This is a genomic window from Janthinobacterium sp. JC611 (assembly GCF_018682595.1).
GTDB lineage: Bacteria > Pseudomonadota > Gammaproteobacteria > Burkholderiales > Burkholderiaceae_D > Janthinobacterium.
In genome coordinates, this window is the sequence record NZ_JAFLJN010000021.1 from 223930 (window position 1) to 338527 (window position 114598).

Sequence of the window (114598 nt, forward strand, 5' to 3'; positions counted from 1 at the left end):
TTCGACTTGTCCGTGAAACCGCTGGTGATGTGGGTGAAGCAGAAGTTGGCGTCCTGTTCCCAATACCAGTCCGAGGACAGGGCCAGCAGCCGGCGGAAGCGCTTTTCGCTTTCCTGCAAGGCGCGCTCCGTGCGCTGGCGCGCCCGCACGTCGGCGCTGAGCAGCTCATTGCTGCGCTTGAGGTCGGCCGTGCGCTGTTCCACCAGCAGCTGTACGCGGCGCGAGCGCTGCGTCAGCGATTGCACGAAGGCGGCCGTCAGTGCGCTGAACAGCAAGCCCATGATCAGGGTAAACAGGGAGCCCAGATGGTCGGCCAGGAAGGGGCGCGGATGGGCCGCCACGCGCACATGCCAGGGCCGGCCGGCGGAAGCGAAGGCCCGGTCATAATGGCTGTGGTAGGCAAAGTGCAGCCAGCGGGGCAGGGACTCCCAGGCGCCGCCCGGGGCGGCGGCGGGCGCCTGGCCATGCCGGAATATCCGTTGGCGCGGGTTGGCGCCGGCGTCCGCGTAGACGCTGATCTCAAGCTGCGGGTCGCCCAGCAGGTCGGCGCCGGCGAGGATTTTCTGCACCAGTTCCCCGGCGCGGATGATGGCCGCCGTATCGCCGATCAGCGCCGCGCGCCGTTGCTGCACCGTTTGCAGGGGCACGCCGTGACGGTACACGGGACGCAGGATGACGAAGCCCTGCTGCGGTCCCTGCGCCAGCGCCACCAGGCCGGTGGCGGTGGTCTGGCCGCTGACGATGGCCTGCTCCAGCGCGCGCGCCAGCAGGCCGTTCGGGCTGACGTTCAGGCCGAAGGCGGGGCGGTTGCCCTGCAAGGGAACGAGGTAGTCCACCACCAGATAGCTGGCGCGCGGCGTGGCGGGCACGACGACGCCATCGCGCATTTCCGTCATGGCGTAATCGGGCACGATGCGCCGCAGCTCGGCCTCGAAGGCGGCGCGCTGCGCATGCGGCACGATGCGGTGGAAATTGAAGGCCTGGATGAACGGGTGGCGCTGCAGCAGCGGCGTGGTGAAGTCGTGGAACTGCTCGCGCGTGACGGGCACGACGGCGGAAAACAGCTGGTTCGTCGTGGTCAGCACCTCGACCGCATCGTCGAGTCCCTGCTCGATGGCGGCCACCCTGGCGCCGGCGCGCTGCTGCAGGCTCAGGCTCATCTTGTCGTATTCGAGCTGGCTGATGGCGGCAAACAGCACGGCCGTGACGCTGACGCCGCAGGCAAAGGTCAGCGCAGCCGCGGCGGATATCGACAGTGGCAGGCGGCCACGCAGCATGGTTTTTCCTATCTCACTTCATGGACACATGGGTTCGGCGGCGCCTGCCGGCCCCACGCAGGCCGTAGTTTGTCATAAACCACATCCATCATGCGGATTTTGCACCAAATCGCTGCCAATAAGCAACAACATCTATGGCCGGGGAAGACGACTTTCAGTCGCTGCCCGCGCCTGACTGGCGGCGCAAACGCCACAACTGCCATGCCGGCAGCAGGCGGTTCAGGAAGGCCAGGCCGGCTGCGCGGCGCCAGCGCACCAGGCGCGCCACGCGCACGGCGCGGCCGCCGGCGTCGGCTTCCGGCTTGGCGGCGAAGATGATGCGGTTGTTGCCGGCGATGCCGTCGAAGTGGCACACGGCGCCGCGGAAGGTGAGCATCAGGCGCGCCAGCATGGCGGGGTAGTGCTCGTCATAACTGAACAGGTTGGCCACCAGCACGCCGCCGGGCAGCAGGGTGCGCAGGCAGTCGGCGTAAAAGCGCGCGCTGCCCAGGGCCGGCGGCAAGCCCGTTTCGTCGTAGCCGTCGAGCAGCAGCACGTCGGCGCAGCCCGGATGCCGGCGGATATAGCTGACGGCGTCCGTTTCGATGATGCGCAGGCGCGCGTCGTCGGGCGGCAGCATGAACTGCTCGCGCAGGGCGATCACGTCGGCGCGCAATTCCAGCACCGTGATGCGCGTGTCGGGCAAGTGGCGGTGGCAGAATTTCAGCAGCGAGCCGCCGCCCAGGCCCACCATCAGGATATGCCGCGGGCGCGGCACGAACAGGGTAAAGCACATCATGGCGCGCGCATAGCGCAACAGCAGATGGTCGGGGCGCGACAGCAGCATTTCGCTCTGGACCATGCCGGGCTGGAATTCCAGGCGGCGCCGGTCGCCGCAGGTATGAACCTGCGGGGCAAGTGGGGTGATGCTTCTGTTTTCCGGCATGGGACGACTTCGCTGAGTGGACTGGGGGAGATGCTTTGTTGCATTCAGAGAAATCTGATAAGCTCCCGTGAGCATACCCGATTAATCCGCGCCAGGCATGCGGCGTATACTATGTTTATGGCTAGGTATATGGCGCGCGGCGGCACGGTCGCGCAGTCGGGCACCATGGAGACAAGCATGTTTTTGGATCACCCCATCATTACGGCGACGAACAGTTTTACGGAGCCTGACCGCATCGAGCGCTTGACGCGCGTGTATGGCTACGCGGCGGCGCTGGCCGATCAGGCCGCCAATCTCGGCTTCATTGAAAAAGTCGCGCAGATCCACGACCACAAGGGCACCCTCATCGTGTTCTGGCACGAGGCGCCCAGCGAAGTGGAGAAGCAGTATTTCGTGCAGGCCTGGGCCAGCAAGATCGGCGACGGCAGCACCAATGTCGAACACGAAATCTGACGCGGCGCGCCGCGCCTGCGCACCGATCGCGTAGCCCATGGATATCAAGACCCTGGTACTGGCCCTGGCGCTTGGCAACCTGAGCCTGTGCGCGGCCCTGTTCTTCTTCGAGTACGAGCGCAAGAAGTCGCTCAGCATGTCCACCTGGGCGGTGGCCAAGCAATGCCAGGCCGTGGCCTGGTGCCTGCTGTATTTTCGCGGCGTGCTGCCCGATTTCCTCTCCATCTTGCTGGGTAATGGCCTGCTGTTTGCAGGCATGGCGCTCGATGCGGGCGCGCTGTGGCAGGCGGCCGGGCGCAGCGGCTGGCGCCGCTATGTATTGCCGGCCCTGGGCCTGGCGCTGGCGCTGTTTGCCGCCTGCTATCTGTTCGACGTGGCGCCGCTGCTGCGCAGCGCCGGCGGTTCGCTGATCGTGGCCGGCTTCTTCCTCGCCGGCGTGGCCGCGCTGTGCCTGCAATGGCGCGAGGCGAGCATGCTGCGCCGCTTCCTCGTCGTCAGCATGGGCCTGCTGTCGCTGCTGATCGCCGCGCGCGGCGTGCTGGCCGCCACCGTGCCCGGTTTCGATGCCGAGCTGATGCAACTGGCCGGCTTCGGCGCCCTGTACCTGATGATGCTGACGAATGCCTTCGGCTATCTGCTGCTGTCGCGTGAAAAGCTGGGCGGCGAGCTGGCGCGCCTGGAAGTGCTCGACGCGGCCACGGGCGTGCCGAACCGGCGCGGCTTTTACCAGGCGCTGGCGCCATGGATGGCGCTGGCGCGCCGGCCCGGCTTGCCGACGGCGCTGGTGGTGCTCAATATCGACCACTTTAAAAGAGTCAACGACAGCTATGGCCATCCGGTGGGCGATGCGGTGTTGAAAACCATCGTCGACACCTGCCGCCAGCAACTGCGCGACAGCGACCTGATGGGGCGCCTGGGCGGCGCCGAATTCGCCATCCAGCTGCCGCGCACGACCCTGGACGATGCCTTGATGGTGGCCGAGCGCATCCGCGCCGCCGTCGAGGCGCTGCCCGTCAAGACGGAGCGCGCCGTGCTGCAGCTGACGGCCAGCCTGGGCGTGACCACCATCCGCGCCGAAGACAGCACCGTCAGCCTGTTCAAGCGCGCCGACGAGGCGCTGCAGGCGGCCAAGCAGGCCGGCCGCAACAGGGTGGTCGAGGCGCAAGGCGCCAGCCCCCTCGATCTGTAAGCCGGCTTACTTCTTGCGCGAGCCCAGCCAGCTGGGTTCCTTGCCGCATTCCTTGGGCAAGAACAGGGCATCGAGGCCGGGATCGCAGCGATGGTCAGGCGCCTTCATCGGCTCGACGGTCAGCCACACGCTACGGGGCAGTCTCTTTTCTGCGCGCGCTTCCACGGGCGGCGCGGGCGGCAGGCTGTCTTGCCAGCGCGGCTCCGCGGCAGACGCGGGTGGGGTGGCCCAGTTTGCGTCAACCTGCGCCGCCTGCGCTGGCGGCGTGTCCGCATGTGCGGCGGCGCACAGCACGCTGCTCGCGAAGACGAACATGCGCATGGCGGTTTTGTTTACTGAAATCATGGTTTGTCCCTGGTCGGTGTCGGATGGCGTTCCCTGCAGTATGACGCCAGCCGCCAGCAAAAAGACAGGGAAATTGCAACGGCATGTTACCAAAGGGACTATAGTTAATGGTAGTAAACAGGTGCATTGCAGCAAGGCGCTCGACCGGTGGGCAAGGCGCGGGGCGCCGCCAGCCGAACGTGTGTCTTTCCTAACTTTCATTTAAGCTAAGCAAGTTATGCTATGCAGCGCACGCCAGGCTGCCCTGTGCCGTCCGCACCGCCGTTCCTCTTTCTTACTCTTGCCAGGCCCATAATGAAAATGCTCAAATCCCTGCCTGTATGGCCGCTTGCCGCCCCCGTTGCCGGCTGGCTGTTCCTGTTCGGTTCCACCTTCAATCTCGGCGGCGCCTACCAGATACTGCTGGTCGCTGGCCTGATCGGCAGCGTGCTGGCCGCCGTGTACCACGCCGAAGTGGTGGCGCACCGCATCGGCGAACCGTACGGCACCCTGGTGCTGGCGCTGGCCGTGACCCTGATCGAGGTGGCGTTGATCGTCTCGCTGATGCTGGCCGGCGGACCGGAAACGACGGGCCTGGCGCGCGACACCGTGTTTGCCGCCATCATGATCATCTTGAACGGCATCGTCGGCATTTGCCTGCTGCTGGGCGCCGGGCGTCACCGCGAGCAGAGCTTCGGCCTGCTGGGCGTGAGCGCTTCGCTGGCCACCTTGGCGGCCATCGCCATCCTGACCCTGGTGCTGCCGAACTACACCTCGAGCGCCGCCGGCCCCTTCTACAATTCCAGCCAGCTGATCTTCATCGCCGTGATCTCGCTGGTCCTGTACGGCACCTTCGTGCTGGTACAGACGGTGCGCCACCGCGACTACTTCCTGCCCAAGGAAGCCGTCGGCGATGAAGAGGTGCATGCGGCGCCGCCCACGCCCACCGTCGCCTGGGTCAGCGCCGGCGCCCTGCTGGTGTGCCTGGGCGCCGTGGTGCTGCTGGCCAAGTCGCTGGCGCCCGCGCTGGAGACGGCGATTGCCGCCATGGGCGCGCCGAAAACCCTGGTCGGCATCGTCATCGCCGCCATCGTGCTGCTGCCCGAAGGCCTGGCCGCCGTGCGCGCCGCGCGCGCCAACCGTTTGCAAACGAGCTTGAACCTGGCGCTCGGCTCCGCGCTGGCCAGCATCGGCCTGACGATTCCCGCCGTGGTGGTGGTGTCGCTGGCCACGGGCCTGACGATCACGCTGGGACTCGACATCAAGTCGACGGTGCTGCTGCTGCTGTCGCTGATGGTGGCCACCCTGTCGCTGGGCACGGGCCGCACCACGGTCATGCAAGGCACGGTGCACCTGGTGATTTTCGCCGTGTATTTGTTTACCACCATCGTCCCGTAGAACACCTGTCAAAACCTACTGCGCGTCGGAATTTGTGGTCTGCGATGCTCACTGTACCTTCGTACAGTTGCGCTTCTCAACCACAACTTCCTTCCGCTCGCTACGGTTTTGTCAGGCGTTCTTAAACGTTACTACTACGCGACTTCTTGTCACAATCCTGTCACGCCGCTGTCATACGATGGGGGTAGTGTGGTAGGATTTTTAAATCGTTTAAATGATTTATATAGTTTAGCAACTGAATTTGCCAACTTTTTCAGTTGGCACAGTAATGACAAGACAAGAGGCCAGTATGTATGCAGCGGTGGACCTGGGGTCCAACAGTTTTCGTTTACACGTCGGCAAGCATGATGGCGACACGATCCGCGTGGTCAAGAGCGTGCGCGACCCGATACGCCTGGCCGCCGGCCTGGACGCCAATGGCGACCTGACCGAGGCGGCCATGCAGGGCGCGCTGGCCTGCCTGCAGCGCTTTCGCGCCATCCTCGCCGGCTTCGAACTCGATGCCGTGCGCGTGGTGGCCACGTCGGCCATGCGCGTGGCGCGCAACGGCGCCGTCTTCCTGCCGCTGGCCGAGCAAGCCATCGGCTACCCGATCGAAATCATCTCGGGCGAGGAAGAGGGACGCCTGATCTACATGGGCGTGGCCAATGCGCTGGCCATTCCAGGCGAACGCCGGCTGGTGATGGATATCGGCGGCGGTTCGACCGAACTGATACTGGGACGCGGCAACGATATCGAGCGCGTCGAGTCCTTCAGCCTGGGCACCGTCAAGCAAAGCCTGTCGTTCTTCATCGGCGGGCGCATCGACGCGCCGTCGTTCGAGGCGGCCATCCTGTCGGCGCGCAGCCATTTCGAGGATGGCGCGCCGCCATTCGGTCCGCAGCACTGGAAGACGGCGTATGGCTCTTCCGGCACCATCCGCACGATCGCCGACATCATCGCCCGCAACAAGCTGGGCGACGGCCTGCTCACGAGCGCCAGCCTCGATGCGCTGGCGCGGCGCTTCATCGAACTCGGTCACACCAGCCGCATCGACATGCCCGGCTTGCGCCCCGACCGCGCCAGCACCATCGTCGGCGGCCTGGCCATCTTGATCGGCCTGTTCCGCGAACTGGCCATTCCCGCCATGGCGCCGATCGAGGCGGGCTTGCGCATGGGCGTGATGTGGGATTTGTATCTGCGTTCGACCAAGCGCGACCGCCGCGAACAGTCGGTGCAGGGCTGCATGGACAAATTCCATATCGACCAGCAGCGCGCCGGCCGCGTGGCCGAGCAGGCGCTGGCCATGTACGCGCAGCTCAAGCCCACCTCCGACGCCCTGGTGAAATGCCTGCGCTGGAGCAGCCTGCTGCACGAGGTGGGCCTGGCCGTGTCGCAGACGGGCTACCACAAGCACGCCTCCTACATCGTGGAAAACGCGGACTTGCCCGGCTTTACCACGCGCGAACAAAAGACCATGAGCCGCCTGATCCTGGCGCAGAAGGGCAACTTGCGCAAGATCGGCGAAGTGCTGTCCGACCCCGATTTCGCCAAGGCCGTGCTGGCGCTGCGGCTGTCGATTTTGCTCATGCATGCGCGCATTGAGGCCGATTTTAGCGAACTGCGCCTGCGCATGAAGAGCCGCATCGAGCTCGACATCAAGCGCGGCTGGGTGGCGCACCATCCCACCGTGTCGTTCTGGATCGAGAAGGAGCAGGAATTCTGGGATGAGGTCGGGGTCGATTTCACTATCCGCGCCAGCGCGTAGTCGGGCATGCCGTGCGCTTGACTTGATGTACCGCAAGCAAGGTTTCAAAAAACAGTATATATTGTTTATATTATTTACCAGATTGGAGAATCCATGAGCAAAACCGTCCCGGTGAAAAAAGCCGACAGCGCGTCCGTATCGATGTTCCCCACCAGCGCCTCGATCCACGCCGCAGCGGCCAAGGCCGCACCGGCCGCCAAGCCTGCCGCGAAACCTGCCGCTAAGCCGGTGGCGAAAGCCGCGGCCAAGCCCGTGGCCGCCAAGCCCGTCGCCGCGAAACCGGCAGCAGTGAAGCCAGCGGCCGCCAAGCCTGCCACCGCCAAACCTGCCGCCGCCAAGGCGCCCGTCGCCAAGCCTGCGGCCAAGGCCGTCGTGGCCAAACCAGCTGCCAGGCCTGTCGCCAAGGCGGGGGTGAAGGCCGTTGCCAAGCCGGCGGCCAAGGTTGCCGCCAAACCCGCCGCCAAGCCGGCGCCAGCGAAAAAAGCGCCGGTCGCCAAGGCCGCCGCCGTGAAGGAAAAGGCCCGCAAGCCGAAACTGGTGCGCGACAGCTTCACCATGCCGGAAGCGGAATACGAAGTCCTGGGCCAGGTGAAAAAAGCCTGCCTGAAGGCCGGTTTCGAGATCAAGAAAAGCGAATTGCTGCGCATCGGCGTGGCGCTGATCAGCCAGATCGACCTGGCCACCCTGCAAAACGTGCTGGCCGGCTTGCCGCAGCTGAAAACGGGCCGTCCGAAGAAGGATTGATGGCGCGGGCAGGGGCCGCCCCGTGCCTGGCCGTTCTGGTTTACCATGGGGCCTGTGATAGTTCCCCCATGGTTGCCATGTCAGAAGATACAGATATCGAACGCGCCGGCTTCGTCGAGCGCGCCATCGTCCGCCACCAGGCGGGCATCTCCACCCCGGCCACCGACCACGTCGCCGAGGAAATCCCCGTGGCGCTGGTCTTCAACGGCATTTCCCACGTCGTCATGATGGCCACCCCGCGCGACCTGGAAGCGTTCGCCTACGGCTTCGCGCTGACGGAAGGCGTGGTCGCCTCCGCCGGCGCCATCTTCGACTGCGAAGTGTTCCTGCGCGCCGATTCGGCCGAAGTGGCCTTGAGCATCGCGCAGGAAGACTTCGTGCGCCTGAAGGACCGGCGCCGCCAGCTGACGGGCCGCACCGGCTGCGGCGTGTGCGGCATCGACAGCATCGACATGCTCGACTTGCGGCCCGCGGCGCTGCCGCCGGCGCTGATCCGGGTCGACTTGCCGGCCGCGCTGGCGCGCGCCTCCGCCGGCCTGCGCGAGCACCAGGCGCTGATGCGCGAAACGGGCGGCGTGCACGCGGCCGCATGGTGCACGCCCGACGGCGACATCGTGCACGTCTTCGAGGATGTCGGCCGGCATAACGGCCTGGATAAACTAATCGGCCATTTGGCACTGAGCGGGGCGGACATGCGGCGCGGCTTCGTCTTCCTCTCCAGCCGCGGCAGCTACGAGCTGGCGCGCAAGGCGGCGCGCATGCAGATTCCGCTGCTGGCGACGATTTCCGCCCCCAGTTCGCTGGCCATTTCCATCGCCACGCAGGCGGGCATGAAGCTGGTGGGCTTCTGCCGCCAGGATGCGTACGTCGATTACACGCCCGGCATCGCCTTGTAGCTTCTGCCCCGTTCCAGCAGCACGGGGACGGACTTCGACGTCGGCGTGCCGGCGCCGTCGGCCGTGCTGGCCAGCGGCACCAGCGCGTTCGTCTCCGGGTAGTATGCGCCCAGGCAGCCGCGCGGGATGTCGTAGGCGACGAGACGGAAGCCGTCGGCGCGGCGCGCCACGCCATCGTCCCAGGCGCCGATCAGGTCCACCAGGTCGCCGTCGGCAAAGCCCAGCATGGCGATATCGGCCGCATTGGCGAAGACCACCTTGCGCGTGCCGTACACGCCCCGGTAGCGGTCATCCATGCCGTAGATGGTGGTGTTGTACTGGTCGTGCGAGCGCGTGCTCATCAGGACCATCAGGCGCTCGCCGTGGCGCGCGCGGGCGCGGTGCAGCGGCGTATCGAGGTCCAGCGGGGCGACGAGGAAGCTGGCCTTGCCGCTGGCCGTCTTCCACACGCGTTCGCGCGAGGCCACCGTCAGGTGGAAGCCGCCCGGCTGCGCCACCCTGGCGTTGTAGTCGTAAAATTCGTCGAATACCTTCTCGATGTCGTCGCGGATGCGCGCATAGTCGGCCGCGTACGCGCGCCAGTCCACCAGGGCGCTGCCCACCGTCGCTTCGGCCATGCCGGCCACGATGGCCACTTCCGAGCGCAGCTGCGGCGAAGCGGGCGCATTGCGACCGTACGAGATATGCACCATGCTCATCGAGTCTTCCACCGTCACGCCCTGCGCCACGCCGCCCTGCAGGTCGATCTCCGTGCGCCCCAAGGTGGGCAGCAGCAAGGCTTCCTTGCCGATGACCAGGTGGCTGCGATTGAGCTTGGTGGCCACCTGCACCGTCAGCGCGCACCGGCGCAGCGCGGCAAAGGTCCGCGGCGTGTCGGGCGTGGCGGCGGCGAAATTGCCGCCCAGCGCGATGAACACCGTTACCTCGCCGCGCCGCATCGCGTCGATGGTGGCCACCACGTCGTGGCCGTGGGCGCGCGGCGGCGCGAATCCATACACCTGGCCCAGGCGGTCGAGGAAGGCGTTGCTCGGCTTTTCCTCGATGCCCACCGTGCGGTCGCCCTGCACGTTCGAGTGGCCGCGCACGGGGCACAAGCCGGCGCCGGGCTTGCCGATCTGCCCGCGCAGCATCATCAGGTTCGACAGCATGCGGATGGCCGCCACGCTGTGCTTGTGCTGCGTCAGGCCCATGCCCCAGGTGGCGATGATGCGCTGGCCCTTGACGAAGATGTCCGTCAATGCCTCGATCTGCGCGCGCGCCACGCCCGATTCCGCCACGAGCAGTTGCCAATTCTCCGCGCGCAGGTCGTTGCGGAAGGCGTCGAAGCCGCTGCAATGCTCCAGAATGAAGGCGTGGTCGATGACGGCGGGCCTGCCGGCCGCCTGCGCCGCGTCGTCATGCTCGACGACGCGCTTGGCGACGGCCTTGATCAGGGCGAAGTCGCCGCCCAGGGTGGGCTGCACGAACAGGCCGGCCAGGCGCGTGCTGCCCAGGGTCGCCATTTCCAGCGCGCTTTGCGGGTCCGTGAAGCGCTGCAAGCCCCGTTCGCGCAAGGGATTGATGGAAACGATGCTGCCGCCGCGGCGCGCGCAGTCGCGCAGTTCGCCCAGCATGCGCGGGTGGTTGGTGGCGGGATTCTGGCCGAAGATGAGGATGGTGTCGGCCAGTTCGAAGTCGGCCAGGGTCACCGTGCCCTTGCCGATGCCCACCGTGGCCGGCAAGCCGCGGCTGGTCGCCTCGTGGCACATGTTGGAGCAGTCGGGGAAGTTGTTGGTGCCATACAGGCGCGCCATCAGCTGGTACAGGAAGGCGGCCTCGTTGCTGGCCCGGCCCGACGTGTAGAAGGCGGCCTGGTTCGGGTCGGGCAGGGCGCGCAGGTGGCGCCCGACGAGGGCGAAGGCGTCTTCCCAGGCGATCGGCACATAGCGGTCGCTGGCGGCGTCGTAGACCATCGGTTCGGTCAGGCGGCCGTGCTGCTCGAGCACGTAGTCCGACTGTGCCAGCAGCTGCGTGACGGTATGGCTGGCGAACAGTTCCGGGCCGGCGCGGCGGCTGGTCGCTTCGGCGGCGACGGCCTTGGCGCCGTTTTCGCAAAAGGCGAACGTGGAGGCGTGGTCGCGGTCTGGCCAGGCGCAGCCGGGACAGTCGAAGCCGTCCGGCTGGTTTTGCGCCAGCAGCGCCTTCAGGTTGGCGGGCGCGACGCGTTCCTGGCGCAGGCTGATGGCCACGTGTTTCAGGGCGTCCCAGCCGGCTGCCGGCCTGGTGTAGGGCGTGATGTGCGGTGCGTCCTGGTCTTTCATGGGCTCTTTCGGCTGGGCGGATGTGGTAATTATGCACGATGCCCGCAGGGCATTGACTTGCGTCATGGAAATGACATTCGGCTGTCATTTTCCTGACATATTAGGCAAGTACGCTGGAGTCGTCTTGATCACAGGGATGAAACCATGCAAAACATAATCGCATCAAACGAAGCCAGGGCGCGGCCGGTCCAACTGGTGCTGAGCCAGGCCACTACCGCGGCGGAATTGCGCGAAGTCCAGCGTTTGCGTTACAAGGTGTTTATCGAGACCATGGGCCTGACGTCGCTGGCCAACGCCGATGGCCTCGACAGCGATGAATTCGACGCGCACTGCGATCACCTGATCGTGCGCGATGCCGATACCCTGAAAGTGGTGGGTACCTACCGCGTGCTGAGCGCGGCCAAGGCGGCCAAGATCGGCCGGCTGTATTCGGAAAACGAGTTCGACCTGAGCCGCCTGAAGAACCTGCGCGGGCGCATGGTCGAAGCGGGCCGCGCCTGCATCCACCCGAAATACCGGGGCGGCAGCGTGATCATGCTGCTGTGGTCCGGCCTGGCCGAGTACATGCGCCGCGAGCGCTGCGACTACCTGGTCGGCTGCGCCAGCATCAGCCTGGCCGATGGCGGCCATAACGCCGTCGCCGTGTACCAGGCGCTGGCGGAAAAGCACATGGCGCCAAGCGAGTACCGCGTCACGCCGCACCTGCCTTTCCCCATCCATCAGGTGGAAGCGGCGCACAAGCCGCAGGTGCCGCCGCTGATCAAGGGCTACCTGCGTTCGGGCGCGTGGATTTGCGGCGAACCGGCGTGGGATCCTGATTTCGAAAGCGCCGACATGTTCATGATGATGCCGCTGGCGAATCTGGACGAGCGCTATGCGCGCCATTACGGGGTGGTGCCGGGCTGAGGCTGCCAAGGCCGATGCCGGGCAGTGAGGCTTGCAGCTGGCTGGCCAGGGCCTGCACGGCGCTGCGCAAGCCGGTGTCCGGGCTGTCGGGCGGCAGCAGTTCGAGCAGGAAGCGCAGCGGCGCCGTGATCGCCTCGGGTTCGCCGATGCTGCCGTGGCGCCGCACGGCGTCGTGGTACAGGCCCAGGAAAGCGGCGCGCGCTGGCGCGTCGAAGGGCTGGCCGTCCGGCACCTGCCACAGGGCCGCCAGCAGGGCGGCGCGCACGGGGGCGCCGGCGTCGATGGCGCGGTGTTCGTCCGCGTGGCGCTGGCGCGCATACGTGATGGCGTCGTGCAGCAAGTCGCCCAGCTGCGGATCGAGCGCGCTCCAGGCGCCGCTGTCGCCATGGGCTTTCAACAGCAGGGCGCCCGCCAGCACCTGGAAAATCAGGTCGCAGTCGGCCACGCCGCTGCGCCGCCGCGCTTCGTCCAGCGCGGCCAGGCAGGCGTCCGTCATGGCGCGCAGGGCCGGCGCGCCGGAATGTCCTGCGCCGCAGGCCAGGCGCGCCTGCAAGGCCCAATAGCGTCCCAGCAGGGCCAGGCGCTGCGCCGTGGGCGCCAGGGCCACCAGCAGGTCGATGTGCTGTTTTCCATCCTGCAGCAACTGCCGTCCCTGCGCCGGGTCCGGCACGGCCGGCACCTCGATGCCGGCGCCGGCATCGAGGCCGCACAGGGCCGCGCCCTGGCGTATCTCCAGTTCCGCCCACTGCGCCAGCGCGCGCAAGCCCACCTTGCCGTCGGCCGCGCTGTGCGCCGCCCGGTAATGCTCGATGGCGCGCAGCGTGTTGTCCAGTCCCCCGAGGCCGGCCCGCGTGGCGGCCATGTTCTCGCGGATGTCGGCGCAGCCGAAGAAGCGCGCGCGCACGGCGTCCTCGATGCTGCCCAGCTTTTCCTCGATGGCGGCGCGGCGCGCAGGATCGGCGCCCGCCAGGCACGCGTGCAGGGTTTCCAGGTCGGCCAGCAGGTGGCCGTGGTAGTGATAGTCGGGCGCTTGCCAGGGCCGGCTTTGCGTGTTCGGAAAGCGGTAGCGGTCGTCGCCGTACGCCTGGTAGGCGCCCCAGGTGTTCGAGGCCGGGAACTGCAGATACGCCGCCTCGCGCGCCTGGCGCACGGCGTCGCCGAAGTATTCGCCGCTCAGCATGGCGTGATAAAAGCTGTGCGCGAAGATGCTGGCCGCCTGGTCGTCGATGCGCCAGCCGGCCGCGATCACCGCCTGCGAGCCCATTTCAATGAAGGCCGTGGCCAGGCTGGCGGCCAGTTTCGACCACGGCGCGACGGCGTCCGGGCGCATGTCGCCCAGGTGGCAGCAATTGATGAAGACGAATTGCGGCACGCGTTTGAGCTTGCCCACCTGCGCCGCCGTCAGCCGCGTCTTCGGTCCCAGCACCAGGCCCGTGTGGGCGATGCCGGGTCCCGCCACTTCACCGTGGCCGGCCAGGTGGATGGCGAAATAGCGCTCGTCGAACAGGTGCACCAGCACGCGTTGCGCCTGCGGGCGCAGCAGCTCGCGCACCTGGTAGCCGTGCGCGCCGAACATGCGCGCCACGTCCTGCGCCTCGGCTTGCGCGGCGGGCAGCTCGGGCAGGCCGGAATCGGTGTCGCCGATCACCAGCACGCTGTTGCTGGGCGGGCTGACGGCGGACGGCTGCTCGCGCAGGCTGGCCAGCTGGCGCACCATGCCGATGCGCGTCGACAGCGGGCTTTCCTCGCTGCCCGCCTCGTCGCGCATCAGTTCCCACGGATAGATGGCGGCGCTCTGGTCGACGGCCAGGATCAGGCCGCGCATCTCGGGGATGGCCGCCTTCAGGCCATTGGGCAGCATCAGTTCGTACAGGGCGCGCGACAGGCCCGGCTGGTCGGTGGTGTTGTCGGTGGCGTCCATGATCAGGCCATCGACGGCTTGCCGCTGGTTCGGCTCCTCGTCGACGCTGTTGTGGGCGCGGTCCGTCAGCACCGTGAAGCGCAGGGCGCCGGAGAGGTCCGCGGCGACGATCTGCACGCGCCGCCAGCCATTGTCGCCGCTCAGGCTGGGCAGGATGCGCCGGTAGCCGCCCGGGCTGTGGCGGATGCGCCGCTCGAACGTGAAGCTGCCCTGGTAGCGCGCCTCCGCCATGATCTGCTCGATGGCCACGGCGGCGGCGATGGCGCGCGCCTCGGACTGTTCGTAGATGGCGATATGGCCGATGCGGCACGCCATGCCCGCGTCTTCCAGGCGCCGGTTGGCGCTGCGCGCGCCGTCGATCAGCGCCCGCGCGCACAGGGCGATGCTCAAGCCGCCGTAGCCGGAACCGGACAGCAGGCTGGCCACGCGCAGGCCGTGTTCGCCCATCGGCGGCGCGGCCACGTGGCCGGCGGCGCGCACCTGCAGGCAGACGCACGCGTATTCGAGCAGGCCGCCGGCGAAGGCGCGCGCCAGTTCGCCCGGCGTCAGCTCGCCCAGCGCGCCCAGGCCGATGACGATGGCGCCGCCGGGCCGGCGCGCCGCGTCGGGCTGCAGCACCACGAGGGCGGAGTCGGGACGTTGCGGAAAGCGTCCCAGCGCGTGGATTTCCTGCAGCTTGCCCGCCAGCAGGCGGTCCAGGAAGCTCATGCTGCCGCGCAGCGATTCGAACGCGTAGCAGCCGCTCATGACGGGCGCGTCGGCCGAGGCCATGCTGCCGTGGATGACGGATAGGCTCAGCTGCGGCGCGCGGTTCTCCGGCGCGCCGGCGGGGCCGGCGGCGCCGATGGCCGCGTCGAGCAGTTCCTGCGGCTGCGGGTACAGCGGCATGGCGTCAGGAGCGTAGGGATGGAAGCGGGGCGGGATGCCGCCGGGCGCGTGCGGCGGGCGCCGTGGCAGGCCCGCGCCCTGGCCGTTGTCGAGCAGCTGCGCGATGGCCGGATAGTATTCCTTTTGCAGCAGCAGGTCGCCATGCGCCACCGGCAGGTAGCAGGCCGCCACGCCGTCCGGCACCGCGCCTTGCCAGGCCGTGCGGCCATCGCCGTCCGGCGACCAGGCCGTCTCGATGCCGCCGTCGCGCAGGCGCAGCGCCACCGGCGTGTCGGCGCAGCCGGCCAGGTAGCTGCAATGGCGGGCGTCGAGCGGGGCCGCTTCCAGCAAGGCCACGGTGGCGCGCGCCGCCGCCAGCGCCTGGGCCTCGGGCGCCTGCCAGCCGCCGGGCAGGCCAGCTTGCCCGTCGCCGGCGGCCAGCCGCGCCCAGGCTTCGGCGTCGAAATAATCGATGCTACCCGCCTGCGGCCACGGCAGCATGTCGAGCACGCCGGGAAAGGCGCGCACGAAGCCGAGAAACTGGCGCCGCGTGTGCTTCCAGCTTATCCAGCAGGCCAGCATCCGCACCAGCCGATCGCGTCCCAGCAGTACTTGCACCATCGCCTGCGTGCCGCGGTTGGCCGTGCCCACCTGCAGCAGGCGGCTGCCGGGCAGGGCGCCGAAGCGTTGCCAGCGGTCTTTCAGGGCCAGGCGCGCCACCAGTCCGCCCATGCCGTGGGCGACGATGCGCAAGGGGAGCCCGCGCTGTTCGGCGTCGCGCATGGCGTCGTCGAGCACGGGCAGGAAGGCGCTGCTGGAGTGCTGCAGCGAGAGACGCCAGTCATAGGTAAAGGGCCGCACTTCCTGGCTTTGCGCGAGAAAGCTGGCAAACGGCTCATAGCACGATTCGATCCAGCCGGCGCTGACGATGTGCGGCTGGCCCACGGCCAGGCGTTCGATGCGTCCTTCGACCAGATTCACGGGGTCGTACCAGATGCGGTTGCTGCCCACTTGCAGGTGGCTGCCCATGATGTCGGGCAGCAGCAGCACGATGGGCGCGTGCGCGCGCCGCTTCGGCACTTCGCCGCCGCGCGCCAGCGGGCCGTGCTCGATGCCGGGCAGGGGCAGGTAGGCGCTCTCGTTGCCCGTCAGCGCCTGCACGGCGGCCTGGCTGGACGGCGTCCGCTCGAAGTAGTTCAGGTGGTGCGTGTGCGGCCCGCGCAGCAGCAGTTGCCGCACCGGCGTGCTGCGCGTGGCGCCGCCGGCCATCGAGGCGCAATTGACCACCAGGTCGCTCTGTCCGCCGTACAGCTGGTCGTCGAGGCAGTCGCCCAGCCAGCCCAGCAGGCCATCGCCGCTGCACGCGCCGGCCAGCACGTGCAGCTGGCTGGCCACGCGCACGTCGGGCGCGTTGAGCAGCGCCACCAGGGGCGAGTCGGGCATCATCGCTTCCAGGCCCGGCAGGATGCGCGCGTCGCAGCGCTGCTGCACCACGGCCAGCAGGAAGGCCATGGCGCCATCGGGAACGCCGCCGTGGAGCAGCAGGTTGAGCATCACGCTGGCCCAGCGGTCGAGGCGGCCCGACATCAAGGTGGTGCCGCGCGCCGGGCAGGCCACGCGCACGAAGCGGGCGATGCGGATGGCGCGCGCCTTCAATTCCAGGCCCAGTTCGCGCAGGCGCGCCGCATCCGCGTCGTAGCCGCCGCGTCCGCACAGCCGCGCCTGCGCCGTGAAGTGCTCGATATCGTGGCCGTTGAACGCTTCGCCGCCCACGGTGTTTTCGCTCAAGCGCAGCAGGCCGTCGCCGGCCAGGTCGACGGCGCCGCGGCTGTCGATGCGCTGCGCCCGCGCCAGCAATTCGCCCACCAGGCCGCCGCGCGAATGACTGAGCAGGTGCAGCACGGCGCCGTGCGGCAGCTGGCGCACGAGGGCCAGCGCGTTCTCGATGGGACTGTCGCTGAGGCTGCGGTGCTCATAGCCGTAGATGCGGTTGCCGTACTGCGCCACCAGTTGCGGCGCCAGGCCATTGCGCCACAGGCCGGCAAAGCTGCGCTGGGTCGACGAGGCCGTGCCGTGCAACAGCAGCAGCACCGGTTCCGGCCCGGCGGGCAGGCTGGCGACGGCCGTCATGCTGCCCGCTTCGATGCCGCAGCGGTACAGGCCCAGGCGCTGTTCCAGCTGGCGGTCCTGGAAGGCGCCCGCCGCCGCCAGCGCCGTCATGGCGGCGGCGCCGCAGCGGTACACGCGCACGGCCCGCAGCATCCAGGCGCCCAGGCCGTCGCGGCTGGCGCCGGGCGGCAGGCGCGCCCCCTGCGGGCGCAGGGTCAGCCCCACTTCGATGCTGGCGGGCGCGCCGTCGCGCGCCAGCGTGGCCGGCCCCAGATAGCGTGGCAGGTCCAGGCTGCCTGCCAGCAACGAACTGCCGTCGCACAACAGCAGTTGCACCACGTCGGCCGGGCCGATATCGAGGGCGATGCGGCAGCTGCCGATGCCGCGCGCGCCGGACAGCACATGGGTCTGGCCTAGCCAGCCGGGCGCGCCGGGGCAATCGCCGGCGCTGGCAAGAGGGTCGCGCGTGAGCGTCAGGCGCAGCACGGGCGGCGCAAGAGGATCGCTGGACATGCGGTTGAAATCACTGTTTAAAAGTTGACCTTGATGCCTGCGCGGACCATGCGTGTTGTGTCAGATCAAGTTCGAGTGGAAATGCAGGGGAGAAGCCGGGAGGGAGCGGGAAGGCAGAGAAACGGTCAGCATGGTTTGGGCTGGGTCTCTTCGCTATCGTGCTCGGATGTTGTGCGGTGAGCGAACTACGCGAATGGTAGGGCAAAAGTTCATGGCGCCGGGGACCTGGGTGCCTGGCATGGCATTACAACAGCGGGTAAATCAATGGACTGGCGTGGCGGACAGTTCCTTCAGTTCGCGGATGGTGATGTCCGATTTTTCATGCATGCGCAATAAAATCGTCGCACCGACCGCCAGTTTGCCGTGACGAATCTTGCTGATGATGGGGGGCTGGACTTCCAGCACACGGCACAGTTCCGCATCATTTTTCAGGTTCATCTTCTCGATCAGCGTATCGAGCAGCTTGTTGGGCACAAAACTCGATGGTTCGAGCGCACGCGCCCGGTTCATCGCTTCAATCATTTCCAGCTTCTTTTGCCGAACGTTCATTTACTCCTCCTTCAGGTTATGCAAGGGACGGGACCACACCGATGCGGTCCCGGCTAAAGTTCGTCATCGCAGTACGGCTGTCTGTGTGACGTGACAACATTCGCGCTACAACATTGATAACCAGGCAAGTGTTTTCAATAATACTACGATAACAAAACTTGTGACAGATGGTCAGTTAAATTAACTGATTGTTTGATCAATTTGGTTGACGATTGTTGTATTTTGTAAGCCGTTTTTCGTCAGGATCATGGTCCGGTCCGCCATTTCGGCGGCGGCCAGCGAATGCGTGACCATGATCGCGCAACTGCCGTTGGCCTTGATCTCGGCGCGCAGCAATTGCAGGATGCCGTGCGCCGTATCCGGGTCGAGATTGCCGGTAGGCTCATCGGCCAGCACCAGCGCCGGCTTGTGCACGAGCGCGCGGGCAATGGCCACGCGCTGCATTTCACCGCCGGACAATTGCTGCGGAAAGTCGCCGCCGCGTCCGCCCAGGCCGACGGCCTCGAGCATGCTGGCGGCACGCTCCTGGGGCAGTCCGTTGAGCAGCAGCGGCAGGGCCACGTTTTGCAGCAGGGTCAGGTGCGGCAAGACGTGGAAGGCCTGGAAAATAAAGCCCATGCGGGCGCGACGCAGCCGGGTGGCGGCGGCGTCATCGAGGCTGGACATGGCAATGCCGTCCACCAGGATAGGGTGCGCTTCGGCACCCGCGTCGGGCGTATCGAGGCCGGCGATCAGGTTCAGCAAGGTCGACTTGCCCACGCCCGAGTCGCCCATGATGGCGATGAATTCCCCGGCCTTGAAACGGCAGGAAATGTTGGCCAGCACGGGACGGGCATGGGCATAGGACTTCGACAGATGGCGCAATTCGAGCATGGTGTTAACGGCTATCGTAAAGGGCGGCACGCGGGGGAGAGGGGGCCTGGGAATTGCAAAGGGGCGCGGATTGTTTGGCCGGCAATGTGTAGTATACGACAGGCTTATGCTTTTTGCTTGGCAATACCACTTTTGTGTGGCGCCCGCGACGGGCGGCGCGCGTCGACCTTAAGTTACCTGCCGCACGGCTGGCTCGCGCGGATTCCGCTATGATGAGAAAAAGTCATCGGCAAGACGCCCGCACACTGCCATGGCAGGCGCGGCGCGTCCGGTGTCTGACCGTGCAAGCCCTTCGTGAACCTTGAGAAACGACGCCAGCCATGACCATGCCACTCGCGCAACAGCAGTCCGATTTCCACTCCGCCGGCAACGCAGTAGCGGCCGGCGCCACTCCTGCCACGATAGCCGAGATCAGCAGCGGTCTGCTGGCGCGCGCGGCCTGGACCTCGCCCAAGTACCTGTACGACGCGCTCGGCTCGAAACTGTTCGAAGCCATCTGTGCCTTGCCCGAGTACTATCCGACGCGCACCGAGGCGGCCATCTTCGCCCGCCATGGCGCCGAGATCGCGCACGCCGTGGGGCCGGGCGGCACCCTGATCGACCTGGGCGCCGGCAATTGCGCCAAGGCCGCCAGCCTGTTCCCGCTGCTGCACCCGGCGCAATATGTGGCCGTGGATATTTCTTACGATTTCCTCAGCGAATCGCTGGGCCGGCTGCAACAGCGTTTTCCGCACATCGAGATGACGGGCCTGGGCCTGGATTTCTCCAGCCGCCTGGACTTGCCCGACAGCGTGCGCGAGGCGCGGCGCCTGTTCTTCTATCCCGGCTCGTCGATCGGCAATTTTGCGCCTGAGCAGGCAATCGCCTTCCTGCGCCGCCTGCGCGCGAATGCGGACGGCGATGGCGGCCTGCTGATCGGTGTCGACCTGATCAAGGATGACGCCATCCTCGACGCGGCCTATGACGACGCGCTGGGCGTGACGGCCGCCTTCAACCTGAACATGCTGCGCCACGTGAACGGGCTGATCGGCGCGGACTTCGACGTGCGCGCGTGGCGCCACCACGGTGGCTTCAATGCCGAGGAAAGCCGCGTCGAGATGCACCTGGAAGCGCGCAGCGAGCAAGTGGTCCATTGGAAGGGCGGCCAGCGGCGCTTCGCGAAAGGCGAGCGCATCCACACGGAAGACAGCTATAAATACACGCGCGCCACCTTCGTCGGCTTGCTGGAGCAGGCGGGGTTTTCCACCGTGCAAGTCTGGACGGACCCGCAGCAGTGGTTCGCCGTGATTTACGCACGAGTCATCCGGGACTAACAACGTCTGACCAAACCTACTACGCGTCGCGCTTTGCGGCCTGCGATGCTCACCGTACTAAAGTACGGTTGCGCTTCTTGGCCACAAATCACTGCCGCTCGCTACGGTTTTGTCAGGCGTTCAAGATGCCAACACAAAACAAAAAACTACCATGCTGATCGATCATTACCATCAAGTGCGCCAGCATTCGCTGCGGCTGGCCGAACCCCTGTCCGACGAGGACTGCGGCGCGCAATCGATGCCGGACGCCAGTCCCGTGAAATGGCATCTCGCGCATACCACCTGGTTTTTCGAAACGTTTATCCTGGAAAGCATGGAGGCGGCGTTCGCGCCCTTTCATCCGGCCTTTCGCGTGCTGTTCAATTCCTATTACAACGGCGTGGGCGAGAAGCATCCGCGCGCCCAGCGGGGCTTGCTGACGCGGCCCGGCATGGCGCAGGTGCGCGCTTACCGGGCCGATGTCGATGCGCGCATCGGCCGCCTGCTGGCAGGGGCGCTGGCGCGCGACGCGCGCGAACGGCTGACCATGCTGCTGGCGCTGGGCCTCGAACACGAGCAGCAGCACCAGGAATTGCTGTTGACGGACGTCAAGCACCTGCTGGCACAGAGCGCCCTGTTTCCCGCTTATCTAGACAATGCGCCGGACGGCGCAGTTGCGCCGGCGCCGCCTACGGTCTGGCTCGCCTTCGACGGCGGCCTGGCGCAGATCGGCCATGCGGGCGACGGTTTTTGCTTCGACAATGAATTGCCGCGCCATCCGCAATACGTGGCGCCCTTCGAACTGGCCAGCGCGCTGGTGACGAATGGCGACTATCTCGCCTTCATCGAGGCGGGCGGCTACCGCACGGCCCACCTGTGGCTGGCCGAAGGCTGGGACTGGGTGCGCAGCCAGCAACTGCAGTGTCCGCTGTACTGGCAGCGCGATGCGGCGGGGCACTGGCAGGAATTCACCTTGTTTGGCTTGCGCCCGCTTGACCCGCGGGCGCCGGCCACGCATCTGTCGCTGTTCGAGGCGGACGCGTATGCGCACTGGGCTGGCGCGCGCCTGCCGACGGAAGCGGAGTGGGAGCTGGCGGCGCAAGGTGTCGCCATGGAAACGGGCCGGCTGCACCCATCCGCCGGTGCGCCGGGAACGGGACTGCGGCAAATGTTCGGCCACTGCTGGCAGTGGACCAGCAGCAGCTATGCGCCGTATCCGGGCTACCGCACGGCGCCCGGCGCGCTGGGCGAATACAACGGCAAGTTCATGCTGAACCAGTATGTGCTGCGCGGCTCGTCGTGCGCCACGCCGGCCGGCCATGCGCGCGCCAGTTACCGCAATTTCTTTCCGGCCGGCGCGCGCTGGCAGTTTTCCGGCATCCGCCTGGCGCGCCAGGTGGAATAGCCGCACTAGTTCAAGCGCGGGGCGGAGCTTGGCGCAGGGCGGGTCGGCGCCTTGGCGACGGCGTTCTGTTCCAGCTTGAACTGGCTGACGAGGGTTTCCAGTTCGCCCGCCTGTTCATGCATGGCCGCCGCCGCCGCGGCCGCTTCCTCGACCAGGGCCGCGTTTTGCTGCGTCGTCTGGTCCATCTGCATGATGGCGGCATTGATCTGCTCGATGCCTTCGCTCTGCTCGTGGTTGGCGACGCTGATGTCGCCAACGATGGCGCTGACCCGGCCCACGCTGGCCACCACTTCATCCATCGTGGCGCCCGCCTGGCTGACCAGCTGCGCGCCCTGGCCGACCCTGCTGACGGAGTCGGCGATCAGTTCCTTGATTTCCTTGGCCGCCTGGCTTGACCTTTGTGCCAGGTTGCGCACTTCGGACGCCACGACGGCGAAGCCACGGCCTTGCTCGCCGGCACGCGCCGCCTCGACCGCCGCGTTCAGGGCGAGGATATTCGTCTGGAAGGCGATGCCGTCGATGACGGCGATGATGTCGACGATCTTGCGCGACGAGGCATTGATGGCGTCCATGGTGCCGATCACTTCCGCCATGGCCGAGCCGCCGCGCTGGGCGATGGCCGACGCCGAGCGGGCCAGGCTGTCGGCCTGGCGCGCATTGTCGCTATTGCTGCGCACGGTCCCCGTCAGTTCGATCATCGACGAGGCCGTCTCTTCCAGCGCGCTCGCTTGCGCTTCCGTGCGGGCCGACAGGTCGGCATTGCCGCTGGCGATCTGGCTCGACGCCACGGCGATCGTGCCCGTGCCGCCGCGCACTTGTCCCACCAGGGTGGCCAGGTTGGCATTCATGTCGCGCAGCGCCTGCAGCAGTTGGCCCGCTTCATCCTTGCCGTCGGCCACGATTTTACTGCTCAGGTCGCCTGCGGCCACGGCTTGCGCCACGCGCAAGGCATACGCGATCGGCGTGGTGATCGAGCGCGTGACCCACCAGGCAAAGAGCACGCCCAGCAGCAGGGCGGCCGTGCCCAGGCTGGCCATCAGCACATTGGCCGCGGAAATATTCTGCTGGATTTGCTGGCCGCCATGCACGACCACGCCGCGCTGGAGTTCATTCAGGCGGTTCACCGTTGTTTGCAGCCGATTCAGGGCGGGCAGGGTATCGTCGCGCACGTGCATGGCCGCTTGCGCGCGCTGTCCCGCCGTCAGCAGCTTGTCGGCCTGGCTGAACGAGACGACATAGGCCTTGCGCTGCTGCTTCAGGGTGGCCAGCAGTTCCTTGCCTTCAGGTAGCACGATCAGGCGGTCGAGCACGACCAGCGCATCGGTGATGGTGGCCTTGTTGGCGTCGATTTCGCCATGGATGGCGTTGGCGCGCGCCGGATCTTCATGGATGAACAGCTCCAGCACCAGCGCCGCGTTGGAACGGGTGGTGCTGCGGATCGTGGCGATGGCGTCGGCCTTGGCCCAGTCTTTCTCGATGATGGCTTCGCTGAGCGCGCCGATCTTGTCCAGCCGGAACAGGCCCATGCCCACCAGCACTGCCATCAGCAGCAGCACCACGCCAAAACCGGCGCCCAGGCGCACCCCTATTTTCATGTCCGTCAATTTCATTTTTATTCCCTCGGTAGCGAAAGTAATCCTCAGGAAATTATTGGCAATTTATAGCGAACAGAAACAGATGTGATGCTAGGCGCGCTCTGCGACGCAGTGCAAGCACTGCTAGCGGAGGGCAACAAAGCAGCACGCTGTTTATGGAAGCTAGAAATGACAAGAATTTATTGGGGGTTACTTTTAGATCTGTCTCCGGTGGTCTTGTTATGAAACGATTATACGGCGGGCGATACCTGATTTGCACTACTAATTGCCCTATAGAAATGAAAAAGCGGCACGGCGATCAAGCCGTACCGCTTTTTCTCCCTTTGGAGCGCGCCGAAATTGCTTAGGCGGCGCTGGCAGCCACGTCGGCCGCTGTTGTTTTTTCGGCTTCCGTCTGCCCGATGCGGCGGTTCACGGCCGACAGCACGGCCTTGAACGAGGCGGTGACGATATTGCTGTCGATGGCGGCGCCGAACAGGGTCGGGCCGTTGTCGAGGCGCAATTCCACGTAGCAGGCGGCCTGGGCGTTGGCGCCGGAGCCGATCGAGTGCTCATGGTAGTCCATCAGCTTGATGTCCAGGCCCAGCGCATTGACGAAGGCGTCGATGGGACCGTTGCCGCCGCCTTGCAGGGCCAGCGGCGTCTGGCGGTGCGACAGGCTGATGTCGATTTGCACGGACTCGTCGCTGCTCGTGTCTTCCACCATGCGGTGCGAGGCGTAGGCGTACGGCGCCGTCTGCTCCAGGTATTCCTTCTGGAAGATGGCATGGATATCTTGCGCGGCGATCTCGCGGCCCGTGGCGTCGGCCACGGCTTGCACGGCGCGCGAGAATTCGATCTGCAGGCGGCGCGGCAAGACCAGGCCGTATTCCTGTTCCAGCAAATAGGCCATGCCGCCCTTGCCGGACTGGCTGTTGACGCGGATCACGGCGTCATAGCTGCGGCCCAGGTCGGCCGGGTCGATCGGCAAGTACGGCACTTCCCAGATGCTGTCAGGCTGTTGCTTGGCGAAACCTTTCTTGATCGCATCCTGGTGCGAACCGGAGAATGCCGTGAAGACCAGGTCGCCCGCATATGGGTGGCGCGGGTGGACGGGCAGCTGGTTGCACTCTTCCACGCACTTGCGCACGGTGTCGATGTCGGAGAAATCCAGGCCCGGGTGCACGCCCTGCGTGTACAGATTCATCGCCAGGGTGACCAGATCGACGTTGCCGGTGCGCTCGCCATTGCCGAACAAACAGCCCTCGACGCGGTCGGCGCCCGCCATCACGGCCAGTTCGGCCGACGCGACGGCCGTGCCGCGGTCGTTATGCGGGTGCACGCTGATGATGATGGAATCGCGGCGCGCCAGCTTGCGCGACATCCATTCGATCTGGTCCGCATACACGTTGGGCGTGCTGCATTCCACGGTCGATGGCAGGTTGATGATCATCTTGTTGGCCGGCGTCGGCTTCCAGATGGCGCTGACGGCGTCGCAGATATGCTTGGAGAAATCGAGCTCGGTGGTGGAGAACGATTCCGGCGTGTACTCAAAACCCCATTCCGTTTCCGGATGCTGCGCCACCAGCTGTTTGACCAGGGTGGTGCCGGTGGTGGCGATATTCGTGATTTCTTCGCGCGACATGCCGAACACGACCTTGCGGAACACGGGCGCCACCGAGTTGTACAGGTGGACGATGGCGCGCTTGGCGCCGACGACCGATTCCACCGTGCGGCGGATCAGCTCTTCGCGCGACTGGGTCAGCACGATGATGGTGACGTCGTCCGGGATGCGGCCTTCATCGACGAGCTTGCGGACGAAATCGAAATCCGTCTGCGAGGCGGAAGGAAAGCCCACTTCGATTTCCTTCAGGCCGATGGCGACCAGCATGTCGAAGAACCGCAGCTTCTTTTCCGCGCTCATCGGCTCGATCAGCGACTGATTGCCGTCGCGCAAGTCGGTGCTCATCCAGATAGGCGGCTTGCTGATGATCTGGTTCGGCCATTGACGGTCGGTCAATTGGACGGGAGGAAAGGCGCGGTATTTGGAAGCTGGGTTTTGCAACATCATGATCGGGTACTCCTGAAGATAGGGGGAAATCAATGGTTGTGGCGCAAGCTTGCCGGGCGGCCACGCAACACTAGGCCAGGCAAGCGATCGGTAGCGGTAGCAAATGCGCTGCGGCGACGATGCCGGCAGGGGCGGTCGCAGCGGGGATTACGTGTACGAATGGGGATGGTGCAAACATCATCAAACCTTCCAGGGTTTTTGAAACACGCCGGCGTGTGGCCAGGCGAAGCAATGCGGCAAACTTATGCGCGTGCTAGCAGTAGTCGCGATAGCGACAGCAGGGAAGGGGAGGAATGTTTGAAGGAGGACATGTACTCAATGTAAGGGAAGTGGGGCGGGGCTGTCAAGCGTTTCCTGGCGACAACTTGTGTCAAACGTAACGCAGCTGCGTTGCCCCGTCCGGCGCATCCAGCGCATTCTGCGCCAGGCGCGCCAGGCAGCGCTGCAAGATGGCCGCATCGTGCGGCAGGCGCGCGGCGAAGGCTGGCCAGCCGCGCAGCTCCAGCTGTTGCGGCATGTCCACCAGGCCCGTGATGGCATCCCAGAATGCATCCCAGTTCATGCCGTAGAAGGAAGGGAAGCCCAGCGCGGCGGCCAGGGCCGCGTGCAGCTGGCGTGGCGAGTTGATTGCGCTCAAGTCGATCGTCACGCGGGCTTGCCGGCTCACAGTATGCCCTTGAGCAGGTTTTGCAGGTTGTGCCGCATGCCAGCGACCACCGTTTCGTGCCGTTCCAGGATGGAGGTAGCATCCTGGAACGGCGCCGGGTCCAGGTACAGGCGCGGCAGGTCGGCCACGGCCACGCCGCGGGGGCCGCCGCGCAGGATATCGTCCGCATGCTGCTGGATCGCGTTGACGGCCGCCTGGATGCGCGGCGTGGCCGACGCGGCCAGGCAGGCGGCCAGCGCCGCATCGAGGTCGGCGCGCGCGGGCGCTTGCGGCAGCACGGGGGCGGCGATCTGTTCCAGCGGCGACATGTTGACGGCCGGCTTGCGATAGGCGTACAGGGTGTCGAGCGCCATCAGCCGGTGCGGGCCGCCGCGCTGCAGCCAGTCCAGGATGCGCGGCCACGGCGTGCCCAGCAGGGCCGCCGCCACGCCCCATGCTCCCGCCACGGGCGAGCCGACGTTGGCGTCGATCCAGGCGAGGGCGGCCGGATTGCCCGTGTAGGCCAGCAAGGTGGCGTTCGACGAGCGCAGCGCGGGCGCCTGCGTGGCCAGCACGGCGGTCAGCCAGGCGAGGGCGCCGTCGGGTGGGTTGGCGGATAACTGTTGTGCGTACGGTTCGCGCAGGGCGCGGCTGTCGGCAAATTGAAGTTCTGACATATCGGGAGCACGTAAAAAAAACAGCTGCCAGTTTAACAGCAGAGCAGAGGCGCACGTTTCCTCTAAACATTGTCATTTGTAAACATTTAAGACAGGCTTCAGTGCGGGTGGCCCCGCTTGCGCTACAATCGGCTCTCCTTTATTGCCACTGCCGCGCGCGGTTCCCTGTTCCCACCATGTTCCCTAAACGCCTGACCCTGCTTGCCCTGGCCGCCTTTGTGCTGGCCGGCTGCGATACCACCGCCCCGAAACCGATACAAGTATTGACGCCACCCGAACCGCAGGTGGTGACGCCGCGCAAGATCAAGATCGGCCTGGCACTGGGCGGCGGCGCGGCGCGCGGTTTCGCGCACATCGGCGTGATCAAGGCGCTCGAATCGCAGGGCATCCATGCCGACCTCGTCACCGGCACCAGCGCCGGCAGCGTGGTGGGCGCGATGTATGCGGCGGGCAACTCCGGCTTCACCTTGCAAAAGATGGCGTTCGACATGGACGAGGCGGCCATTTCCGACTGGGCCTTGCCCCTGTTCGGCAAGTCGTCCGGCGTGCTGAAAGGCGAGGCGCTGCAAAGCTATGTCAACAAGGCCGTCGGCGGCGTGCCGCTGGAAAAATTGAAAATTCCGTTTGGCGTGGTGGCGACCGATTTGAAAAATGGCCAGCCGATTCTGTTCCAGCGTGGCAACACCGGCATGGCCGTGCGCGCCTCCTCGGCCGTGCCCGGCGTGTTCCAGCCCGTGACCATCGCCGGCCACACCTATGTCGATGGCGGCCTCGTCGCTCCCGTGCCCGTGCGCTTTGCGCGCGACATGGGCGCCGATTTCATCATCGCCGTGAATATCTCGTCGCAAACGGATAGCCAGAAGGCCATCAGCTCGATGGAAGTCATCATGCAGACCTTCGCCATCATGGGCCAGCGCATCAACCAGTTCGAATTGAAGGATGCGGACGTGGTGATCCAGCCCAGCCTGGGCACCATGAAGGGCAACGATTTCAATAGCCGCAACCAGGCCATCCTGGCGGGCGAGCAGGCGACCTTTGCCGTCATGGCGCAGCTCAAACAAAAGCTGAAGGCCAGGCGCGAGCAGTAAGCCGGTATTCTGGCCCCGCATTTCGTATACAATTTTGCTTCAACATAACAAGGATGCACCATGCAATCGAAACCGATTTTGACCCTGGACGACGTAAAGAAAATCGCTGCCGCCGCCGAAGCGGAAGCGGTCAAGCATAACTGGGCGGTCACGATCGCCATCGTCGACGACGGCGGCCACCTGCTGTGGCTGCAGCGCATGGATGGCGTGGCGCCGATCTCGTCGCACATCGCTCCATCGAAAGCCAAGACGGCCGCGCTGGGCCGCCGCGAATCGCGCATCTATGAAGAGATGATCAATGGCGGCCGCGTGTCGTTCCTGAGCGCACCGGAAATCGACGGCTTGCTCGAAGGCGGCGTGCCCATCGTGTTCGACGGTCACTACGTGGGCGCCGTCGGCGTCTCGGGCGTCAAGTCGGCGGAAGATGCGCAAATCGCGAAAGCGGGTATTGCTGCGCTCACCGCCTAAGTAGTAGCCGCAGTTGCGGAACCAGCCGCCCCGCGCAAGCCGGGCGGCTTTTTCATGGGGCGGGGATTTTATGCTGCTGCGCAAAAAAAATGCCGCGCATTCCACATTTTCTTCCTTGTGGAAAAGCTTCCTTTTGGTTATAATTCAAAGGTTTAGCCAATCACACATATACCGTAGCGACTACCCATCCCCTCATTCAAAATGACCGTTGAAACACCCTGAGTGCATCTGGCTCGGGTAGCTAGGCGGTCGGTCTGACGTGGCGCAGCTACGGTAACTTTATCAGGAGTTGCCCTTGCCGCCATTTTTTTCTGGCCCTGCCGTTCCAGCCATATTAGCGCTTGCTGATGGAACGATCTTCAAAGGTTTTTCGATCGGTGCCGCCGGTCATACCACGGGCGAGGTTGTTTTCAACACCTCGATGACCGGGTATCAGGAAATCCTTACCGACCCAAGCTATTGCCGCCAGATGGTCACCCTGACCTATCCGCATATCGGCAATACGGGCGTCAATCCGGAAGACGTCGAGTCTTCCAAGGTCCACGCCGCTGGCCTCATCATCCGCGATCTGCCATTGCTGGCATCCAGTTTCCGTTCCACCCTTTCCCTGTCCGATTACCTGAAAGCTGAAAATATCGTCGCCATCGCCGGCATCGATACACGCAAGCTCACGCGCATCCTGCGTGAAAAAGGTGCGCAGGGCGGCGCCATCCTCGTCGGCACGCAAGGCAACGAACCGTCCGCCGCGCAAGCGCTGGAACTGGCCCGCTCCTTCCCCGGCCTGGCCGGCATGGATCTGGCCAAGGTGGTGTCGAGCAAGACCGCCTATGAATACCGCGAAACGGAATGGACTCTGGGCGAAGGCTATGGCCAGCTGGCCGACGCCGACGCGAAGTACCACGTGGTCGCCTTCGACTACGGCGTCAAGCGCAACATCCTGCGCATGCTGACGGCGCGCGGCTGCAAGGTCACCGTGCTGCCCGCGCAAGCGACGGCCGCCGACGCCCTGGCGCTGAATCCGGACGGCATCTTCCTGTCGAACGGCCCCGGCGACCCGGAACCGTGCGACTACGCGATTGCCGCGACGAAAGAGTTGATCGAGAAGGGCATCCCGACCTTCGGCATCTGCCTCGGTCACCAGATCATGGCGATCGCTTCCGGCGCGAAAACCCTGAAGATGAAGTTCGGCCACCACGGCGCCAACCACCCGGTGCAGGACCTGGAAACGAAACAGGTCCTAATCACCTCGCAAAACCACGGTTTCGCCGTCGACGCGGCAACCTTGCCCGCGAATTGCCGCGTGACCCATGAATCGCTGTTCGACGGCTCCCTGCAGGGCTTTGCCCGCACGGACAAGCCGGCCTTCTGCTTCCAGGGCCACCCTGAAGCGTCGCCGGGCCCGATGGATGTTGCTTACCTGTTTGACCGCTTCATCAACCTGATGGCAGCGGAGGAGAAAAAGAAAAATGCCTAAACGTTTAGATATCAAAAGTATTCTGATTATTGGCGCTGGCCCGATCGTGATCGGCCAGGCCTGCGAATTCGATTATTCCGGCGCGCAAGCGTGCAAGGCCCTGCGCGAAGAGGGCTACAAAGTCATCCTGGTCAACAGCAATCCTGCGACCATCATGACCGACCCGGAAATGGCCGACGTGACCTACATCGAACCGATCACCTGGTCGGTCGTTGAACGCATTATCGCCAAGGAGCGTCCTGACGCCATCCTGCCGACGATGGGCGGCCAGACGGCGCTGAACTGCGCGCTGGACCTGTTCAACAATGGCGTGCTGGCAAAATACAACGTCGAGCTGATCGGCGCGTCGCCGGAAGCCATCGACAAGGCGGAAGACCGTTCCAAGTTCAAGGACGCGATGACCAAGATCGGCCTCGGTTCGGCCCGTTCCGGCGTGGCGCACTCGATGGAGGAATCGTGGGCCGTGCAGCGCACGCTGGGCTTCCCGACCATCATCCGTCCATCGTTCACCATGGGCGGCTCCGGCGGCGGCATCGCCTACAACGAAGAAGAATTCGAAACCATCTGCAAGCGCGGCCTGGAAGCATCGCCGACGAAAGAGCTGCTGATCGAAGAATCCTTGCTGGGCTGGAAAGAGTACGAGATGGAAGTGGTGCGCGACAAGGCGGACAACTGCATCATCATCTGCTCGATCGAAAACCTCGATCCGATGGGCGTGCACACGGGCGACTCGATTACTGTCGCTCCTGCGCAAACCCTGACGGACAAGGAATACCAGATCATGCGCAATGCCTCGCTGGCAGTGCTGCGCGAGATCGGCGTCGACACCGGTGGTTCGAACGTGCAATTTTCGATCAACCCCGTCGATGGCCGCATGATCGTCATCGAGATGAACCCGCGCGTGTCGCGTTCGTCGGCCCTGGCCTCGAAAGCGACGGGTTTCCCGATCGCCAAGATCGCCGCCAAGCTGGCCGTCGGTTTCACCCTGGACGAATTGCGCAATGAAATCACGGGCGGCGCCACGCCGGCCTCGTTCGAGCCGTCGATCGATTACGTCGTCACGAAGATTCCCCGCTTCACGTTCGAAAAATTCCCGACCGCCGACCACCACCTGACGACGCAGATGAAATCCGTCGGCGAAGTGATGGCGATTGGCCGTACCTTCCAGGAATCGTTCCAGAAAGCCTTGCGCGGCCTGGAAGTGGGCGTGGACGGCATGAACGAAAAGACCAAGGACCGCGAAAAGATCGAAGAAGAACTGGGCGAGCCCGGTCCTGAGCGCATCTGGTACGTGGGCGATGCGTTTGCCCAGGGCTTCACCCTGGAAGAAGTGCACCAGCTGACCAAGATCGACCCGTGGTTCCTGATCCAGATCAAGGAAATCGTCGACCTGGAACTGTGGCTGGACACGCAGAAGCTGGAAAATCTGGACAAGAACACCCTGTACAAGTTGAAACAGAAGGGCTTCTCGGACCGCCGCCTGGGCTTTTTGCTGCAGACGACCGACACGGCCGTGCGCCAGCAGCGCCATGCGCTGAACATCCGTCCCGTCTACAAGCGCGTCGACACCTGCGCGGCCGAATTCTCGACCGACACGGCGTACATGTATTCCACGTACGACGAAGAGTGCGAATCGAACCCGACCGACAAGAAAAAGATCATGGTGCTGGGCGGTGGCCCGAACCGTATCGGCCAGGGTATCGAGTTTGACTATTGCTGCGTCCACGCGGCCCTCGCCATGCGCGAAGACGGCTACGAGACCATCATGGTCAATTGCAACCCAGAAACGGTTTCGACCGACTACGATACCTCGGACCGCCTGTACTTCGAGTCCCTGACCCTGGAAGACGTGCTGGAAATCGTCGCCATCGAAAAACCGGTGGGCGTGATCGTGCAGTACGGCGGCCAGACGCCATTGAAACTGGCGCTGGACCTGGAAGCGAACGGCGTACCGATCATCGGCACCTCGCCCGACATGATCGACGCGGCCGAAGACCGCGAGCGTTTCCAGCAGATGTTGCACACCCTGGAACTGCGCCAGCCGCCTAACCGCACCGCGCGCACGGAAGCCGACGCCCTGGCGCTGGCGCAGGAAATCGGCTACCCGCTGGTCGTGCGTCCATCGTACGTGCTGGGCGGGCGCGCCATGGAAATCGTCCACGAGCAGCGCGACCTCGAGCGCTACATGCGCGAAGCCGTCAAGGTATCGCACGATTCGCCGGTGCTGCTGGACCGCTTCCTGAACGACGCCATCGAGTGCGACGTCGATTGCATCTCCGACGGCGAAACGACCTTCATCGGCGGCGTGATGGAACACATCGAACAGGCTGGCGTCCATTCGGGCGACTCGGCTTGCTCCCTGCCGCCGTATTCGCTGGCAGCGGAAACCATCGAAGAACTGAAACGCCAGACGGCGCTGATGGCCAAGGGCTTGAACGTGGTCGGCCTGATGAACGTGCAGTTCGCCATCCAGAAACAGGAAATCGATGGCGAAATGAAAGACGTCGTCTTTGTGCTGGAAGTCAACCCGCGCGCTTCGCGCACCGTGCCTTTCGTCTCGAAAGCCACCGGCCTGCAACTGGCGAAGATCGCCGCGCGCTGCATGGTTGGCCAGTCGCTGGCCTCGCAAGGCATCACGCAGGAAGTCGTGCCGCCATATTTCAGCGTCAAGGAAGCCGTGTTCCCGTTCGTCAAGTTCCCTGGCGTGGACACCATCCTGGGCCCTGAAATGAAATCGACGGGCGAAGTCATGGGCGTGGGACTGACCTTCGGCGAAGCGTTCGTGAAATCGCAACTGGGCGCCGGCGTCAACCTGCCAAAATCGGGCAAGGTCTTCATCAGCGTGAAAGCGTCGGACAAGCCGCGCGCCGTGCAAGTGGCGCGTGACCTGGTCGAGTCCGGCTTCACCGTGGTCGCCACCAAAGGCACCGCCGCCGTGATCGCTGCCGCCGGCATCGCCGTCACGCCAGTGAACAAGGTGATCGAAGGCCGTCCCCACGTGGTCGACATGATCAAGAACCATGAAATCGTGCTGGTGATCAACACCGTGGAAGAAAAGCGCAGCGCCATCGTCGATTCGCGGGCCATCCGCACCTCGGCCCTGGCGTCGCGCGTGACGACCTACACCACCATCGCCGGCGCGGAAGCGGCCGTCGAAGGCATCCGCCATCTGGATGAGTTGCGCGTGTACGATTTGCAAGGCCTGCACAAGACCTTGAACTAAGTGCGTTTGCAGTGGCCGCCGTTAGGCGGTACACTGCATGCTTATCAACCACAGAGTTCCGTGCAGAGCAGCGCGCGGCCTCTGTGGTTTTCACTTGGTAAGACCGTTAACCGTGATGAAACACGGACAACGGCGCCGATAACTAGCAGATAGCAGAGATAACATGACCTCAGTCCCATTGACCAAATACGGCGCAGAACTCTTGAAGGAAGAGCTGCATCATTTGAAGACCAAGGAACGCCGCATCGTCATCGATGCGATCGCCGAAGCGCGTTCGCACGGAGATTTGTCGGAAAACGCCGAGTACGATGCCGCCAAGGAACGCCAGGCGTTCGTGGAAGGCCGCATCGCCGAGCTCGAAGGCAAGCTGGGCGCAGCGCAAATCATCGACCCGACCGCGCTCGACGCGGAAGGTCGCGTGGTGTTCGCCTCGACCGTGAACCTGGAAGACCTGGAATCGGGCCAGAAAGTCACGTACCAGATCGTCGGCCTCGATGAAGCCGACCTGAAAATGAACAAGGTTTCCGTGACGTCCCCGATCGCCCGCGCGCTGATCGGCAAGTACGCCGGCGACGTGGTGGAAGTGCAGGCGCCGTCCGGCCCGCGCGAATACGAAATCCTGGAAGTGCTGTACATCTGATGCTGACGCGCGTGCGCCTCCTCGTTGCCACCCTGTGGGCCGGCAGCCTGTGGACCATCGGTTTCATCGTGGCGCCGACCCTGTTTGGCACCCTGAGCGACCGCGTGCTGGCAGGCAATATCGCCGGCAGCATGTTCCGCGCCGAGGCCTGGCTGTCGATCGTTTGCGCCTTGCTACTGCTGGCCCTGTTGAAATGGGGCGCGGGCGCGCTGGAACCGCAGCGCCGGCGCTTGCTGGCCGCCTTGGTGCTGTCCATGCTGGTGTGCGCGCTGCTCAGCCATTTCGGCATCTCGCCCCTGATGGCCGAGCTCAAGGCGCAAGCGCCGTCGGGTATCATGGACGAGGCCATGCGCAGCCGCTTCGGCATGCTGCATGGCGTGTCGACCGTGATCTTTGCCGTGCAAAGCTTGCTGGCGGGCGTGCTGATCTGGAAACAGCAGTAAGCTTGAATCAGCAGCAAAAAAAAAGCGGAGCAGGGAAGATCCCGTGCTCCGCTTCTTGTTTCAAGCCCGGCCGCCTGGCGGTGGCCGGGTGAACAGGCTTACTTGCTGCCCAGTGCGCTTTTCTTGGCGCTCTTCTGACGTGGCTTGGCACGCTTGATGGAACCGCCTTCGGTAACGCGCTCATTGCCCTTGATCATGACTTTCGTCACGCTGGGGCGCTTGGTGCCGCTGGCGCTGGCCTTGACGATGGTCACTTCGCGCATGCCTTTGCCGGCGCTGACCTTCTCCTTAACCACTTCTTTTTTCGGACGGTAGATTACCAGCAGTTTGCCAATATGTTGTACCGGGGCGGCGCCGAGATTGCCGCAAATCGTATCGTACATTCCGACGCGGGCTTCGCGGTCGTCGCCGAACACGCGGACTTTAATCAGGCCGTGCGAATCCAGGCCAAGGTCGATCTCTTTGAGGACAGCAGGTGTCAAGCCCGCTTCGCCAATGATGACGATAGGCTTCAGCGCGTGTGCTTCGGCGCGCAGTGCGCTGCGCTCTACGGGTGTAAGTTTTAGCATAATAATATTTAGTAATTCCCTTAAAAGCAGTATTCTACGCGAATGGCAAAGAAGAAATTAAACAAAAACTGGTTGCACGACCACATAAATGATCCTTATGTGAAGTTGGCGCAAAAAGAGGGCTACCGCGCCCGGGCAGCATACAAGCTCAAAGAAATCGATGAAGACGAGAAACTGATCAAACCTGGCCAGGTGATTGTCGACCTGGGTTGCACTCCTGGCAGCTGGGCCCAGTACACGCGGCGCAAGCTGGCCGGCAAGGACGGCGGCGGGGTCAATGGTACCCTGATTGGCCTGGACATGCTGGAAATGGAGCCGATCGCCGATTTCCACTTCATTCAGGGCGACTTCCGCGAGTCGCGCGTGCTGCGCCAGCTGGAAGTGGTGTTGCAAGGACGCAAGGTCGACCTGGTCCTGTCGGACATGGCGCCCAACCTGTCGGGCATCGCCACGGCGGATGCCGCGCGCATGGAACATTTGATCGACCTGGCCATCGAATTCTCGCAATTGCACCTGAAGCCGTCCGGCGTGCTGCTGGTGAAATGCTTCAAAGACATGGGTTTCAGCCAGATCGTGGAGAAATTCCGCGCCGAATTCAAGGTCGTGGTGCAGAAGAAGCCCAAGGCCAGCCGCGATAAATCGTCGGAAATCTTCCTGATGGGGCGCGGCATCAAGAATCCGCTGAAAAATGCCGTGGAAGAAGATGATTCCACCCTTGATATTTAAGCGGGAATCCGCACATGGGAACGAGAAGTGCGGTAGCGTCCGATGGTATAAAAGCCTAAATTGTTTATACTGCACTTTTTTTGCGTGAACGCGGTTTTTTCGCGCGCACGGATCGGCGGGCTTTGGCACGGCCCGCTTATTGCGAGTAAAATCGTGTTTCTAGCTATAGGTAAAGAGATGCGCTCTGCATCCAAGGAGTCTTCGTGAATAACATGTTTTCCAAATCTGCCATCTGGGTAGTCGTATTGCTGCTGTTGTTCATGCTGTTCAAGCAATTCGACAGTCATGGCGCCACAGGCGGCAGCAAGGCCATCGCTTATTCCGATTTGCTGGATGAAGTCAAAGCCAAGCGCGTCAAGGATGTCGTGATCGAAGGTTCGTCGATCACCGCCAAGCTGATGGACGACACCAAGGTGCGTACCACCGCCACCAGCCTCGACAAGGGCCTGATCGGCGACCTGCGCGACAATGGCGTGCATTTCGATGTGCGTCCGCCCGAGGAAGCGTCTTTCCTGCAAACTATTTTTGTTTCCTGGTTCCCCATGCTGCTGTTGATCGGCGTGTGGGTCTTCTTCATGCGTCAGATGCAGGGCGGCGGCAAGGGCGGGGCATTCTCGTTCGGCAAGTCGAAGGCGCGCATGATGGATGAAGCCAGCAACACCGTCACCTTCGCCGATGTCGCCGGTTGCGACGAAGCGAAAGAAGAAGTCAACGAAGTGGTCGACTTCCTCAAGGATCCGAGCAAATTCCAGAAACTGGGCGGCCGCATTCCCCGCGGCGTGCTGATGGTCGGTCCGCCGGGCACGGGTAAAACCCTGCTGGCGCGCGCCATCGCCGGCGAAGCCAAGGTGCCGTTCTTCTCGATTTCCGGCTCCGACTTCGTGGAAATGTTCGTCGGCGTGGGCGCCAGCCGTGTGCGCGACATGTTCGAAAACGCGAAAAAGCATTCGCCGTGCATCATCTTCATCGATGAGATCGACGCCGTCGGCCGTCACCGTGGCGCCGGCATGGGCGGCGGCAATGACGAACGCGAACAGACCTTGAACCAGTTGCTGGTCGAGATGGACGGTTTTGAAGCGAACTCCGGCGTGATCGTCGTGGCCGCCACCAACCGCGCCGACGTGCTCGACAAAGCCTTGCTGCGTCCGGGCCGTTTCGACCGCCAGGTCTCCGTCGGCTTGCCCGATATCCGCGGCCGCGAGCAGATCTTGAACGTGCACATGCGCAAAGTGCCTATCGGTACCGACGTGAAAGCCGATATCCTGGCCCGCGGCACCCCCGGTTTCTCGGGCGCGGACCTGGCCAACCTGGTCAACGAGGCAGCCCTGTTCGCCGCCCGCCGCAGCAAGCGCCTGGTGGAAATGGCGGACTTCGAAGATGCGAAAGACAAGATCTACATGGGTCCTGAGCGTAAATCGATGATCATCCGCGAGGAAGAGCGTCGCAATACCGCTTACCATGAGTCCGGTCACGCCGTCGTCGCCAAGCTGCTGCCGAAGGCCGATCCCGTGCATAAAGTGACGATCATGCCGCGCGGCTGGGCCCTGGGCCTGACCTGGCAGTTGCCGGAACACGACAACTTGTCCGCCTATAAGGACAAGATGCTGGAAGAAATTTCCATCCTGTTCGGCGGCCGTATCGCCGAAGAGATTTTCGTGGGACAAATGTCCACCGGCGCGTCGAACGACTTCTCGCGTGCCACCAAGCTGGCCCGTTCCATGGTGACCCGCTTCGGCATGTCCGACAGCATGGGCGTGATGGTCTACGAAGACAGCGAAAACGAAGGTTTCTTCGGTGGCGCCACCAAGACGATCTCGGAAGCGACCCAGCAAAAGGTCGATGCTGAAATCCGCAACATTCTCGACAAGCAATATGCTCTGGCGCGCACCTTGCTGGAAAGCAATCGCGACAAGGTCGAAATGATGACCAAGGCCTTGCTGGAATGGGAAACCATTGATGCAGAGCAAATCAATGACATCATGGCCGGCCTGGAGCCGCGTCCACCGAAAGTCATTCCGCCACGCCGCAATGCGGGCGACAGCGGCACGGGCGGCATCTCGCCGAACGTGACGGCGCCAGCCTGATAACGGCCGCCCTGACCGGCGGCGCGCCATCAAAAGGGTAAGGAGCGATCCTTGCCCTTTTTCGTTGGCGCGCCAGATTTCCCAGACGACTACAAAGATTCACATGCGACACTATTTGCAATTCGGCCGCTTCGGCTTCAACCTGCAGGGCACGCAGGCGCTGGTGATGGGCATCCTGAACATCACGCCCGACTCGTTTTCCGATGCGGGCCAGTACCAGCACCTGGAATTTGCCATCTCGCGCGCCGAGCAGATGATGCAGGATGGCGTCGACATCATCGACATCGGCGGCGAATCGAGCCGCCCCGGCGCGCCGCCGTTGCCGCTGCAAGACGAACTGCAGCGCGTCATGCCGGTGCTGTACGCCTTGCGCGATTGCGGCAAGCCCCTGTCGGTCGATACCTATAAACCCGAAGTGATGCGCGAAGCCATCCTGGCGGGCGCCGACATGATCAACGACATCAACGGTTTCCGCGCGCCGGGCGCCATCGAGGCCGTGCGCGACAGCGATTGCGCGCTGTGCATCATGCACATGCAAAGCGTGCCGCAAACCATGCAGGACCAGCCCCAGTACGAGGACGTGGTGCGCGAAGTCACCGATTTCCTGCGCGAGCGCATCGCGACGCTGACGGCGGCCGGCATCGCCCGCGAACGCCTGTGCGTCGATCCCGGCTTTGGTTTTGGCAAGACGGTGGAGCAGAACTATGCCTTGCTGCGCGCCACGCGCCAGTTGCGCAGCGAGCTGGACCTGCCCGTGCTGGCCGGCCTGTCGCGCAAGTCGATGATAGGCGCCGTGACGGGACGTCCCGTCGAGCAGCGCCTGGCCGGCAGTGTTGCCGGGGCGCTTGCTGCGGTAGCGCAAGGTGCGGAAATTATCCGTGTGCATGATGTTGCTGAAACCGTCGATGCGCTGAAGGTCTGGCGCATGGCGCACTGAGCCTGTAAGATTTATTATAAACAACAAAAAGAGAAATACGATGACGCGTAAATATTTTGGCACCGATGGCATCCGCGGCCTGGTGGGCACGGCTCCGATCACCCCCGATTTCGTCATGCGCCTCGGCTATGCGGCCGGCAAGGTGCTGGCCAAGACGCAAGGCGGCAAGGCGCGCCCGACTGTGCTGATCGGCAAGGACACGCGCATTTCCGGCTACATGCTGGAAGCGGCGCTGGAAGCGGGCCTGTCGGCGGCCGGCGTGGACGTGATGCTGGCCGGCCCCATGCCGACCCCGGCGATCGCCTACCTGACGCGGGCGCTGCGCCTGTCGGCCGGCGTGGTCATTTCCGCTTCGCACAATCCCTATCATGACAATGGCATCAAGTTCTTTTCCGGCCAGGGCACCAAGCTGCCCGACAGCGTGGAACTGGAAATCGAAGCGGCGCTTGACGAGCCCATGGCTTGCGTGCCGTCGGACAAGCTGGGCCGCGCCAAGCGCCTGGACGATGCCCAGGGCCGCTACATCGAATTTTGCAAGGGCACCTTCCCCAACGAGCTGGACTTGCGTGGCCTGAAGATCGTCGTCGATTGCGCGCACGGCGCCGCCTACCATATTGCGCCCCACGTGTTCCATGAGCTGGGTGCGGAAGTGATCGCCATCGGCAACAAGCCCGACGGTTTCAACATCAATGCGGGCTTCGGCGCCACGGCGACCAAGGCCATGGCCGAGGCCGTCGTCGAGCATGGCGCCGATCTCGGCATCGCCCTCGACGGCGACGCCGACCGCCTGATCATGTGCGACGCCACGGGCCGCCTGTATAACGGCGACGAGTTGTTGTACGTCATGGTCAAGGACCGCCTGGCGACGGGCCCCGTGGCCGGCGCCGTGGGCACCCTGATGACGAATATGGCGCTGGAAGTGCTGTTCAAGCAGCGGGGCATCGGCTTTGCGCGCGCCAAGGTGGGCGACCGCTACGTGCTGGAAGTCATGCAGGAAAAGGGCTGGATACTGGGCGGCGAGGGCTCCGGCCATTTGCTGTGCCTGGACAAGCACACGACGGGCGACGGTATCGTCTCCGCGCTGCAAGTATTGTCCGCGCTCAAGCGCAGCGGCCAGAGCCTGCAGCAATGCCTGGCCGAGCTGGTGCTGTTCCCGCAAACCCTGATCAACCTGCGCGTGGCGCCCGGTTTCGACTGGCGGAAAAATGCCGCCATGGTGGCCGAGAAGGAACTGGTCGAGGCCGAGCTGGGCGACACGGGCCGCGTGCTGATCCGCGCTTCGGGCACGGAACCGCTGATCCGCGTGATGGTGGAAGCGAAGGATAAGAATCAGGCCGAATCGATGGCGCGCCGCATCGCCGATAAAGTCGGCAGCTGAAAACGCCCAGGGCGGCGTTGCACTGCCTTGCCGTACTAGCGTACTGTCTTCGGCGGCGCGCCTTGCCCTGAACGTTTTCAACAAGCCTCTTCAAGCAAGCGCCGATAGTTATTTCCATCTAATTCGTCTATGGCAATTGACGAAATTGGGTGGGGGCGTTATTATCTTGTCTTCGGAGTGTGGCGCAGCCCGGTAGCGCACCTGGTTTGGGACCAGGGGGTCCAAGGTTCGAATCCTTGTACTCCGACCAAAGTCATCAGCGGGCTGTCAGAAATGACAGCCCGTTTTCTATTCCGCGCAGGTATTTCATTGCTGGCGCGCATGGATTAAAATATTGCACCTTTCCGCCCATCGTTCAACGGATAGGACAACGGTCTTCTAAACCGTGAATGGGGGTTCGATTCCCTCTGGGCGGACCAGCTCATGCTGGCCATGCAGGCGACATCCTGTCGCATGCCGTCACTGTCCATCTCCCATCGCTCGCCTGCCTGTCGTGTCACGGCTGCGCAAACAGCACCACGCTCAGCAAATACAACAGCGGCGCCGCGCACAGCAGCGCGGACAATATCGATACCATTTTCTTGCTGGCCAGCCGGGCCAGGCGCAGCCGTTCCCGCACGGGCAGGTGGCGCCGGATCACGCTGCGCGCGCGTGGCTGAAACGGTGGTTCATGCATGAGATTTCCCTCGTCAATCGGCAGTGGATGCCGTCGAGCATAGCGAGGGAAGTCTAAAGATGGTGTAAAAAGCGGGCCTGGCGCCGTAAGCGCGGCGTAAAGATGCGGCTGGCGTGAAAGGCGGCAGCGGGTGCTGGTACGCCGCTGCCGCAAACGAGGCTTACTTTCCCTGGCGGCGGCGTGCCAGGAAGCCCAGCAGGCCCAGGCCCGCGAGCAGCATGGCATAGGTTTCAGGTTCCGGCACGGCGGAAATGAAGGCCCTGTAATTGCTCAGGTCCTTGGGCAGGCCCGCCACCGTGAAGGTGGTGCCGGCAGCCACGGGAGCGGCCCAGTGGAACACCAGTTCGCCCTGGCCGAAGTGGATGGCCAGGTAGTCATAGGCGGCCGCGCTCGTATAGGAATTGACGCCGCCGCTCAAGCCTGCCGTGGTGCCGGCGGTACAGCCCGAGGTGGCGTTGTCGCAATACGAGACGGCGGCGCCCAGGCTGGTGCCGAACACGCCATTGATGTAACCCTGGATGTCGGATGGGCTCTGCGGCACGAGATTGTCGTCATAATATTTCACCTGCAGTGCCGGCGATGGTGAGTAAGTGACGGTGCTGCCGGCGATGCTGAAACCGCTGGCCGGCCCAACATCCACCCAGGTGGCCGCCTGCGCCGCACCTGCCAGCACGGTCACTGCGGCCAGCATGGATGCCTTGATGGCAATGCTCTTTACGCTTTTCATGAAAATCCCCTTTGTAGAAGACAGTCGCTTCACAATACTGGGACGCGTCCCTGCATGGCGGGGACGTCATCCCATTGCCCTTTTTTTAACTATTTCCTGCGCGTAGTGAGTACGCAAATGCAAGCTTACTCTTGATTCAGACTAATACAATTTTAATAATTCTATTGGTTTTCTTGATAATATCGCATACGGCTATGCATGGCTGTGCTAGCGCTGGCCGACATGACGCTTCGACATGGCGTGACAAGACGCGCCAGCGGCGTCTCGGCTCGGGAAGGGGAGGGTGCTTCAGTCGCTGTTGTTACTGGCGCCAAACAGGCGATCCTTGGCATTGAGCAGCTTTTGTACCTTGGCGCCCATTTTCATCAGTTGCGCCATCGACTCGGGCGACAGGCGCTGCAAGTCGTCGAACCAGGTGTTGGCCAGGTCGACCAATTCATACATTTCACGCATGCGTTCCTGCGCATACTGGTCCACCGGTTCCGTGGCCGGCGCCAGCAGCGATTCGCGCAGCACCGTCAGGGTGGGTGCCACTTCGCGGCGGCGGCGCTCGGCGGCCACCACGCGGAAGATTTGCCACACGTCGCCCAGCGAGGAAAAATACTCGCGCCGGTCGCCGGGGATGCGCGACTGGCGGATCAAGCCCCAGCCCTGCAACTCTTTCAAGCCGATGCTCACGTTCGAGCGCGAAAAACTCAGGTGCTCCGCGATTTCGTCCGCGTGCAAAGGGTGCTCCGCGACAAACAACAAGGCGTACACTTGCCCCACCGTCCGGTTGAAGCCCCAGCGGCTGCCCATCTCGCCGAAATGGCTGACGAAGGTCAGGATCAGCGGGGTCATTTGGATATGTTGAGTTTTCATAATTATCTGAATTTTTTCACGCCACACCGGCAGGGTCAATTGATATATGTCATGTTTCGCAGTATTATACAAAAAATCGAATTTACAGAAAATTCTGAAAACTCAAGAAGTATAGAAGATGCCGACCACGCCCCTGTCCTTGCCCCGCTTTATTCTTCCCCGTGTCGCCAGCCTGGCGCAAGGCGCCGCCGCCTTGCTGTGGCTGCCGCAAGCGGCCTTGCTGGCCTGGGCCGTGCAAGCCATGCTCGATGGCGCTGCCTGGCGGGCGGCGCTGGCGCCGGCCGCCGGCGTGCTGTTGCTGGGCGTGCTGCGCGCCGGCTGCGAAGCGTGGGGCGCGCGGCGCATGTACGGGGCGGCGCGCGCGCACCTGTCCGCCTTGCGCGCCCAGGTGGCGCAAGCGCTGGCGCACCGTTCGCCGCTGGACCGCCAGCGCGCCCAGTCGGGCCAGGCGGCCAGCGTGATCGCCGAGCAGGCCGAAGCCATCGTGCCGTATCTGGTGCGCTACAAGCCGGCGCGCTGGAAAGTCATGCTCGTGCCGCTCGTGATCCTCGCCGTGGTGACGCCCTTGTCGTGGATCGCCGCGCTGATCCTGCTCATCGCCGCACCGTTGATTCCCGTCTTCATGGCCCTCGTGGGCATGGGCGCGCAGGCGGCCAGCCGCGCGCAGATGGTGGAAATGGGCGGCATGAACGCCTTTTTATTGGACCGCCTGCGCGGCCTGGCCACCCTGCGCGCGCTGGGCGCCGTCGACGCCACGGCGGCACGGCTGGACGCCTCGTCGCAATCCGTGCGCCGGCGCACGATGGTGGTGCTGCGCATCGCCTTCCTGTCGTCCGCCGTGCTGGAACTGTTTTCCGCGCTCGGTGTCGCCATGGTGGCCGCGTTCATCGGTTTCTCCTTGCTGGGCAGCATCCATTTCGGCACCTGGGGCCGCGAACTGACGCTCGGGCAGGGCTTGTTCATCCTGCTGCTGGCGCCCGCATTCTTCGAACCCTTGCGCGAACTGGCCGCCGTCTGGCATGACAAGGCGGCCGGCGAAGCGGGCTTGGCCGGCCTGCACGACCTGGCGGCCGATGGCGTGCCCCTGCCAGGCGCCGGCGTGGCAGCGGCCGCCGTCTCCGCCGCCGCCATGGCGGTGGCGCCGCCGCCCGCCGTGGAACTGCGGCAATTGCGCTTTGCCCATCCCGGCGAGGCGCCCGTGTTCGACCGTTTCGACCTGACCGTGTGCGCCGGCGAACACGTGGCCCTGCTGGGCGCCAGCGGCGCCGGCAAGACCACCTTGCTGTCCTTGCTGGCCGGCCTGCTGCCCGCCAGCGGCGGCGAGATCCGCATCGGCGGCGTGCGCCTGACCGACGGCACCGTGAATACCTTGCGCCAGCGCATGGCGTGGATGGGCCAGCGTCCGCACGTGTTTGCCGCTTCCGTGAGCCAGAACGTGACCCTGGGCCGCGCAGGCGCGCATGCCGCGCAAGTGACGCAGGCGCTGCACCTAGCCGACCTGGCCACGGTGGCGCAGGCGCAGCCGGCCGTCATGCTCAGCGATGGAGGGCAGGGCTTGTCCGGCGGCGAAGCCGTGCGCCTGGCCCTGGCCCGCGTGGCCCTGCATCCGCATGCGGACTTGCTGCTGGTCGATGAACCGACGGCCCACCTGGACAGCGAAACGGCGGCGCGCGTGACGGACGCCTTGCTGGAGCTGGCGCAAGGCAAGACGATGCTCGTCGCCACGCACGACCCCGTGCTGGCCGGGCGCCTGCAGCGCACGGTGCAGGTCGATGCGCAGGCGCAAGTGCGGAAGGAAGAGGCGCGCGCATGAAAAATTCACTCATAGCGAACCCCGTGCTGCGCCAATTGCTGCTGGCCCGGCCCGGCAAGCTGATCTGCGGCGCCATGCTGGCGGCCCTGACGACGGTGGCCGGCATGGCCTTGCTGGGCTTGTCCGGCTGGTTCATCACGGCCACGTCGATCGCCGGCCTGCACGCCTCGACGGCCATCCTGTTCGACGTGTTCGGCCCGTCGGCCGGCATCCGCCTGCTGGCCATCGGCCGCACGGGATCGCGCTATGCGGAGCGGCTCGTCACGCACGACGCCACGTTCGCCGCGCTGGCCGGCATTCGCGTGCAACTGTTTCGCGGCTGGTCGCGTCCGCAAGCGGCCAGCCGCTTGCTGCGCCAGCCCGCCAAGCTGCTGTTCCGCCTGACGGCCGATATCGATGCGCTCGAATCGCTGTACCTGCGCCTGCTGGTGCCCGCCTTCACGGCCCTGTGCGCGGCCTTGCTGGCGGGCGTGGCGCTGGGCGTGATGCAGTGGCAGCTGGGCCTGGGCCTGGCCGCATGGCTGCTGGCCGCCGGCGGCGGCATCGGCTGGATCGTGGCGCAGCGTGCCCGCCGTCCCGCCATCGTGCGCTCGCGCGCCATCGAAAGGCTGCGCTCCGGCGCCATCGACCTGGTGGCGGGCCAGACGGACCTGGTGATGGCGGGACGCATCGACGCCCAATGCGCCGCGCTGGGGCAGATCGACGGCGCGCTGGCGCAATCCGATGTCGCCCTGCAGCGCCTGGAGACGGCGGCCGGCGCCGCGTATGGCGTGGCGGGCAGCACGCTGCTTTCCGGCGTGCTGCTGGCCGTGGCCGCGCTGGTGCAGCAGCAAATGCTGAGCGTGCCGGCTGCGGCGCTGGCCCTGCTGATCGCCCTGACGGCCGTGGAACCGTTCGCGGGCCTGCGCCGCGGCGCGCTGGAGGCGGGCCGCATGCTGCTGGCCATGCGCCGCCTGGCGCCGCGCCTGGGTGCTGAGGTGCCCCAGCCGCCCGTCGACGCCGCGCCGGGCTTGCGCCTGGAACAGGTCAGCGCCGCGCATGCGGGCAGCCATATCGCCATCTTGCATGAGGTAACGCTGCATATCGGCGAGGGCGAGCGCGTGGCCGTGATCGGCCCCAGCGGCGCGGGCAAGTCCACCTTGCTGGCCATCGCCGCGCGCGAGCTGGCGCCGCTGTCGGGCAAGGTGAGCGCGCCGCGCGCCTGCCTGTTCACGCAGAAGACGGAATTGTTCCAGGACAGCTTGCGCGACAACCTGCGCCTGGCCGACCCGTCCGCCAGCGATGCGCAGCTGTGGGCGGCGCTGCAGGCGGCCGGCCTGGACGAGGAAGTGCGCGCCTTCGCGGGCGGACTCGACACGCAGCTGGGCGAGGGCGGCCTGGGCTTGTCGGGCGGCCAGGCGCGGCGCTTGGCGCTGGCGCGGCTGTTCCTGCACGAATCGACCTTGTGGCTGCTGGACGAAGCCACCGAGGCGCTCAATACGCAGGTGGCGATCGACGTCCTGCGGCGCCTGGGGGCGCGCAGCGAAGGGCGCAGCTTGCTGATCGCAACCCACTTGCGGCGCGAGGCGGCGCTGGCGGACCGGCTCGTCAGTCTGCGCGATGGCCGTATCGTGGGCGACGCGCGCCGCGGCACGCCCGCCTTCGAGGCGGCGCTGGCCGGCTTGCGTGGAGATTAACTAACCAGAACGGAGACAGGCGGTGCCGCACGCCAGCCAGAAGCTGGCGGAAGCAATCGAGCGGCATCAGATAGATACCAAGTTTACAATTACAGTAGGGAAACACCAAGGAAATCATATGGACTTCGATATTGTCGCTTTATCCAGACTGCAGTTCGCGCTGACAGCCCTGTACCACTTTATATTCGTTCCGCTGACGCTCGGCCTGTCAGTGCTCCTCGCCATCATGGAGACGGTTTACGTGATGACGAACCGCCCCATCTGGCGCGACATGACCAAGTTCTGGGGTGTCTTGTTTGGCATCAACTTTGCCATGGGCGTGGCGACGGGCATCGTCATGGAATTCCAGTTTGGCATGAACTGGAGCTATTACAGCCATTATGTGGGCGACATTTTCGGCGCGCCGCTGGCCATCGAAGGCTTGATGGCCTTCTTCCTGGAAGCGACCTTCGTCGGCCTGTTCTTCTTCGGCTGGGACAAGCTGTCGAAGCGGGGCCACCTGGTCACGACCTGGCTGGTGGCCATCGGCTCGAACTTCTCGGCCCTGTGGATCCTGATCGCCAACGGCTGGATGCAAAATCCCGTCGGCGCGGCCTTCAATCCGCAGACCATGCGCATGGAAGTGACGGACTTCGGCGCCGTGCTGACGAATCCGGTGGCACAGGCAAAATTCGTGCACACGGTGTCGGCCGGCTATACGGCGGCGGCGATCTTCGTGCTGGGGATTTCCGCCTGGTATCTGCTGAAGGGGCGCCACGTGCAGCTGGCCAAGCGCTCGATGACGGTGGCCGCCTCGTTCGGCCTGGCCGCCTCGCTGTCGGTGGTGGTGCTGGGCGATGAAAGCGGCTACCTGTCGTCCGAACATCAAAAGATGAAGCTGGCCGCCATCGAAGCCATGTGGACCACGGAGCCGGCCCCGGCCGCCTTCACGGCCTTCGGCTTCCCGGACGCGAAAGCGCGCGAGACGCATTACGCGGTGCACATCCCGATGGTGATGGGCTTGATCGGCACGCGCTCGCTGACGACGGAAATTCCCGGCATCGAGCAATTGGTCGACCGTGGCGAGCTGCTGATCAAGGATGGCATCAAGGCGTATGACGCGCTGCAAACCATCCGCGGCGTGGCGCCAGGCAGCCCCGTGCCGCAGGACGCGAAGGACGTGTTCGAGTCGAAAGGCCAGTCCATGGGCTACGCCTTGCTGCTGAAACGCTACGTCGACGATCCGCGCCTGGCCACCCCCGAGCAGATCCGCAAGGCGGCGCTCGATACCGTGCCGCCCGTGGCGCCGCTGTTCTGGTCCTTCCGCGTGATGGTGGGCCTGGGCATGTTCTTTATCTTGCTCACCGGCACCTTCTTCGTGCTGTCGACGCGCCGCACGCTGGACAAGCACCGCTGGCTGCTGAAACTGGCCGTGTTCGCCATCCCGCTGCCGTGGGTGGCCATTGAGGCGGGCTGGATCGTGGCCGAAGTGGGCCGCCAGCCGTGGGTCATCGAAGGCGTGCTGCCAACGGCCGTGGCCGTCTCCAACCTGGGCGCGACGACCTTGCTCATCACCATCGCCGGCTTTGCCGCCATCTACACCGTGCTGTTGATCATTGAAATGAAGCTCATGCTCAAGGCCATCCGCAAGGGGCCGCAAGAGACGGCGCCGGCCCCCATGCCAGCTCCCGCAGCCATTCATACTCAACGCGCCTGAGGAGGGCCAGACCATGATTTTGCATGAAATGATTTCTTACGAAACACTGCGCCTGATCTGGTGGCTGCTGATCGGCATTTTGCTGGTGGGCTTTGCCATCACGGACGGCTTCGACCTGGGCACGGGCATTTTGCTGCCCTTCGTCGGCAAGACGGACCTCGAGCGCCGTGTCGTCATCAACAGCATCGGTCCCGTGTGGGAAGGCAACCAGGTGTGGCTGATCCTCGGCGGCGGCGCCATCTTCGCCGCCTGGCCGCAGTTGTACGCTGTTTCGTTCTCGGGTTTTTACCTGGCCATGTTCGTCATCCTCGTGGCGCTGATCGTGCGTCCCGTGGCCTTCAAGTTCCGCAGCAAGCGCGAAGACCCGCGCTGGCGCGCGCGCTGGGACGCGGCCCTGTTCGTGGGCGGCTTCGTGCCGGCCCTGATCTGCGGTGTGGCGATCGGCAACGTGCTGCAAGGCGTGCCATTCCGTTTCTCGCCGGACATGCACATCTTCTATGACGGCAGCTTCTTTGCGCTGCTCAACCCGTTCGCCTTGCTGTGCGGCCTCGTCTCGGTGGCCATGCTGGTGATGCACGGCGCCACCTGGCTGCAGCTGAAGACGGACGGCGCCGTGGCGGAACGTGCGCGCCGCTACGGCAGCGTGGCGGCGATCGCCACCGTCGTGCTGTACGCGGCCGCCGGCGTGGCCCTGTGGCTGTGGGTCGATGGCTACCGCGTCACCAGCGCCGCCGTCGTCGACGGTCCGTCGAACCCCATGTTGAAAACGGCGCAAGTGCACGTGGGCGCCTGGTTCCTCAACTTTGCCGCCCATCCGTGGACCTGGATCGCTCCAGCGCTGGGCTTGCTGGGTCCCTTGCTGGCGTTCGCCTTCCTGCGCGCGCGCCGCGAAGTGCCCGCCTTGCTGGCCAGCGCGGCTGGCATCGCCGGCATCATCCTCGGCGTGGGCGCGGCCATGTTCCCGTTCATCCTGCCATCGTCGCTCGACCCGCGCGCCAGCCTGACGGTGTGGGATTCCTCGTCCAGCCACATGACCCTGTTCATCATGCTGGTCGTCACGGCCGTCTTCATTCCCCTCATCGTGGCCTACACGACCTGGGTATATAAAGTACTGTGGGGCAAGGTTGACGCAAAAGCCATCAAGGACGACAGCGGTCACGCCTACTAAGAATCAATGAAAGGATATAACTATGTGGTATTTCGCCTGGATACTCGGTCTTCCGCTGGCGGCGACGTTCGCCGTGCTCAACGCGATGTGGTATGAAGTCGCCGATGGCGACACGACGCCCGAGCAGTACCGCGACTAGTGCTGCTGGCCGCGTGACGGCCTGACTGGCCCCGCCCCGTGCGCATACACTGGGCGGGGCTTTTGCTTTGATCACAGCAAGATGAATTCGCCGCGGATGCGCAGCTTCATGCCGCGCGGCGCGTCGGCGCCCGCCACCACGGCCCAGGCCGTGATCCAGCGCGCGCAGCGTTCGCGCGCCGCCGCATCGGCCAGCGCCTCGTTCAGCCGCCGCAAGCGCGCGTCGGCCCGGTCGATGCGCTGGGCCAGATACAGGCGCTGTTCCATGGGATCCGTCTTTTTACTGTAATGCCGCATGGCGATTCCTTTCCGCGTCGTAACTTCATTCGGTCATGGCATAGCCATGTACGCGGGAATGGGACGCCCGGATTCAGCTCAGGAAAAAAAGGCCACCGCAAGGGGGCTGCTGGGGCGTGCCTCAGGAAGCTGTCTTGCCGGCCGGTTTGGGCGTGGCAATGGCGATCGGGTCGCTGGCGGGGAAGCTTTCCTTCAGTGCCTCATCAAGCGCTTGTTCGGCGTGGCTTTCGCTGGCCGGCGTGGGCGAATCGCGCTCCGGTGGCGGCGTGGGCGTGGTGGCGGCGTTGGTGCTCGGCTGCATGGTGATCTCCTTGCGGTGGTGCGCCGGGCGGCCGGACTGGCCGTGGCGCGTGCTGATGCTTCCAGCCTAGCACATCGCGCAAGAATGGCGCGCCGGATGCGCCTGCCGAAGGGTGACGCCGGCGTCTGCTACACTGCGCTCCACTTTTAGCTACGGAACCGCCATGACTTCCATCTCCCTGCCGTATCGGGCCACCGCCCTTGAAGCCTGTGCCTGGCTGGCGCAACAGACGGGCACGCCATGGACCCTGGCGCGCCTGCTGGAGCAGGGCGGCTTGCCCTACGTCTGGCTCGACTACAGCGCGGTATGGGCCGAATTGTTCCACGACGGCGTGACGCGCTACGCGGCGCCCGTCGTGTTCATCGGCGACAAGCAGCACCTGGCTGCCGGCGCGGATGACGTCTGGCTGCGCTTCACGCGCGATTCCGGCAACATCGCCATCGAACTGAAGGCGCCGGGATTGCGCGTGCCGCTCGATGGCTTGCATTTCCAGGAGCGCGATCTGCTGCGTTTGCTCAAGGAGTTGCAGCACCCCAAACCGGATCCTGCTGAAGCGGAGAAAACCGCGCCCGCAGTCTTGCCCAGCGCCCTGAAGGGCCTGGCCCGCGAGCAGATCTTGATCGCCTTTGCCGGCGTGGGCAAGGTCGACCTGGACCAGGGGCTGGCCAGCGGCGTGGGCATCTTTGGCGATGACGGCGCGCGCGTGCGCAAGAATTCGCGCGGCGGCAAGAACAGCCATTTGTGGCATCCGGTGACGCTGGCGTTCGGCCTGCACGACGTGCACCGCGTGCCGATGGCGCACCTGAAGAAGGCGTTTGCCACGCAGCCTTTGCTGCGCGAGTGGAAGGCGGACTGGCTGGAATCGCTGCGCCTGCTGGGCGAGTGAGGCGCCAGGACAGTCTTACAGCTCGATCGGCGCCACCTCGGTGCCGATATCGGGCGCCGCGTAATGCATGCTGAAATACACGAACGCCCCGATATTGAGGGCGACCGTGATCCAGAACACGGTGCGGAACGAACGCTTGCTGGACTTGTGGCGCAACCATTGCTGGGCCAGCACGGCGCCAGGCCAGCCGCACAGCAGCCCCAGCAGCAGCAGGGTGCGCTCCGACGTGCGCCAGCGGCCCCCTTTGGCGGCGGACTTGTCGATCGCATAGGCAACGAAGCAGCTCAGGCTCAGCACGCCATACACGAGGGCGACCAGGACGGGGATATGGAAAAAGAAGGTGGCCAGCAAATACAGGACGGCAAAGAACAGGATGACGAGGTAGGGCATAGGATGTGTGGTTTTGATCGGAGGCGTGAGTATCCCACAAGGGGAGCGATGCCGCCGCCTAAAACAGACAGCCTTGCGCCGTATCGACGTGCACGGCGCGGCGGCGGGCGTGGCCCGTCTTCAGCGCTTCGCGGTCGCTGGACAGGGCGATGCCTTCCAGCGCCAGCAAGGTTTCCTTCGCATGCAGGCCGCCCGCAAAGCCCGTCAACTCGCCCGTGGCGCCGATGACGCGGTGGCAGGGGGCGATGATGGAAATGGGATTCTTGCCGTTGGCGGCGCCCACGGCGCGCACGGCGGCGGGACGGCCGATCTGGCGCGCGATCTCGCCATAGCTGCGCGTCTGGCCATACGGTATCGTCAGCAAGGCGCGCCACACCTCCTGCTGGAAGGCGGTGCCGGCGAAATCGAGCGGCACCTCGAAGCGCTGGCGCGTGCCGGCGAAATATTCGCGCAGCTGGCGCGCCGTTTCCCGCAGCACGGCGCAACCGTCGTCGACGCGCATCGCGCCCAGGCGCACGCGGTTGGGCTTGTCGTTTTCCCACAGGATGGCGGCCAGTGCCGCGCCGCGCGCCACCAGGGTCAGTTCGCCCACGGGCGAGGGCACCACGATGCAGTCGTATTCCATGTTGCCTCCTTGATCAGATGGCGCCAGTGTAGCAGGCTGGCGGCCGGCTGCGTATCGCGTGTAGGATAGTGTTTTTTCGGCACGGAGCACTGGCTGTGACAAATATTTCCACCTATGACGCTATCCGCGCGATCGCCGTGCGGCTGGTACGTGAACGCTATCCCACGGCCGTGGCGGCCATCATCGGCGGCTCGTTCGCCACGGGCCGGCAAACGGCCACTTCCGACATCGACTTGCTGCTGCTGTTCGACCGCGTCGATTGCGCCTGGCGCGACACCCGGGTCGCCGAAGGGCGCACGGTGGAACTGTTCGCGCACGACCTGGCCACGTTTACGTATTTTTGCAAGGAAATGGATGCGCCGGGCGGCACGGTGCCGCTGGCGAGGATGGTGGTGGAAGGGGAAAACATCCTCGCCGCCAGCGACGCCCACACCCGGCTGCACGCGCTGGCGCACGCCATCGACAAGGCCGGGCCGCCCGTGCTCGACGTGGAAAACCTGCAGCGGCGCCGCTACGCCATCACCACCGCGCTGGAAGACCTGGTCGACAGCACGCAGCCGGGCGAGGCGCTGGCCGTCGCTTGCCAGCTGTACGAAGCGCTGGCCGACCTGCACTTGCGCGCGGCCGGTGCATGGAGCGGCGGCGGCAAGCATCTGTTCCGCCGCCTGCAGGCGTTCGACGCCGCCATCGCCGGGCAGCTGGACGGCGCGCTGCGCCTGGTCGCCGGCGACCTGCCGGCCGGCCAGCGCGCGTTCGAGCAAGTCGCCGCCGCCGTGCTGGCGCCCGTGGGCGGCCCTTTGCTCGATGGATTTACTCTGCCTGCGCCCGCGCACTGGCGCAGCGCGCCGGCAGTCTGATGCGTTGCGCCTCGCTTAAAACGCCGTGCGCACGGACAGGCTGATGTTGCGCGGTTGGCCCCAGAACACGCCGTCGTAGAAGCCCGCGTTGCGATAGTATTGTTCATCCAATAAATTATTCACGTTCAGCCGCATGGCGCCTTCCATCCAGCCAGACGGCCGCCGAAGCGGTCGCTGGTGGCCATGCGCGGCAAAAAGCCGGGCGGCATGCTGCGGTCCAGCAATCAAGCGAGCGCACCAAAAGCGTGCAGGCAGGCCGAGGGCGGCGCATCGCCTGGCCTTCTGCGATAATGCCGGGGCTGACAAAATATTTTCCTCATTGAAAGAAATGCATGCGTACATGGATCGCTTGTGCCGGATGGTTGTGTGTCGTGTCGCTGGGCCAGGCCCAGGAGCACGCGCCGCCGCCGGCTGTTCCCGCGCCGCTGCAGAGCGCCAGCGCGCCGCCCGCCATTGATGCCGTGTCCGCCACATCTGTTGCGCCGACGGCGAGCGCAGAGGACGCCTTGCCCCCGCAAACGGTGACGGTCACGGCCAGCAGCGACGCCAAGGCGCCACGCGTGCGCTTCACGGCCTACCGCGACAGTTATCTGACGGCCAGGAAAGTGTGGCAAGTGTCGAGCGGCAGCGTGGTGATGGCCCTGCGCCTGATTCCGGCCAAGTTGAGCGCCACCATCGACGACGTGCGCGTGGCCTTGCAAGGCAATGGCGCGCCGATGCCCATCAAGGTGTCCGACGGCGGCGTGTTTGTCGTGCCGCTCAACGAAGACATCGCCGCGCAGGACGGTACTTTCCTGGTGAACAAGGGCAGGGGCGAGCTGACGGCGAATATCGTGCTCCAGCCATCCGTGGCGCGCGATGCCTGGAACGTCACGCGCGTGGGGCAAGTGCTGCGCGACGCACGGCGCGCCGTGCGGGCCATCACGCCCTGGTACAAGCGGCCGTTCGCCAGCGACGTGCAATCGCTGGCGTTTTGCGCGGCCGAGCGGGGCAGCGCCTTGCAGTTGATGGATGGTGAACAGCTGATCGCCACCTTGCCCATGAACGAAGCGGCCGTCAACGACATCAGCCAGCCCGTGTTCTGCAAGATTTTCGACGGCGAAGACAAATACCCGGGACACTACCGCGTGGTCCTGCCCGAGCACGCCACGGTGCTGCTGCTGTAGAGGCTAGTTGGGCTGGCGCTGCACCAGCTCCAGCGCCGCCGCCAGGGCCAGGTCCATGGTGGCCTGGTGGAAGATCAACCATTGCGGCAACAGCGACAGCGCATGGCGCCCCTGTTCCAGGTCGCCTTCATCGACGGCGGCCCAGGCATGGTGCAAGCCGCTCAGTACGCGCGCATGCTGTTCGCGGTGGTTGGCCAGCGAGGGAAAGGCGATTTGTTCCATCAAATCCTCTTCCTCGCGGAAATCGCGTTCCACTGCCGCGATCAGCTCGCGAAACGCCACGCTGAAATGCTGGTCGCTCAATTTTCCCAGCCGCGCCAGTTCCAGAAACAGCGCCTCATGCGCCTCGTCGATGGCGGGAACGCCCAGCGCCATCTCATCCTTCCAATCCGATTTACCCATGCCGATGCTCCAGGTTAAGTCCGTCACAGTGAGAAGCGGACTGTTCCAGTTTGGGCGCAGCGTAGGGGGAAATCCATGATCTGGATCAAAAATATGGTGAAGAAAGGGAGGAAAAAAGCAAGCTGGAGCAGAGAAACAATGTCCCACCCGCAACAAAGCGGTTTCAACGATGCAGCAGGTTACCGAGCGCCGCTGAAAAACGCCGCTGGCAAGGCGCCGGACCGAAGGCAGTACGAATGTACGCCGAGGAGGCACGGCAACGCAGTCAGCGACGTTTTCTCAGCCGCGCGTCGTATTGTTCTCAGCCGCGCGCCTTACTGCTTGGGCCAGTGGGCCCACATGCCCTGCGCATCGACATTCGGCACCTGCATTTGCTGCCCGGCCGATGTTTGCATCGTATCCCGCAACACGAGGGGTACGAGCATCAGGGCCGACAGGGCAAGGCAGGCCAGCACTTTAAGCGTCAACATGGTCGTCTCCCGGTGTCCCGGCGGCGGCGCGGGAATGCGGCGCCTGCCGGTCACTTTCTGATGTACTACCATGCTTGCAGTTTAGTCCATCTGATGGGAACTTCAACTGATTGCTGTGATGCACCGCACCAGTTCGCCTGGCGCCAGGCGCTTATTTGACCTTGCGGCTGCGCCGTGGCTTGCCTGCGGGGGGCAGGAAAGAATCGAACCACACTTGCGTCAGTTGCCGCGTATTTTTCGCCGCTTCGCGCTTGACGGCGGCCGTGGCGTGGCCGCGCGCCGTGTTGGCGATGCGGTTGGCGGCGCTCAGGTACATGCTCATCCAGGGGTTTTTCATGGGGGGCCTCGCAGACAGTGGGTGGCGCGGCGGGCAGTTCGCCATGCCGCGATGTCCCCACTCTAATCCGATGGCTGGCGCTGACTGTGCGCCTGCCCACATAGCCGGGCGGCGCCGGCGGAGGGTTGAGGCAGATCAATACACGTCGCGGCGGTAGCGTCTGGCCGCCAGCAGGGCGTCGAGACCTTCCTGGCCCAGCACTTCTTGTAGTACAGCATCGATTCCTGCCGCCATGCCGTGCAGGCTGCCGCATACGTAGACGATCGCGCCTTGCGCCAGCCAGTCGCGCAGCTCGCCGGCGGTGGCGCGCAGGCGGTCCTGCACGTATTCACGTTTGCCGCCATCCTTGCCATCGCGCGAAAAGACGCGGTCCAGGCGGGCCAGGTGGCCGGCGTCGAGCCAGCCTTGCAACTCGTCGCCGCAGACGCTGTCAAAAGCTTGCTGGCGTTCGCCGAACAGCAGCCAGTTGCGGGCCAGCCCCGCCCGCTGGCGTGCGCGCAGGTGCGCACGCAGGCCGGCCAGGCCGGAACCGTTGCCGATATAAATGCAGGGCACGTCCACCAAGGCGGGCGCGAAGGCGGGATTGGCTTGCAGGCGCAAACGGATGGGACTGCCCAGCGGCGCGAAGCGCGTGAGCCAGCCGGAACACACGCCATGGCCCTCGTTCTCGTCGCCCGCATGGCGTTCCTGGCGCACCAGCAATTGCAGTTCGCCATCGGCCGGCAGCGACGCGAGCGAGTAGCTGCGCGGCGCGTGCTGCGCGTTGCCGGCGTCGCCCTCGCTGCCATCGGCATTGCAGGGGATGATTTCCGCCAGCGCGCCCGCTTCCCAACTGGCGCCTGCCGGACCCGTCAAGGTGATTTCATGCAGCTCGCCGCCCAGGCTGCCCGGGTTGAGCAGCACGCGGCGCGCCAGGCGCCATTCGGCATACGCCGCTTCTTCCTGCACGCCGATGGCGTCGATGGCGCTGCCGCTGCAGCGGGCCAGCGCCGTGGACCAGTCGGCCAGCGCCTGCGCGTCGTGCTTGTCCACTTCGATCAAGGGGAACAAGGGCGTGGCGCCCAGCGCTTGCAATTGCTGAGCCAGCGCATGGCCAAAGCCGCAGAAGGCGCTGTAATGGCGGTCGCCCAGGGCCAGCATGCCGAATTCCAGGCCCGCCAGCGGCATGCCCGATGTTTGCCGCAGCAGGCGCGCAAAGCGGCGCGTGCCGTCCGGCGCCTCGCCTTCGCCAAAGGTGCTGGCGACGATCAGGGCCCGTTCGTATTGGCGCAATTGCGCGGGATCGAAACGGTCCAGCGACTGCACGTCGACGGCCACGCCCGCCTGCTGCAGGGCGCGTGCGCTTTCCAGGGCCAGGCGCTCGGCCTGGCCCGACTGGCTGGCGTAGGCTACCAGGGTCGGCAAGCCCGTGTCCCGCTGACCCGGCGCGCTTGCGCCCAGCAGGGCGCGCTGCGCCTGCACAGCCCGTTTTGCCTTGCGGCGGCCCAGGTACAACATCCAGCCCGTGATGGCGAACAGGGGCAGGCCCAGGCTGGCGAGAGTAACGATGATGCGGCCCGGCAAACCGAAATACGTGCCCATGTGCAGCGGATAAATGATGTTGACGAGGCGCGCACCCAGCGCCTGCTGGCTGTACGGTTCGTTTTCCGTCACCGCGCCGTCGGTGGGCAGAATGCTCAGGCGGCTGCGCGCCCGTTCGTGCGGCGCATCGCTGGCAAGCCACGTGAATTGCACGGCTTCGCCAGGACGCACGGGCAGGCGCATGCTGGCCAGGGTCCAGCCGGGTGCGTGCCGCTGGAAGCTGCTCCAGGCCAGGCCGACGTCGACGGCGGGCGCCTTCTCCTTGACGCCGCCCTTTTTCGCGGGCGCCTGTGCCATTCTCGGCGGCTTGCCGGCCCAGGCGTCGATATGGTCGCGCACCACGTCATAGCTCCAGTAAATGCCCGTGAGGGTCAGCGCCACGTAGACCACCAGGCACCAGGTGCCGGCCACGGCGTGCAGATTCCACAGGAAGGAGCGGCCTTTCAAGGCAGGGTCGAAGGTCAGCCAGGTGCGCCAGTCCAGCGGGCGGCGGGGCCAGCGCAGGTACAGGCCCGAGAATGCCATGCCCAGCAGGCACAGGGCCAGCGCGCCCGCCACTTGCCGGCCCGGATCGCGCGGCAGCAGCAGCCAGCGGTGCAATGACTCCGTCCACTCGAAAAAGCCCGCGCCCGTCAACGCGGGCTGGGTCGCGCCCGTGTATGGGTGCAGATAGATGGACTCGCCGCGCCGCTGGCCATTCTTCGGCGCGAAGAAGACGCGGGGCGCCGCGCCCGCCTCCGCATACAGGGTGATCGAGGCGACGCGCTGGCCGTGTTCGGCCGCCGCGATGTTGCTCAGCTGGGCCGGCGTGAGCGGCGCGCGCGTTTCCACGGCGACATGGCGCACGCCGGGGTTCATCACGTCCAGCAATTCATCCTTGAAGGCCAGGGTGGCGCCGCTCAAGCCGATGATCACCAGCACCGTGCCGGCCGTGATCCCGATGAACCAGTGCAGTTGAAACCACACCTGCTTCCAGTTCCCGTGCCAGCGCCGTTGTGGCGGATTGGCGGCAAGCTGGCGCTGCTGGCTGGTCTCCGGCGCCTCGTCGACGCTGGCGCGCTGCAGGGAGTGTGGAAGGGAGGAGGTCGTCATGGCGGCTTTCGAAAGCGCCGCCATGCGGGGCGTCAGGCATGGCGGGTGAGAAGGAAGGTTGCCATAGTAACGCAAACGAGAATCATTCGCAAATGATGGCGCCGTTTATCGCGCAGCGGGGTCGCCGTCTTGCTCTCCTTGTCCGGCCATCCGCGTTTGCCTGATCGGGCGCCAGAGGCGCTACAATAGGGATACTGTTCACTAGTTCCCATTGCCGCCATGACCATTTCCACACCGAATCTCGTCGTCACCCCGTCCGCCCACCCCCTGTCCGACGCCGAACGCGCCGCGCGCATGGTCAATCCCGCCTTCGGCCGCATCTTCACCGACCACATGGTGGTGATCCCTTACCGCGACGGCAAGTGGCAGCAGGGCGAACTGAAGGCTTACGGCCCGTTGATGCTGGACCCGTCCGCCTCGTCGCTGCACTACGGCCAGGCCATCTTCGAAGGTTATAAAGCGTTCGCGCAGCCGGACGGCAGCATCAAGACTTTCCGTCCAGAACAAAATGCGGAACGCTTCAACCGCAGCGCCGCGCGCCTGGCCATGCCGGCCATCCCTGTCGAGCTGTTCCTGGAAGCGGGCGACGCGCTGATCGCGCAAGACCGTAACTGGGTGCCGAAGAACACGGGCGAGAGCCTGTACATGCGTCCGCTGATGATCGCCACCGACCCCTACCTGGGCGTGCGTCCATCGGAGGAATACCTGTTCGTGCTATTCGCCTCGCCGGCCGGCGCCTATTTCCCGAAAGGCGTGAAACCCGTCACCGTGTGGATCAGCGAAGACTTCGTGCGCGCCGCGCCGGGCGGCACGGGCGAAGCCAAGTGCGCGGGCAACTACGCGGCCAGCCTGATGGCCCAGTCGCAAGCGCAAGAGAAGGGCTGCGACCAGGTCGTGTGGCTGGACGCCGTACACCGCGAATACATCGAGGAAATGGGCGGCATGAATTTGTTCTTCGTCTACAAGGATGGCGAGAAGGTCACCGTGGTGACGCCGGAACTGACGGGCACTTTGCTGCCAGGCATCACCCGCCGCAGCCTGCTGGAAATGGCGAAAGACCTCGGCTATGCGACGGAAGAGCGGAAATTGTCCGTCCAGCAATGGCGCGACGACATCGCCTCGGGCCGCATGACCGAAGTGTTCGCCTGCGGCACGGCTGCCGTCATCACCCCCGTGGGCGTGGCCAAGGCCAATGGCTTTGAAATGACGATCAACAATAATGAAAACGGCGCCGTCACCCTGGCCCTGCGCGAAGCCCTGCTGGGCTTGCAGCACGGCACGGCACCGGACACGCACGGCTGGATGCACAAGGTTTGCTAGTTGATGTCACCTGACCAAACCTACTGCGCGTCGCGCTTTGCGGCCGGCGATGCTCACCGTACTAGAGTACGGCTGCGCTTCTCGGCCACAAATCACTGCCGCTCGCTACGGTTTTGTCAGGTGCCGTGACTGATGTTGTTCGTTCTGACCGCGCCGGCACTCAGTTGCCGGCGTTTTTATATCTTGAAGGAAACTCGATGAAAATCCGCTCTGTCTTGCCGGCGCTGGCCGCCGTCTTCCTCGGCCTGCCCTTTGGTGCCGTCCACGCGGCCGACGCCACGTGCGCCATTCCGCGCAACGTCAGCTATGTCGATTACGACGTCAAGCCGTCGGACGAGAAAAACACGTGCTACAAGCAAAGCACGAACGTGCCCACCGATTACTTCATGCTGGCGCTGTCGTGGTCGCCAGGCTTTTGCGACAGCCAGCGCCGCCGTGGCGCCGTGTCGAAAAAGGCCGCCTTCCAGTGCGCCGAGAGCAACCACTTCGGCTGGATCGTGCATGGCCTGTGGGCGCAGTCGAACAATCCCGCCACCTGCGAAGATATTTCCGTGACGCCGCCGCGCAAGACGGAACTGCACCCGCGCTATTGCAAGGGCAATTTGCCGAAGCTGGCGCCGTCCGAGATCCTGCCCTATATGTGCATGCAGCCGGGCGAAGCCTTGCTGCAGGGCGAATGGGAAAAGCATGGCGCCTGCGATTTCGATACGGCCAAGCAGTATTTCGAGAAGGAACGCGAACTGTTCCAGGCCTTGACATTACCGGATTCCAGCATGCCGAAAAATGCGCTGTTCCAGTGGATGAAGCAGCACAACCCGCAATTGAAGGGCCGCTGGCTCGGCTATGAAAAGCACTCGGGCGAGTTGCGCATTTGTTATTCGAAAGAGTTCAAGGTCATCGATTGCCAGAAGTAAGCGGGCCTGTCCTGCAGGGTTTTTGCATACATGTTAGTGTATTGGCCGGATCAGCAAGGTGAACAGGTAGTGTATGCGGCAGTATCTGCAGCAACAAACGCAAGCCGTGATGGTGGGCGAGGACGGCTTGCCGCCCGGCGCCCGTGTGTGGGCCATGCTGGCGCTGGCCATCGGCGTGGGCATGGCCTCGCTCGATACGGCCATCGCCAACACGGCCTTGCCGGCCATCGCCAGCGAGCTGCACACGACGCCGGCCGCCTCCGTCTGGATCGTCAACGTGTACCAGCTGGCCATGGTGGCGACCCTGCTGCCGTTTTCCGCCCTCGGCGAGATCGCCGGCTACCGGCGCGTGTTTATCGCGGGCATGTTCCTGTTTACTGTGGCCTCGCTCGCCTGCGCGCTGGCCTGGTCCTTGCCGTCGCTGGTGGTGGCAAGGCTTTTTCAAGGCGTCGGCGCCAGCGCCATGATGAGCGTCAACACGGCGCTGCTGCGCGCCCTGTATCCGAAACACTTGCTGGGCCGCGCTTTCGGCAACAATGCGCTGGTGGTGGCCATCGCGTTCGCCATCGGGCCCACGGCCGCCTCCTTGATCCTGGCGACGGCGTCGTGGCCATGGCTGTTCGCCATCAATGTGCCGCTGGGAGTGATTGGTTTTTTCCTCGCCAGCCGCATGCTGCCGGCGACCAAACTGTCCGGCCACACGCTCGATGCGCGCACGGCCCTGTACAACGTGGGCGCCTTCGGCTTGCTCATTTTGCTGTTCGGCGACGCCGCCCACCACGCGGCCATCTCGACCCTGTTGCCGGAACTGGTGGCCGTGGTCATCTTCTTTATTTTGCTGCTGCGCCGCCAGGCGGGGCACGCGGCGCCCATGCTGCCGATCGACCTGTTCCGCCGTCCCCTGTTTTTGCTGTCGTCGCTGACGGCCATCTGCACGTTTGCCGCGCAAGGGCTGGCCTTCGTCTCGCTGCCCTTTTATTTTGAAGTCACCCTGGGCCGCTCGCCCGTCGAGACGGGCTTTTTGATGACGCCATGGGCTGCGCTGGTGGCCGTGATGGCGCCCGTGGCGGGCCGGCTGAGCGACCGCTATTCGCCGGGCGTGCTGGGCGGTATCGGCCTGGCGGCGCTTGCCGGCGGCTTGCTGACACTCGTGTGGATACCGGCCCACCCCAGCGCGTTCGACATCGGCTGGCGCATGGCCTTGTGCGGCATCGGTTTCGGCTTTTTCCAGGCGCCCAATCTGAAAGCCATCATGGGCAGCGCGCCGCCCGAGCGGGCCGGCGGCGCCAGCGGCGTGGTGGCCACCTCGCGCCTGATCGGGCAAGCGACGGGCGCCGCGCTGGTCGCGTATTGCTTCACGGTTTCCGCCAACCGGGGCACGACGTATGCGCTGTGCCTGGCGGCCGGCTTCGCCGCCGTGGCCAGCATCGCCAGCTTGTCGCGCCTGGTGGTGGCGCAGCCGGCGTGGCTGGGCAAGGGCGGCTAAGCCTAGACGTCGATGGCCTTGTCCGACTGCATGCGTTTGCGCAATTCGAACTTCTGGATCTTGCCCGTCGACGTGCGGGGCAGGGGGCCGAAATAAATGGCTTTCGGCACCTTGAAACCGGCCAGGTTGTTCTTGCAGAAAGCGATCAATTCCGCTTCCGTCACCGTGCCGCCCTCGCGCAGCTCGACGAAGGCGCACGGCGTCTCGCCCCATTTCTCGTCCGGCTGGGCGATGACGGCGGCGGCCAGCACTTGCGGGTGGTGATACAAGGCGTCTTCGACCTCTACACTGGAAATGTTCTCGCCGCCGGAAATGATGATGTCCTTGCTGCGGTCCTTCAGCTTGATATAGCCGTCCGGATACATCACGCCCAGGTCGCCCGTGTGGAACCAGCCGCCGGCGAACGCTTCCTGCGTCGCCTTTTCATTTTTTAAGTAACCCTTCATGCAGATGTTGCCGCGGAACATGATCTCGCCGATCTGTTCGCCGTCGGCCGCCACGGGCTGCATGGTTTCCGGATCGATCACGGCGACGGCGCTTTGCAAATGGTAGCGCACGCCCTGGCGCGACTTTAAAACGGCGCGTTCTTCCTGCGACAGGGCGGCCCACTCGTCCTGTTCGGCGCAGATGGCGGCCGGGCCGTACACTTCCGTCAAGCCGTACGAATGGATCAGGTCGAAACCCATGGCTTCGATCTTCGCCACCATGGCGGCCGGCGGCGGCGCGCCGGCCACCATGCCGCGCACGGTCCAGTCGATTCCTTCGCGCCAGTTGGCGGGCGCGTTGGCCAGGGCCGCGTGCACGATGGGCGCGGCGCAATAGTGGGTGATGCGCAATTCGCGCATCAGGTCGAACACGAGTTTCGGCTCGAACTTGCGCAGGCACACGTTCACGCCCGCGCGCGCGGCGATGGTCCACGGGAAGCACCAGCCATTGCAGTGGAACATCGGCAAGGTCCACAGGTAGACGGCATGCTTGGGCATGTCCCATTCCAGGATGTTCGACAGGGCGTTCAAGGCCGCGCCGCGGTGGTGGTAGACGACGCCTTTCGGGTCGCCCGTGGTGCCCGACGTGTAGTTGAGGGCGATGGCGTCCCATTCGTCCGCCGGCCCCTGCCAGTCGTAATCGGGGTCGCCGCTGGCCAGCAAGCTTTCATAGTCGAGGTCGGAAAAAGCGTCCACTTCCGGTCCCAGCACGTCATTGACCTGGATCACGCGCAGGCCGGGAATCTGCGCCGCCATCTGGCGCGCCAGCTCGGCGAATTCCGTGTCGGCCAGCAAGACTTTCGCCTGGCCATGGCGCAGCATGAAGGTCAGCGAGGCCAGGTCGAGGCGGATGTTCAGGGCGTTGAGGACGGCGCCGGCCATCGGGACGCCGAAGCTCGCTTCCACCATGGCGGGGGTGTTTGGCAACATGACGGCCACCGTGTCGCCCGTGCCCACGCCCAGCTTGACGAGGCTTGACGCCAGGCGGCGCGTGCGCGCATACGTTTCGCGCCACGTCTGGCGCACGGCGCCATGTGCAATTGCCAGGCGATTGCCATATACTGCCGCAGCCCTGGCGATATAGTCGAGCGGGGTGAGGGCGGCGTAATTGGCGCTGTTCTTGCCGAGGCCGGTATTGAAATCAGCTGTCATGCTTGTCTCCTGGTAAATAATATGGGTACTGGAATTCAGTAGCTCCCTGTTTCGGGATTGATAGGGGTTAGCATAGCACCGGTGCTGGAAAATCACTGTCATCTTAGTGACAACTGAAGGATGGAATGGATAGCAACGATATTGCAGAACGTGCCGTGCCCGAACTCGACAGCCACGACTGGTTCACGGCCCTCGATACCCGGCATCGGACCCTGTTGCGTGCCGGCAGCGTGCTGCGGCATTACGAGGCGGGCGCCTTCATCACGCGGCGCGGCGAACCGTCGGCGCACTGGATCGGCGTGCACACGGGCTTGATCAAGCTGGCCGTCTACAATGCCGACGGGCGCGGCGCCACGTTTTCCGGCGTGCCGGCGGGCGGCTGGTGCGGCGAGGGGAGCGTGCTCAAGCGCGAACTGCGCCGCTACGACGTGGTGGCCGTGCGCGCGTCAAGCATCCTCCTCGTGCCGGTGGACTTGTTCCATCTGCTGCTGGCCGAGAGCCTGTCCTTCAATGCCTTCGTCATCCGCCAGTTGAACGAGCGCATGGGCCAATTCATCGCCACCATCCAGAACCAGCGCCTGCTGGCCGTCGACGCGCAAGTGGCGCAAGCGATCGCGCAGCTGTTCCACCCCATGTTATATCCGCGCACCTCCAGCGTGCTTGAGCTGTCGCAGGAAGAAATCGGCTTGCTGACCGGCATTTCGCGCCAGCGCGTGAACCAGGCGCTGGGCCATCTGGCCGAGCTGAACTTGATCAGCATCGCCTACCAGTCCATCCGCGTGGTCGACCTCGATGGCTTGCGCCGTTATGGCGTGGCGTCGCTGTGATGACAGACTGCTTGCGCGATGTGTGGCATGCTGACGGCTCGTTCACCATCCTGACCTGACGCATGGCCCTCGTTTCCGATCACCCCTTGCATTTGCTGGGCTTGCGCTTTCCGCTCCGGCTGCGCGTCACCGTGCGCCAGGGCTTCGTGACCTTGCACAATGAAATCACCACCAAGAAGCTGGCCAGCGGCGACAGTTTCGTCGTGCCCGCCTTCTTGCGCTTCGCCTGCGACGTGATGCCGGGGCGGGGCAAGCCGGCCGTGTTCACCCTGGCGCTGGAAGGCGAGGAAACGGATGGCGGCCACGGCGGCGGCAAGCGCTGGAGCCAGGCGCTGGCGCAGCACATCTTTGATACGCCGCAAGGCACATGGACGGCGGCGCGCCTGGCCGCCCTGTGGCAAGTGACGCCGCACAAGGCCAGGGCGCGCCTGTTTTCCGAGGGCGAGGCATTGCTCAGCCTGGTGCGCGAGCAGCGCCTGGCGCACGCGCTGCACACGGCGGCGCAGGCGGACGCCGACGGCGTGCACGGCGAGCGCGACCTGGCGCAGGTGGCGGCCGGCTCCGGCTTCGCCTCGATCCCCGCGTTTTGCGACGCCTGCGTGGACGTGGCCGGCGTGCGTCCCAGCCTGTTCCTGCGCGGGCCGGCGCCCGGATAGCCAGACTCCGTTATAATCGGGGCCATGGGATCCTTATTGAAGCGCAAACAGTGGCATATGTGGTTCGCCTGCCTGGCGATACTGCTCAATGCGCTGTCGCCATCCCTGTCGTATGCGTTTGCCTCGCTGCACGCGAACGCGAACAATGCCGCCGTCGAGATATGCTCGGCCAGCGGCGCCGTCTACACGCAAGCGGACCTGGCGCCGGCCGCCAAGTCCACCACCGATTCCGTGCTGCACCACATCGAGCATTGCCCGTTCTGCATGAGCCATGCGGGCAGCGTGGGCTTGCCGCCGTCGTCGTCATCGACGCTGGCCGTCATCACGGGCCACGATCACTATCCGCCCCTGTTCTACCAGGCGCCGCGGGCGCCGTTCGCGTGGCTGGCCGCCAGCCCGCGCGGCCCCCCTTTGGCTGTCTGAACGCAGCAGTCGCGCCTCCCACGTCTTAACCGTATCCACTACGCCCATCGGGCCAGAATGCCATGAAACGTCGTCTTTTCCTTCTCGCCGGCACGGCGGGATTGCTTACGCTTGCCGCTTGCGAACCAGCGCCAAAACCCCATTACAACGGCCTCGATCTGACGGGCGGCGATTACAAGCCCGACTTCACATTGAGCGGCCCCGACGGCAAGGTGTATACCCTGGCCGATTTCAAGGGCAAGTATGTGATGGTCTTCTTTGGCTTCACGCAATGCCCGGACGTGTGCCCGACGGCCCTGTCGCGCGCGCTGGAAATCCGCCAGAAGCTGGGGCCGGATGCCGATAAACTGCAAGTGATCTTCATCAGCATCGACCCCGAGCGTGATACGCCCGAGTTGCTGGGCGAATACATGCGCGCCTTCGACCCCAGCTTCCTGGGCTTGCGCACGGATCCGAAGGCGACGGCGCAGACGGCCTTCAATTACAAGGTCTTCTACCGCCGCGTGCCGAGCGGCAGTTCCTATACGATGGACCACACGGCCATCAGCTATGTGCTCGACACAGAGGGACGCATGCGCCTGGGCTTGAAACACCAGTTGACGGGCGACGAGTGCGTGCAAGACATCAAGACCCTGATGCAATCGAAATACACCTTATAACCCTACCGAGGAATGATCATGACCCATCTGAAAAACCTGCTGGCCACGGCCCTGACCGTGCTGTCCTTCTCCGCCGCTGCCCAGACTTCCGTGCAGATCACCGACCCGTGGGTGCGCGCCACCGTGCCGCAGCAAAAAGCCACGGGCGCCTTCATGCAGATCACGGCGCCGAAAGCCATGCGCCTGCTGGAAGTGCGCTCGCCCGTGGCCGGCGTGGCGGAAATCCACGAAATGAGCATGACGGACAATATGATGCGCATGCGCCAGGTCAAGGAAATCGCCTTGCCAGCCGGCAAGGCCGTCGAATTGAAACCGGGCGGCTACCATGTGATGCTGCTGGAACTCAAAGGGCAGGTGAAGGCGGGCGACAAGATTCCTCTGACCCTCGTCGTCGAGGGTGAAGACAAGCGCCGCGAAACCATCGAAGTCAATGCCGTGGCCCGTCCGCTCGGCGCCGCCGCGGCACCGATGCCGGCGATGAAGCACTAAGCTGCAACAATGCCCATGCAAAGCCCGGTCCGCCGGGCTTTTTTGCGTCCGCCTGAAAGTTAAACGACTGTTTGATATACTCTCGCACAATATTAAACAACTGTTTAAATGATGGGAGTGGTATGACGGAAGAAAGAGAAAACGAACCGGCCCGCGCGCGCATCCTGCAGGCGGCGGCGGACCTGTTTGCCGACGAGGGCTACAAGCTCGCGTCCGTGCGCAGGATATGTGTAGCGGCCCACGTCAACGTGGCGATGGTCAATTACTATTTTCATAGCAAGGAAGAGCTGCACCTGGCCGCCTTCGACTATGCGCGCGAACTGGCCCGCGCCTCGGCCGCCGACGTGGCTGCCGTCAACGCGCGGGCGCAGTTGTCGCCGGTGGAACAGTTGCGCCTTGCCATCGAGGCGCTCGTCTCCGACATGCTGCGCGCGGGGCCCGCTTCCCTGTTCAGCCGCCTGGTGGCGCGCGAGCTGATCGAGCCGACGGCCGCCATCCACAAGCTGGCCGAACGCAACGTGCGCCCGCAGCACGCCCTGTTCACGGGCTTGATCCGCGGCGTGGTGGGGCCGGCCATGCCGGACGAGGTGGTGCAGAAATGCGTATTCAGCGTGATCGGCCAAGCCGTGTTCTACGCCCGTTCGCGCATCGTGCATGAACTGGTGGCGCCGGAAATCACCTATGACGAGGCGGGTATTGCCAGCATCGCGCAGCACGTCGCCGCGTTTTCGCTGGCGGCCCTCGACGGCTTGCGCCGTCAATATGCCGCGCAGGCGGGCGCATGAAGGCGCGCAACCTGACCCTGGTGCTGGCCGGGCTGGCCATGCTGGGCCCGTTCGCCACGGATACCTTCCTGCCCTCGTTTCCCGCGATCGGCACGCATTTCGACGTCAGCAGCGTGCTGGTGCAGCAGACCCTGAGCGTCTACCTGGCCGCCTATGCCTTCATGACCTTGTTCTACGGCACCTTGTCCGACTCCTTCGGCCGCCGCCCCGTGATTCTCGCCTCGCTGCTGATCTTCGCCGTCGGCTCCATCGGCGCCGCGTTTGCGCCCAGCTTTGGCTGGCTGCTGTTCTTCCGCGGCATGCAGGGCGCTTCGGCGGGAGCGGGCAGGGTCATCGGTCAAGCCATCGTGCGCGACAGCCTGTCGGGCGCGGCCGCGCAAAAGATGCTGGCCAATATCATGATGGTGTTCGGCGTCGCGCCCGCCATCGCCCCCATCATCGGCGGCTGGCTGCACGTGGCCTACGGCTGGCAATCCACGTTCGTGTTCACCTTTTCCGTCACCGTGCTGCTGGCGCTCGGCTGCCTGAAAGGCTTGCCGGAAAGTCTGGCAGTCGAGCAACGCCAGCCTTTCCACCCGGCCAGCATCGCGCGCAATTACTGGCTGGCCTTGCGCCACCGGGCGTTCCTGCTGCGTTCGCTGGCCGTCGCCTTCGCCTTTGGCGGCTTCGCCCTGTACATCGCGTCGGCCCCGCATTTCATCCTGGAACTGCTGCGCCTGCCGGAAACGGCGTTCGGCTGGATGTTCATCCCCATGGTGGCCGGTTTGGTACTCGGTTCGGCGCTGTCGGGCAAGCTCGCACATGTGGTGAGCAGCGCCGTGCTGGTGCGCTGGGGGCTTCTGGGCATGGCGGCCACGGGCGCGCTCAACATCCTCTACAACCACTGGTTCGCGGCCAGCATCCCGTTCGCCGTCGTGCCCGTGATGCTGTACGCGTTCGGCATGTCGCTGGCCTTGCCGGGCATGACCATGTCGACGCTCGACATTTTCCCGCGCATGCGTGGCCTGGCCGCGTCCCTGCAAAACTTCGTGCAGATGCTGGTGTTTGCGCTGGTGTCCGGTTTTGTCGCACCGTTGCTGTTCGACAGCGCCTTCAAGCTGGCGCTGGGACAGGCGTCGGCCGTGGCGCTGGCCACCGCGTTCTGGTGGCTGGGCAGCCGGCAGGGGGAGGGGCAGGGCGCAACGGCGCTTATCAAAACAACATGATCGGCCTTGGAAAAAAGTGGCATGCTTCCTGCTTTGTTACACTGTGACAATCAGACCTGCGCCGCGGGCACATCGGCACGCGCGCGGGTCTAAGCAGTTTTGCAACTTTACCTTTGGCTATCATGCACTTGATTAACTCCAGTTTGAACCACGCCTTGCGCGTGCCGCTGGCCGCGGAAATCCACTCGCGGCCGTTCCTGCAACTCGACGCCCCCGAGCTGATCACCCATCTGGCCGTGTACAAGGATGACAGCGCCGCGCCGGGCGCGTCGAATATGGCGGCCCAGCACGCCACCCTGGCGGCCCTGTGCACGCATTTCGGCGTCACGCCGCCCGCCGCCGAAGCCAAGTATTTTTATTACGACTTTGGCCGCTTCCGCCTGAAATGGGAATGCCATACGGAATTTGCCACGTTCACCTTCGCCGAGCATCCTGGTAGCGCCTTGCCTTTGGCGCAGGCGTTCGAGCGCATGCCGCTGGCGCAATTGCCGCAGCAGTGGCTGGTCGGCTTGAAGGGCAAGCTGATGGTGGCCGCCCACGTGGTGCTGGAGCAGGCATTCGCCCCGGCCGAGATCTTCATGCAGGGCTTGTCGCGCGTGTTCGAGGGCAATACCCTGGCCGGCAGCAAGGTGCTGCAGGGCGGCGAATTGTGGACGGATTTCACCATCCAGTCCGACGGCTTCAGCCGTTTCGTCATCCACGACGCGGGCATGCGCTCGCAGCAGTCGGGCCGCTTGGTACAGCGCGTGCTGGAAATCGAAACCTACCGCATGATGGCTTTACTGGGCTTGCCCTACGCCATGCAGGCGGCGCCATCGCTCAATGCCATCGAGAACGAACTGGCCACCCTGGCCGCCGCCATGGTCGACACGGACGACGCGCCGGGTGCCAGCAAGGCGGACGAGGGCGTAGCCGAGCAAGCCTTGCTCGACCGCATCACGCGCCTGGCGGCACGCATTGAAAAGCTGTCGCTCGACAATAGTTACCGTTTTTCCGCCTCGAAAGCCTACATGGGCCTGGTCAAGGCGCGCATCGACGAGTTGCGCGAAGTGCGCATCGAGGGCATACCCACGGTCGAGGAATTCATGGACCGCCGTTTGACGCCCGCCATGAACACGTGCGCAGCGATGGCCAGCCGCCAGGAAGCGATGGCGCAGCGCATCGCCAACACGAATGACTTGCTGCGCACGCGCGTGGGCATCGTGCAGGAATTGCAGAACCGGCAAATCCTGCAATCGATGAACGCCCGCGCGGCGCAGCAGCTGCGCTTGCAGCAAGCGGTGGAAGGCTTGTCGGTTGCCGCCATTTCGTATTACGTGATCGGCCTGTTCAGCTACACGGGCAAGGCGGCCAAGGTGCTGGGGCTGCCCGTGAATCCGGAAATCCTCGTCGGCGCGCTGGTGCCGTTCGTGGCGGCCGCCGTGTGGCTGGGACTGCGCCGCATGCACCACAAGCTGCACGCGGACTGAGCCGGGTAAGCACCCTGGCGGCTCCGGCGGCGCGTACGCCGCGCGCCGCCAATTTTTGCTATTGTGCGGGCCTCACCGTTCGACAAGGAAATGACGTGCTTGCCAAAGTTGGAGATATTTACAGCGTGTTTTCGTCCAGGCTGCAGCAGTATGTGGCTTGCCAGGTCACCGCCATCGAGGACGACGCTTCGTCCGGCAGGGCGCCGCTGGCCGCCGTCCTGGAGCTGGACTGGGCGGGCGACGCCTTGCCCGATGCGGCGGCCGTGCAATCGATGCGCCCGCTGGTGTGCGATTACTATTTCTGGAACCGCCGCCACGACCACAGTTTCGTCAATGCCAGGGTGCCGCGGGCTTACACCTTGGTGGCCAATATCGCGCCCTTGGTCGATACGCAAGTAAAGAGCTACAGCGGCGGCTGGCACATGGGCGACAGCCTGTATCGCCAGCGCCGCTGGGAGCAGGTCGACCCGGCCAGGCGCCAGCGCTTCAAGGCGGCATCGAGCGAGGAAGTGCGCATAGGCGGCCAGACCCTGCGCCAGAATACGAGCCGCATCGGCGATGGCGTCCTGCAGGCGCTCGGCGATCTGTCCGAACTGGACCAGCTGCCTTGCCTGACGGCGATCGAGACGCGCCACGGCAGCGCGGCGCTGGCCGCCTATATCAATGGCAATCCGATCATCAGCGAAGTGCAGTGGCAGTCATCGACGGTGAGCGAACTCGACCTGAGCGACAGCAATGTCGGCCGCCTCATCGTGCATGCCGAAGGCTTGCGATCGCTGCGCCTGAACGAGGGCTTGAGCACCCTGATACTGAATGGCGCGCCGTCACCGTCGCTGCGCATCGACGACCCGCATGCGGGGCGCTTCCTGCGCCTGCAGTGTGGCGGCGCCCTGGCGCCATTCCACGGCCTCGATGAATTGACGCACCTGTCGCTGAGCGCGATGCCGGCCGTGGATTTCGACGTGGTGGCGCGGCGTTTTCCCGGGCTGACCGACCTGACCGTCCGGGGCAAGCCGGGGCTGGCGTCGAACGTGGCCAGCATCGCCACATTGGCCCGCTTGCAAGAGTTCACCGCGTATGAACTGTTTGGCTACGGCCCTGACGACTTTCCCACGCCGGCGCAGTTGCCATCCTTGTCCAGCCTGTACCTTGCCAGCCTGCCGCTGGACGCGGCCAAGGCCATCAAGGCCAGCTATAAGAAGGCGGCGGCGCTGGGCTTGAACCTGTCGGTGACGCGGCCGCGCAAGCCCGAGTGGCTGGCGGAAAACCTGGACAACCCGTTCCGCGACTGGGATGGCCGCGAGCACATCTCGGCGGCATATGCCAGGAAGGCCGCGCAGGCGTATAAAAAACTGCTGGCCACGGCGCGCACCCTCGACGGGATGAGCGATTCCGAGACTGTGCACGCCATGGCGCAGCAGATGGTCACGGCTTATGTCGCCGTGTTCAACCAGATCGAGCGGCGTTCCAGCATCATCGAAACGGTGGAGCGCGATGAAATCTACGTGGCGCTGGAGCAGGTGCTGACGCAGGCGCCACTGCCCGATGTGGCGGCGCTGTATGCCTTGTTCGACCGCCTGCGCGATTTCTAGCCGCCTCCACTGTCTAGAAAAAAAGTTCTAGACAGAACGTTCTAGACTGGGTATTCTAGCAGCATGCTGAAAAATACCTCCACTCCCCATCCCACGGCCGCCGAACTGGACCTGCTGCGCATCCTGTGGCAGCGCGGTCCGTCCGACGCCCGCGCCGTGTACGACGCCCTGGCCGCGGAGCGTGCCGACGCCAGTTACGCCACCGTGCTGCGCCAGTTGCAATTGATGCATGGCAAGGGCTTGCTGAGCCGCGATGAAAGCCAGCGGCCGCAGCTGTATGCCGCCGTCGAAGCGCAGGAAAAGCTGCAAACGAGTTTGCTCAAGGACTTGATCGGCAAGGTGTTTTCCGGTTCCGGCAAGGCGCTCGTGCTGACGGCGCTGCGCGAGCACGTGAGCGACGCGGAACGCCTGGAAATTGAAAAAATCCTGCGCGGCAAGGATGGTGGCGCGCCATGAACCTGGACCTGCAGCTCGGCATTGATCTGGGCAAGCTTGTCCCGGCGCTGGGCTGGGTCTTGCTGTATTTTGTCTGGCAGGGTGTGATCGTCGGCGCCGTGTCCGCCGTCCTGCTCTGGCTGCTGCGCGACGCCAGCGCGCGCTGGCGCTATGCCGCGTGCGCGCTGGCGCTGTTGCTGTGCCTGTGTATTCCCGCCATGCACCTGCTCTCGCTGCTGTCGGATGCTTCGCCGGCCCGGCTGGCGCTGGACGCGCCGCCCGCCTGGCGCGCCGCGCTGCAAGCGTGGATGCCGGCCCTGGTGCTGGCCTGGAGCGCCGGCGTTGGCCTGATGAGCTTGCGCCTGTGCCTGGGCCTGGCCTGGGTCGGCAAGCTGCGCCGCCAGGCCGTGGCCGCCCCGGCCATCTGGCAGGCGCGCCTCGATGCGCTGGCGCTGCGCATGGGCTTGCGCCGCAGTGGCCAGATTCCGCTGAAACTGCATGCGGGACTGGCCAGCCCCGTCACCGTGGGCTTCTGGCGCCCCGTCATCCTGCTGCCGGCCGCCTTGCTGAGCGGCATGCCGGTTGCCTTGCTCGAAGCGCTGCTGGCGCATGAACTGGCGCACGTGCGACGCTGGGATTACCTGGTCAACCTCTTGCAAAGCGTGGCCGAGGCGCTGCTGTTCTTTCACCCCGTCGTCTGGTGGCTGTCGGCGCGCATGCGGGCCGAACGGGAACAGGTGGCCGACGCCCTGGCGGCGCAAGCGCTGCAAGACCCGCAGCAGCTGGCCACGGCGCTGCATGCGCTGTCGCTGCACACGGCCGCGCCGGGCCAGCCCGGCTTGCTGATGTCGGCACGGGGCGGGGCGTTGCTCACGCGCATAGAACGCCTGATGGCGCCCGGGCTTGATACGGCCGGCTGGAAGCTGGCCGTGCCCGCCTTGCTGCTGGCCTGCGCCACCTTGCTGCTGCAGACGCAGGGCAAGCCCGCCGTCAACGGGGCGACCCTGGCCGAGGCCGCCGCCGGCATGCTGGCCTTGCCCGTCAGCGCGAAGCACATGCTGGTGTTCGATGACGCCAGCGGCAAGGTGCTGATGGCGAAAGATGCGGACGCCGTCGTGCCCATCGCCTCGATCACCAAGCTGATGACGGCCATGGTGGTGCTGGACGCGCGTCTCGATCCGGACGAGCAGCTGCGCATCGTGCGCGCCGATGGCGGCTCGTCCTTGCAGCGCCACAGCCTGCTGGCCGAGGGTGTGGCCGTGTCGCGCGGCGCGCTGTTGCAACTGGCGCTGTTGCCGTCCGAGAACCGCGCCGCCGCCGCGCTGGCGCGCACCTATCCCGGTGGCAACGCAGCGTTTCATCAAGCCTTGCAAGCGAAGATCCGCAGCCTGGGTTTGAAGCGCACCACCCTGACGGACCCGGTCGGCAGTTCGCCCGCGAATACGTCGACGGCCAGCGAGGTGGCGAAGATCGTCGCGGCCGCCGCGCGCTATCCGGAGATCGCGCGCATCACCAGCCACCCGCAAGCCAGCGTGGCCGTCAATGGCAAGGCGCGCACCTTGCACAACACCAACCCGCTGGTGGGCGGCAAGGGCTGGGACATTCTGCTGTCCAAGACGGGCAGCAGCAACGCGGCGGGCAGTTGCCTGAGCATGCGCATGCGCAGCGGCGGCAAGCACGTCACCGTGGTGCTGCTGGACGCCGATGGCGCGCAGCGGCGCTCGCTCGACGCCGGACACATCCGCGACACCCTGGCCGACAGGACCGGCCGCATGCATTGATACCCCCCCCCTGGGCGCGCCACCGCGCGCGCCCTTCTTTTTGACACTCTGGAGATGAAGATGACACTATTGGCGAAGTTGATGCTGGCTACGGTTGCGACCATGGCGGCTGGCACGGTGCAGGCGAAGACACCGGCGCCTAGGCAGGATAAACCTGTCGATTGCGACAGTTGCAAGGAATGGAACGCGCCCGTCAAGCCGTTCAATATCTATGGCAATAGCTGGTATGTGGGCACGGCCGGCCTGTCCGCCGTGCTGGTGACGAGTCCGCAAGGCCATATCCTGCTCGACGGCGCGCTGCCGCAATCGGCGCCCCTGATCATTGCGAATATCCGGGCGCTGGGCTTTCGCATCGAGGACGTGAAAGTGATCCTCAATTCGCACGCCCATTGGGACCATGCGGGCGGCATTGCCGCGCTGCAGCGGGCCAGCGGCGCCACCGTGATGGCCAGCGCCTCGGGCGCCCTGGGCCTGCAAAGCGGCACGAATGGCAAGGACGATCCGCAGTACCAGGCCAATCCCGTCGTGCACGTCGCCAAGGTCGCCAAGGTCAAGGTGGTGGGCGAGGGCGATACCGTCAAGGTGGGGCCGCTGAACCTGACGGCCCACATGACGCCGGGCCACACGCCCGGCGGCACCACGTGGACGTGGACGTCCTGCGAAGGCGACCGCTGCCTGGACGTCGTGTATGCGGACAGCCTGAATCCGTATGCCAGCGGCGATTTTACTTACACGGGCAAGGGTGGCAGGCCCGACATTTCAGCCTCGTTCGAAGCGAGCATCGCCAAGGTGGCCGCCTTGCCATGCGACATCATCATCCCCGTGCATCCGGGCACGACGGACGTGCTGGGCAAGGCCGCCAGGCGCAACGGTACGGACAATCCCCTGATCGACGCCGGTGCCTGCCGCGCCTATGCGGCCGAAGCGGGTGGCTTGCTGGCCAAGCGTCTGGCGAAGGAACGGGGCGAAGCGGTGCCTCTTGAGGCCAAGGGCGCCGCGCACGCGCATTAAGATTGTTTACTCTGCCGCCTGCTGTTTTTGCAGGCGTTTCAGGAACACCGTCATTTCCTTGACGGCTTGCAAGTCGCCTTGCTGCCGGGCCACGGTCACGCCCGTTGTCCAGGCCACTTGCGCGTCATCCAGACGGCCCAGCTGCTGCAAGGCCTTGCCCAGCAGTTTCCAGGCGGCGGAATAGCCCGGCTGCTGCGCGGTGGCTTGCGCCAGGTGCAGGGCGGCTTGCTCGGCGTCATGCTCTTTCAAGCAGGCATCTCCCAGGCCAAAACGCAGCAGGGCGTTGTCGCGCCCCTGCGCCAGCAGTTTTTCCAGCTTGTCACGCATGCTCGGCCTCATTAATATGCAAGTTAATGCTTGTATATTAATGCCTGAAGCGCTGGCCCGCAAGCCATCGGTGGCCTGCGGCAGGTGAGCGAGGCAAGTCTTTAATGAGAATGAATTATCACTTATAATGCAATCAGTTTGCATTTCACTCTCTATCAGGAAAACCCATGTCTTTCCCCTTACGGCGCCCGTTGGTGCTGCTGCTGGCCGCTGCCAGTCCACTGGCCCTGGCGGACGGACCCGACGCGCAGGACGTCGTCACCATCCAGGCCGAGCGCCAGCATTACCGCAGCCTGTCCGCCACGGGCGCCACCAAGACGGATGCCTTGCTGATGGACTTGCCGCAAAGCGTGCGCGTGCTCACTAGCGATTTGCTGCGCGACGCGGGCGTGACGACACTGGCCGGTGCGCTGGACCTGGCCAGCGGCATCGCCAGGCAAAGTCCGCTGGGCGGCCTGTGGGACAGCTACGCCATGCGCGGCTTCACGGGCGACCCGAATTTCGGTTCCGACTACATGGTCAACGGTTTCAGTTCCAGTCGCGGCTACAACGGCATGCGCGACGCGGGCAATACGCAGAACGTGGAAGTGCTGAAGGGCCCCGCATCGGCACTGTATGGCCGCGGCGAGCCGGGCGGCACGGTGAACATCACGACGAAAAAGCCGAAGTTCGCGCCGGAATATAGCGCCGACGTATCGCTGGGCAGCTTCCGCACGCGCCGCGCCGCCGTGGATGTGACGGGGCCGTTGAGCGATACCGTCGCCTACCGCCTGAACGCGGCGCATGAAGCAGGGCACAGCTTCCGCGATACCTTGAAGGTCGAGCGCAGTCTGTTTTCACCGTCGTTTCTCTGGCTGGCGGGCGAACATACGACCGTGTCGTATGAAATCGAAGCCGTGCGCCAGCGCGCGCCGTTCGACCGGGGCGTGGTGGCCGTCAATGGCCAGCTGGGTCTTGTCCCTGTCTCGCGCTTCCTGGGCGAACTGGGCGACGGTTCCATGACGGTCAAGTCGCTGGGCCAGCAGCTGTTCATCCACCATGCGCTGTCCGACGACTGGACGTTGCAGGCGGGCGCTTCCTACCGCGACAGCGAATTGCAGGGCTATTCGACCGAGGCGAACAGGCTGCTGGCCGATGGCCGCACCCTGAACCGCCAGCGCCGCCACCGCGATTTCTCGGCCACCGACGTCTCGGCCCGTGTCGAAGTGCTGGGTAAATTCAAAACGGGCGCGCTGGCGCATGAGGTGCTGGCGGGTATCGACGCCTATCACTTCGACGACCACCGCGTGCAGTTGCGCCGCAATCCCTCCGCCGCGAATGCCTATGCCATCGATATTTTCCATCCCCTGTACGGCGGCAAGGCCGCTCCGCTGGCCCTGTCCATCGACACGCAGGAAGGGCAACGGGCGCGTGGCCTGTATGCGCAGGATCAACTGGATCTGGGTACCCAATGGAAGGCGCTGGTCGGCGTGCGCCACGATAACTACACGCAGGATGTGAGGAATAATCGCTTGAACGTGAGCAACCGCCAGTCGCTGTCGGCCACCAGCCCCCGCGCGGGCCTCGTCTACCAGCCATCGAAGGCATGGTCGCTGTATGCGAGCGCCGCGCAAGGCTTCCGGCCCAACAGCGGCATCAGCATCGCCAACCAGGCCTTCCCGGCCGAGCGCAGCCGCTCGTATGAACTGGGCGCCAAGCTGGAAACGGGCAAGCTGACGGGCACCGTGGCCGTGTATGACATCCGCAAGCGCAATGTGCTGACGACCAATCCCGCCAACACGGACTTCGCCATCGCGGCGGGCGAGGTGGGCAGCCGGGGCCTGGAACTGGACGTGTCGGGCGAAGTGGCGCGCGGCTTGCGCGTCTCGGGCGCGTATGCCTACACGGATGCCAGCGTCACGCGCGGCGACAATACGATCGTGACGGGCAGCCGCTTCGCCAACGTGCCGCGCCACAGCGCCAATGTGCTGGCCACGCAGCAATTCGCGCTGGCCACGGGCACGACCAGCGTGGGCGGCGGCGTGCAATACGTGGGCGAGCGCCTGGGCGACGTCGCCGTCAGCAGCAGCTTTACCCTGCCGGCCTACACGACGGCCAAGCTGCTGGCGTCCTACTCTCCGAATGCGAAACTGCGCCTGGCCCTGAACGTGGAAAACCTGTTCAACCGCGGCTACTATGCGAGTTCCTACAGCCCCCTGTGGGTGGCGCCGGGGACCGAGCGCACGGTGACCTTGCATGCACACTACCGTTTTTAAGCGATGACGATGACCTTGACTCCTCCCGCCACCTTGCGCGCCCGCATCGCCGTCATCGACGTACTGCGCGGCCTCGTCATGCTGATCATGCTGTTCGACCATGTGCGCGAAACGGTCTTTTTACACCATCAGGTGGGCGACCCCATGGATGCGGCCCACGTCGATCCGGCCCTGTTCTTCACCCGCCTGGCGGCCCACGTGTGCGCGCCCATGTTCGTCTTCCTGACGGGCTTGTCGGCCTGGCTGTACGCGCATCCAGCCACCGGTCCCCGCGGCGCGGCCGGTTTCCTGTTCAAGCGGGGCTTGCTGCTGGTGCTGCTGGAACTGGTGTTCGTCAACTTCGCGTGGAGCGGGGCGTTTCCGCCGGCCGTGCTGTATTTGCAGGTGATCTGGGTCATCGGCCTGGCCATGATGGCGCTGGCCGTGCTGCACAAGTTGCCGTGGAAAGTGCTGGTAGTGCTCGGCGTGGGGATTGTCGCGGGCCAGCATCTGCTGACCGGCTTGCACGCGCAAGAGGGCAGCTTTGCCTATTATCTGCTGACGGTGCTGCTGCAACGGGGTTACCTGGTGGCCGATGGCGCCATGAAGATCAAGGTCAGCTATCCGCTGCTGCCGTGGATAGGCGTGATCGTGCTCGGCTATGCAGCCGGCCCCCTGTATGCGCGCAGCCGCTCACCGGAAGGGCGGCGCCGCCTGCTGCTGGCGCTGGGTGCGGGCAGCTTGCTGCTCTTGGGCCTGCTGCGCGGCTTCAATATCTACGGCGAAACCCTGCCGTGGGTGGCCGGCGACACGGCACTGCGCACGGTCATGAGCGTGCTGAATTTCACCAAATATCCGCCGTCGCTGGATTTTCTGCTGTTCACCCTGGGCCTGGGCTTGCTGGGTCTGGCCTGGCTGGAAAGCGTCGATAACGGGTTCACGCGCGCCTGCGCCACCTTTGGCGGCGCCCCGATGTTTTACTATCTGCTGCACCTGTATTTGCTGCTGGTGATAGGCATCACCCTGACGGCCGTGCTGGGCGCCAACCATGGCACCCGCTACGGCGTCGAGCATATCTGGCAAGTGTGGCTGATCGCGCTGGCCCTGATGCCCGTGCTGTACTTTCCCTGCCGCGCTTTTGCCCATTACAAGCGCACGTCGCGGCAGGCGTGGGTACGTTATTTTTGAAGCATGCTTACTTGCAGTACAACCTGTCGATGCTGTGGCTGGACGCCAGGTAGTGCCGCGTCTGCCACCCGATGGCCACGCGGTAGGCGCACGGCGGGTCGAGCGCCACATTGACGGGGAAGCCGCCATTGTTGCCCGATAAATGCGGCCCGCCCGCGCCGCCGCGGAACAGATAATTGCCCGGTGGCGGCGGTGGCGTGAAGCTGGCGGCCGGCAGCGGTGGCGGCGGGTGCGTGATGCCGTTGTTGTTGGAAATCGTGATATTGAAGAAGCGCAGATGCGGATGGTCGATCGTGTACAGGATATGCACGAGGCCGCCCGAGACGGGGTTGCAGGCATTGCTGCGCAACTCTTCCAGGTCCAGCGCGACGATGACGGGTGAATTGTCGAAGACGATGGAATCGAGGCCGTCCGTGGCCACCAGCGCCAGGGTATTGCCATCGCGCACCTCGAAGCCCAGGCGGTAGCGGCGTATCGGTTCGCTTTCCGCCGCCGTCAGGCTGCGGCCCGCGTCGAGTATCGGCAAGCCGCCCGGCAGCTTGGCCGGATGCAGGCTGGTGATGGCTGGCGTATTCACGGTCAGCAAGTCGAAGGTGCGCAGGAAGATATTCTGCTGCACGATGACGATGGCCGTCGTGCCGTCGCGCATGTCCACCGTGACTTGCTTGCCGTCGACCCGTATCCAGCCGCCCGGTTTCAAGTCGCCCGCGTCGATGATGACGGGCGCGGAGTCGGCCAGGCCCAGCCCGTTCGTATAAAACACATAGCCGACGTGCGTGCCGAGCACTTGCGTGAGCGGCGCCAGGCTGGCGGGGGCCACCGTGGGGATGGCTGTCGGGTCGTCCGTGCCGCCCGGCCAGGACCATTCGCCGATGAGGAAGCGGTATTCGAGCGGATTGGCGGGAATGGCGCTGTTGCGCAGCGGGCAATTTCCCTTCAGGGTGACGCCACCGGCGAACACATACGAGGCGGCCGCGCCGCCCGCATAGCCTTGCGCGGAAAAGCCGGCCAGCGAGGGAAATGGGTGGATGTCGAAGATTTCCACCTGCTGCCAGTGGGGTACGCCTTCCACGTCGGGCGGCAGGACGTCTTTCGAGCACAATTCCACGCAGAAACAGTGGCCCACGTTTTCGCGGCCCGGCTGGCGGCCGTTGGCCTGGGTTTCCGACAGGATGGTGACGCTGCCCAGCTGGGCCTTGAAATATACGTCGGGGCCGCTGGTGAATTCCACGTTGATGAACGGTGAAAACGGCGTGAGCGTGAAATCCGACGTCAGGTAATCGATGCGGAAGCGCCCGCCGGCGTCCGTCACCGCCACGCCCAGCGCATCGTCCTGCAGCCAGTCGGCGTCGAAGGCGCGCACGGTGGCGCCGGCGATCGGCGTGTGCGGCGCCTCGCAGGTGCGCAGCCGGCCGCAGATGGTCCAGGCGCCGAAGCGGGCGCGCACCAGGCACCAGAAGCGCTGCGGCAGGCAATAGTCCCAGATGGCGAGGAAATCGTTGTCGACCTGGCGCCAGCGGGGCTGGACGGTGGTGATGGAAAACTGCAGCGGCACGGGGTCTTTCGGCCCCGGCTTCAAATGCGGCACGGTGGGGCACAGCACATCGACTTCGACGGCCTCGCCCTGATAATCGCCGTCCAGGGTGAAACTGTAGTTGCCATCGTCATCCGTGCGCGCCTCGGCCAGCAGGAACGGCGCCTTCGCTTGCACCTCTTCATCGGTGAGGATGGCGAAGGTTTCCTTGGCGCTGGCGACGGCCAGGGCCGTGACGTTTTGCGACGCGCGCGGCCGGTACAGGCGCACGATGACGTGGGATAAGGCTTCAGGACACTCGGCGCAGATCAAGCCGCACAGCTTGCCTCGCAGGATATAGGCCATGATGGTTCCCTTGCTGATGTGGACGGCGCGCCGCTCGGAATGGCGGCGCTGTTACCACGCTAGCAAATGGGCGCTCTTCAGGCTTGATCCTGCGTAAAAGAGTGGCTATTTGATCAGCGCCAGCACGTCGCGGAAGCGCGGATGCTTGCAGTCGCGCAACCACTCGAAGGCCAGCATCTCCACCGTCACCAGGTGGGCGCCCAGCTTGTCCAGGCGGGCCAGCGCCGCATCGCGGCTGGCCGCCTGGCGCGAACCGACGGCGTCGATGGCGATGCTCACGTCGTACCCGAGTTCCAGCAAGCCGATGGCCGTCTGCAGCATGCATACATGGGCTTCGCAACCGGTGACGACGATCTGTTTGCGCCCGGCGGGCAGCATGTCCTGCAAGCCGTCAAAACAGGCGCCGAAATGCGTCTTGTGCAAGGTACGTTCGCACAGGGCGGCGATCTCTTCCACGTTCGGCCCCAGTCCCTGGCGGTTCTGTTCGGTGCCCAGCACGGGCACGTCGAGCAGCCGCGCGATCCTGGCCAGGCGCAGGTTCTGCGCCAGCACCAGGCCCGCATCGTGGATGGCCGGCATCAAGCGGCCTTGCAGGTCGACAATGACCAGTACGGCCTGGTTCGCATCCATCAGCATGGCTTTCTCCTTATTCATATGTGGCGACAGTGTAGCGCGCCGCAGTGTGCTTAACTTGGCCAGCTGGGCGTGGCCGTCTCGCCCATCAGGTAGGCGTGATTGACGTCGATGGCGGTGCGCAGGTAATTCCACAGGGCGCTGACCCTGGCGATGTTGCGCCGCTCGCTGGGCGAGATCATCCAGAAGGCGCGCGTCAGGTCGATCTCGCCGTCGAGCACGGGTACCAGTTCGTTCGATTGCTGCGCCACGAAGCAGGGCAGGATGGCCAGCGCCTGGCCGGCGCGCGCCGCGTGGTACTGGGCGATCACGCTGGTGCTGCGAAACGCGCGCAGCGAGTCGGGCGCCACGTTGTCCATGTAGCGCAGCTCCGAACTGAAGACCAGGTCGTCCACATAGCCGATGATCGGATGCTGCGCCAGCTGCGCCACGCTGGTGATGGCCGCGTGGCGCGCCAGGTAGGCTGGCGTGGCGTACAGTTTCAGCCGGTAGTCGGACAGCTTCGTCACGACATACGGGCCGGACAGGGGCCGCTCGATGGAAATGGCCACGTCCGCCTCGCGCTTGGACAGGCTGACGAAACGGGGCACGGCGATCAGGTCGACGCTGATGTGCGGGTAGCGCCCGCAAAACTGCGCCAGGTGCGGCGCCAGCACGATGGCGCCGAAGCCTTCCGTGGCACCCAGGCGCACCTGGCCCGACAGCAGCCGGTTGTGTTCGCCCAGCTCCTCGGTGGCGGCAAACACGGTGCTTTCCATCGTTTCCGCGTATTCCATCAGGCGGTGGCCCTCGGGCGTCAGCTGGTAACCCACGTAGTTGCGGTCGAACAGCTGCGTGCCCACCTGTTCCTCGAACTTGCGCATGCGCCGCGACACGGTGGAATGGTCGATGCCCAGCTTTTTCGCCGCATCGACGAGGCCGGCGCTGCGCGTCAGTTCCAGGAAGACCCGTACATTGTCCCAATCGAGCATGGCTTGTCCTCTCTGTGCATTTTTGCAAAGGAATTATGCATTAATTTATCTTGAGTCACTATTTTTACACATGCAGAATGCATCTACACCTATAAGAAAACCCGTTCACCTGGAGACACGCATGAAAAAAACCGTTCTGGCCATGGGCGCGCTGGCGCTTTCCCTGTCTTTTACCGGCGCGCACGCGCAGATTTCCGATGGCGTCGTCAAAATCGGCATCCTGACCGACATGTCCGGCCCGTATTCGGCCATGGGCGGGCGCGGCTCCGTCGTCGCCAGCCAGATGGCCGTCGAGGATTGTTTAAAAGCCGAATGCAAGGGCATGAAGATCGAGATCCTGTCGGCCGACCACCTCAACAAGGCCGACATCGCCGCTTCCAAGGCGCGCGAATGGCTGGACCGCGACAAGGTCGACGCCATCGCCGACCTCACCAACTCGTCGGTGGCCCTGTCCGTGCAAAAGCTGATGAAAGAGAAGGGCGGCATCGCCATGTTCAGCGGCCCCGCCACGGGGCGCCTGACGAACGAGGATTGCTCGCCGAACGGCTTCCACTGGATGTTCGACACCTATTCGCAGGCGGCCGGCACGGCGGCGGCATTGACCAAGCTGGGGCAAAAATCCTGGTACTTCGTCACCGTCGATTACGCCTTCGGCCATTCGCTGGAAAAGGACGCCAGCGAAGTCGTCAAGCGCAATGGCGGCACGGTGCTGGGCGCCGTGCGCCATCCGCTGAACGCCTCGGATTTCTCGTCCTTCCTGGTGCAGGCGCAAGGGTCGAAAGCGCAGGTGATCGGCCTGGCCAACGGCGGCGCCGACACGGTGTCGGCCATCAAGCAGGCGCGCGAATTCCGTATCGGCAGCGGCAAGGACCAGCGTCTGGCCGCCTTGCTGGTGTTCCTCTCCGACGTGCACGCGCTGGGACTGGAAACGGCCCAGGGCCTCGTCTACGCGGACGGCTTTTACTGGGATTTCGATGACCGCAGCCGCGCCTTTGCCAAGCGTTTCGAGGCGCTCAACAAGGGCGCCAAGCCGACCATGGTACAGGCGGGCGTGTATTCCAGCGTCTATCACTACCTGAAATCGGTGGCGGCCGCGAAGAGCGATGACTCGAAGGTCGTCGCCCAGAAGATGCGCGAACTGCCCATCAAGGATGCCGTCATGAACAACGCCTCGATCCGCCCCGACGGCCGCGTGATCCACGACATGTATCTGGTGCAGGTCAAGACCCCGGCCGAATCGAAAGGCGCGTGGGACTACCTGAAAGTGCTGTCCACCATTCCCGCCGACCAGGCCTTCAAGACTATGGATGCGGCGGCGTGCAACCTCGTTAAAAAATAACCATCGAATACCTTACGGAGCCTCACATGAACCAAGCCCTCACCCAAGTCCCCGCCGTCCCCCTCCATATCGCCGGCAAGCACCACGCCTCGACCAGCAGCGAATGGCGCGACGTCGTCAACCCGGCCACGCAGGAAATCGTCGCCAGGGTGCCGTTTTCCACGCCCGATGAAGTCAAGCTGGCCGTCGCCACGGCCAAGGAAGCTTTTAAAACGTGGCGCAACACGCCGCTGGCCGCGCGCATGCGCATCATGCTCAAGTACCAGCAGCTGATCCGCGAAAACATAGTCGCCCTGGCCGAACTGATCACGCGCGAACACGGCAAGACCCTGCCCGACGCGGAAGGGGAAGTCATGCGCGGCCTGGAAGTGGTGGAGCACGCGTGCTCGATCGCCACCCTGCAGTTGGGCGAGATCGCGGAAAACGCGGCCACCGGCGTCGATGTCTACAACATCTACCAGCCCCTGGGCGTGGGCGCCGGCATCACGGCCTTCAACTTCCCCGTCATGCTGCCGTGCTTCATGTTCCCCATCGCCATCGCCTGCGGCAATACCTTTGTGCTGAAACCGTCGGAACAGGACCCGTCCTCGACCATGTACCTGGTGGAGCTGATGTACCAGGCGGGTTTGCCGGCCGGCGTGCTGAACGTCGTGCATGGCGGCGCGGACGTCGTCAACATGCTGTGCGACCATCCCGACATCAAGGCCGTCTCCTTCATCGGCTCGACCCACGTGGGCACGCATGTGTACCGGCGCGCCAGCGAATCGGGCAAGCGTGCGCAATCGATGATGGGCGCGAAAAACCATTGCGTCGTGCTGGCCGACGCCAACAAGGAGCAGGCGATCAATAACCTGATCGGCGCCGCCTTCGGCGCGGCCGGCCAGCGCTGCATGGCCAATTCCGTCGTCGTGCTGGTGGGCGAGGCCCGTTCCTGGCTGCCGGAAATCGTCGCCCGCTCGCAGGCCCTGAAAGTGGGGCCGGGCAGCGACCGCACGGCCGACCTGGGACCGATGGTCTCGAAAGCGGCCATGCAGCGTGCGGAAAAGCTGGTCCAGGCGGGCGTGGACGAAGGCGCGCAACTGCTGCTCGACGGCCGCGGCCACAAGGTGGCCGGCTACGAGGGCGGCAACTTCATGGGGCCGACGATTTTCTCCAAGGTGCAGGCATCGAACTCCGTCTACACGCAGGAAATCTTCGGCCCCGCCATGTGCGTGGTCGAGACGGACACGCTGGACCAGGCCATCGCCTTCATCAACGCCAACCCGAACGGCAACGGCACCTCGATCTTCACCTCGTCCGGCTGGGCCGGGCGCAAGTTCCAGAACGAGATCGACGTGGGGCAGGTGGGCATCAACGTGGCCATTCCCGTGCCCGTCGCCTACTTCAGTTTTACGGGGTCGCGCGCGTCGAAACTGGGCGACCTGGGCCCGAACGGCAAGCAAGCCTTGTACTTCTGGACGCAGACCAAAACCGTCACGGCGCGCTGGTTCGCCCCGGACGACGGCGGCAGCGGCGTCAACACCACCATCGCGATGAAATGAGGGAGGCGGCCATGAGCAGCAACATCGTTTTCATCGGCCTCGGTAACATGGGCTTGCCCATGGCGCACAACCTCGTGCGCGCCGGCCATGCGGTGACGGGCTTCGATTTGCTGCCGGCCAGCGTGCGGCAATTCGCCGACGGCGGCGGCCTGGTGTCCGACGACCAGGCGGCGGCGATAGGCGCGGCCGACATCGTCATCACCATGCTGCCGGCCAGCCGCCACGTGCTGGGCGCGTATTTGGGTAACCCTTTGGGGGATGCCGGCATCCTGGCGCAGGCGCGGCCCGGCACCTTGCTGATCGACTGTTCGACGATTTCCACCGAGGCGGCGCGCCAGGTGGGCCGCGCGGCGCAGGACAAGGGCATGCCGATGCTGGACGCGCCCGTGTCGGGCGGCACGGCGGGCGCCACCAACGGCACCCTGACCTTCATGGTGGGCGGCGAAGCATCCGCGCTGGCGGCGGCGCGGCCTTGCCTGGACGTCATGGGCAAGGCGATTTTCCACGCGGGCGGCTCGGGTTGCGGCCAGACGGTCAAGATATGCAACAACATGCTGCTGGGGATACTCATGATCGGCACCAGCGAAGCGATACGCCTGGGCGTGGCCAATGGCCTGGACGCTAAGGTGGTGTCGGACGTGATGGCGAAAAGCTCGGGCCGCAACTGGACCCTGGACGTGTACAACCCGTGCCCGGGCGTGGCCGAGAATGTGCCCGCGTCGCGCGGCTACACGGGCGGCTTTGGCGTCGACCTGATGCTCAAGGACCTGGGGCTGGCCGTGGAAAGCGCGCTGGCCAGCGGCGCGAGCGTGCCGCTGGGCGCCTTGTCGCGCAATCTGTATAGTTTGCACAGCAAGGCGGGGGCGGGCACGCTGGATTTTTCCAGCATTTATCAACTGCTGGGCGAAAAAGCTTAAGGCTGTTGCGCCTGCAGGGCGGCCAGTTCCGCCCTGGCTTTTTCCAGCTTGCCTTCCAGCTTGGCGATCTTCTTCGGCTGTTTATTGGCTTCCTGGGCCAGGCGCAGCGCACGCTCCGTCTGGTTTACTTTTGCCTGCGCCTTCAGCACCTTCTTGTTGTGGCGTTCGATCAGCGCGTTGTCGCTGCAGTGGGCATTGACTTCGTCGAGCGCGCGCGTCAGGCCCGCGACCTTGTCGGCCAGGCCCTGTTCTTTGGCCTGGCGCAATTCGCTGCGGATGCTTTCGCGCTTGGCGGCGCAGCCGGCCAGCTGGGTCTCGGCGGCGCTGGCGGCGCCGCTGGCGGCGAGGGCGACGAGCAAGGTCAAGGTGGTTTTCGATAGGCGGTTCATGGTGTTCCTGTGTCAGTGGTGGGCTCGTGCAATGTAAGCCTGCCAGCCTGCCCTGTCAAACTTCGCGTGCCGTGTGCGCCTTCCTGGCGCGCCATCGGCTACCATGCGTGTTTTCTCCTTCCCGACACCGCCGCATGCCCAAGAAATTCCTGTTGCTGATGCCCTTACTTTTGCCGCTGCCCCTGCTGGCTCAGACCTCGCCCGCCTTGCTCGACCTGCAGCTGATCGCCATCAAGGCGAGGGCGGATGCGACCAGCCATAGCCCGGAAAGCATCGCCGAGTTTGAGCAGGCCCGGCGTGCGGCCGAAGCGGGCGATGTTGAAGCGCAGCTGGAACTGGCGCGCATGCTGCAGCTGGGCGTCGGCGCGCCGCAAGACACGGCGCTATCGATGGCCTGGGTACGCAAGTCGGCCGAAGGCGGCTATGCGCCGGCGCAAGCGGCCTTGGGGCTGGCCTACACCGTGGGTGGCAAGGTGCCCGTCGACCGCGTGCAGGGCGAAGTCTGGCTGCGCAAGGGCGTCGCGCAAGGCGACGAACTGGCGCAAACCATCCTGGCGCTGGAATTCATCAATGGCGGCAGCAGTGCCGAGGAACAGACGCTGGCCATCCGATGGTTGAAGAGGGCGGCCGAACAGAACTTCGTGCCCGCGTATAACGCGCTGGGCGAGCACCTGATGCGCGCGGCGACCGATGAGCAGGAGCGCGGCGAGGCCTTCCACTGGTATGACAGATCGGCGCGCGAAAAGGAACCTGCCGGCATGCGCAACCTGGCCCGCGCACATGAACTGGGCCTGGGCGTGAAACGGTCGGACAAGCTGGCCCTGGTCTGGTACGAGCGGGCGGCATGGAGCGGCGACGTGCCCGCCATGCGGCGCATGATCGAGGTGTATGTCAAGGGCGAACTGGGACAAGCGGCGAATGCGGAAGACGCTGCCGAATGGCGCGCCAAGCTGGCAGAGAAGGAAAACAAATGAAGACCATCCTGTTGATATTGAGCCTGGCACTGGCGCAGAACGTGCTGGCGCAGCCAGCCGCCGAACCGGCGCCGCGCCAGCATCCGGCGCTGGCCGAATTCGACATGTCCGGCCTCGACGACATGCGCGCGCGCGTGCAAGCCGTGATCGACCGCCCGGCCGACCTGTCGCCGGACAAGGTCGCGGCCTTCGACAAGACGCGCCGCGCCGCCGAAGGGGGCGACACGGCTGCCCAGCTGGAGCTGGCGCAGATGCTGCACGAGGGCGTGGGCACGCCGCGCGACCGCGACGCGGGCCTTGCGTGGATGCGGAAATCGGCCGAAGGCGGCTATGGCCCGGCGCAGGCTTTCCTCGGCGTGGCCTACACGCTGGGCCAGGGCATGGCCGTCGACCGCAAGCTGGGCGAATACTGGTCGCGCAAGGGCGCCGCGCAAGGCGTGGAACTGGCCAACTACACGGTGGCGATGCACTTCGAGAATATCCACAGCAGCCCGGCAGAGCAGGCGCACGCGCTGCACTGGCTGAAGTTCTATGCCGAAAATGGCTTCATCCCCGCCTACAATGAAATCGGCTACCGCCTGATGATGAGGGCGCAGGACGAGGCGCAGCGCAAGCAGGCGTTCGGCTGGTACATGCGGGCGGCCAAGGCGCTCGATCCGCCCGGCTTGAACAATGTCGCATACTCGTATGAAGTGGGACAGGGCGTGCAGCAAAGCGACGAGGCAGCCCTGGGCTGGTATGAAATGGCGGCCATCGCCAAAAGCCCGCCGGGTCAGACGGGTTTCGCGCGCCTGCTGGAGCAGGGCCGTGGCGGCCCGACCCGGCAAGGGCCTGCGCCCAAGCCCTTCGCGCTGTACCTGCTGGCGGCCAGGCAGGGCGACCTGGACGCCATGCGGCGGCTGGTGAAGGTGTATGAGAATGGCGAACTGGGACAGGCGGCCGACCCCGCGCAGGCGGCGCTGTGGCGCGAAAAGCTCAGGCTGGCCAGGTAGACCGAGACGGCGTGAAAACGGCATGCTATCATCATTGTTATCGATAACAATATCATGAGAGACCCATGAATCCCGATTTCCGCTCCAGGGACATGCTCGAAAAGCATATCCGGCACACGATGCACTTTTACCACCCGCGCGCTGTCGACCCGAGCGGCGGCTTTTATCACTTCTTCCTCGATGACGGCACGGTGTACGACGCCAGCACGCGCCACCTGGTCAGCAGCACGCGCTTCGTCTTCAATTACGCCATGGCCTACCGTCATTTCGGCGGCGACGATTACCAGGCGGCCCTGCGCCACGGCGTGGCCTTTTTGCGCGACGCGCACCGCGACCCCGCCACGGGCGGCTATGCCTGGCAACTGAAGTGGCAGGACGGCGTCAAGACGGTGGAAGACGGCGCCAATCACTGCTACGGCCTGGCCTTCGTGCTGCTCGCATATGCCCACGCGCTGCAGGCCGGCATGCCGGAAGCGCGCGCCTACCTGGACGAAACCTTTGAATTGATGGAGCAGCGCTTCTGGCTGCCCGAACACGGCCTGTATGCGGACGTGGCCAGCGCCGACTGGTCCACCCTGGACGGCTACCGGGGCCAGAACGCCAATATGCATGCCTGCGAAGCGATGCTGGCCGCGTTCGAGGCGACGGGCGAGGCGCGCTATCTGCACCGCGCCGAGACGCTGGCGCACAACATCACGGTGCGCCAGGCGGCGCTGGCGAACGGCATGATCTGGGAACACTACAAACCCGACTGGTCGATCGACTGGGACTACAATCTGCACGACAAGAGCAATATCTTCCGGCCTTGGGGCTACCAGCCTGGCCATTTCACGGAATGGGCCAAGCTGCTGTTGATCATGGAGCGCCACGCCAAGTTCATGGCCGGACCGTCCGACTGGCTGCTGCCGCGCGCGCGCGCCCTGTACGACACGGCGCTGGCCAAGGCCTGGGATGGCGCGCATGGCGGCATCCACTACGGTTTCGGCCCGCAGGACGAGATCTGCGATGGCGACAAATACTTCTGGGTGCAGGCGGAAAGCTTCGCCGCGGCCGCCGTGCTGGCCGCGCGCACGGGCGACGAGGCTTACTGGCAAAGCTACGACAAGATCTGGGACTACAGCTGGACGCACTTCGTCGATCACGAACACGGCGCCTGGTACCGCATCCTGACGCCGGAGAATCAAAAAATCAGCAAGGAGAAAAGCCCGGCCGGCAAGGTCGATTACCACACCATGGGCGCCTGCTACGAAGTGCTGAACGTGATTGGCGGTGCCGCATGAACGCCGCCAATTTCCCACGCTTTGTATCGGCCGGCGAAGCGCTGACGGACATGCTGCGCACGGGCCCGGACTCCTGGAGCAGCCAGGTGGGCGGCTCGACCTGGAACGTGGCGCGCGTGATGGCGCGCCTGGGCGTGCCCAGCGCCTTTGCGGGTGCAATCAGCCGCGACGTCTTCGGCGACGCGCTGGCCGCCGCCACCAAAGCGGCGGGCCTGGACATGCGCTTCCTGCAGCGCCATGCGAAGTCGCCGCTGCTGGCCATCGTGCACGAACTGCATCCGCCCACGTACTACTTTATTGGCGACGACAGCGCCGACCTGCATTTCGACGCCTCGCTCTTGCCGGCCGGCTGGATGCAGGGTGCGCAATGGGTGCATTTCGGCGGCATCAGCCTGGCGCGCGAACCGCTGGCGGGCAAGCTGGTGGCGCTGGCGCAGGAACTCAAGGCCGCTGGCGTGAAGATCAGCTACGACCCGAATTTCCGCATCATGATGGATGAACGCTACGACGCCACCCTGCGCCGCATGACGCAGCTGGCCGACGTGATCAAGGTGTCCGATGAAGACCTGGCGGGCCTGTTCCGCCATGACGACATCGACGGCGCGTTCGCCACCCTGCGCAGCTGGAATCCGCAAGCCATGTATTTGTATACGCGCGGCGCGCAGGGCGCGGCGCTGTACCGGGGCGAGCAGGCATGGCAGGCGGCGCCGCCCGCCATCGAGGTGGTCGACTCGGTGGGGGCGGGCGACGCCAGCATCGGCGGCTTGCTGTACAGCCTGATGTACCGGCCAGAGGCCGACGGCGGCGCGCATCTGCGCTTTGCCGTCGCGGCCGGAGCGGGCGCCTGCCTGGCGGCCGGTGGCTCACCGCCATCGGTGGAACTGGTGGAATCGCTGGCGCAGCGCACGGTAGTGCGGTAGCCGTATCAACCCCACGTCACGGGTCCCGTCGACGCCCGCGCCATCAGGGTGAACGCCATCAGATGATGCGTGGCGGGCGCCGTTTCTCCCGCGCGGCGCTGGCGGATTTCGTCGATGACGAGACTGACGGCGGCGCGCGCCATGTCGGCGATGGGCTGGTGGATGGTGGTCAGCTCGGGCCAGACGGTGGTGGCGACGGGCGTGTCGTCGAAGCCGCACACGCTCAATTGCGCCGGTACCTGCAAGCCCATGCCGTGCGCCACGGCCAGGGTGGCGGCGGCCATGTCGTCATTGCTGGCGAAGATGGCGCTGGGGTGCGGTGCCTGCGCCAGCAGCTGGCGCGCCGCGTCCAGCCCCGAACGATACGTAAAATAGCCTTGCGCCACCCGGTGCGGCGCTACCCGCAAGCCCGCTTCCCGCATGGCGTCCTCGAAGGCCTGGCGGCGCAGCAGGGCGGGCGTGTGCGCCGGATCGCCTTCGATGAAGCCGATGTCGCGGTGGCCCAGCGCGAGCAGGTGGCGCGTCATGGCCAGCGCGCCTTCGTAGTCGTCGATGCGCACGGCCGACACATCGGGCGTGGGGCGCGCCGTGGCCACGGCGATGGCGGGGATGCCCATCTGATTCAGCTGCGCCAGCACTTCCGGCGAATCGCACAGGGGCGGCGGCACCAGGATGCCGTCCACGCCTGCCGCCACCAGGCAATCGATGCCGGCGCGCTGGCTGTCGAGGTCTTCGCAGCGCTCCAGCAGCAGCTGGCCGCCGCCCTGGCGGCACTGGTCCATGGCGCCAACCAGGAATTCGCTGAGGAAGGCGGCGCTGGGATTGCTGTACAGCAGGCCGATGCGCAAGGTGCCCGTGCGTGCCGCCCTGGCCGCCAGGTTGGGCTGGTAGCGCAGGCTGGCGATCGCCGCCTCGACCTTGTCGCGCGTGGCCGCGCTGACGCTGCTGCGTCCATTGATCACGCGCGACACCGTCATGGCCGACACGCCGGCCACGCGCGCCACGTCGTGCACGGTGGCCCCGCTGGCCGTATCGGGGGCGTGGGCGGCGGGCGCCGCCTTATTCGAGGTGGCCACCGAATTTCAGCTTGCCGCTGATGCGCATGCCGTGCAATTGACCTACTTCCAGTTCGGCGGCGCTGGTGCGCTGCGCCGTATCGCGCCGCGCCAGTCCCACCGACAGGATGTCGAGCATCATCAGCTGCAGCAGGCGCACGATCATGGGCACGAAATTGAGGTTGCCTTCCGGGTGGTTCAGGGTCAGCAGCACGTCGGCCAGCTTGGCCAATGGCGAACTGCTGGCCGTGATCGCCAGCACGCGCGCGCCGCAGCCCTGCGCCACCTTGACGGTGCGCAGCAGGTCGGGCAGGGCCCCCGAGCGCGAAATGACCAGCGCCACGTCGCCCGGTTTCAGCATGGCGGCGCTCATTTCCTGCGCCTGCGGATCGGCAAAGAAGCTGCTGACGATGCCCAGGTTGAGCAGTTTTTGCTGCATGTCGTCGGCCACGACGCGGGCGCTGCCCACGGCCAGCAATTCCACGCGCTGCGCGCCGCGCAGCAGTTCGATGGCGGCCGTCAGCGCTTTGACGTCGAGCATGTCGCGCAGGGCCAGCGCGGCCGAGGCGTTATTGCCCAGCACCTTGCGCGCCAGCTCGGCGTCGGAATCCGAAATCTCCACGTGGCAGTGGGCCACCGTGATGGCGCCGCCCGTCAGGCCCGAAGCGAGCTTCAGTTTGAAGTCGGCCAGGCCCTGCACGCCGATCGAGCGGCAAAAGCGCATCACCGTCGGCTGGCTGACGCCGACCCGCTGGGCGATTTCCGCGATCGGCAAGGTCAGCATGGCGTTCGGCTCCTTCAAGACCCAGTCGGCCACCTTGCATTCCGAGGGGCTCATGCGGCCGCGCGCCTGGCGCACGGATTCGAGCACGGGCGCGCCGGAGTGGGCGCGCTTGAGCTTTTGCGCCAGGATGGCGGCGATGCCGAGGAAAGTCGGCAGTTCGGCCGTGATCAGAAAGGTGGGAATCTGCGCCAGGTATTCGTTCAGGCGGCCCTTTTGCTCGAAGCGGGCACGGAACTGCGAGCGTTCGAACAGGGGCCCCAGGCGCGGCACGATGCCGCCGCCTATATAGATGCCGCCCAGCGCGCCCAGGGTCATGGCCACGTTGCCGGCGATGGAGCCGAGGATGGCGCAGAAGCAGTCCACCGCTTCCAGGCACACGTCGCATTCATTGTTCAGGGCGCGGCTGGTGATGTCGGCCGCCAGCAGCGGCGGCGCATCGGGCTTGCCGGCGCGCTCGGACAGGGCGCGGTAGATCAGTTCCAGGCCGCGCCCGGAAGCGAGGCGTTCGGCCGAGACGTGCGACAGCTCGCGCCAGGCGAAGGACAGCACGTCCATCTCGCGCTGGTCGCAGGGGGCGAAGCTGACGTGGCCCCCTTCGCTGCCCAGCGCGATCCAGCGGTCTTCGGCGGGAATCATGCCCGACACGCCCAGGCCAGTACCCGAACCTAGCAGGCCGATGACGCTGTCGGCGCGCGCCATGCCGCCGCCGATCTGCAGTCGCTGGTCGGGCCGCAGATAGGGCAGGGCCATGGCCAGCGCCGTGAAGTCATTCACCACCAGCAGGGTGTCGAGGCCCAGCGTGGCGCGCATGGCCTCGATCGAGAAGAACCAGTGATGGTTCATCATGCGGATATTGTCGTCGTCGATGGGATTGGCGATGGCGATGGCCGCATGGCGCACGCGCGCCGAACCGGCGGCGCGCGCCTCGTCGCTATCGATGTATGCGGTGATGGCGTCGAGCAGCGAAGCGTAGTCGTCGCAGGGCAGCACGGCCACCGCTTCCAGATGGCCCTGGCGCGTTTCCAGCACAAAGCGGGCATTGGTGCCGCCGATGTCTGCCAGCAGGCGCGGCCCGTCACTGAAACGCTCCGCCGGATCGCTGCCTGCTACTTCCATTTTTTCATCAATTTTCATGGCGGTGCCTAGTCTCGTCTGCGTGCGCTGTCTTGGCGGCGCACTGTCATTATGGCAAAAACCAAGGATTTTAATTCGTATACGTGCCGCGTGCCGAAAAATGCGGGGCACCCGGCCAAATGCCTGTTCCCTGCGCCAGAAACGGGCGACGGCAGGGCAAAAAAGCCGGCAAATAAAGTGTCGCAGAGTAGTCGTAGGATTACAACATAATATGTTGATATTTGTTCGTAGTATAGTTACTATGTCCCTGCTGGAAAGAATTCTGGCCAGTACATTCGGCCACGAATGACTAGATAAAAACAAATTACTGAGGAGACTTACCATGCTGCATCGCAACATGTTGAAGGCCGTGCTGAAAACACTGCCGGCTGCCATCGTCTTAGCCATCGCCAGCGGTTCCGCTGCCGCCGACCCCATGTACCCATCCGACGCCGAAGGCTTCCACGGCTACCTGCGCGCCGGCGCCGGCAGCAATACCTCGGGCGACGGCGGCTCGCAAGGCTGCTTCGGCCTGGGCGGCAATACCATGAAATACCGTCTGGGCAATGAGTGCGACGCCTACACGGAATTCGGCTACACCAAGTCCGTCGCCAAGTCCGGCGGCGTGAACTACCTGGCCACCATCTGGGTCAACGCCTACGCGCCAAACTCGGATTTCGGCGACAACAAGCTGGGCATCGTCAAGGCCTATGTCGAAGCGCAGGGACTCGATTTCCTGAACGGCGGCACGGCCTGGGTCGGCAAGCGCTTCTACTACCGTCCCGACATCCACATGCTGGACTTGCAATACATCAACATGAACGGCACGGGCGCCGGCCTGGACCGCATTCCTGTTGGCCCCGGTAAATTCTCGTATGCCTTCTTCAAGGACAACGACGTCAACGCCCGCGACAAGAACACAGGCGCCATCACCGGCACCCGTTCCGCCGTGCGCCAGAACTTCATCTACGGCGAGATTCCCGTCAATGAAAACGGCACCCTGGACCTGGCCGCGACCATCATCACGGCTGAAGGCAAGGACAACGACATCTACGGCCCGAAACACAACGGCTGGCAACTGTCGGCCTTCCACCGCCAAGGTAAAGTGTTCGGCGGCGGCAATACCTTCGGCGTGCAGTACGGCGTCGGTCCTGGTGTTGGCGGCGACGGTAACGGCCAGTTCGGCGCGTCGGGCAGCACCTCCTACGGTTCGGACCGCAAGCGCACGCGCATCTTCAATGACATGGCGATCCAGCCGATGGCCAACTTCGGCATGGAATTCGTCGCCCTGTGGCAAAAAGACGAGTCGAACGCCAACGGTTCCTCGACCTGGACCTCGGTCGGCGTGCGCCCTGTGTACGCATTCACCGACAACTTCAAGCTGGTGGGCGAACTGGGCACGGACCGCGTGACGCAAGCGGGCGGCCTGCCGGCCAAGCGTCTGACCAAGCTGACCATCGCGCCGACGATCTCGGCCGGTCCTGGCCTGTGGTCGCGTCCTGAACTGCGCGCCTTCGTGACCTACGGCAAATGGAACGATGCGGCCACCGCCTCGGTCAACGCGTCGAACAACGGCGGCCCGATCTATAACAACAACACCAGCGGCACTTCGTATGGTTTCCAAGTGGAGACGTGGTTTTAAGCTGAAACAACCCAGAAGCAAAGGCTGGGGTCGGTCACTGCGTGATTGGAATGTTCCCCATTGGGTAACATTCCCCCGTCGGGTCTGACCCCGAAAAAAGGGCGGAACCGCGGTTCCGCCCTTCTCTGTTTACCCTACCGCATCACTGCTTACGGCAGCGCCACCGGCAACTCCGGATACTCTTGCGTCAGCGCATACTTGGTGCCGCCCACGGTGACCGTGTAGTTGGCCGGTCCCGAGATCGGCAGGCGGTAATTCAAGGTCAGCGCCACGGAGCCGCCCGGCGCCAGCGATTGCCAGGCGGGAATCGCGAAGCGGGCCCGGTTGTAGTTCTTCGTGAAGCCGCCGATATTGTTCGGCCCCGTGTAGCCGGCGTTAATCACCGTCAAGCCGAAGCCGGACTGGTCGCTCATGTCCGACGGCGCCGAGACGGGATAGTCGAACTCCACGACGGTGCCGCCCGGCAGGGTCGACGCCGTATTGTTCTTCACCGTCATCACCGGATTGATGGGGAAGTTGTTGTCGCCCAGCTTCCAGCCACCGAGGCTGATGCTGACGTTGGCCGCCGTGGCCGGCATGGCGATTTCGGCGCGCTTGTTGCCATATGCGCCAGCCGTGCGGAAGGCCTGGTACAAGACGTCCGTCAGGGTCGTGCCCATGAAATACTCGCCCTTGCCGCCGTTGCGCGTGGCATCCCAGGCATAGTCGCCCGCCATTTCCCAGATCATCACGCCGCCGATATTGTTGTTGACGATGTACTGGGCCTTGGCCGCGATCGATTGCGTGGTTTCCGTGGAAATGAACACTTTCTTGGTCGCATTCCACAGCCACGGCGCCACCATGGTGCTGCTGTAGTACGGCACATACGTGCCCACCAGCGCCTTGTCCGTGACTTTATACGCGTCCAGGTAGCTTGGCACGATACCGTTCTGCAAGTTCAGCGCATGCCAGATGGGGTTGCCGCCGCCCGGCGTGGGCTTGCCCTGCGAGTCGAGGTCGAACCAGACATTGTCGATGCCGGTGGCGCCCGTGCCGCACGTCTTGGTGCCGGCGCAGGTGACGGTGGAACTGATCAGCGGCGTCGTGCCCCACAGGCCGTTGGTGCCGCCAGTGACATCCTTCCAGCCCCGCGTGTAGAACGGCACGCCGATATTGATGCGCCCCGCCTGCATGGCGCCCCGGTAATAGCGGTAGGCCCAGTCCGTGTTCAGGTAACCAATGTTCTGGAACTGGTAGGCGTTACCGGCACGCAATTCACCATCGTTGCCGTCGTCAAACAGCGCCGCGTTCGGTCCCACATACTGGTTCCACGCGCCGTGCAAGTCGTAGCTCATCAGACTGGCATAATCGAGATATTTCAATCCAGACATGTTTTCCTCGCCACGCAAGACCCAGCCCGAGGCGGAACCGGCGATGGTCAGCAGATAGTACTTGTTGTCCTGCACGGCCGCTTCGTCGAGCTTCTGGCGCAACACTTTCAGCAGCACGTTGTAGCTCGTCATCAGGCCGGCCAGGCGCGGTTTCGAGACGGCGAAGTCGTTCGGATTGCCCGCTTCATTATTGGTGGTCGGATGTTCGTAATCGACATCGACGCCATCGAAGAAGTTGTACTGGCGCACGAACGCCACCATGGAATCGGCCAGGGTATTGATGCCGGCCGTGTTGATGCTGCCGTCCGCGTTCGTCGTGGCCGTGTAGAAGCCGCCGCTGCCGGCCCAGCCGCCCACGGAGATCATCAGTTTGACGCCCGGGTACTTCTTCTTGTATTGCGCCAGCAAGTTGAAGTGGCCCTTGTATGGCAAGGAGGGGTCCATGGCCGCCGCCGGCACGTTCGGCCACGTCAGGCCCGTGTCCGGATTGGCCGCGCCGCTGCCGATGGCGATCTTCGACGTGGCCGGATCGACGGTGGCGAACGCATAGTTCAGGTGGGTGATCTTGTCCCACGGCAGGTTGTTCACCAGGTAAGTCGGGCTGCCATCGACACCCGTGCGCCAGCTGGCGAAATAGCCGACGATGCGCCGGTTCAAGCCATTGCCCAGCACTTCGCGGCCATTCGCGTCATACACCTTGCAATACGGCACATTCGGCACGGCCGAAATCAAGCCGTCCGGGCGGCAAGCCGTGGGCGTCGGCGTCGGCGTCGGCGTCGGTGTTGGCGTTGGCGTTGGCGTTGGCGTTGGCGTTGGCGTCGGCGTTGGCGTCGGCGTCGGGGTTGGCGTCGGCGTCGGTGTCGGGGTTGGCGTATCCGTCACGGCCCACGGGCCCCACTGGTCGGTGGCGCTGGGGACATTGCCCTGCGTCCACCACTTGGCCTTGTAGGTGACGCCCTGGTAAAGCACGCACTGGCCGCCCGTGTAGACGGTGGCGGCATCCCAGACGGCGCACGTTTCCACGGCGGCGAGCAAGGTGTTGGGCGTGGCGGTCGTGCCTTCCTGGCCGCCGCCGCAAGCGACGAGCACGCCGCTGAGCAAGGCCATCAATAATGCATTCGATTTCATGTCGTGTCTGTCTCCGTTATGGTTGTACGGGTTGTACATTCTGAGCTTGTTGCAGGCCCCTCGGGGGGCTCTTGTCAACTGTGATCCCTGGCCGGCTTTCTTGCGCTTGCTGCTACTGCAACTTCACATTCCAGTTGGCTTCCACGCATTTCACGTAGTTCCCGGCCAGCAAGGCGCTGTACGGGGTTTGATAGCTGACCAACTGGCATTGATTCTCGCCACCGGCGCTCCAGTTCTTTTCCCAATAGATGTTGTAGGCAGCGGAACTGGCCGGGGTGAAGCGCTGCATGTTGGCGCAAGACAATTGTTCGCCGGAATAATCCCAGCCCATGTCGGCGGCAAACTGCTTGTAGTAATCGATGCGGTTTTGCGCGGCCTGCTTTTCCGTGCCCTGCCCGCATTCGGCGTTGATGATCATGATGGTGGTGGCGAAGTTATTGCCCGCGCCCGCCGTCGTATCGGCCGCGTTCGGCACCCACGTACCGTCGAGCACATGCAGCATCGACGGTTTCGGCGGTTGCGGATAGACAAAGAAGAACGTGGCCGACGCCAGGTTCAGCCACGTCGACGCCACCAGGTCCGGATTCTTCAGCAACACGGACTGGTCGCCGTCATGCATGGCTTGCGAGAATGGACCGTAGTTGTAGTTATAGGACAGTTGCTTGGCGCCGCGGCCGAAATACTTCTTGAAGCTGCCGTCGGCGTTCTTGCCGCAGGTCCACACCTTGTTGAAGACGGGATCGGCGCACTCGATGTTGTAGCCGCAGCCGGCGCCCGTCTCGTCGCAGCCCAGTTCGCGCAAATACTTCAAGCCCTGGCGCCATTGCGGCAGCGGGCTGCTGGCGTTATGGTCGCCCGTCTCCTGTCCGAAGTGGGCGAACATGGTGGCCAGGCTGTGGCGGCAGATGGCGTCCGCATTGCGCCCGTCGCCGTAGTCGTCGCACACGGCGGGGAACTTGGCCACCGCTTGCAGGAAGCGCTGGTAAGTGTAGCTGGCGTCGCGCGCGGCAAAATAGTAATCCCACTTGGCCGCCGGCAGCAGACGCTCGACCCGCTTGACGTTGAGCGGATTGCCGGCCAGGCCAGGCTGCACGGCCTCGACGGCCGTATTGCCCAGGGTGCGGATCGAGGCCTTGACCTTGCGGAAGAAATCGTTGTTCGTCAGCGCCGCCTCGTTCGCCTCGGCCTGGGCCTTGGTGGGCACGCCTGGCGTGGGTGTCGGCGTCGGTGTCGGCGTTGGAGTCGGGGTGGGTGTCGGCGTGGGCGTCGGAGTCGGCGTGGTGGTATCGAGGCTCCACGGCCCCCACTGGTCGTTGCTCGGGGCCGTGCCCTGCACCCACCATTTAGCGCGGTACACCTTGCCGTCATACACGGCGCACTGGCCCGCCGTGTAGACGGCGGCGGCGTTCCAGGCCGCGCAATTGTCGCTGGCGGCGGTGGCGGCCAACAGGATCGATGGGGGTTCGGTGGTGGAATTGCCGCCGCAAGCGAGCAGCGCGCTGCCCAGCAGGCCAGCCATCCAAGGCGTGGCCAGCCGGCTAATTTGCCGTGTCTTCACAATGTCTCCTGAACGTTATACGAAAACTATCGAAGTAGCTTTTTATGTTGTACGTAAAGAAAGCACAGCGAAGCGTCGGCTTTCTGCACAGAGAATGCGACGCCCCAAATTGGTAGTCAAGTGGTTTTATGCAACGGTGTTTTTTACAATACCAGTGACTTCATGCGGTCCGGCCGCGGTGCCCCAGGCGAAGAGCCGGGGAAGAGAAAAAAGGAGGATTTTTGTCAGCTGCCGGCAATACCGCGCCGGCAGCGGTGCGGCAAGTGGTATTAGCACTGCCGCACGGGTTTTCAGGCCGATGGCGTTGTCGCGCGTTGGTGTTGCGGATAATACAGCGCATAAAACCAGCCATACGCATCTTCGATCTGCGCCTGGATGCGCGGCGGTATCGCATGCGGTTTGGGCACGCTGATGGCCGTTTGCTGGCGGTGCGTGTACTTCATGCGGTAATGGCTGTCGCTCTCCTGGATCCCCACGGCAAGATCGTGCGGATCGATCTGGAATGGCGCCAGGCCCAGCCAGGCGTACAGGTGCGACATGCATTCCACCGGCCGCGCCATCAAGTCTTCGAAACGCACGAAGTACAGCTTCTGCTGCACTTCGGCAGGCAGGTCCAGCACCGCATGCAGCGAGCTCAAGGGAGCTCCGATGGTGCGGTCCTTGGCAAACAGCATGTCGGCACGGCCCAGGCGGTCGAAATCGGCCAGGTGGTCGACGAAGTCGAGCAGGATGGTGCGCTGGTGCTGCGCTTCGATGGAGCCGTAGACTTGCCCCAGCTCGCGCACGCAGACGATGATTTTCGCTTCCGGCGCCAGTTGCAGCAGCATCTCCACGCAATGCAGCCAGGCGCGGTTCTTGTCGACCACGCCCTGCTTGCCGCAATCCTGGTACCAGCCACGCAGGAAGCCCTGCATGGCCGTTTTCAGGTGGCCATAACTGGCATCGAAGGTGCTGTCGAGCTGCGACAGGAAAAAGGCGTCGTCGCTGACCATGCGCCGCATGCCCAGCAAGGCGTTGCACAGGGGAGAGCTATTGCCTTCGCAATGCAGGTCGGGATGCTGCGCCAGCAACTGGCACAACAAGGTGGAGCCGGCGCGTGGCAGGCCGGCCACGCCGATGAAATGGGATGTCATGCGATTGTACTTTCTGTTCAGCGCTGCTCTTCAGAAGGAGGGGGTGCAGCAATTATAAGAGCGCGGCAACGACGCACCGATGAAAAAAATGCCGCTTCGGAACACGAAGCGGCATCTCCGGCGCCACCAGACGGTGACGCCGCGTGCCTTACTGGCTGTCCTGGCGCGTGCCGACGGCAACCTCGACCGGCAGGCGCAAGCCGCTGTCGACCACGCTCAGGCGCAGCCCCGGAAGGACATTGCCGACGACATTGCCGGCCAGCTGCACCACCGGTGCGCTGGCTGCGCCGCCCTTCTCCGCCTCGCCCGGCGCATCCTGCGCGGCAGGCTTGCCTGGCGCCGTCTCGCCATTGGCGATCATGTCGGCCTGCACCATATTGCCCTGCGACGGCGCCACGGCGACAGCCGCGATCACATTCGCGACAGCGCTTTGCAGCGCTTCCGTCGGCTTGACTTTCAGCACGCCGTCTACATAGTTCAGGGCGTAATTGTTCGACGCCTGGCCCGATGCCGATACGAGATAGTTGCCCGCCGCGGAAGCCGTCGTCGCCGGCGTGCTGAAGGCCAGGTTGCCGTTCACTTCAGCCGCCAGCGTATCGCCACCGAGCAAGCCGCTGTAGCTGGCGCGGAAGTCGGGATTGGCGCGTCCCTGGTCTTTTTCAGCGTTATCGACTTTCACCGTCAGCGCCGCCTGCGAAATCGTGGCCGTCGTGCTGGCGCTGCCGTTGACCACGTAATTGCCCGCATCCGCGCCGCTCAGGCGTATGCCGGCCACCGTCACCGTCTTGCCCACGCCCGCATTCTTGTCGCTGAAACTGGCGCCATTGCTGGCAATAGTCAGCTGGTCATTGCCGATACGGTTGTCGCGCAAGGAGACGACGGCATTCGTGGTGGCGTCATACACCTTGTTGACGCCGCTCGCGCTGACCGTCAAGGCGGCTGGCGTGATATCGGCCTTGGTGCTGGCCTGGTTGCTGGCCAGCAAATAGTTGCCTGCATCGGCGCCGGCCAGGCCCAGACCGCTGATGGTCACGGTCTTGCCGATCGCCGCATTCTTGTCGCTGAACGTGCCAAGGACGGGACCGGCGGCCAGGCTCAAGGTGTCGCCGGCCACGATGCCATTGAAACTGGCGCCCGCCAGGTTGAGGCTGGCCGCCGTGCCGCCGTCATACACCTTGTTCGCCGCCACGATACCGGCAATGGCGCTGATGGAGGCTGGCGTGATGCTGGCCGTCAAGCCGGTCGGATTGCTGACCGTGTAGTTGCTGGCCGAGCCGGAACCGTCGAGCAAGGTCGTGCCGCTGACCGTCACGGCCTTCGCGTTGCCCGCGTTCTTGTCGGCAAACGCCGCCGTCTGGCCGCCGAAGGCCAGGGTTTCGTCGCCCACCAGGCCGCTCAAACTGCCGCCGGTGAGTTGCGCCACCGTATTGCCATCGTAGACCTTGTTGCCCGCCACCTGGCCCGTCACCGTCAGGGCTTTCGGCGTGATATCGGCCACGCCGCTGGACGTCGCGCTGGCCAGCGTGTAGTTGCCCGCGTCCGCCCCGCCCAGGGTAATGCCGCTGACGTTGACGGTCTTGCCCGTGCCCGCATTCTTGTCGCTGAAGGCGCCGCTGCCGGCCACCGTCAGGCTGTCGCCGTTCAACATGCCATTGAAGGTCGCCGCGCCGTTGAGCGTGGCCGTGGCCGAGCCATCATAGGTCTTGTTGTTGACGCCCACGTTCGACACGCTGCCGATGCTGGCCTTGGCGATGTCGGCCACGCCGCTGGACGTCGTGCCGGCCAGCGTGTAGTTGCCCGCGTCCGCCCCGCCCAGGGTCAGACCGCTGACGTTGACTGTCTTGCCCGTGCCGGCATTCTTGTCGCTGAATTCGCCGCTGCCCGCCACCGTCAGGCTGTCGTCGCCGAAGATGCCGGCGAAAGTCGCCGTGCCATTCAGCGTGGCCGTTTTCTGGCCATCGTAGGTCTTGTTGTTGACGCCCACGTTCGACACGCCGCTGATGCTGGCCTTGCTGATGTCGGCAGTCACGTTGCCCGGGCTGGTGAACGTGTAGTTGCTGGCCAGGCCAGTGCCATTCTGCAAGGTGGTGCCGCTGATCGTGACCACCTTGCCCGTGCCGGCGTTCTTGTCGCTGAAGGTGCCGACGCCGCCGATGAAGTTCAGCGTTTCACCCGCGACCATGCCGCTCAAGACACCACCCGACAAGACTGCCGCCGCCGTGCCATCGTAGACCTTATTGCCGGCAGTCACACCGGAGAGCGTGACGGCCTTGGGCGTGATACTGGCCGTGGCGCTGGCCGTATTATTGAGGAAGTCATAATTGACCAGGTCGCTGCCGGACAAGGTGATATTGCTGATATTGACGGCTTTGTTGGTCCCCACGTTTTTGTCCGTGAACATGCCGTTCGCACTGGACAATTGCACGTCATCGCCGGCAATCTTGCCATTGATCACGGCCAAGCTGGCACTGAGGCTGGCGCTGAAGTTGCCGTTATAGACCTTGTCCAGGGCGCTCAAGCCGGTGATGCCCGTAATTGTTGCCTTGGCGATATCGCCCGTCAGACCGCCAGGCGCGCTCAGCGTGTAGTTGCCGGCCAGGCCGCTGCCATCGCTCAGGGTTACGCCGCCGATCGTAATGGCCTTGCCCGTTCCCGCGTTCTTGTCGCTGTAGCTGGCGCCCTGCACGGTAAAGCCCAGGGTTTCCGCATTGACCAGGCCACTCAAGGTGCCGCCGGTCAAGTTAGCATCGGCCGTGCCGTCGTAGACTTTGTTGTTGCCGCCCAAGCCCGTCAAGGTCAGGGCCTTCGGCGTGATGCTGGCCGTTCCCGCCGACGAACTGCCGACCGTGTAGTTGCTGGCCAGGCCGGTACCGTCGCCCAGGCTCCCGCCCGTGACGGTGACGGCCTTGCCATTGCCCGCATTCTGGTTATTGAAGACGCCGCTGGCGCCGTTCAAGACCAGCGTTTCCGAACCGACCAGCCCGCTCAGGGCGCCGCCCGTGATGACCGCCGTGGCGTTACCGTCATAGGTCTTGTCCGCCGCCGTCGCGCCCGTCACCGTCAGGGCCTTCGGCGTGATGCTGGCCGTTCCGGCCGACGAACTGCCGACCGTGTAGTTGCTGGCCAGGCCAGTGCCGTCGCCCAGGCTCCCGCCGGTGATGGTGACGGCCTTGCCATTGCCCGCGTTCTGGTTATTGAAGACGCCGCTGGCGCCGTTCAAGACCAGCGTTTCCCCATTCACGAGGCCGCTCAGGGCGCCACCCGTGATGACCGCCGTGGTGTTGCCGTCGTATATCTTGTCCGCCGCCGTCGCGCCCGTCACCGTCAGGGCCTTGGGCGTGATCACCAGGCCGCCATCGATATAGCTGATCGCATAGCCGGCCTGGCCGCCGGAAGCGTACAGGCCGCTGGCCGACACGCCATACGTGCCCGCATTCACGGCGCCGGAGGCATTGCCCGCATACACGGGCGTGCCCAGCAGGCTGGCGCCCGCCACCGTGTTCGAGTAGCTGACGCTGTTGCTGCCGCCGGCGTAGGCCACGCCGTCATACACCTTGCTGTCGTAGGAAACGCGCACGGCGATCGGCGTCATGAAGGAACGCAGGAAGGGCCCGCTCTGTCCATCGTAGACCACCCACATCTGCGCCAGTTCCCAGCCGGCGCCCGTGTAATTCGACAGGTTCTTCAACTGCGCCGTCGTCATGCCCGTGCCGCCCGCGCTGGCCGCCTGGCCGCTGGCCGCCGTGTCCCAGTAGCTGCCCGTGACGCTGCCCGCACCGGTGCCCACCAGGCCACCCACATTGCTGGAACCGCTCACGCTGCCGTTCGCATAGCTGTTGGCGATGCTGCCGCCATTGCTGCCGACCAGGCCGCCGACGGCGCTCGTGCCGTTCACGGCGCCGCTGGCATAACTGTCCACCACCGTGCCCGTATTGCTGCCCACCAGACCGCCGCCGGTGGAAGTGCTCGTCACGTCGCTGGTGGCAAAGCTGCCGCTGATCGTGCCCGCATTGCTGCCGGCCAGCGCGCCCACGTTGCTGCCGCCCGTCACGCTGCCGCCGGACAGGCCCACATTCGCCACCGCGCCGCCGCTGCCGATGGCGCCGAACAGGCCCACGTCGCTCACCCCCGTCTTGGCGATGTTCAGGCTGGAAATGATATGGCCAGTGCCGTCCAGGCTACCCGTGAAGGCCGAAGCCGACGTGCCGACGGGAATGAAACCTGTCGTTCCCCATACATCGTTGCCATTCGCGGCCGTGCTGGCGGCGCTGAAGCTGCTGCCCAGCGTGTAGCTGGCTGCCTTGTTCATCGCCATCAATTGCAACTGGTGCGTGGAATTGATGGTGTTTGACCACTCCGACGCCAGCATCGGGCGCGTGCCTGCGACGGCGCCATTGATCGAGCCATCGCCGCTGACGATGACCCAGTTGTTGCCCGTCGCGCCGGCCGTGGTCGTGAAATTGAAGCCCACATAATTACTCGATACCAGCATCTGCGCCGTGCTCAGCCCTTGCGCATTCGAGGTGGCGCCATTGAAGCTTTGGCCGATGCCATTCAGGGTGGAGTTAATCGTGCTGTCAAAGTAGGCACGGTTGACGCTACCGCCGTTATGCTCGCCGACGATGGCGCCGACGCTAGCGCCGCCGCCCGTCACTTTGCCCGTCGTATACACATTCGTGATGACGCCGCCCACGTTATAGCCGACGATGCCGCCGGCCAGCCCGGTGGTCTGCACGTCGCCCGTCGCGTAGCTGTTGTTCAAGGTTCCGCGCAACAGCCCTACCAGGCCGCCGACATAGCCGCCGGTGGAAGTCACCTTGCCTGTCGCATAGCTATTGCTGATGATGGCGCCGGCGTCGTTGTTGATTCCCACCAGGCCGCCGGCACTGCCCGAGGCGTTCATCGCGCCTGTCGCATAGCTATTGGTGATCGTGGCATTGTTAAAACTGACCAGGCCACCGCCATAGTTGGCTCCCGCGTTAACGGTGCCCGTTGCATAGCTATCGCTGATCGTGCCGGAATTGTTAACAACCAGCCCGGCGGCAACGTAGCGCGTGGAGCTGGTGGTGGCGGAACTGGAACTGCTCTTGATCAATCCGCCCGCAGCGTTGAGGCCGACAAAACCGCCTGCAGCGCCATAGCCGCCCGGTCCCGGATCACCGGCGGAGACCACGGTGCCGGAAACGCGGCTATTGCTGATCGTGCCGGCATTGATGCCGACCAGGCCACCGAGATTGACATAACCGGAGCCACTCACGGCGCCGCTGCTGTACACGTTATCGATCTTGCCGTTGTTGACGGCAGCCAGCGCGCCTATGCCCGCATAGGTGCTGCTATAGGTGGCGGCCGATCCGGCAACGCTCACGCCGCTCAAGCTCAGGTTGCGCACAGCAGCGGCGGCGCCGATATTGCCGAACATCCCGACGGGCACGTCAGGGCGGTTGATCGTCAATCCCACGATTTCATGGCCAAGGCCGTCGAGCGTGCCCGTGAATGGCGTCGCATCGCTGCCGATGGGCGCGAATCCCTTGCCGCCATCCCAGCCGGAAGTGCCGCGCGCGTCGATATTGCTGCCCAGCACATAGTTGCCGGACAAATTGCCTTGCATGCCCTGCACGTCGTTGCCGGTCGTGCTGTTGAACGCGCCCAGGCTGTTGATCACCTGGTACACGGTCACGCTGCCGTTACTGCCCAGTTTGGTGCTGAAATTGTTGCCCGATGGCAGATCGACTTCCGCCTTGACGTTGTACGTGGACTGATTACCGGCGGCGAGCGCGCTCTGGCCGTATTCGAGCGCCAGGCTGGCCGTGCCCGCGCCGCGCATGGCCTTGTTGATGTTGATATTGTTTTGCGCCGTCAGGGTCAGCTTGTTGGCCGCCCAGTTGACGTTATCGTTGACGTTGATGTTGCCCTGCGTGCCGCCGCTGCCCGAGATGCTCTGGATCTGCACATTGCCGGACTTCAAGGAGTTACTGAGGAAGGCGCCCGTCATGTCGCCGCCGGACACGGCGATGTTGAAATCGGTCGGGTCGATCAGCCAGGTGCCGGACAAGCCACGTGGCGCGGCCGTCGTTACCTTCAGCGCATCGTCGATCTTCACGTGCGCGGCCGAGGTGTCGATGAAGCCGCCATTGCCGCCATCGGGCGCGCTGGCGTCCAGCGTGCCGGCCGCGTGCACCGTGCCGCTTTGCATGTCGCCCAGCAACTTGATCGTGCCGCCGCGCGTGTCGATGCTGTGCGCCTCGATCACGCCCGTGTTGTTGACGACGGTTTTCAGCAGGTCGCCCGCCGCTTGCGCCGTCAACACCACGCTGCCGCCATCGGCCTTGATCATGCCGCCGTTGTGCACCAGCGCGCCCACGGCGCCCTGGTCCACCGCCACGTTCAGCAAGCCGTCGCCGGCCACGTCGAGGGTGATGGCGCGGCCCGCCGCCAGGGCAACCGAACCCAGGCGCGCCTGGATCGTGCCTTCGTTCGACACATTGGCGCCCAGCAAGGCCACATAGCCGCCCGGCGCGTTGATGCTGCCCTGGTTCAGGACCTTGCCCGCGCCATTGCCCGAAAACTGATACTTGCCGGCCATGAAGTCGGCGTTGGAAATATCCAGGGTGGACGCCACCAGGCCCGCCGTGTTGACGGACGCGCCCTGGCCGAACAGCACGCCGTTCGGGTTGACGATGAACACCTTGCCGTTGGCCGACAAGTTGCCGAGGATGCTAGTGCCGTCGCTGCCCAGCACCCGGTTCAGGGCCACCGCGTTGCTGTCGGGTTGCTGGAACTGCACCGACTCGCCCTTGCCGATATTGAAACTGGACCAGTTGATGACGGCATTCTGGCTGCCCTGCCTGATCACCGTGGCGCCCGGCGCGCCGTGGATGGAAGCCTGGCCCGCCACCACCGTGCCGCCCGCCGGCCCCGCCAGGGCCAGCGAGCCGTAACCGAGCATCAGCGCCGCCGCCATGGTGGTCAAGGCGAAATGCGCCCCGCCGCCGCTGCATCCTGGCATCGAGCGCTTGCCGGCGGATTTGACGTTTTCGGAAACGGCGGCGTAGGCGCCGGTGGCCTGGTTCCAGATGGAGCGGTAGATGCGGTTCATGGCAGTGTCCTGATGTTTTAGCTTGTATAAATATTTAGAAGTACTTGACGGCTTGCAGCCAGAAGCGGCCCGCCGCATCGGGGGCGGAAGTCGCCTTGGCATTGCCCAGCTTGTGCGCGTAATATGCCTTCAGGACGAGCGCATTGGCGCCCGTCCACGTCACGCCCACGCCCGCCCCGCTCAGGGTGCGGCGGTTCTCGCCGGCGCTCCAGGCATCGCGGTTCAGCTTGACGGTGCCCGTGTCGGCAAACGCCAGCACCTGCAGTTGGCCGGGAAAGGCCGTGAACGCCGTCACGTTCTGGCGCAATTCCAGATTCAGCACGTAGCCCTGGTCGCCATACGCCTCGCCGCCCGGGTAGGCGCGCACGCCGCCCACGCCGCCGATGCCCATCTTTTCAGAGACATCGAGGTTTTTCGACGCCGCCTGGCCGCTGATCACGCCGAACAAGCTCGTCTCGCCGCCCAGGCTTTGCACGCGCGCCGCGTTGAAGGCGAGCTTGTTGAAGTGGCCGTTGCTCTTCACCGTCAGCTGGTCGATCAGCAAGGCTACCGGCGTCTCGATGTCGATCTTACCCGTGGTAAAGGTCAGCGAATAGGTGCTGACGCCACCGCCGCCCCAGCCATCCTTGCCGTCGCCGTTCAGATTCAGCATCCACACCCTGGCCTTCTTGTCGTTGACGCTGCCCGTCGATTCCGTGCGGTCCTGGAAAGTCTTGTCGTCATAGCTGAGCTGCGCATACAGGTTGTTGCCGCGCGAGCGGATCAGCGGATAACTGCCATAGGCGCTGGCGATCTTCGCCGTGCCCTTGGCGTCGAGCACGGCAAATTCCTTGCCCAGCTTGTAGTCCATATAGGTGTAGGCGCCGCCCAGGCGCAGCAAGCCGGCCTGCCCCTGGTAAGCCAGGCGGCCGTAGTTCAAGCCATCGGCCGACGTAAACGCGCGCATGGTGGCCACGTCGCCTATGCCGGCCAGTTCATTGATGTTCAGGGTGGCGCCGATACGGTTGCGGCCCGTGTAGCGGTTGCCCTGGTTGTCGAGGTCGATGCTGCCGTTGAAACGCGAGCCAGGCTGCACGTCGACGATCAGGTCGGACGCGCCCAAGGACGCGCCCGGCGCCAGGGTCGAGCTGACCTGCACGCCGGGCAAGTCCGACAGCAGCAGCAAGCGCCGCTCGAGCGGCGGCGTGGAGATCACTTGCCCGTCCAGGCCGGCCAGCATGCTGCCGGCCAGGCCGTCTGACAGATTGCTCCGGTTGCGCAGTTGCACCTGGCCATACTGGCCCGGCAGCACGTGAATGGCGACGACGCCATCGTGGATGTCTTGCGCGGGCAGATACGCCTGCGCGAGGAAATAGCCGCGGTTCTGGTAATAGCTGGCGATGTTGGACGCCATGGCGCGCAGTTCGCCCAGGGTCAGCTCGCTGCCCGGGACAAACCCCGTGGCGGCGACCAGTTCGCTCTCGGTGAAGACGGGTGGCGCCGTGATCTGCAGGCGCTGCACGGTGATGCGCGTGGTATCGCCCACCGTGGTGGCCGGCACATTGCCCTGCTGCACGCGGATGGCGGGCGGCGCTTTCGGCAACTGGGGCGCGGCGGGAATCTGCTGCAACTGACTGCCGGAGCTGGGGGGATCGACGGCCCAGGCGGTCTGTATCAGCGCCAGCAAGGTCAATGGAAGTAATGTGGTGTTCAAGGTCATCCTTTCAGGCGGCGCGCCCGCGCCAGGCAGGCCGCTTCCGGCTGTACCAACGGGCAATACAAGAGCTGGAAGACTAAATATTCTTTTGATATTAATGTTAAATATCACATCAATTGGAAAATAAAGTTCCCACCAGCAACATTGCACTATTTTAGCGCGTCATGAAAAGAGAAAAAACCTATCCGGGGGCTGATTTACTCCATTGCTGCCGCCAAAGCACGGGCAGTGCCAACATCACCAAATTCGCGTCAAAATGCGCATTTCCACTAAGAAATTCGTTGGCTTTCCGCAACAAAATTCCCGTCACATCACTACCTGAATGCTACTTGCACAGTGAAAATATTTGCATTAATAATAACTTATTGATATTGTCGCAATATAAAACAATGTTATTATTTTGAGCATATTAATTCTCTTTCTATGACACAATTTCTTGCGCCACGAGAGCATGTAACATTCTTGCAAAAATGAATTGCCAATGAATTAATTTTTGTGGTGAAAGCGATTGAAGCGTATCGGCGTGACCGCCAACCGGCATGCCGGGCACGGAGCCGACATGCCGTCTGGCGGCGAAGAGGAAGAGAAGTCGCAGGAACTTACCTGGACAGCACGTATTTCGCCAGGGTGGCCGCATCGGCTACACTGAGCTGGCTAAATGGCGGCATGGGCACGGGTCCCCATTTGCCGGCGCCGCCACTGCGGATGTTGGCCGCCACGGCGGCGACGCCATCCTTGCCCTTGTACCTGGCGGCCACCTCGGCAAAACCCGGGCCGACCACCTTCTGGTCGAGCGCGTGGCAAGCCATGCAGCCGTTCGCCGCCAGCAAGCTTTTGACATCCTTGCCGCTGGCGGCCGGGACAGCCGCTGCCACGGGTTTGGCGACGGCGGCGACAGGCTGGGCGGCGCCCCGCTCCGCGCCATAGGTTTTCACCAGATAATCGACCATGGCCGGCATATCCGCGTCGTCAAACTGGGCGCCGAACGGCTTTTTCATCTTCTTGACGGTCGCTTCCCAGTAGGCGCGCGGCGAGGCGGGCGGCTGGCTCGATGCATACTGGGCCGCGTGGCACGTCATGCAGTTGCGCTGCACCAGCAGGTAGCCAGGCAATTCGCTGGGTTTGTAGGTCGCCGTTTCCGGTGGCAAATGGATCTCCAGCGCACACGCGCCGCCCGCCGCCGACAGTGCCAGCGCGGCAAGTAATATCTTCATATGGTTCTCCTCAGACTGCGTCGATGCGCGTGGTTTCCACCACGTTGCGCATATAACCCATGGGATTCCACAGGGCTTTCATGGGCTGGCTCTGGCCGATGCGGTTGACGGCGCGCACCATCAGCACGTGCCTGCCCTTGCGCGGCGCCTTCATGAGCATCGTCCACTCGCGGAACGAAAAGCGTCCCAGGTCCTTGCCCAGCCTGGCTTCCTGCCAGGTCTGGCCGCCGTCCACCGAGACGGTCACCTCGCTGATGCCCTGGCCGCCATCGAAAGCGATGCCGCGCAGGGCCAGGTCGCGCCCCGCCTTCACTTGCGCGCCATCTTGCACGCTGGTGATGAAGGAGCGCACGTTGAGGCGGCTGATCGGCGTCGTCTTGCCCACGGGCGCGCCCGGCTCGATGAATCCGGAGCCATTGTCGGGAATGCGGTAGCCCGTGCTCATCCAGAAGCCGTCGAAGGGCTTGTCGAGCACGGTGATGTCGCTCAAGTGCTTGACCCAGTAGGTGCCGTAATACCCTGGCACGATCAGGCGCAGCGGGTAGCCATTGAGGAAAGGAATGTCCTCGCCATTCATGGCCCAGGCCAGCATGACGTCGCCGGTCATGATGTGCTCGACGGACAAGGCTTTCTGAAAGTCGGGGCCGTCGCCCACGGGCGGCGTTTCCAGGCCGTTGAAGGCCACTTGCACGGCATTGGCCGCGATGCCGGCCTTTTCCAGCACGGTTTTCAGGGGAATGCCCGTCCAGCGGGCATTGCCCATGGCGCCATTGCCCAGCTGCCCGCCATTCGCGCGGGGCGCGAAGAAGCCGCGGCTATTGCCTGAGCATTGCGTGACGGCCACCACGTCGACGGGCTCGGCCAACTGTTTCAGTTGCGCCAGCGACAGTTCCAGCGGTGTTTTGACGAGGCCGCCAATGCGCAGCCGGTAGCTGTCGCCGTCTATGCTGGTGGGCAAGCCGCTCCAGTGGTAGCGCACGAAAAACGCGTCGTTGGGCGTGATCGCGCCCTCGTTGAACACGCTGAACGGCGTTTCCAGCTGGGGCGGACGGCTGGTCAGCAGGATCAGCGGGCGCTTCTGCGGGAAGGCCACCAGTTCGCGCTCGCCATTTTCAAACGGCAAAGTGACGGAGGCGGCAAGCGCCGGGCCCGCCGCCGCGGCGGCGCCCAGGGCGGCCGTCGTGCGCAGGAAGCGGCGCCGGCTGGCAGGCGACAAGGTCGTGTCAGACATGTTTAAGCTCCACTTTGGTGTCGGCGGGGGCGCCGCCGTCGCGGTCGTCGTTGACCAGCTTCTTGATGTAATACATGACGCTCATGATGACCACGCTCAGCAGACCGAACCAGAACGACACGCGCTGCTCCGTATCGGACGACACGCTCATGGCGCCCAGAATCACCAGCATGGCGAAGATGGTGAAATACGTCAGATAGGGAAACAGCCACATGCGCACCTTGATGCGTTCCGGGCATTCGCGTTCCAGGCGGCGGCGCAAGCGCAATTGAGAGATCGCAATGAGCAGGTAGACGAACAGGATCAGGATGCCGTAGGAATTGACGATGAAGGGGAACACCAGGTCGGCCGACACATACGAAACGGCAATGGCGAAGTAGGCGAACAGGGTGCTGAACAGGATGGCGCGGATCGGCACGCCGTTCTTGCTCAGCTTGACCAGGCCCGTCGGGGCGTCGCCACGGCGCGTCAGCGCGAAGATCATGCGCGACGAGGCGTACAGGCTGGAATTCAAGGCCGACAACACCGCCGTCAGGATGATGGCGTTCATGATGTGGGCCGCGTACGGGATGTTCATGACGGTCAGGGCGCTGACGAAGGGCGTGGCGATGGCCGGCGAATCCCAGGGCACGATGCAGACGACGACGAACATGGAACCGACATAGAACATCAGCACGCGCGTGACGACGGAATTGGTGGCGCGGGCGATGGCCTTGGCCGGGTCCGACGTTTCGGCGGCGGCGATGGTGACGATCTCGGCGCCCGAATAAAAGGCCGTGGCGGCGACGGCGCCGCTGAGCACGGGGCCCCAGCCGTGGGGCATGAAGCCGCCGTTGCTGGTCAAAAAGCCCAGGGTCGGTATGCTGTTGGGCAAGCTGCCCGTGATGAACAGGGCGCCGACAAACAGGAAGACGATGATGGCGACCACCTTGATCGAGGCGAACCAGAACTCGAATTCGCCAAACGCCTTCACCGAGAACAAATTAAGCACCGTCATCGACACGAGCAGCACCAGGCTGATCGCCCACGACGGCACGTCGGGCAGCCAGAAGTTGACCAATTTCGCACCGGCAATGGCTTCCAGGGCCACGACGACGACCCAGAAATACCAGTACATCCAGCCGCTCATGAAACCGAGGAATTTCGAGACCTTCGGCTTGTCGTCGAAGGCCAGGCGCGCATATTCGTAAAAGGAGCCGACCACGGGCAGGGACGAAGCCAGCTCGCCCAGCATGCGCATGATCAGGACGACCAGGCCGCCCGTGAGCAAGAAGGAAAGGATGGCGGCCGGGCCGGCGGCCTTGGCGATGACGCCGCTGCCGACGAAGAGGCCGGCGCCGATCACGCCGCCGATGGCGATCATGCTCATGTGGCGTTGCTTCAGCGAGTGCTGCAAGCCCGTGTTGTTGTGGTTGTCGCTAATCATTTTTGTCTCCTAGTAATATCTGAAGCTCGGTGCGCCCTGGCCTGCTGCGGCTCTGTTTCTGCCGCGCGGCTTTGTTTTATTTGAGCAACACCGTCAAGCAGCATCGATACATCATCAAATCAGTCTGGTTGGCTGCATGCCATAAGTCAATCTGGAAATGCAGCGGCCCGGCGCGGCGCCCAAGGGGCAAGCGCGCTGGAGGATACGTACGGGGTATGGCGGGTTACTACGGGTTAAAAAAAGGAGCGGCGGCAACACTTGTGGCGTGCGCGCCACTCCCGGGAACGTCTTACACCTTGCCCTTCCATGGCACGAGGGTACGTTCGAGGTAACGCATCATCAAATCAAACAGGAAAGCGAAGAAGCCGATCACGATAATGCCCATGATCACCACGTCGCTGGCGAGGAACTCGGAAGCGCTCAGCACCATGTAGCCGAGGCCGCGTGTGGCCGCCACCATTTCGCCTGCCACCAGGGTGGTCCAGCCCACGCCGATGCCGATGCGCATGCCGGTGAGGATTTCCGGTATCGCGGCGCGCAGGATCACGTGCACGATGACCTGGAAACGCGTGGCGCCCATCGAGTAGGCCGCGTGGATTTGCTCCAGCGACACGGAGCTGACGCCGGCGCGGGCCGCGATGGCCATCGGCGCGAAGATGGCCAGGAAGATCAGGTAGACCTTCGAAAACTCGCCGATGCCGAACCAGATGATAACCAGTGGCAAGTAAGCCAGCGGCGGCAGCGGGCGGTAAAACTCGATCAAGGGATCGAAGATGCCGCGTGCCACGCGATTGACGCCCATCATCACGCCGACGGGAATGGCGAACAGGCAAGCCAGGCCAAAGGCGCCGAACACGCGCACCAGGCTGGCGACCGTGTGTTCCCACAGGGTGGCGCCGCCGAAACCGGTGGTGGCCGCCATGATGAATTTTTCATAGACGGCTTGCGGCGAAGGTAAAAACAAGGGTTTCACCATGCCGCTGGCCGTCACGGCTAACCACAGCAAGAGCACGGCGATGACGGTGACGGTGGCGATGCGGCTGGAATTGCCCTGCCCCGGCGCGCCGAACGCTTCGCCGGGCATGGCGCAGCGGGGGGCGAACAGGCGGCCAAAAAAGCCGGCGCGCTTGGCGGTGGTGGGAGGAAATCCCGCGACGGATGGGCTATGCATGGGACACCTCCAGCTCTTTATTGACGGCGCGCTCGTCGCCATAAATGATGTTGAGCACCGTTTCGCGCATCTTGATGAAGTCCGGGCTCGATTTCACGGCGCGCGCATCGCGGCATTCGAGGAAGCGTTTGTTGAAATCGAGTTCATACGTGTGCGTGATGCGGCCCGGACGGGGCGACATGACGATCAGCCGGTTTGCCAGGAACAGCGCCTCGTCGACGCTGTGGGTAATGAAGAAGAACATGGTGCTGGACTTGGCCCAGATATCGAGCAGCAATTCCTGGATGGTTTCGCGCGTCAGCGCATCGAGCGCCGCCATCGGTTCATCCATCAGCAGCATGGCCGGGTTGCAGGTCAGGGCGCGGGCGATGCCCACCCTTTGCTGCATGCCGCCCGACAACTGATAAATCATATTGTCGTGGAAGTCCTTCAAGCCCACGAGCGCCAGGTTCTTCGCCGCCTGTTCGCGCCGCACGGCTTTCGGCACGCCTTGCAGCTTGAGGCCGAATTCCACGTTTTCCATCACGTTCAGCCACGGCAGCAAGGCGTGTTTCTGGAACACGACGCCACGGTCGGCGCCCGGCCCTTCCACCTTGTTGCTGCCCAACATGATTTCGCCCTTGGACGGGGCGATAAAGCCCGCCATCAGACTCAGCAAGGTGGTCTTGCCGCAGCCGGAGGCGCCCAGCGCGACGACGAAGTCGCCGCTATTGATCGTCAGATTGATATTGTTTAAGGCATGTACGCGTTCACCGGCCGTCTTGCCCGGATAAATCACGCTGACATCCTTGACGTAGAGATTTTCCATCATGTGCCCCGCATAGGTGTAGTCACTTCAGTTCAACGCATTCTGTTCAGTCGGCGCGCCCGCAGGCGCGCCATCGCACAACGTTTACTTCAGCAGGCCGGCGGCCTGTGCATACCTGGGTGTCACATATTTGGCGTAATCGGGCGCCAGGGTGTCGATCTTGCCTTCGCCCTTCAAAAATTGCGCCGTGGCCAGCAAGGCTTGCGCCACGCCGCCCTTCGCGCCGCCACCGAGCCAGGCCGGCGAAGCCTGTTCCTGCAGCGAGGGGTAGGCGTACAGGGCCACGGAAGCGGCCACGTCCTTGGCGGCCGCGCCCGAATGCTTGACGTTGGCTTTCACTTGCGGCGAATCGATGGTCCACGCCTTCGGATTGGCGCGGTAGTCGGCGTCGGCCGCGGCCATCACCTTGACGAACTTGGCCATGAAGTCGGCGTTCGCTTCGCCCCAGGCGCGCTCGACGGCCATGCCGTCAAACGTGGCCTTGCCCTTCTTGCTCAGTTCGCCGGAGGTGACCAGTACCTTGCCGTTTTGCTTGAGCTTGCTCAAGGCCGGGTCCCACACGAAGGCGGCGTCGATGTCGCCCCGTTCCCACGCGGCGGCGATCTGGTTCGGCTGCATGTTGAGCAATTTCACTTCCGCCGGCTTGATGCCCCACGTTTCCAGCGCGAACATGGTGTGGAAATGCGTGGTGGAAACGAAAGGCACGGCGATCTTCTTGCCGCGCAAGTCGGTGGGCTTGCTGATGCCGGCGCCGTTGCGGGCCACCATCGCTTCGGCTTCATTGATGTCGTCGATGATCCAGAACAGCTGCAGGTCGACGCCGCGGCTGACGGCCGCCGTCAATGGGCTGGAGCCGATGACGCCGATCTGCACGTCGCCGGACGCCATGCCCGTGGCCACCTTGGCGCCCGAGTCGAACTTGCGCCAGTTGATTTTATAGCCGGTGGTTTTTTCCACTTCGCCGCTGGCGATGGCCACCAGGAAGGGACCGTTGATTTCCTGGTAGGCGATCGTCACTTCCTTGCCTTGCGCTAAGGCGGTAGCGCTGGAGGCCA

The 114598-nt window shown here is 64.6% G+C and carries 95 protein-coding genes and 2 tRNA genes (2 of these 97 running past the window's edge); 54 read left to right on the plus strand and 43 right to left on the minus strand.

The annotated features are described in order from the left end of the window. Both J0O65_RS15395 and J0O65_RS15400 read right to left on the minus strand, forming a co-directional pair. Positions 1-1277: the beginning of a bifunctional diguanylate cyclase/phosphodiesterase gene (locus J0O65_RS15395; protein ID WP_215407999.1), read on the minus strand. 1603 nt of this gene lie to the left of the window's left edge; 1277 of the gene's 2880 nt are visible here — the first part of the coding sequence; the start codon lies at positions 1275-1277; its stop codon lies beyond the left edge, outside the window. Between the two features lie 154 nt (positions 1278-1431). Next, a complete protein-coding gene (locus J0O65_RS15400) occupies positions 1432-2202 on the minus strand; it encodes a spermine/spermidine synthase domain-containing protein (RefSeq protein WP_215408001.1) in 771 nt (256 codons plus the stop codon). A 177-nt stretch (positions 2203-2379) separates the two neighbouring features. Between J0O65_RS15400 and J0O65_RS15405 the strand changes: the two genes are divergently transcribed. Both J0O65_RS15405 and J0O65_RS15410 read left to right on the plus strand, forming a co-directional pair. Next, positions 2380-2655: a hypothetical protein gene (locus J0O65_RS15405; RefSeq protein WP_077402750.1), complete on the plus strand. Its 276-nt coding sequence runs from the start codon at positions 2380-2382 to the stop codon at positions 2653-2655. A 37-nt stretch (positions 2656-2692) separates the two neighbouring features. Next, entirely contained in the window at positions 2693-3844 is a 1152-nt protein-coding gene (locus tag J0O65_RS15410; RefSeq protein ID WP_215408003.1) for a GGDEF domain-containing protein, read from the plus strand. Positions 3845-3850: 6 nt separating this feature from the next. Here the strand turns inward: J0O65_RS15410 and J0O65_RS15415 are convergent, their stop codons facing one another. Continuing rightward, positions 3851-4189 (minus strand): hypothetical protein, encoded by a 339-nt coding sequence (locus J0O65_RS15415; protein ID WP_215408005.1) that lies wholly within the window; start codon positions 4187-4189, stop codon positions 3851-3853. A gap of 294 nt (positions 4190-4483) precedes the next feature. Here J0O65_RS15415 and J0O65_RS15420 point away from each other — a divergent pair, with 294 nt between their 5' ends. The 4 genes from J0O65_RS15420 (at position 4484) to fdhD (ending at position 8953) form a co-directional block, all read left to right on the plus strand. Further along, the gene (locus J0O65_RS15420; RefSeq protein ID WP_215408007.1) at positions 4484-5566 is read left to right on the plus strand and encodes a calcium:cation antiporter; all 1083 of its coding nucleotides are present in this window, start codon (positions 4484-4486) and stop codon (positions 5564-5566) included. Positions 5567-5855: 289 nt separating this feature from the next. After that, entirely contained in the window at positions 5856-7313 is a 1458-nt protein-coding gene (locus J0O65_RS15425; protein WP_215408548.1) for a Ppx/GppA phosphatase family protein, read from the plus strand. Between the two features lie 93 nt (positions 7314-7406). Next, a complete protein-coding gene (locus J0O65_RS15430) occupies positions 7407-8057 on the plus strand; it encodes a hypothetical protein (RefSeq protein WP_215408009.1) in 651 nt (216 codons plus the stop codon). Positions 8058-8125: 68 nt separating this feature from the next. After that, complete coding sequence (gene fdhD, locus J0O65_RS15435; protein ID WP_215408011.1) at positions 8126-8953, plus strand: formate dehydrogenase accessory sulfurtransferase FdhD; 828 nt, start codon at positions 8126-8128, stop codon at positions 8951-8953. Here the strand turns inward: fdhD and J0O65_RS15440 are convergent. Next, the gene (locus J0O65_RS15440; protein WP_215408013.1) at positions 8929-11253 is read right to left on the minus strand and encodes an FdhF/YdeP family oxidoreductase; all 2325 of its coding nucleotides are present in this window, start codon (positions 11251-11253) and stop codon (positions 8929-8931) included. The genes fdhD and J0O65_RS15440 overlap by 25 nt on opposite strands. A 144-nt stretch (positions 11254-11397) precedes the next feature. On the opposite strand from J0O65_RS15440, the gene J0O65_RS15445 reads away from it, so the two are divergent. Beyond that, positions 11398-12159, plus strand: a complete 762-nt coding sequence (locus J0O65_RS15445; RefSeq protein WP_215408015.1) for a GNAT family N-acetyltransferase — start codon at positions 11398-11400, stop codon at positions 12157-12159. Here J0O65_RS15445 and J0O65_RS15450 read toward each other — a convergent pair. From J0O65_RS15450 to J0O65_RS15460, 3 genes are all read right to left on the minus strand, one after another. Next, on the minus strand, positions 12092-17569 hold the full coding sequence (locus J0O65_RS15450) for a CHAT domain-containing protein (protein WP_215408017.1): 5478 nt from the start codon (positions 17567-17569) through the stop codon (positions 12092-12094). The two genes, J0O65_RS15445 and J0O65_RS15450, sit on opposite strands and share 68 nt — an antisense overlap. A gap of 261 nt (positions 17570-17830) precedes the next feature. Next, positions 17831-18118, minus strand: a complete 288-nt coding sequence (locus J0O65_RS15455) for a hypothetical protein (RefSeq protein ID WP_152252401.1) — start codon at positions 18116-18118, stop codon at positions 17831-17833. A 180-nt stretch (positions 18119-18298) separates the two neighbouring features. Beyond that, complete coding sequence (locus J0O65_RS15460; RefSeq protein WP_215408019.1) at positions 18299-18991, minus strand: ABC transporter ATP-binding protein; 693 nt, start codon at positions 18989-18991, stop codon at positions 18299-18301. A 320-nt stretch (positions 18992-19311) separates the two neighbouring features. On the opposite strand from J0O65_RS15460, the gene egtD reads away from it, so the two are divergent. Then, positions 19312-20304, plus strand: coding sequence for an L-histidine N(alpha)-methyltransferase (gene egtD / locus J0O65_RS15465; protein WP_251373772.1), 993 nt, complete (start codon positions 19312-19314; stop codon positions 20302-20304). A gap of 151 nt (positions 20305-20455) precedes the next feature. After that, positions 20456-21688: an ergothioneine biosynthesis protein EgtB gene (gene egtB, locus J0O65_RS15470; protein WP_215408021.1), complete on the plus strand. Its 1233-nt coding sequence runs from the start codon at positions 20456-20458 to the stop codon at positions 21686-21688. Positions 21689-21693: 5 nt separating this feature from the next. Here the strand turns inward: egtB and J0O65_RS15475 are convergent, their stop codons facing one another. From J0O65_RS15475 to J0O65_RS15490, 4 genes are all read right to left on the minus strand, one after another. Then, positions 21694-23298, minus strand: a complete 1605-nt coding sequence (locus tag J0O65_RS15475) for a methyl-accepting chemotaxis protein (RefSeq protein WP_215408023.1) — start codon at positions 23296-23298, stop codon at positions 21694-21696. Positions 23299-23626: 328 nt separating this feature from the next. After that, positions 23627-25333 carry a 2-isopropylmalate synthase gene (gene leuA, locus J0O65_RS15480; protein ID WP_215408025.1) on the minus strand — a complete coding sequence of 569 codons (1707 nt, stop codon included), beginning with the start codon at positions 25331-25333 and terminating at the stop codon, positions 23627-23629. 370 nt (positions 25334-25703) lie between these two features. Then, positions 25704-26000 (minus strand): barstar family protein, encoded by a 297-nt coding sequence (locus J0O65_RS15485; RefSeq protein WP_215408027.1) that lies wholly within the window; start codon positions 25998-26000, stop codon positions 25704-25706. Further along, positions 25997-26656 carry a hypothetical protein gene (locus J0O65_RS15490; RefSeq protein ID WP_215408029.1) on the minus strand — a complete coding sequence of 220 codons (660 nt, stop codon included), beginning with the start codon at positions 26654-26656 and terminating at the stop codon, positions 25997-25999. Before J0O65_RS15490 ends, J0O65_RS15485 begins: the two co-directional genes overlap by 4 nt. A gap of 176 nt (positions 26657-26832) precedes the next feature. On the opposite strand from J0O65_RS15490, the gene J0O65_RS15495 reads away from it, so the two are divergent. From J0O65_RS15495 to J0O65_RS15520, 6 genes are all read left to right on the plus strand, one after another. Beyond that, entirely contained in the window at positions 26833-27744 is a 912-nt protein-coding gene (locus J0O65_RS15495) for a patatin-like phospholipase family protein (RefSeq protein ID WP_215408031.1), read from the plus strand. 60 nt (positions 27745-27804) lie between these two features. Continuing rightward, complete coding sequence (locus J0O65_RS15500) at positions 27805-28212, plus strand: GlcG/HbpS family heme-binding protein (RefSeq protein WP_077402812.1); 408 nt, start codon at positions 27805-27807, stop codon at positions 28210-28212. A 295-nt stretch (positions 28213-28507) separates the two neighbouring features. After that, a complete protein-coding gene (carA, locus tag J0O65_RS15505) occupies positions 28508-29686 on the plus strand; it encodes a glutamine-hydrolyzing carbamoyl-phosphate synthase small subunit (RefSeq protein WP_215408033.1) in 1179 nt (392 codons plus the stop codon). Then, positions 29679-32909, plus strand: a complete 3231-nt coding sequence (gene carB / locus J0O65_RS15510; RefSeq protein WP_215408035.1) for a carbamoyl-phosphate synthase large subunit — start codon at positions 29679-29681, stop codon at positions 32907-32909. The genes carA and carB overlap by 8 nt, the downstream gene beginning before the upstream one ends. A 163-nt stretch (positions 32910-33072) precedes the next feature. Next, entirely contained in the window at positions 33073-33549 is a 477-nt protein-coding gene (gene greA / locus J0O65_RS15515; RefSeq protein WP_034757428.1) for a transcription elongation factor GreA, read from the plus strand. Next, positions 33549-33992: a DUF4149 domain-containing protein gene (locus J0O65_RS15520; protein WP_215408037.1), complete on the plus strand. Its 444-nt coding sequence runs from the start codon at positions 33549-33551 to the stop codon at positions 33990-33992. The genes greA and J0O65_RS15520 overlap by 1 nt, the downstream gene beginning before the upstream one ends. Before the next feature lie 98 nt (positions 33993-34090). On the opposite strand, the gene J0O65_RS15525 is transcribed toward J0O65_RS15520, so the two are convergent. After that, on the minus strand, positions 34091-34561 hold the full coding sequence (locus tag J0O65_RS15525; RefSeq protein ID WP_010397237.1) for a YhbY family RNA-binding protein: 471 nt from the start codon (positions 34559-34561) through the stop codon (positions 34091-34093). A gap of 42 nt (positions 34562-34603) precedes the next feature. Between J0O65_RS15525 and J0O65_RS15530 the strand changes: the two genes are divergently transcribed. From J0O65_RS15530 to J0O65_RS15555, 6 genes are all read left to right on the plus strand, one after another. Continuing rightward, complete coding sequence (locus J0O65_RS15530; protein ID WP_215408039.1) at positions 34604-35287, plus strand: RlmE family RNA methyltransferase; 684 nt, start codon at positions 34604-34606, stop codon at positions 35285-35287. 203 nt (positions 35288-35490) lie between these two features. Then, positions 35491-37371, plus strand: coding sequence for an ATP-dependent zinc metalloprotease FtsH (ftsH, locus tag J0O65_RS15535; protein ID WP_077402824.1), 1881 nt, complete (start codon positions 35491-35493; stop codon positions 37369-37371). 103 nt (positions 37372-37474) lie between these two features. Further along, complete coding sequence (gene folP, locus J0O65_RS15540) at positions 37475-38308, plus strand: dihydropteroate synthase (RefSeq protein ID WP_215408041.1); 834 nt, start codon at positions 37475-37477, stop codon at positions 38306-38308. A gap of 40 nt (positions 38309-38348) precedes the next feature. Then, entirely contained in the window at positions 38349-39686 is a 1338-nt protein-coding gene (gene glmM, locus J0O65_RS15545) for a phosphoglucosamine mutase (protein ID WP_215408043.1), read from the plus strand. Between the two features lie 173 nt (positions 39687-39859). After that, positions 39860-39936, plus strand: a tRNA-Pro gene (locus J0O65_RS15550). Between the two features lie 94 nt (positions 39937-40030). Beyond that, positions 40031-40105: transfer RNA gene (locus J0O65_RS15555), tRNA-Arg, on the plus strand. 77 nt (positions 40106-40182) lie between these two features. Here the strand turns inward: J0O65_RS15555 and J0O65_RS15560 are convergent. The 3 genes from J0O65_RS15560 to J0O65_RS15570 form a co-directional block, all read right to left on the minus strand. After that, complete coding sequence (locus tag J0O65_RS15560; RefSeq protein WP_215408045.1) at positions 40183-40362, minus strand: hypothetical protein; 180 nt, start codon at positions 40360-40362, stop codon at positions 40183-40185. A 160-nt stretch (positions 40363-40522) separates the two neighbouring features. Beyond that, positions 40523-41089 carry a PEP-CTERM sorting domain-containing protein gene (locus tag J0O65_RS27920; RefSeq protein ID WP_251373773.1) on the minus strand — a complete coding sequence of 189 codons (567 nt, stop codon included), beginning with the start codon at positions 41087-41089 and terminating at the stop codon, positions 40523-40525. Positions 41090-41377: 288 nt separating this feature from the next. Beyond that, positions 41378-41929: a GbsR/MarR family transcriptional regulator gene (locus J0O65_RS15570; protein WP_215408047.1), complete on the minus strand. Its 552-nt coding sequence runs from the start codon at positions 41927-41929 to the stop codon at positions 41378-41380. A gap of 139 nt (positions 41930-42068) precedes the next feature. Here J0O65_RS15570 and cydD point away from each other — a divergent pair, with 139 nt between their 5' ends. The 5 genes from cydD (at position 42069) to cydX (ending at position 48442) form a co-directional block, all read left to right on the plus strand. Beyond that, positions 42069-43763, plus strand: a complete 1695-nt coding sequence (gene cydD / locus J0O65_RS15575) for a thiol reductant ABC exporter subunit CydD (RefSeq protein ID WP_215408049.1) — start codon at positions 42069-42071, stop codon at positions 43761-43763. Further along, on the plus strand, positions 43760-45439 hold the full coding sequence (locus J0O65_RS15580) for an amino acid ABC transporter ATP-binding/permease protein (RefSeq protein WP_215408051.1): 1680 nt from the start codon (positions 43760-43762) through the stop codon (positions 45437-45439). Before cydD ends, J0O65_RS15580 begins: the two co-directional genes overlap by 4 nt. Positions 45440-45557: 118 nt before the next feature. Continuing rightward, on the plus strand, positions 45558-47135 hold the full coding sequence (locus J0O65_RS15585; protein ID WP_215408052.1) for a cytochrome ubiquinol oxidase subunit I: 1578 nt from the start codon (positions 45558-45560) through the stop codon (positions 47133-47135). Between the two features lie 13 nt (positions 47136-47148). After that, positions 47149-48303, plus strand: a complete 1155-nt coding sequence (cydB, locus tag J0O65_RS15590) for a cytochrome d ubiquinol oxidase subunit II (RefSeq protein WP_215408053.1) — start codon at positions 47149-47151, stop codon at positions 48301-48303. A gap of 22 nt (positions 48304-48325) precedes the next feature. After that, positions 48326-48442, plus strand: a complete 117-nt coding sequence (gene cydX, locus J0O65_RS15595) for a cytochrome bd-I oxidase subunit CydX (RefSeq protein WP_215408054.1) — start codon at positions 48326-48328, stop codon at positions 48440-48442. Positions 48443-48513: 71 nt separating this feature from the next. Here cydX and J0O65_RS15600 read toward each other — a convergent pair whose 3' ends face one another. Then, a complete protein-coding gene (locus J0O65_RS15600; protein WP_215408055.1) occupies positions 48514-48738 on the minus strand; it encodes a hypothetical protein in 225 nt (74 codons plus the stop codon). Between the two features lie 121 nt (positions 48739-48859). Beyond that, positions 48860-49039 carry a hypothetical protein gene (locus tag J0O65_RS15605; protein WP_215408056.1) on the minus strand — a complete coding sequence of 60 codons (180 nt, stop codon included), beginning with the start codon at positions 49037-49039 and terminating at the stop codon, positions 48860-48862. 163 nt (positions 49040-49202) lie between these two features. On the opposite strand from J0O65_RS15605, the gene J0O65_RS15610 reads away from it, so the two are divergent. Beyond that, positions 49203-49925 carry a hypothetical protein gene (locus J0O65_RS15610; RefSeq protein ID WP_215408057.1) on the plus strand — a complete coding sequence of 241 codons (723 nt, stop codon included), beginning with the start codon at positions 49203-49205 and terminating at the stop codon, positions 49923-49925. 15 nt (positions 49926-49940) lie between these two features. Here J0O65_RS15610 and J0O65_RS15615 read toward each other — a convergent pair whose 3' ends face one another. Together J0O65_RS15615 and J0O65_RS15620 are read right to left on the minus strand one after the other, a co-directional pair. Further along, positions 49941-50315 carry a DUF1294 domain-containing protein gene (locus J0O65_RS15615; RefSeq protein WP_215408058.1) on the minus strand — a complete coding sequence of 125 codons (375 nt, stop codon included), beginning with the start codon at positions 50313-50315 and terminating at the stop codon, positions 49941-49943. Positions 50316-50373: 58 nt separating this feature from the next. Continuing rightward, positions 50374-50940: a methylated-DNA--[protein]-cysteine S-methyltransferase gene (locus tag J0O65_RS15620; RefSeq protein WP_215408060.1), complete on the minus strand. Its 567-nt coding sequence runs from the start codon at positions 50938-50940 to the stop codon at positions 50374-50376. Positions 50941-51035: 95 nt separating this feature from the next. Here J0O65_RS15620 and J0O65_RS15625 point away from each other — a divergent pair, with 95 nt between their 5' ends. After that, positions 51036-51797, plus strand: coding sequence for a nucleotidyltransferase domain-containing protein (locus J0O65_RS15625; RefSeq protein ID WP_215408062.1), 762 nt, complete (start codon positions 51036-51038; stop codon positions 51795-51797). A gap of 15 nt (positions 51798-51812) precedes the next feature. Here the strand turns inward: J0O65_RS15625 and J0O65_RS15630 are convergent, their stop codons facing one another. Continuing rightward, positions 51813-51932 carry a TonB-dependent receptor gene (locus J0O65_RS15630; protein ID WP_215408064.1) on the minus strand — a complete coding sequence of 40 codons (120 nt, stop codon included), beginning with the start codon at positions 51930-51932 and terminating at the stop codon, positions 51813-51815. A 197-nt stretch (positions 51933-52129) separates the two neighbouring features. Between J0O65_RS15630 and J0O65_RS15635 the strand changes: the two genes are divergently transcribed. Next, a complete protein-coding gene (locus J0O65_RS15635; RefSeq protein ID WP_215408066.1) occupies positions 52130-52963 on the plus strand; it encodes a hypothetical protein in 834 nt (277 codons plus the stop codon). Positions 52964-52966: 3 nt separating this feature from the next. Here J0O65_RS15635 and J0O65_RS15640 read toward each other — a convergent pair whose 3' ends face one another. The 4 genes from J0O65_RS15640 to J0O65_RS15655 form a co-directional block, all read right to left on the minus strand. Continuing rightward, positions 52967-53365: a bacteriohemerythrin gene (locus J0O65_RS15640; protein WP_215408068.1), complete on the minus strand. Its 399-nt coding sequence runs from the start codon at positions 53363-53365 to the stop codon at positions 52967-52969. A gap of 314 nt (positions 53366-53679) precedes the next feature. Next, the gene (locus tag J0O65_RS15645; RefSeq protein ID WP_215408070.1) at positions 53680-53835 is read right to left on the minus strand and encodes a hypothetical protein; all 156 of its coding nucleotides are present in this window, start codon (positions 53833-53835) and stop codon (positions 53680-53682) included. Positions 53836-53986: 151 nt separating this feature from the next. Continuing rightward, positions 53987-54172: a hypothetical protein gene (locus J0O65_RS15650; RefSeq protein WP_215408072.1), complete on the minus strand. Its 186-nt coding sequence runs from the start codon at positions 54170-54172 to the stop codon at positions 53987-53989. A gap of 135 nt (positions 54173-54307) precedes the next feature. Then, positions 54308-56845 (minus strand): PepSY domain-containing protein, encoded by a 2538-nt coding sequence (locus tag J0O65_RS15655; RefSeq protein ID WP_215408074.1) that lies wholly within the window; start codon positions 56843-56845, stop codon positions 54308-54310. Between the two features lie 219 nt (positions 56846-57064). Here J0O65_RS15655 and J0O65_RS15660 point away from each other — a divergent pair, with 219 nt between their 5' ends. From J0O65_RS15660 to J0O65_RS15670, 3 genes are all read left to right on the plus strand, one after another. After that, a complete protein-coding gene (locus tag J0O65_RS15660) occupies positions 57065-58165 on the plus strand; it encodes a branched-chain amino acid aminotransferase (RefSeq protein WP_215408076.1) in 1101 nt (366 codons plus the stop codon). Positions 58166-58362: 197 nt separating this feature from the next. Next, positions 58363-59079, plus strand: a complete 717-nt coding sequence (locus tag J0O65_RS15665; protein WP_215408078.1) for a ribonuclease T2 family protein — start codon at positions 58363-58365, stop codon at positions 59077-59079. Positions 59080-59152: 73 nt separating this feature from the next. Then, a complete protein-coding gene (locus J0O65_RS15670; RefSeq protein ID WP_215408080.1) occupies positions 59153-60565 on the plus strand; it encodes an MFS transporter in 1413 nt (470 codons plus the stop codon). Positions 60566-60567: 2 nt separating this feature from the next. Here the strand turns inward: J0O65_RS15670 and J0O65_RS15675 are convergent, their stop codons facing one another. After that, positions 60568-62202, minus strand: a complete 1635-nt coding sequence (locus J0O65_RS15675; protein WP_215408081.1) for an acyl-CoA synthetase — start codon at positions 62200-62202, stop codon at positions 60568-60570. Positions 62203-62327: 125 nt separating this feature from the next. On the opposite strand from J0O65_RS15675, the gene J0O65_RS15680 reads away from it, so the two are divergent. The 12 genes from J0O65_RS15680 (at position 62328) to bla (ending at position 73534) form a co-directional block, all read left to right on the plus strand. After that, positions 62328-63029, plus strand: a complete 702-nt coding sequence (locus J0O65_RS15680) for a Crp/Fnr family transcriptional regulator (RefSeq protein ID WP_215408083.1) — start codon at positions 62328-62330, stop codon at positions 63027-63029. Positions 63030-63091: 62 nt separating this feature from the next. After that, on the plus strand, positions 63092-63685 hold the full coding sequence (locus tag J0O65_RS15685; RefSeq protein WP_215408085.1) for a helix-turn-helix transcriptional regulator: 594 nt from the start codon (positions 63092-63094) through the stop codon (positions 63683-63685). 24 nt (positions 63686-63709) lie between these two features. Beyond that, positions 63710-64108 carry a DUF2946 domain-containing protein gene (locus J0O65_RS15690; protein ID WP_215408087.1) on the plus strand — a complete coding sequence of 133 codons (399 nt, stop codon included), beginning with the start codon at positions 63710-63712 and terminating at the stop codon, positions 64106-64108. A gap of 62 nt (positions 64109-64170) precedes the next feature. Next, positions 64171-64767, plus strand: coding sequence for an SCO family protein (locus J0O65_RS15695; RefSeq protein WP_251373774.1), 597 nt, complete (start codon positions 64171-64173; stop codon positions 64765-64767). A gap of 18 nt (positions 64768-64785) precedes the next feature. After that, positions 64786-65256, plus strand: coding sequence for a copper chaperone PCu(A)C (locus tag J0O65_RS15700; protein ID WP_215408089.1), 471 nt, complete (start codon positions 64786-64788; stop codon positions 65254-65256). 122 nt (positions 65257-65378) lie between these two features. Next, complete coding sequence (locus J0O65_RS15705) at positions 65379-66041, plus strand: TetR/AcrR family transcriptional regulator (protein ID WP_215408091.1); 663 nt, start codon at positions 65379-65381, stop codon at positions 66039-66041. Further along, complete coding sequence (locus J0O65_RS15710; protein WP_215408092.1) at positions 66038-67246, plus strand: multidrug effflux MFS transporter; 1209 nt, start codon at positions 66038-66040, stop codon at positions 67244-67246. Before J0O65_RS15705 ends, J0O65_RS15710 begins: the two co-directional genes overlap by 4 nt. 122 nt (positions 67247-67368) lie before the next feature. After that, the gene (locus tag J0O65_RS15715; RefSeq protein WP_215408094.1) at positions 67369-68715 is read left to right on the plus strand and encodes a DUF3422 family protein; all 1347 of its coding nucleotides are present in this window, start codon (positions 67369-67371) and stop codon (positions 68713-68715) included. 95 nt (positions 68716-68810) lie between these two features. Beyond that, positions 68811-70307 carry a hypothetical protein gene (locus J0O65_RS15720; RefSeq protein WP_215408096.1) on the plus strand — a complete coding sequence of 499 codons (1497 nt, stop codon included), beginning with the start codon at positions 68811-68813 and terminating at the stop codon, positions 70305-70307. 63 nt (positions 70308-70370) lie between these two features. Further along, on the plus strand, positions 70371-70763 hold the full coding sequence (locus J0O65_RS15725) for a BlaI/MecI/CopY family transcriptional regulator (RefSeq protein WP_215408098.1): 393 nt from the start codon (positions 70371-70373) through the stop codon (positions 70761-70763). Next, positions 70760-72523: a M56 family metallopeptidase gene (locus J0O65_RS15730; RefSeq protein ID WP_215408100.1), complete on the plus strand. Its 1764-nt coding sequence runs from the start codon at positions 70760-70762 to the stop codon at positions 72521-72523. Before J0O65_RS15725 ends, J0O65_RS15730 begins: the two co-directional genes overlap by 4 nt. Before the next feature lie 81 nt (positions 72524-72604). Next, on the plus strand, positions 72605-73534 hold the full coding sequence (gene bla, locus J0O65_RS15735; RefSeq protein WP_251373775.1) for a subclass B3 metallo-beta-lactamase: 930 nt from the start codon (positions 72605-72607) through the stop codon (positions 73532-73534). A gap of 6 nt (positions 73535-73540) precedes the next feature. On the opposite strand, the gene J0O65_RS15740 is transcribed toward bla, so the two are convergent. Continuing rightward, the gene (locus tag J0O65_RS15740; protein WP_215408102.1) at positions 73541-73861 is read right to left on the minus strand and encodes a tetratricopeptide repeat protein; all 321 of its coding nucleotides are present in this window, start codon (positions 73859-73861) and stop codon (positions 73541-73543) included. A gap of 167 nt (positions 73862-74028) precedes the next feature. Here J0O65_RS15740 and J0O65_RS15745 point away from each other — a divergent pair, with 167 nt between their 5' ends. Further along, entirely contained in the window at positions 74029-76116 is a 2088-nt protein-coding gene (locus J0O65_RS15745; RefSeq protein ID WP_251373776.1) for a TonB-dependent siderophore receptor, read from the plus strand. 3 nt (positions 76117-76119) lie between these two features. Further along, positions 76120-77283 carry an acetyltransferase domain-containing protein gene (locus tag J0O65_RS15750; protein ID WP_215408104.1) on the plus strand — a complete coding sequence of 388 codons (1164 nt, stop codon included), beginning with the start codon at positions 76120-76122 and terminating at the stop codon, positions 77281-77283. Positions 77284-77290: 7 nt separating this feature from the next. On the opposite strand, the gene J0O65_RS15755 is transcribed toward J0O65_RS15750, so the two are convergent. The 3 genes from J0O65_RS15755 to J0O65_RS15765 all read right to left on the minus strand — a co-directional run bounded on the left by J0O65_RS15755 (position 77291) and on the right by J0O65_RS15765 (position 80766). Then, entirely contained in the window at positions 77291-79162 is a 1872-nt protein-coding gene (locus tag J0O65_RS15755) for a transthyretin-like family protein (RefSeq protein WP_215408106.1), read from the minus strand. A 105-nt stretch (positions 79163-79267) separates the two neighbouring features. Further along, positions 79268-79798: an isochorismatase family protein gene (locus J0O65_RS15760; RefSeq protein WP_215408108.1), complete on the minus strand. Its 531-nt coding sequence runs from the start codon at positions 79796-79798 to the stop codon at positions 79268-79270. Between the two features lie 50 nt (positions 79799-79848). After that, complete coding sequence (locus tag J0O65_RS15765) at positions 79849-80766, minus strand: LysR family transcriptional regulator (protein ID WP_215408110.1); 918 nt, start codon at positions 80764-80766, stop codon at positions 79849-79851. Positions 80767-80887: 121 nt separating this feature from the next. Between J0O65_RS15765 and J0O65_RS15770 the strand changes: the two genes are divergently transcribed. Genes J0O65_RS15770 through mmsB form a run of 3 tightly spaced genes read left to right on the plus strand, consistent with a single transcriptional unit; the run spans position 80888 to position 84563 of the window. Further along, entirely contained in the window at positions 80888-82105 is a 1218-nt protein-coding gene (locus tag J0O65_RS15770) for an ABC transporter substrate-binding protein (protein ID WP_215408112.1), read from the plus strand. A 26-nt stretch (positions 82106-82131) separates the two neighbouring features. Next, complete coding sequence (locus J0O65_RS15775; RefSeq protein WP_215408114.1) at positions 82132-83646, plus strand: CoA-acylating methylmalonate-semialdehyde dehydrogenase; 1515 nt, start codon at positions 82132-82134, stop codon at positions 83644-83646. 11 nt (positions 83647-83657) lie between these two features. After that, on the plus strand, positions 83658-84563 hold the full coding sequence (gene mmsB, locus J0O65_RS15780; protein ID WP_215408116.1) for a 3-hydroxyisobutyrate dehydrogenase: 906 nt from the start codon (positions 83658-83660) through the stop codon (positions 84561-84563). Here the strand turns inward: mmsB and J0O65_RS15785 are convergent. Then, positions 84560-84952, minus strand: coding sequence for a DUF1090 family protein (locus J0O65_RS15785; RefSeq protein WP_215408118.1), 393 nt, complete (start codon positions 84950-84952; stop codon positions 84560-84562). The two genes, mmsB and J0O65_RS15785, sit on opposite strands and share 4 nt — an antisense overlap. 134 nt (positions 84953-85086) lie before the next feature. Between J0O65_RS15785 and J0O65_RS15790 the strand changes: the two genes are divergently transcribed. The 4 genes from J0O65_RS15790 to J0O65_RS15805 all read left to right on the plus strand — a co-directional run bounded on the left by J0O65_RS15790 (position 85087) and on the right by J0O65_RS15805 (position 89118). Further along, the gene (locus tag J0O65_RS15790; RefSeq protein ID WP_215408120.1) at positions 85087-85926 is read left to right on the plus strand and encodes a tetratricopeptide repeat protein; all 840 of its coding nucleotides are present in this window, start codon (positions 85087-85089) and stop codon (positions 85924-85926) included. After that, the gene (locus J0O65_RS15795; RefSeq protein WP_215408122.1) at positions 85923-86918 is read left to right on the plus strand and encodes a tetratricopeptide repeat protein; all 996 of its coding nucleotides are present in this window, start codon (positions 85923-85925) and stop codon (positions 86916-86918) included. The genes J0O65_RS15790 and J0O65_RS15795 overlap by 4 nt, the downstream gene beginning before the upstream one ends. Before the next feature lie 65 nt (positions 86919-86983). After that, entirely contained in the window at positions 86984-88198 is a 1215-nt protein-coding gene (locus J0O65_RS15800) for an AGE family epimerase/isomerase (RefSeq protein WP_215408124.1), read from the plus strand. Next, positions 88195-89118: a carbohydrate kinase family protein gene (locus J0O65_RS15805; RefSeq protein WP_215408126.1), complete on the plus strand. Its 924-nt coding sequence runs from the start codon at positions 88195-88197 to the stop codon at positions 89116-89118. Before J0O65_RS15800 ends, J0O65_RS15805 begins: the two co-directional genes overlap by 4 nt. 5 nt (positions 89119-89123) lie before the next feature. Here J0O65_RS15805 and J0O65_RS15810 read toward each other — a convergent pair whose 3' ends face one another. Together J0O65_RS15810 and J0O65_RS15815 are read right to left on the minus strand one after the other, a co-directional pair. Beyond that, the gene (locus J0O65_RS15810; RefSeq protein ID WP_215408128.1) at positions 89124-90194 is read right to left on the minus strand and encodes a LacI family DNA-binding transcriptional regulator; all 1071 of its coding nucleotides are present in this window, start codon (positions 90192-90194) and stop codon (positions 89124-89126) included. Next, on the minus strand, positions 90178-92091 hold the full coding sequence (locus J0O65_RS15815) for a glucokinase (RefSeq protein WP_215408130.1): 1914 nt from the start codon (positions 92089-92091) through the stop codon (positions 90178-90180). The genes J0O65_RS15810 and J0O65_RS15815 overlap by 17 nt, the downstream gene beginning before the upstream one ends. 322 nt (positions 92092-92413) lie before the next feature. Between J0O65_RS15815 and J0O65_RS15820 the strand changes: the two genes are divergently transcribed. Next, the gene (locus tag J0O65_RS15820; RefSeq protein ID WP_215408132.1) at positions 92414-93712 is read left to right on the plus strand and encodes a maltoporin; all 1299 of its coding nucleotides are present in this window, start codon (positions 92414-92416) and stop codon (positions 93710-93712) included. Between the two features lie 149 nt (positions 93713-93861). On the opposite strand, the gene J0O65_RS15825 is transcribed toward J0O65_RS15820, so the two are convergent. The 11 genes from J0O65_RS15825 to tauA all read right to left on the minus strand — a co-directional run. Beyond that, positions 93862-96210 (minus strand): chitinase C-terminal domain-containing protein, encoded by a 2349-nt coding sequence (locus J0O65_RS15825; RefSeq protein WP_215408134.1) that lies wholly within the window; start codon positions 96208-96210, stop codon positions 93862-93864. 112 nt (positions 96211-96322) lie between these two features. Then, entirely contained in the window at positions 96323-97768 is a 1446-nt protein-coding gene (locus J0O65_RS15830) for a glycoside hydrolase family 19 protein (RefSeq protein ID WP_353056205.1), read from the minus strand. A 290-nt stretch (positions 97769-98058) separates the two neighbouring features. Continuing rightward, the gene (locus tag J0O65_RS15835; protein ID WP_215408136.1) at positions 98059-98901 is read right to left on the minus strand and encodes a sulfotransferase family protein; all 843 of its coding nucleotides are present in this window, start codon (positions 98899-98901) and stop codon (positions 98059-98061) included. Between the two features lie 148 nt (positions 98902-99049). Beyond that, on the minus strand, positions 99050-105997 hold the full coding sequence (locus J0O65_RS15840; protein ID WP_215408138.1) for a YDG domain-containing protein: 6948 nt from the start codon (positions 105995-105997) through the stop codon (positions 99050-99052). A 34-nt stretch (positions 105998-106031) separates the two neighbouring features. Continuing rightward, the gene (locus tag J0O65_RS15845) at positions 106032-107696 is read right to left on the minus strand and encodes a ShlB/FhaC/HecB family hemolysin secretion/activation protein (RefSeq protein WP_215408140.1); all 1665 of its coding nucleotides are present in this window, start codon (positions 107694-107696) and stop codon (positions 106032-106034) included. A 596-nt stretch (positions 107697-108292) separates the two neighbouring features. Beyond that, entirely contained in the window at positions 108293-108907 is a 615-nt protein-coding gene (sorB, locus tag J0O65_RS15850) for a SorB family sulfite dehydrogenase c-type cytochrome subunit (protein ID WP_215408142.1), read from the minus strand. A gap of 10 nt (positions 108908-108917) precedes the next feature. Further along, the gene (sorA, locus tag J0O65_RS15855; RefSeq protein WP_215408143.1) at positions 108918-110138 is read right to left on the minus strand and encodes a SorA family sulfite dehydrogenase catalytic subunit; all 1221 of its coding nucleotides are present in this window, start codon (positions 110136-110138) and stop codon (positions 108918-108920) included. After that, entirely contained in the window at positions 110131-111564 is a 1434-nt protein-coding gene (locus tag J0O65_RS15860) for an amino acid permease (RefSeq protein WP_215408145.1), read from the minus strand. The genes sorA and J0O65_RS15860 overlap by 8 nt, the downstream gene beginning before the upstream one ends. A 289-nt stretch (positions 111565-111853) precedes the next feature. Next, complete coding sequence (locus J0O65_RS15865) at positions 111854-112648, minus strand: ABC transporter permease subunit (protein ID WP_243858333.1); 795 nt, start codon at positions 112646-112648, stop codon at positions 111854-111856. Positions 112649-112727: 79 nt separating this feature from the next. Next, a complete protein-coding gene (locus J0O65_RS15870; RefSeq protein ID WP_086139478.1) occupies positions 112728-113543 on the minus strand; it encodes a taurine ABC transporter ATP-binding protein in 816 nt (271 codons plus the stop codon). An 84-nt stretch (positions 113544-113627) separates the two neighbouring features. Next, positions 113628-114598 carry the 3' portion of a taurine ABC transporter substrate-binding protein gene (gene tauA / locus J0O65_RS15875; protein WP_215408149.1) on the minus strand. 82 nt of this gene lie beyond the right edge of the window, so only the last 971 of its 1053 coding nucleotides appear in the window; its start codon lies off the right edge, out of view; its stop codon occupies positions 113628-113630.

What these genes read in the sequence shown, in the direction of transcription:
- J0O65_RS15400 (WP_215408001.1), bottom strand. Translation starts at nt 2,202, where the DNA reads ATGCCGGAAAACAGAAGCATCACCCCACTTGCCCCGCAGGTTCATACC.
- J0O65_RS15405 (WP_077402750.1), top strand. Translation starts at nt 2,380, where the DNA reads ATGTTTTTGGATCACCCCATCATTACGGCGACGAACAGTTTTACGGAG.
- J0O65_RS15410 (WP_215408003.1), top strand. Translation starts at nt 2,693, where the DNA reads ATGGATATCAAGACCCTGGTACTGGCCCTGGCGCTTGGCAACCTGAGC.
- J0O65_RS15415 (WP_215408005.1), bottom strand. Translation starts at nt 4,189, where the DNA reads ATGATTTCAGTAAACAAAACCGCCATGCGCATGTTCGTCTTCGCGAGC.
- J0O65_RS15420 (WP_215408007.1), top strand. Translation starts at nt 4,484, where the DNA reads ATGAAAATGCTCAAATCCCTGCCTGTATGGCCGCTTGCCGCCCCCGTT.
- J0O65_RS15425 (WP_215408548.1), top strand. Translation starts at nt 5,856, where the DNA reads ATGTATGCAGCGGTGGACCTGGGGTCCAACAGTTTTCGTTTACACGTC.
- J0O65_RS15430 (WP_215408009.1), top strand. Translation starts at nt 7,407, where the DNA reads ATGAGCAAAACCGTCCCGGTGAAAAAAGCCGACAGCGCGTCCGTATCG.
- fdhD (WP_215408011.1), top strand. Translation starts at nt 8,126, where the DNA reads ATGGTTGCCATGTCAGAAGATACAGATATCGAACGCGCCGGCTTCGTC.
- J0O65_RS15440 (WP_215408013.1), bottom strand. Translation starts at nt 11,253, where the DNA reads ATGAAAGACCAGGACGCACCGCACATCACGCCCTACACCAGGCCGGCA.
- J0O65_RS15445 (WP_215408015.1), top strand. Translation starts at nt 11,398, where the DNA reads ATGCAAAACATAATCGCATCAAACGAAGCCAGGGCGCGGCCGGTCCAA.
- J0O65_RS15450 (WP_215408017.1), bottom strand. Translation starts at nt 17,569, where the DNA reads ATGTCCAGCGATCCTCTTGCGCCGCCCGTGCTGCGCCTGACGCTCACG.
- J0O65_RS15455 (WP_152252401.1), bottom strand. Translation starts at nt 18,118, where the DNA reads ATGAACGTTCGGCAAAAGAAGCTGGAAATGATTGAAGCGATGAACCGG.
- J0O65_RS15460 (WP_215408019.1), bottom strand. Translation starts at nt 18,991, where the DNA reads ATGCTCGAATTGCGCCATCTGTCGAAGTCCTATGCCCATGCCCGTCCC.
- egtD (WP_251373772.1), top strand. Translation starts at nt 19,312, where the DNA reads ATGACCATGCCACTCGCGCAACAGCAGTCCGATTTCCACTCCGCCGGC.
- egtB (WP_215408021.1), top strand. Translation starts at nt 20,456, where the DNA reads ATGCTGATCGATCATTACCATCAAGTGCGCCAGCATTCGCTGCGGCTG.
- J0O65_RS15475 (WP_215408023.1), bottom strand. Translation starts at nt 23,298, where the DNA reads ATGAAATTGACGGACATGAAAATAGGGGTGCGCCTGGGCGCCGGTTTT.
- leuA (WP_215408025.1), bottom strand. Translation starts at nt 25,333, where the DNA reads ATGATGTTGCAAAACCCAGCTTCCAAATACCGCGCCTTTCCTCCCGTC.
- J0O65_RS15490 (WP_215408029.1), bottom strand. Translation starts at nt 26,656, where the DNA reads ATGTCAGAACTTCAATTTGCCGACAGCCGCGCCCTGCGCGAACCGTAC.
- J0O65_RS15495 (WP_215408031.1), top strand. Translation starts at nt 26,833, where the DNA reads ATGTTCCCTAAACGCCTGACCCTGCTTGCCCTGGCCGCCTTTGTGCTG.
- J0O65_RS15500 (WP_077402812.1), top strand. Translation starts at nt 27,805, where the DNA reads ATGCAATCGAAACCGATTTTGACCCTGGACGACGTAAAGAAAATCGCT.
- carB (WP_215408035.1), top strand. Translation starts at nt 29,679, where the DNA reads ATGCCTAAACGTTTAGATATCAAAAGTATTCTGATTATTGGCGCTGGC.
- greA (WP_034757428.1), top strand. Translation starts at nt 33,073, where the DNA reads ATGACCTCAGTCCCATTGACCAAATACGGCGCAGAACTCTTGAAGGAA.
- J0O65_RS15520 (WP_215408037.1), top strand. Translation starts at nt 33,549, where the DNA reads ATGCTGACGCGCGTGCGCCTCCTCGTTGCCACCCTGTGGGCCGGCAGC.
- J0O65_RS15525 (WP_010397237.1), bottom strand. Translation starts at nt 34,561, where the DNA reads ATGCTAAAACTTACACCCGTAGAGCGCAGCGCACTGCGCGCCGAAGCA.
- J0O65_RS15530 (WP_215408039.1), top strand. Translation starts at nt 34,604, where the DNA reads ATGGCAAAGAAGAAATTAAACAAAAACTGGTTGCACGACCACATAAAT.
- folP (WP_215408041.1), top strand. Translation starts at nt 37,475, where the DNA reads ATGCGACACTATTTGCAATTCGGCCGCTTCGGCTTCAACCTGCAGGGC.
- glmM (WP_215408043.1), top strand. Translation starts at nt 38,349, where the DNA reads ATGACGCGTAAATATTTTGGCACCGATGGCATCCGCGGCCTGGTGGGC.
- J0O65_RS15560 (WP_215408045.1), bottom strand. Translation starts at nt 40,362, where the DNA reads ATGCATGAACCACCGTTTCAGCCACGCGCGCGCAGCGTGATCCGGCGC.
- J0O65_RS27920 (WP_251373773.1), bottom strand. Translation starts at nt 41,089, where the DNA reads ATGAAAAGCGTAAAGAGCATTGCCATCAAGGCATCCATGCTGGCCGCA.
- J0O65_RS15570 (WP_215408047.1), bottom strand. Translation starts at nt 41,929, where the DNA reads ATGACCCCGCTGATCCTGACCTTCGTCAGCCATTTCGGCGAGATGGGC.
- cydD (WP_215408049.1), top strand. Translation starts at nt 42,069, where the DNA reads ATGCCGACCACGCCCCTGTCCTTGCCCCGCTTTATTCTTCCCCGTGTC.
- J0O65_RS15580 (WP_215408051.1), top strand. Translation starts at nt 43,760, where the DNA reads ATGAAAAATTCACTCATAGCGAACCCCGTGCTGCGCCAATTGCTGCTG.
- J0O65_RS15585 (WP_215408052.1), top strand. Translation starts at nt 45,558, where the DNA reads ATGGACTTCGATATTGTCGCTTTATCCAGACTGCAGTTCGCGCTGACA.
- cydB (WP_215408053.1), top strand. Translation starts at nt 47,149, where the DNA reads ATGATTTTGCATGAAATGATTTCTTACGAAACACTGCGCCTGATCTGG.
- cydX (WP_215408054.1), top strand. Translation starts at nt 48,326, where the DNA reads ATGTGGTATTTCGCCTGGATACTCGGTCTTCCGCTGGCGGCGACGTTC.
- J0O65_RS15600 (WP_215408055.1), bottom strand. Translation starts at nt 48,738, where the DNA reads ATGCGGCATTACAGTAAAAAGACGGATCCCATGGAACAGCGCCTGTAT.
- J0O65_RS15605 (WP_215408056.1), bottom strand. Translation starts at nt 49,039, where the DNA reads ATGCAGCCGAGCACCAACGCCGCCACCACGCCCACGCCGCCACCGGAG.
- J0O65_RS15610 (WP_215408057.1), top strand. Translation starts at nt 49,203, where the DNA reads ATGACTTCCATCTCCCTGCCGTATCGGGCCACCGCCCTTGAAGCCTGT.
- J0O65_RS15615 (WP_215408058.1), bottom strand. Translation starts at nt 50,315, where the DNA reads ATGCCCTACCTCGTCATCCTGTTCTTTGCCGTCCTGTATTTGCTGGCC.
- J0O65_RS15620 (WP_215408060.1), bottom strand. Translation starts at nt 50,940, where the DNA reads ATGGAATACGACTGCATCGTGGTGCCCTCGCCCGTGGGCGAACTGACC.
- J0O65_RS15630 (WP_215408064.1), bottom strand. Translation starts at nt 51,932, where the DNA reads ATGCGGCTGAACGTGAATAATTTATTGGATGAACAATACTATCGCAAC.
- J0O65_RS15635 (WP_215408066.1), top strand. Translation starts at nt 52,130, where the DNA reads ATGCGTACATGGATCGCTTGTGCCGGATGGTTGTGTGTCGTGTCGCTG.
- J0O65_RS15640 (WP_215408068.1), bottom strand. Translation starts at nt 53,365, where the DNA reads ATGGGTAAATCGGATTGGAAGGATGAGATGGCGCTGGGCGTTCCCGCC.
- J0O65_RS15645 (WP_215408070.1), bottom strand. Translation starts at nt 53,835, where the DNA reads ATGTTGACGCTTAAAGTGCTGGCCTGCCTTGCCCTGTCGGCCCTGATG.
- J0O65_RS15650 (WP_215408072.1), bottom strand. Translation starts at nt 54,172, where the DNA reads ATGAAAAACCCCTGGATGAGCATGTACCTGAGCGCCGCCAACCGCATC.
- J0O65_RS15655 (WP_215408074.1), bottom strand. Translation starts at nt 56,845, where the DNA reads ATGACGACCTCCTCCCTTCCACACTCCCTGCAGCGCGCCAGCGTCGAC.
- J0O65_RS15660 (WP_215408076.1), top strand. Translation starts at nt 57,065, where the DNA reads ATGACCATTTCCACACCGAATCTCGTCGTCACCCCGTCCGCCCACCCC.
- J0O65_RS15665 (WP_215408078.1), top strand. Translation starts at nt 58,363, where the DNA reads ATGAAAATCCGCTCTGTCTTGCCGGCGCTGGCCGCCGTCTTCCTCGGC.
- J0O65_RS15670 (WP_215408080.1), top strand. Translation starts at nt 59,153, where the DNA reads ATGCGGCAGTATCTGCAGCAACAAACGCAAGCCGTGATGGTGGGCGAG.
- J0O65_RS15675 (WP_215408081.1), bottom strand. Translation starts at nt 62,202, where the DNA reads ATGACAGCTGATTTCAATACCGGCCTCGGCAAGAACAGCGCCAATTAC.
- J0O65_RS15680 (WP_215408083.1), top strand. Translation starts at nt 62,328, where the DNA reads ATGGATAGCAACGATATTGCAGAACGTGCCGTGCCCGAACTCGACAGC.
- J0O65_RS15685 (WP_215408085.1), top strand. Translation starts at nt 63,092, where the DNA reads ATGGCCCTCGTTTCCGATCACCCCTTGCATTTGCTGGGCTTGCGCTTT.
- J0O65_RS15690 (WP_215408087.1), top strand. Translation starts at nt 63,710, where the DNA reads ATGGGATCCTTATTGAAGCGCAAACAGTGGCATATGTGGTTCGCCTGC.
- J0O65_RS15695 (WP_251373774.1), top strand. Translation starts at nt 64,171, where the DNA reads ATGAAACGTCGTCTTTTCCTTCTCGCCGGCACGGCGGGATTGCTTACG.
- J0O65_RS15700 (WP_215408089.1), top strand. Translation starts at nt 64,786, where the DNA reads ATGACCCATCTGAAAAACCTGCTGGCCACGGCCCTGACCGTGCTGTCC.
- J0O65_RS15705 (WP_215408091.1), top strand. Translation starts at nt 65,379, where the DNA reads ATGACGGAAGAAAGAGAAAACGAACCGGCCCGCGCGCGCATCCTGCAG.
- J0O65_RS15710 (WP_215408092.1), top strand. Translation starts at nt 66,038, where the DNA reads ATGAAGGCGCGCAACCTGACCCTGGTGCTGGCCGGGCTGGCCATGCTG.
- J0O65_RS15715 (WP_215408094.1), top strand. Translation starts at nt 67,369, where the DNA reads ATGCACTTGATTAACTCCAGTTTGAACCACGCCTTGCGCGTGCCGCTG.
- J0O65_RS15725 (WP_215408098.1), top strand. Translation starts at nt 70,371, where the DNA reads ATGCTGAAAAATACCTCCACTCCCCATCCCACGGCCGCCGAACTGGAC.
- J0O65_RS15730 (WP_215408100.1), top strand. Translation starts at nt 70,760, where the DNA reads ATGAACCTGGACCTGCAGCTCGGCATTGATCTGGGCAAGCTTGTCCCG.
- bla (WP_251373775.1), top strand. Translation starts at nt 72,605, where the DNA reads ATGCTGGCTACGGTTGCGACCATGGCGGCTGGCACGGTGCAGGCGAAG.
- J0O65_RS15740 (WP_215408102.1), bottom strand. Translation starts at nt 73,861, where the DNA reads ATGCGTGACAAGCTGGAAAAACTGCTGGCGCAGGGGCGCGACAACGCC.
- J0O65_RS15745 (WP_251373776.1), top strand. Translation starts at nt 74,029, where the DNA reads ATGTCTTTCCCCTTACGGCGCCCGTTGGTGCTGCTGCTGGCCGCTGCC.
- J0O65_RS15750 (WP_215408104.1), top strand. Translation starts at nt 76,120, where the DNA reads ATGACGATGACCTTGACTCCTCCCGCCACCTTGCGCGCCCGCATCGCC.
- J0O65_RS15755 (WP_215408106.1), bottom strand. Translation starts at nt 79,162, where the DNA reads ATGGCCTATATCCTGCGAGGCAAGCTGTGCGGCTTGATCTGCGCCGAG.
- J0O65_RS15760 (WP_215408108.1), bottom strand. Translation starts at nt 79,798, where the DNA reads ATGCTGATGGATGCGAACCAGGCCGTACTGGTCATTGTCGACCTGCAA.
- J0O65_RS15765 (WP_215408110.1), bottom strand. Translation starts at nt 80,766, where the DNA reads ATGCTCGATTGGGACAATGTACGGGTCTTCCTGGAACTGACGCGCAGC.
- J0O65_RS15770 (WP_215408112.1), top strand. Translation starts at nt 80,888, where the DNA reads ATGAAAAAAACCGTTCTGGCCATGGGCGCGCTGGCGCTTTCCCTGTCT.
- J0O65_RS15775 (WP_215408114.1), top strand. Translation starts at nt 82,132, where the DNA reads ATGAACCAAGCCCTCACCCAAGTCCCCGCCGTCCCCCTCCATATCGCC.
- mmsB (WP_215408116.1), top strand. Translation starts at nt 83,658, where the DNA reads ATGAGCAGCAACATCGTTTTCATCGGCCTCGGTAACATGGGCTTGCCC.
- J0O65_RS15785 (WP_215408118.1), bottom strand. Translation starts at nt 84,952, where the DNA reads ATGAACCGCCTATCGAAAACCACCTTGACCTTGCTCGTCGCCCTCGCC.
- J0O65_RS15790 (WP_215408120.1), top strand. Translation starts at nt 85,087, where the DNA reads ATGCCCAAGAAATTCCTGTTGCTGATGCCCTTACTTTTGCCGCTGCCC.
- J0O65_RS15795 (WP_215408122.1), top strand. Translation starts at nt 85,923, where the DNA reads ATGAAGACCATCCTGTTGATATTGAGCCTGGCACTGGCGCAGAACGTG.
- J0O65_RS15800 (WP_215408124.1), top strand. Translation starts at nt 86,984, where the DNA reads ATGAATCCCGATTTCCGCTCCAGGGACATGCTCGAAAAGCATATCCGG.
- J0O65_RS15805 (WP_215408126.1), top strand. Translation starts at nt 88,195, where the DNA reads ATGAACGCCGCCAATTTCCCACGCTTTGTATCGGCCGGCGAAGCGCTG.
- J0O65_RS15815 (WP_215408130.1), bottom strand. Translation starts at nt 92,091, where the DNA reads ATGAAAATTGATGAAAAAATGGAAGTAGCAGGCAGCGATCCGGCGGAG.
- J0O65_RS15820 (WP_215408132.1), top strand. Translation starts at nt 92,414, where the DNA reads ATGCTGCATCGCAACATGTTGAAGGCCGTGCTGAAAACACTGCCGGCT.
- J0O65_RS15825 (WP_215408134.1), bottom strand. Translation starts at nt 96,210, where the DNA reads ATGAAATCGAATGCATTATTGATGGCCTTGCTCAGCGGCGTGCTCGTC.
- J0O65_RS15835 (WP_215408136.1), bottom strand. Translation starts at nt 98,901, where the DNA reads ATGACATCCCATTTCATCGGCGTGGCCGGCCTGCCACGCGCCGGCTCC.
- J0O65_RS15840 (WP_215408138.1), bottom strand. Translation starts at nt 105,997, where the DNA reads ATGAACCGCATCTACCGCTCCATCTGGAACCAGGCCACCGGCGCCTAC.
- J0O65_RS15845 (WP_215408140.1), bottom strand. Translation starts at nt 107,696, where the DNA reads ATGACCTTGAACACCACATTACTTCCATTGACCTTGCTGGCGCTGATA.
- sorB (WP_215408142.1), bottom strand. Translation starts at nt 108,907, where the DNA reads ATGAAGATATTACTTGCCGCGCTGGCACTGTCGGCGGCGGGCGGCGCG.
- sorA (WP_215408143.1), bottom strand. Translation starts at nt 110,138, where the DNA reads ATGTCTGACACGACCTTGTCGCCTGCCAGCCGGCGCCGCTTCCTGCGC.
- J0O65_RS15860 (WP_215408145.1), bottom strand. Translation starts at nt 111,564, where the DNA reads ATGATTAGCGACAACCACAACAACACGGGCTTGCAGCACTCGCTGAAG.
- J0O65_RS15865 (WP_243858333.1), bottom strand. Translation starts at nt 112,648, where the DNA reads ATGCCCGGCGAAGCGTTCGGCGCGCCGGGGCAGGGCAATTCCAGCCGC.
- J0O65_RS15870 (WP_086139478.1), bottom strand. Translation starts at nt 113,543, where the DNA reads ATGGAAAATCTCTACGTCAAGGATGTCAGCGTGATTTATCCGGGCAAG.